This is a genomic window from Fibrivirga algicola, assembly GCF_011742925.1.
Taxonomy (GTDB): Bacteria; Bacteroidota; Bacteroidia; order Cytophagales; family Spirosomataceae; genus Fibrella; species Fibrella algicola.
On sequence record NZ_WAEL01000003.1, the window covers coordinates 461,372 to 576,714 of the forward strand.

Annotated in this window: 94 protein-coding genes and 1 tRNA gene (2 of these 95 running past the window's edge); 53 read left to right on the plus strand and 42 right to left on the minus strand. The window is 52.6% G+C overall.

All coding sequences use genetic code 11. From position 1 onward, the window contains the following. Both F7231_RS10355 and F7231_RS10360 read right to left on the minus strand, forming a co-directional pair. Positions 1-152: the start of a capsule assembly Wzi family protein gene (locus F7231_RS10355; RefSeq protein WP_166691825.1), read on the minus strand. Its footprint begins 1,402 nt before the window's first position; only the first 152 of its 1,554 coding nucleotides appear in the window; it begins with the start codon at positions 150-152; its stop codon lies off the left edge, out of view. Between the two features lie 117 nt (positions 153-269). Continuing rightward, complete coding sequence (locus F7231_RS10360; protein ID WP_166691826.1) at positions 270-1,481, minus strand: DUF6563 family protein; 1,212 nt, start codon at positions 1,479-1,481, stop codon at positions 270-272. Positions 1,482-1,715: 234 nt separating this feature from the next. On the opposite strand from F7231_RS10360, the gene F7231_RS10365 reads away from it, so the two are divergent. The 8 genes from F7231_RS10365 (at position 1,716) to F7231_RS10400 (ending at position 9,954) form a co-directional block, all read left to right on the plus strand. Beyond that, positions 1,716-3,308, plus strand: a complete 1,593-nt coding sequence (locus F7231_RS10365; RefSeq protein WP_166691827.1) for an McrB family protein — start codon at positions 1,716-1,718, stop codon at positions 3,306-3,308. A 181-nt stretch (positions 3,309-3,489) separates the two neighbouring features. After that, positions 3,490-4,521 (plus strand): galactitol-1-phosphate 5-dehydrogenase, encoded by a 1,032-nt coding sequence (locus F7231_RS10370; protein ID WP_085410990.1) that lies wholly within the window; start codon positions 3,490-3,492, stop codon positions 4,519-4,521. Positions 4,522-4,596: 75 nt separating this feature from the next. Beyond that, positions 4,597-5,430: a carboxylating nicotinate-nucleotide diphosphorylase gene (gene nadC / locus F7231_RS10375; protein WP_085410991.1), complete on the plus strand. Its 834-nt coding sequence runs from the start codon at positions 4,597-4,599 to the stop codon at positions 5,428-5,430. A 101-nt stretch (positions 5,431-5,531) separates the two neighbouring features. Further along, positions 5,532-6,533: a quinolinate synthase NadA gene (gene nadA / locus F7231_RS10380; RefSeq protein ID WP_208295572.1), complete on the plus strand. Its 1,002-nt coding sequence runs from the start codon at positions 5,532-5,534 to the stop codon at positions 6,531-6,533. 26 nt (positions 6,534-6,559) lie between these two features. Further along, positions 6,560-6,772 (plus strand): hypothetical protein, encoded by a 213-nt coding sequence (locus F7231_RS27230; protein WP_208295573.1) that lies wholly within the window; start codon positions 6,560-6,562, stop codon positions 6,770-6,772. Position 6,773: 1 nt separating this feature from the next. Then, complete coding sequence (locus tag F7231_RS10390; protein ID WP_166691829.1) at positions 6,774-7,160, plus strand: type II toxin-antitoxin system VapC family toxin; 387 nt, start codon at positions 6,774-6,776, stop codon at positions 7,158-7,160. A gap of 10 nt (positions 7,161-7,170) precedes the next feature. Further along, complete coding sequence (gene nadB / locus F7231_RS10395) at positions 7,171-8,754, plus strand: L-aspartate oxidase (protein ID WP_166691830.1); 1,584 nt, start codon at positions 7,171-7,173, stop codon at positions 8,752-8,754. A 63-nt stretch (positions 8,755-8,817) separates the two neighbouring features. Continuing rightward, positions 8,818-9,954, plus strand: coding sequence for a 5-(carboxyamino)imidazole ribonucleotide synthase (locus F7231_RS10400; RefSeq protein ID WP_166691831.1), 1,137 nt, complete (start codon positions 8,818-8,820; stop codon positions 9,952-9,954). Positions 9,955-10,037: 83 nt separating this feature from the next. Here F7231_RS10400 and F7231_RS10405 read toward each other — a convergent pair whose 3' ends face one another. After that, entirely contained in the window at positions 10,038-12,020 is a 1,983-nt protein-coding gene (locus tag F7231_RS10405; protein WP_166691832.1) for a response regulator, read from the minus strand. Positions 12,021-12,444: 424 nt separating this feature from the next. Beyond that, on the minus strand, positions 12,445-13,107 hold the full coding sequence (locus F7231_RS10410; protein ID WP_085410998.1) for a phosphatidylserine decarboxylase family protein: 663 nt from the start codon (positions 13,105-13,107) through the stop codon (positions 12,445-12,447). A gap of 152 nt (positions 13,108-13,259) precedes the next feature. Between F7231_RS10410 and F7231_RS10415 the strand changes: the two genes are divergently transcribed. Beyond that, positions 13,260-13,652: an HIT family protein gene (locus F7231_RS10415; RefSeq protein ID WP_085410999.1), complete on the plus strand. Its 393-nt coding sequence runs from the start codon at positions 13,260-13,262 to the stop codon at positions 13,650-13,652. A 21-nt stretch (positions 13,653-13,673) separates the two neighbouring features. Continuing rightward, a complete protein-coding gene (locus F7231_RS10420) occupies positions 13,674-14,549 on the plus strand; it encodes a helix-turn-helix domain-containing protein (RefSeq protein WP_166691833.1) in 876 nt (291 codons plus the stop codon). A 103-nt stretch (positions 14,550-14,652) separates the two neighbouring features. Here the strand turns inward: F7231_RS10420 and F7231_RS10425 are convergent, their stop codons facing one another. After that, positions 14,653-16,053, minus strand: coding sequence for a DUF3500 domain-containing protein (locus F7231_RS10425; RefSeq protein WP_166691834.1), 1,401 nt, complete (start codon positions 16,051-16,053; stop codon positions 14,653-14,655). 230 nt (positions 16,054-16,283) lie between these two features. Here F7231_RS10425 and F7231_RS10430 point away from each other — a divergent pair, with 230 nt between their 5' ends. The 4 genes from F7231_RS10430 (at position 16,284) to F7231_RS10445 (ending at position 19,832) form a co-directional block, all read left to right on the plus strand. Then, positions 16,284-17,336 (plus strand): SDR family NAD(P)-dependent oxidoreductase, encoded by a 1,053-nt coding sequence (locus F7231_RS10430; protein ID WP_166691835.1) that lies wholly within the window; start codon positions 16,284-16,286, stop codon positions 17,334-17,336. Between the two features lie 113 nt (positions 17,337-17,449). Beyond that, positions 17,450-18,871: an APC family permease gene (locus F7231_RS10435; RefSeq protein WP_166691836.1), complete on the plus strand. Its 1,422-nt coding sequence runs from the start codon at positions 17,450-17,452 to the stop codon at positions 18,869-18,871. 224 nt (positions 18,872-19,095) lie between these two features. Then, the gene (locus tag F7231_RS10440) at positions 19,096-19,422 is read left to right on the plus strand and encodes a hypothetical protein (protein WP_166691837.1); all 327 of its coding nucleotides are present in this window, start codon (positions 19,096-19,098) and stop codon (positions 19,420-19,422) included. Continuing rightward, positions 19,419-19,832, plus strand: coding sequence for a nitrogen fixation protein (locus F7231_RS10445; protein ID WP_166691838.1), 414 nt, complete (start codon positions 19,419-19,421; stop codon positions 19,830-19,832). The genes F7231_RS10440 and F7231_RS10445 overlap by 4 nt, the downstream gene beginning before the upstream one ends. A gap of 62 nt (positions 19,833-19,894) precedes the next feature. Here the strand turns inward: F7231_RS10445 and F7231_RS10450 are convergent, their stop codons facing one another. Both F7231_RS10450 and F7231_RS10455 read right to left on the minus strand, forming a co-directional pair. Beyond that, positions 19,895-20,221, minus strand: coding sequence for a nucleotide pyrophosphohydrolase (locus F7231_RS10450; RefSeq protein WP_085411005.1), 327 nt, complete (start codon positions 20,219-20,221; stop codon positions 19,895-19,897). Positions 20,222-20,331: 110 nt separating this feature from the next. After that, positions 20,332-21,567, minus strand: a complete 1,236-nt coding sequence (locus tag F7231_RS10455; protein ID WP_166691839.1) for a M16 family metallopeptidase — start codon at positions 21,565-21,567, stop codon at positions 20,332-20,334. A 53-nt stretch (positions 21,568-21,620) separates the two neighbouring features. On the opposite strand from F7231_RS10455, the gene F7231_RS10460 reads away from it, so the two are divergent. Further along, complete coding sequence (locus tag F7231_RS10460; RefSeq protein WP_166691840.1) at positions 21,621-22,655, plus strand: glycosyltransferase family 9 protein; 1,035 nt, start codon at positions 21,621-21,623, stop codon at positions 22,653-22,655. Between the two features lie 72 nt (positions 22,656-22,727). On the opposite strand, the gene F7231_RS10465 is transcribed toward F7231_RS10460, so the two are convergent. The 3 genes from F7231_RS10465 to bshA form a co-directional block, all read right to left on the minus strand. Beyond that, positions 22,728-23,357, minus strand: coding sequence for a sterol desaturase family protein (locus F7231_RS10465; protein WP_085411008.1), 630 nt, complete (start codon positions 23,355-23,357; stop codon positions 22,728-22,730). A gap of 74 nt (positions 23,358-23,431) precedes the next feature. Beyond that, positions 23,432-24,781: an NAD(P)/FAD-dependent oxidoreductase gene (locus F7231_RS10470; protein WP_085411009.1), complete on the minus strand. Its 1,350-nt coding sequence runs from the start codon at positions 24,779-24,781 to the stop codon at positions 23,432-23,434. Between the two features lie 100 nt (positions 24,782-24,881). Then, a complete protein-coding gene (bshA, locus tag F7231_RS10475; protein ID WP_085411010.1) occupies positions 24,882-26,036 on the minus strand; it encodes an N-acetyl-alpha-D-glucosaminyl L-malate synthase BshA in 1,155 nt (384 codons plus the stop codon). A 162-nt stretch (positions 26,037-26,198) separates the two neighbouring features. Between bshA and F7231_RS10480 the strand changes: the two genes are divergently transcribed. The 3 genes from F7231_RS10480 to F7231_RS10490 all read left to right on the plus strand — a co-directional run bounded on the left by F7231_RS10480 (position 26,199) and on the right by F7231_RS10490 (position 29,417). Beyond that, positions 26,199-27,101, plus strand: a complete 903-nt coding sequence (locus F7231_RS10480; RefSeq protein ID WP_166691841.1) for an META domain-containing protein — start codon at positions 26,199-26,201, stop codon at positions 27,099-27,101. 149 nt (positions 27,102-27,250) lie between these two features. Next, entirely contained in the window at positions 27,251-28,786 is a 1,536-nt protein-coding gene (locus tag F7231_RS10485) for a DUF2271 domain-containing protein (RefSeq protein ID WP_166691842.1), read from the plus strand. Beyond that, the gene (locus tag F7231_RS10490; protein ID WP_166691843.1) at positions 28,731-29,417 is read left to right on the plus strand and encodes a PepSY-associated TM helix domain-containing protein; all 687 of its coding nucleotides are present in this window, start codon (positions 28,731-28,733) and stop codon (positions 29,415-29,417) included. The genes F7231_RS10485 and F7231_RS10490 overlap by 56 nt, the downstream gene beginning before the upstream one ends. 80 nt (positions 29,418-29,497) lie before the next feature. Here the strand turns inward: F7231_RS10490 and F7231_RS10495 are convergent, their stop codons facing one another. Then, a complete protein-coding gene (locus tag F7231_RS10495; RefSeq protein ID WP_166691844.1) occupies positions 29,498-30,019 on the minus strand; it encodes a hypothetical protein in 522 nt (173 codons plus the stop codon). Positions 30,020-30,214: 195 nt separating this feature from the next. Continuing rightward, on the minus strand, positions 30,215-31,942 hold the full coding sequence (locus tag F7231_RS10500; protein ID WP_229369789.1) for a tetratricopeptide repeat protein: 1,728 nt from the start codon (positions 31,940-31,942) through the stop codon (positions 30,215-30,217). A 301-nt stretch (positions 31,943-32,243) separates the two neighbouring features. Here F7231_RS10500 and F7231_RS10505 point away from each other — a divergent pair, with 301 nt between their 5' ends. From F7231_RS10505 to F7231_RS10515, 3 genes are all read left to right on the plus strand, one after another. Next, complete coding sequence (locus tag F7231_RS10505; protein ID WP_166691845.1) at positions 32,244-33,512, plus strand: McrC family protein; 1,269 nt, start codon at positions 32,244-32,246, stop codon at positions 33,510-33,512. A gap of 236 nt (positions 33,513-33,748) precedes the next feature. Beyond that, positions 33,749-35,080 (plus strand): gluconate:H+ symporter, encoded by a 1,332-nt coding sequence (locus F7231_RS10510; RefSeq protein ID WP_166691846.1) that lies wholly within the window; start codon positions 33,749-33,751, stop codon positions 35,078-35,080. 292 nt (positions 35,081-35,372) lie between these two features. Further along, positions 35,373-36,086 (plus strand): hypothetical protein, encoded by a 714-nt coding sequence (locus F7231_RS10515; RefSeq protein WP_166691847.1) that lies wholly within the window; start codon positions 35,373-35,375, stop codon positions 36,084-36,086. A gap of 65 nt (positions 36,087-36,151) precedes the next feature. Here the strand turns inward: F7231_RS10515 and F7231_RS10520 are convergent, their stop codons facing one another. Continuing rightward, positions 36,152-36,349 (minus strand): hypothetical protein, encoded by a 198-nt coding sequence (locus tag F7231_RS10520; RefSeq protein ID WP_166691848.1) that lies wholly within the window; start codon positions 36,347-36,349, stop codon positions 36,152-36,154. 319 nt (positions 36,350-36,668) lie between these two features. After that, positions 36,669-36,875, minus strand: coding sequence for a Uma2 family endonuclease (locus F7231_RS27395; protein WP_229369791.1), 207 nt, complete (start codon positions 36,873-36,875; stop codon positions 36,669-36,671). Positions 36,876-37,199: 324 nt separating this feature from the next. Between F7231_RS27395 and F7231_RS10530 the strand changes: the two genes are divergently transcribed. The 4 genes from F7231_RS10530 (at position 37,200) to F7231_RS10545 (ending at position 44,302) form a co-directional block, all read left to right on the plus strand. Next, positions 37,200-40,757 (plus strand): VCBS repeat-containing protein, encoded by a 3,558-nt coding sequence (locus tag F7231_RS10530; protein WP_166691849.1) that lies wholly within the window; start codon positions 37,200-37,202, stop codon positions 40,755-40,757. 204 nt (positions 40,758-40,961) lie between these two features. Further along, complete coding sequence (locus F7231_RS10535; RefSeq protein ID WP_166691850.1) at positions 40,962-41,345, plus strand: hypothetical protein; 384 nt, start codon at positions 40,962-40,964, stop codon at positions 41,343-41,345. A 211-nt stretch (positions 41,346-41,556) separates the two neighbouring features. After that, positions 41,557-41,928, plus strand: a complete 372-nt coding sequence (locus tag F7231_RS10540; RefSeq protein ID WP_085411022.1) for a BlaI/MecI/CopY family transcriptional regulator — start codon at positions 41,557-41,559, stop codon at positions 41,926-41,928. Further along, positions 41,915-44,302 carry a M56 family metallopeptidase gene (locus tag F7231_RS10545; RefSeq protein WP_166691851.1) on the plus strand — a complete coding sequence of 796 codons (2,388 nt, stop codon included), beginning with the start codon at positions 41,915-41,917 and terminating at the stop codon, positions 44,300-44,302. Before F7231_RS10540 ends, F7231_RS10545 begins: the two co-directional genes overlap by 14 nt. A 108-nt stretch (positions 44,303-44,410) precedes the next feature. On the opposite strand, the gene F7231_RS10550 is transcribed toward F7231_RS10545, so the two are convergent. The 5 genes from F7231_RS10550 to F7231_RS10570 all read right to left on the minus strand — a co-directional run bounded on the left by F7231_RS10550 (position 44,411) and on the right by F7231_RS10570 (position 52,185). After that, positions 44,411-47,560, minus strand: a complete 3,150-nt coding sequence (locus F7231_RS10550) for an efflux RND transporter permease subunit (RefSeq protein ID WP_166691852.1) — start codon at positions 47,558-47,560, stop codon at positions 44,411-44,413. 106 nt (positions 47,561-47,666) lie between these two features. Then, positions 47,667-48,749, minus strand: a complete 1,083-nt coding sequence (locus F7231_RS10555; protein ID WP_166691853.1) for an efflux RND transporter periplasmic adaptor subunit — start codon at positions 48,747-48,749, stop codon at positions 47,667-47,669. 4 nt (positions 48,750-48,753) lie between these two features. Continuing rightward, on the minus strand, positions 48,754-50,034 hold the full coding sequence (locus F7231_RS10560) for a TolC family protein (RefSeq protein ID WP_166691854.1): 1,281 nt from the start codon (positions 50,032-50,034) through the stop codon (positions 48,754-48,756). A 97-nt stretch (positions 50,035-50,131) separates the two neighbouring features. Then, a complete protein-coding gene (locus F7231_RS10565) occupies positions 50,132-51,499 on the minus strand; it encodes a sensor histidine kinase (protein ID WP_166691855.1) in 1,368 nt (455 codons plus the stop codon). Further along, on the minus strand, positions 51,496-52,185 hold the full coding sequence (locus tag F7231_RS10570) for a response regulator transcription factor (RefSeq protein ID WP_085411026.1): 690 nt from the start codon (positions 52,183-52,185) through the stop codon (positions 51,496-51,498). The genes F7231_RS10565 and F7231_RS10570 overlap by 4 nt, the downstream gene beginning before the upstream one ends. Positions 52,186-52,371: 186 nt before the next feature. On the opposite strand from F7231_RS10570, the gene F7231_RS10575 reads away from it, so the two are divergent. Beyond that, complete coding sequence (locus tag F7231_RS10575; protein ID WP_166691856.1) at positions 52,372-53,322, plus strand: alpha/beta fold hydrolase; 951 nt, start codon at positions 52,372-52,374, stop codon at positions 53,320-53,322. Here F7231_RS10575 and F7231_RS10580 read toward each other — a convergent pair. Then, complete coding sequence (locus F7231_RS10580) at positions 53,317-53,691, minus strand: TerB family tellurite resistance protein (protein WP_085411028.1); 375 nt, start codon at positions 53,689-53,691, stop codon at positions 53,317-53,319. The genes F7231_RS10575 and F7231_RS10580 overlap by 6 nt on opposite strands. 415 nt (positions 53,692-54,106) lie before the next feature. Here F7231_RS10580 and F7231_RS10585 point away from each other — a divergent pair, with 415 nt between their 5' ends. Continuing rightward, positions 54,107-54,769 (plus strand): SGNH/GDSL hydrolase family protein, encoded by a 663-nt coding sequence (locus tag F7231_RS10585; protein ID WP_166691857.1) that lies wholly within the window; start codon positions 54,107-54,109, stop codon positions 54,767-54,769. A gap of 122 nt (positions 54,770-54,891) precedes the next feature. On the opposite strand, the gene F7231_RS27235 is transcribed toward F7231_RS10585, so the two are convergent. Then, positions 54,892-56,310 carry an OmpA family protein gene (locus tag F7231_RS27235; protein WP_208295574.1) on the minus strand — a complete coding sequence of 473 codons (1,419 nt, stop codon included), beginning with the start codon at positions 56,308-56,310 and terminating at the stop codon, positions 54,892-54,894. A 180-nt stretch (positions 56,311-56,490) separates the two neighbouring features. Here F7231_RS27235 and F7231_RS27720 point away from each other — a divergent pair, with 180 nt between their 5' ends. From F7231_RS27720 to F7231_RS10615, 5 genes are all read left to right on the plus strand, one after another. Beyond that, positions 56,491-60,903 carry a T9SS type A sorting domain-containing protein gene (locus tag F7231_RS27720; RefSeq protein ID WP_166691858.1) on the plus strand — a complete coding sequence of 1,471 codons (4,413 nt, stop codon included), beginning with the start codon at positions 56,491-56,493 and terminating at the stop codon, positions 60,901-60,903. 125 nt (positions 60,904-61,028) lie between these two features. Then, entirely contained in the window at positions 61,029-62,264 is a 1,236-nt protein-coding gene (locus F7231_RS10600; RefSeq protein WP_166691859.1) for a sulfite oxidase, read from the plus strand. 73 nt (positions 62,265-62,337) lie between these two features. Next, a complete protein-coding gene (locus tag F7231_RS10605; protein WP_166691860.1) occupies positions 62,338-62,733 on the plus strand; it encodes a hypothetical protein in 396 nt (131 codons plus the stop codon). 2 nt (positions 62,734-62,735) lie between these two features. Beyond that, positions 62,736-63,908: an LLM class flavin-dependent oxidoreductase gene (locus F7231_RS10610; protein ID WP_166691861.1), complete on the plus strand. Its 1,173-nt coding sequence runs from the start codon at positions 62,736-62,738 to the stop codon at positions 63,906-63,908. A gap of 86 nt (positions 63,909-63,994) precedes the next feature. Further along, positions 63,995-65,785, plus strand: coding sequence for an SLC5 family protein (locus F7231_RS10615; protein ID WP_166691862.1), 1,791 nt, complete (start codon positions 63,995-63,997; stop codon positions 65,783-65,785). A 23-nt stretch (positions 65,786-65,808) separates the two neighbouring features. On the opposite strand, the gene F7231_RS10620 is transcribed toward F7231_RS10615, so the two are convergent. Next, positions 65,809-67,086: a sensor histidine kinase gene (locus tag F7231_RS10620; RefSeq protein WP_085411037.1), complete on the minus strand. Its 1,278-nt coding sequence runs from the start codon at positions 67,084-67,086 to the stop codon at positions 65,809-65,811. 280 nt (positions 67,087-67,366) lie between these two features. Here F7231_RS10620 and F7231_RS10625 point away from each other — a divergent pair, with 280 nt between their 5' ends. The 4 genes from F7231_RS10625 (at position 67,367) to purQ (ending at position 70,294) form a co-directional block, all read left to right on the plus strand. Continuing rightward, the gene (locus F7231_RS10625) at positions 67,367-67,807 is read left to right on the plus strand and encodes a response regulator (RefSeq protein WP_085411038.1); all 441 of its coding nucleotides are present in this window, start codon (positions 67,367-67,369) and stop codon (positions 67,805-67,807) included. A gap of 97 nt (positions 67,808-67,904) precedes the next feature. Next, complete coding sequence (locus tag F7231_RS10630) at positions 67,905-68,639, plus strand: 5'-nucleotidase C-terminal domain-containing protein (protein WP_166691863.1); 735 nt, start codon at positions 67,905-67,907, stop codon at positions 68,637-68,639. Then, complete coding sequence (locus tag F7231_RS10635) at positions 68,617-69,543, plus strand: bifunctional metallophosphatase/5'-nucleotidase (protein ID WP_166691864.1); 927 nt, start codon at positions 68,617-68,619, stop codon at positions 69,541-69,543. Before F7231_RS10630 ends, F7231_RS10635 begins: the two co-directional genes overlap by 23 nt. 64 nt (positions 69,544-69,607) lie before the next feature. After that, on the plus strand, positions 69,608-70,294 hold the full coding sequence (gene purQ, locus F7231_RS10640) for a phosphoribosylformylglycinamidine synthase subunit PurQ (protein ID WP_085411041.1): 687 nt from the start codon (positions 69,608-69,610) through the stop codon (positions 70,292-70,294). Positions 70,295-70,380: 86 nt separating this feature from the next. On the opposite strand, the gene F7231_RS10645 is transcribed toward purQ, so the two are convergent. The 3 genes from F7231_RS10645 to F7231_RS10655 form a co-directional block, all read right to left on the minus strand. After that, complete coding sequence (locus F7231_RS10645) at positions 70,381-71,637, minus strand: Hsp70 family protein (protein ID WP_166691865.1); 1,257 nt, start codon at positions 71,635-71,637, stop codon at positions 70,381-70,383. A 140-nt stretch (positions 71,638-71,777) separates the two neighbouring features. Next, positions 71,778-72,647, minus strand: a complete 870-nt coding sequence (locus F7231_RS10650) for a methylated-DNA--[protein]-cysteine S-methyltransferase (protein ID WP_166691866.1) — start codon at positions 72,645-72,647, stop codon at positions 71,778-71,780. A gap of 119 nt (positions 72,648-72,766) precedes the next feature. Next, positions 72,767-74,092 carry a type IX secretion system plug protein gene (locus F7231_RS10655; protein ID WP_166691867.1) on the minus strand — a complete coding sequence of 442 codons (1,326 nt, stop codon included), beginning with the start codon at positions 74,090-74,092 and terminating at the stop codon, positions 72,767-72,769. Between the two features lie 158 nt (positions 74,093-74,250). On the opposite strand from F7231_RS10655, the gene F7231_RS10660 reads away from it, so the two are divergent. Continuing rightward, the gene (locus F7231_RS10660) at positions 74,251-74,925 is read left to right on the plus strand and encodes a DUF3667 domain-containing protein (RefSeq protein ID WP_166691868.1); all 675 of its coding nucleotides are present in this window, start codon (positions 74,251-74,253) and stop codon (positions 74,923-74,925) included. Positions 74,926-74,946: 21 nt separating this feature from the next. Here the strand turns inward: F7231_RS10660 and F7231_RS10665 are convergent, their stop codons facing one another. After that, the gene (locus tag F7231_RS10665; protein ID WP_085411046.1) at positions 74,947-76,884 is read right to left on the minus strand and encodes an ABC-F family ATP-binding cassette domain-containing protein; all 1,938 of its coding nucleotides are present in this window, start codon (positions 76,882-76,884) and stop codon (positions 74,947-74,949) included. Positions 76,885-77,050: 166 nt separating this feature from the next. Here F7231_RS10665 and F7231_RS10670 point away from each other — a divergent pair. The 3 genes from F7231_RS10670 (at position 77,051) to F7231_RS10680 (ending at position 78,904) form a co-directional block, all read left to right on the plus strand. Then, positions 77,051-77,123 (plus strand) — tRNA-Thr (locus tag F7231_RS10670). 183 nt (positions 77,124-77,306) lie between these two features. Further along, positions 77,307-78,683 carry a site-specific integrase gene (locus F7231_RS10675; protein WP_310589303.1) on the plus strand — a complete coding sequence of 459 codons (1,377 nt, stop codon included), beginning with the start codon at positions 77,307-77,309 and terminating at the stop codon, positions 78,681-78,683. Continuing rightward, positions 78,680-78,904, plus strand: coding sequence for a DUF4926 domain-containing protein (locus F7231_RS10680; RefSeq protein WP_166691869.1), 225 nt, complete (start codon positions 78,680-78,682; stop codon positions 78,902-78,904). Before F7231_RS10675 ends, F7231_RS10680 begins: the two co-directional genes overlap by 4 nt. Positions 78,905-79,035: 131 nt before the next feature. Here the strand turns inward: F7231_RS10680 and F7231_RS10685 are convergent, their stop codons facing one another. Then, positions 79,036-79,719 carry a hypothetical protein gene (locus F7231_RS10685; RefSeq protein WP_166691870.1) on the minus strand — a complete coding sequence of 228 codons (684 nt, stop codon included), beginning with the start codon at positions 79,717-79,719 and terminating at the stop codon, positions 79,036-79,038. A 236-nt stretch (positions 79,720-79,955) separates the two neighbouring features. Between F7231_RS10685 and F7231_RS10690 the strand changes: the two genes are divergently transcribed. From F7231_RS10690 to F7231_RS10710, 5 genes are all read left to right on the plus strand, one after another. Further along, positions 79,956-80,261, plus strand: a complete 306-nt coding sequence (locus F7231_RS10690) for a hypothetical protein (RefSeq protein ID WP_166691871.1) — start codon at positions 79,956-79,958, stop codon at positions 80,259-80,261. A gap of 967 nt (positions 80,262-81,228) precedes the next feature. Next, the gene (locus F7231_RS10695; protein ID WP_166691872.1) at positions 81,229-81,537 is read left to right on the plus strand and encodes a helix-turn-helix domain-containing protein; all 309 of its coding nucleotides are present in this window, start codon (positions 81,229-81,231) and stop codon (positions 81,535-81,537) included. Continuing rightward, a complete protein-coding gene (locus F7231_RS10700; protein ID WP_229369795.1) occupies positions 81,534-81,992 on the plus strand; it encodes a VRR-NUC domain-containing protein in 459 nt (152 codons plus the stop codon). Before F7231_RS10695 ends, F7231_RS10700 begins: the two co-directional genes overlap by 4 nt. Continuing rightward, complete coding sequence (locus tag F7231_RS10705) at positions 81,964-83,247, plus strand: AAA family ATPase (protein WP_166691873.1); 1,284 nt, start codon at positions 81,964-81,966, stop codon at positions 83,245-83,247. The genes F7231_RS10700 and F7231_RS10705 overlap by 29 nt, the downstream gene beginning before the upstream one ends. Positions 83,248-83,352: 105 nt before the next feature. Further along, on the plus strand, positions 83,353-84,555 hold the full coding sequence (locus F7231_RS10710; RefSeq protein WP_166691874.1) for a DUF6371 domain-containing protein: 1,203 nt from the start codon (positions 83,353-83,355) through the stop codon (positions 84,553-84,555). Positions 84,556-85,175: 620 nt separating this feature from the next. On the opposite strand, the gene F7231_RS10715 is transcribed toward F7231_RS10710, so the two are convergent. The 5 genes from F7231_RS10715 to F7231_RS10735 all read right to left on the minus strand — a co-directional run bounded on the left by F7231_RS10715 (position 85,176) and on the right by F7231_RS10735 (position 93,087). Beyond that, on the minus strand, positions 85,176-89,000 hold the full coding sequence (locus F7231_RS10715) for a hypothetical protein (RefSeq protein ID WP_166691875.1): 3,825 nt from the start codon (positions 88,998-89,000) through the stop codon (positions 85,176-85,178). 302 nt (positions 89,001-89,302) lie between these two features. Further along, the gene (locus F7231_RS10720) at positions 89,303-90,283 is read right to left on the minus strand and encodes an AlbA family DNA-binding domain-containing protein (RefSeq protein ID WP_166691876.1); all 981 of its coding nucleotides are present in this window, start codon (positions 90,281-90,283) and stop codon (positions 89,303-89,305) included. A 43-nt stretch (positions 90,284-90,326) separates the two neighbouring features. Further along, positions 90,327-91,283, minus strand: coding sequence for a hypothetical protein (locus F7231_RS10725; RefSeq protein ID WP_166691877.1), 957 nt, complete (start codon positions 91,281-91,283; stop codon positions 90,327-90,329). Positions 91,284-91,407: 124 nt separating this feature from the next. Continuing rightward, positions 91,408-91,944: a hypothetical protein gene (locus tag F7231_RS10730; protein WP_166691878.1), complete on the minus strand. Its 537-nt coding sequence runs from the start codon at positions 91,942-91,944 to the stop codon at positions 91,408-91,410. A 606-nt stretch (positions 91,945-92,550) separates the two neighbouring features. Next, positions 92,551-93,087, minus strand: coding sequence for an SHOCT domain-containing protein (locus tag F7231_RS10735; RefSeq protein WP_166691879.1), 537 nt, complete (start codon positions 93,085-93,087; stop codon positions 92,551-92,553). 898 nt (positions 93,088-93,985) lie between these two features. Between F7231_RS10735 and F7231_RS10740 the strand changes: the two genes are divergently transcribed. After that, the gene (locus tag F7231_RS10740) at positions 93,986-94,858 is read left to right on the plus strand and encodes a hypothetical protein (protein ID WP_166691880.1); all 873 of its coding nucleotides are present in this window, start codon (positions 93,986-93,988) and stop codon (positions 94,856-94,858) included. Between the two features lie 273 nt (positions 94,859-95,131). Here F7231_RS10740 and F7231_RS10745 read toward each other — a convergent pair whose 3' ends face one another. From F7231_RS10745 to F7231_RS10760, 4 genes are all read right to left on the minus strand, one after another. After that, positions 95,132-96,154, minus strand: a complete 1,023-nt coding sequence (locus F7231_RS10745; RefSeq protein ID WP_166691881.1) for a DUF4238 domain-containing protein — start codon at positions 96,152-96,154, stop codon at positions 95,132-95,134. A gap of 609 nt (positions 96,155-96,763) precedes the next feature. Further along, entirely contained in the window at positions 96,764-99,136 is a 2,373-nt protein-coding gene (locus F7231_RS10750) for a S8 family peptidase (protein ID WP_166691882.1), read from the minus strand. Positions 99,137-99,140: 4 nt separating this feature from the next. Then, on the minus strand, positions 99,141-100,292 hold the full coding sequence (locus F7231_RS10755) for an AAA family ATPase (RefSeq protein WP_208295575.1): 1,152 nt from the start codon (positions 100,290-100,292) through the stop codon (positions 99,141-99,143). Between the two features lie 493 nt (positions 100,293-100,785). Next, positions 100,786-101,910, minus strand: coding sequence for a DmpA family aminopeptidase (locus F7231_RS10760; protein ID WP_166691883.1), 1,125 nt, complete (start codon positions 101,908-101,910; stop codon positions 100,786-100,788). Between the two features lie 271 nt (positions 101,911-102,181). Between F7231_RS10760 and F7231_RS10765 the strand changes: the two genes are divergently transcribed. Both F7231_RS10765 and F7231_RS10770 read left to right on the plus strand, forming a co-directional pair. Beyond that, positions 102,182-103,036 carry a DUF2306 domain-containing protein gene (locus F7231_RS10765; RefSeq protein WP_166691884.1) on the plus strand — a complete coding sequence of 285 codons (855 nt, stop codon included), beginning with the start codon at positions 102,182-102,184 and terminating at the stop codon, positions 103,034-103,036. A 307-nt stretch (positions 103,037-103,343) separates the two neighbouring features. Continuing rightward, positions 103,344-105,263: a PAS domain-containing sensor histidine kinase gene (locus F7231_RS10770; RefSeq protein WP_085411049.1), complete on the plus strand. Its 1,920-nt coding sequence runs from the start codon at positions 103,344-103,346 to the stop codon at positions 105,261-105,263. On the opposite strand, the gene F7231_RS10775 is transcribed toward F7231_RS10770, so the two are convergent. The 4 genes from F7231_RS10775 to F7231_RS10790 all read right to left on the minus strand — a co-directional run bounded on the left by F7231_RS10775 (position 105,260) and on the right by F7231_RS10790 (position 110,033). Beyond that, positions 105,260-105,841, minus strand: coding sequence for a biliverdin-producing heme oxygenase (locus F7231_RS10775; protein ID WP_166691885.1), 582 nt, complete (start codon positions 105,839-105,841; stop codon positions 105,260-105,262). The genes F7231_RS10770 and F7231_RS10775 overlap by 4 nt on opposite strands. After that, complete coding sequence (locus tag F7231_RS10780; protein ID WP_085411051.1) at positions 105,838-106,269, minus strand: response regulator; 432 nt, start codon at positions 106,267-106,269, stop codon at positions 105,838-105,840. Before F7231_RS10780 ends, F7231_RS10775 begins: the two co-directional genes overlap by 4 nt. A gap of 2 nt (positions 106,270-106,271) precedes the next feature. Continuing rightward, positions 106,272-108,518 carry an ATP-binding protein gene (locus tag F7231_RS10785; protein ID WP_166691886.1) on the minus strand — a complete coding sequence of 749 codons (2,247 nt, stop codon included), beginning with the start codon at positions 108,516-108,518 and terminating at the stop codon, positions 106,272-106,274. Between the two features lie 246 nt (positions 108,519-108,764). Further along, on the minus strand, positions 108,765-110,033 hold the full coding sequence (locus F7231_RS10790) for an MFS transporter (protein ID WP_166691887.1): 1,269 nt from the start codon (positions 110,031-110,033) through the stop codon (positions 108,765-108,767). Between the two features lie 126 nt (positions 110,034-110,159). On the opposite strand from F7231_RS10790, the gene treA reads away from it, so the two are divergent. From treA to F7231_RS10810, 4 genes are all read left to right on the plus strand, one after another. Then, positions 110,160-111,665 (plus strand): alpha,alpha-trehalase TreA, encoded by a 1,506-nt coding sequence (gene treA, locus F7231_RS10795; RefSeq protein ID WP_166691888.1) that lies wholly within the window; start codon positions 110,160-110,162, stop codon positions 111,663-111,665. Between the two features lie 40 nt (positions 111,666-111,705). Further along, on the plus strand, positions 111,706-112,878 hold the full coding sequence (locus F7231_RS10800) for an aminotransferase class I/II-fold pyridoxal phosphate-dependent enzyme (protein ID WP_166691889.1): 1,173 nt from the start codon (positions 111,706-111,708) through the stop codon (positions 112,876-112,878). Positions 112,879-112,919: 41 nt separating this feature from the next. Beyond that, positions 112,920-113,528 carry a dethiobiotin synthase gene (gene bioD / locus F7231_RS10805; RefSeq protein ID WP_166691890.1) on the plus strand — a complete coding sequence of 203 codons (609 nt, stop codon included), beginning with the start codon at positions 112,920-112,922 and terminating at the stop codon, positions 113,526-113,528. 170 nt (positions 113,529-113,698) lie between these two features. After that, positions 113,699-113,923, plus strand: coding sequence for a hypothetical protein (locus F7231_RS10810; protein WP_166691891.1), 225 nt, complete (start codon positions 113,699-113,701; stop codon positions 113,921-113,923). Here the strand turns inward: F7231_RS10810 and F7231_RS10815 are convergent. After that, positions 113,869-114,366, minus strand: coding sequence for a rhodanese-like domain-containing protein (locus F7231_RS10815; protein ID WP_085414998.1), 498 nt, complete (start codon positions 114,364-114,366; stop codon positions 113,869-113,871). The two genes, F7231_RS10810 and F7231_RS10815, sit on opposite strands and share 55 nt — an antisense overlap. An 11-nt stretch (positions 114,367-114,377) precedes the next feature. Next, positions 114,378-115,115, minus strand: a complete 738-nt coding sequence (locus tag F7231_RS10820; protein ID WP_166691892.1) for a DUF2490 domain-containing protein — start codon at positions 115,113-115,115, stop codon at positions 114,378-114,380. A gap of 218 nt (positions 115,116-115,333) precedes the next feature. Between F7231_RS10820 and F7231_RS10825 the strand changes: the two genes are divergently transcribed. After that, positions 115,334-115,343, plus strand: partial view of a serine hydrolase domain-containing protein gene (locus tag F7231_RS10825; protein WP_166691893.1) — the beginning only. Its footprint extends 3,104 nt past the window's final position; only the first 10 of its 3,114 coding nucleotides appear in the window; the start codon lies at positions 115,334-115,336; its stop codon lies beyond the right edge, outside the window.

Consider the following 115,343-nt stretch of genomic DNA (forward strand, 5'->3'; position numbering starts at 1 on the left):
ACCAGGCCACCAACCTCAACTACACCCTGAATGTGAGTTGCCTTAAAGCCGGGCTGGGGCTGTCGGGTCGGAAACGCCCTTGTCGTAGCCTGGCTATATACGGACCCGGCAAGGTGTACCAGAACGAAAAGAGTGGGTAGATGAAAACGCATTGAGTAGGGTTGAATGGCGCTTCAATACTACGCAAAATACAGGTGACTGGTTTTGAGCAACTCCCGCCAGACACGCCAACATAGTTTACGGTCGGCCATTCTCTCGCGCCCGACTGCCTAGCGAGCCATTGCTCCCTGGTTGTAACGGACCATATACTCGTAGATCACATCTGATTTTCGGGGCTTACCTGCCGCTTCATACTCAGCCAGTAAGGCTGGCTGATCGGCCAGAATACGCTTTAGTACGCCGGAGGTAACATATACCAGCTTCCCGGTTTGCACATCAACAGCAATACAATCTCTCCGACTCGTCGATGCGGCACCGACTAGTCCACCAACAAACCCACCAATAAAGCCACCTGCTATTCCTCCCGCCGATGCAGCTGCGGCCCGGTTCGTCAGTTCATTGAGTGTTACGAAGTCGTCGCGCCATAGCAGGTATCGGCCAACCTCCAGCACCCGCGCATACCGTGCCCGCTGGCCGCCATACAGGTTGCTGTTGATGTACACATCCTGACCGTCGCTGAAACCGAAGAATCTGTATTGTGCCCGGCGCTTGTTGGGTCGCAACAGTGTCGCAAAATCGTCTCGCCGTTCAACAGCCAGGTCGCCCAGCAAAGCAGGACGATTCATGATGAGGTCCGTTTCAGTCAGGTAAATACCGGGTCTGCGTTTCTGGCAAGTGAGCAGGTTATCTTCACTGGTTCGGTCGCCATACCGGCTCGAATCCATCTTCATGTCGACGGCCGCTTTCTTCATCTTCACTTCGTAATCGCTCAGGTAGGGAGGTTCCTTGGTTGGGTTGTTCAGGTATGTATTCATGCCCTTAATAGCCCTGAGCAGTTCATCCAATATGCGTGAACCCCGGCCCATACCCGACACTTCCACATCCAGAATAGCGGTATAAAAAGGAACGTACCCAAGCAAGCTGTCAGCGCGCAGAAAAGTCAGGTTCGCGTCGAAGTTGTTACCCTGAATGGGGTCTTCTACATACGAGAAGCCATCGACACGCAACCGAACCGGGCGATGCTGGTCTTTGAGTTGGGGGAAGTGCGAAAAAATAGACGCACTCATATTGCTGCTCAGACCATCCTTGACATACGCCTTTGCCACCTCTGCAAGACCCGCCCGGTACACCTTCCCAATACAGGCCGTATCAGGAAAGGTAGCGTATACCGAGTCGATGAAGAATAGTCGGTCGGGGGATATATCCGGCATTTTGGCCAGTGGCAAATTCAGTTTGAAGCCCGTTTGAGCTACTGCCGATGTAGCGCAGGTAACGCTCAGGAAAAGGGTAGCTAACGTCAACGTGTACAGTAGCCTACGCATAGGTGGATAGATAAATTAACGGATGAATGGTATACATGCGCTAACTACTGAAATTACCGGCACATTTTGATCAGACTCGATGCGTTTACCCGCTTAATTACGCAGAATTTATTGGGCGTTATGTAGTTTAGCATAACCCAGCTACCAGATCGGTAATTGGTAAATCAACCCGACCTGCGCCCGCCTGGCCCCCTACCGCGCAGTATTCACGGAAACTGCGTATCTTAGTGAAGCATGATTGCTGAACAACCGTCTCAAATCCTGATTGATCGTATCCGTGAAATCGGCCAGCCTGAAGCCGTACGGCGCTTTTTTGGGTTGCTGAAAGAACTGATCGACATTGTCAACTTGCCCAACGGCGATCCCCGTTTGTCATTCTCGGTTCGCAAAGACCGCAAAGCTATTTCGGCCGACGTCAACTTCTTTCTGGCCCTGCGGCTGCATAAACCGCGCACCGGCGAGGCCGAATACTGGCTGACGATCAAACGTGATGCGCAGGAAACACTGCGGTCGATGACCGAGGTCGATTTTGCGCCGATCACCGAAAAAGCCGGTTACGTATCGGTCATTGTCGGGCATAGCAACGCGCATTTGCTCTATAACCAGACACTGCGCCGTTGCTGGGAAGACTGCCTGCTCGAACTCGTGGAAACGGCCAAACGCGGCCCCCACGTAGCCCGGCACAACGCCGACATTTACGCTGCCGCCGAAAACGAAGGCTTCCTGACCGATCTACTTCGGGTAGCCGAAAACCCCGATCTGGCCTACGGACGTACCCACGACGACACTGCCGACTCGGTCGCCGAAGACAAGGTCGCCTACGTACCCGCGCGGCCCGACTTCCCCACGAATTTGATTCTGTACGGCCCACCCGGTACGGGCAAAACTTACCGTGCCCGCCGGCTCATGCACGCCTTCGATCACGAGGTGGTAACGTTTCACCCGTCGTATGGCTATGAAGAATTTGTGGAGGGTATCCGGCCCGAGGTGCTGGGCAATCAGGTGAGTTATAAGATCAGGAAGGGTGTTTTTTACCGCGCCTGTCTGGCGGCAATTCAGAAAGCCGGATATGCTACCATGGCCGACTGCCTGAACGACCAGCCCGACCGTCGGCAGCGGAAGATGGCCAGTGCCCCGGCTCATGTGTTGCTGATCGACGAGATTAACCGGGCAAACGTGGCGAAGGTATTGGGTGATCTGATCTCGCTGCTCGAACCCAGCAAACGCCTCGGCGCACCCGACGAACTCTGGCTGACCCTCCCCTACTCGCAGGATCGGTTCGGTGTTCCGGCCAACCTCTACGTGCTGGGCACGATGAACACCGCCGATCGCAGCATCGCCTTGCTCGATATAGCACTTCGCCGCCGGTTTGCCTTTCAGGAAATGGGCCCGCAATACGATCTGCTGGGGCATATCGACGGGATTGAGCTAGGTACGTTGCTGAAGGTGATGAACGAACGCATCGAATACCTCTTCGACCGCGACCACCTCATCGGCCACGCCTACCTGATGGACATCACTACTCATGCCGACCTGTGCGTAACCTTCCGCGACAAAATTATTCCGTTGTTACAGGAATACTTCTACGACGACTGGCGGAAGATACAGCTCGTGCTGGGCGACAACCGCGCCTGGAGTAAAACGCCCGATCAGCGCCTTGTCTGGACAAAAAAGCAGTATTCGGCCCCGATGGAGCGCGACCTCTTCGGCGAATCGCCCGACGAGCAACCCGACGTAACGACCTACGAACTGAATCCACACCTGCTGTCAGGTACGTTCGATCAAATTCCCGCCGAGGCCTTCACGCGCATTTATCAGCGAGGGTAAAAGCCAAACCGATCCGGTTTATAGTTATGTGATTACTGGCGTACCCCTAAATCCGATACGTTGGACCGCTCTGAAGAGGACTTTGCGCTGCTTGTTCAGACCACTGTTCTTGAGCGAAGCGAAGTCCCCTTTTTAGGGGGTACGCACACGTTCACTCTTTATCTCTTTTACTCTTTGTCTTATGAAAGCGCTCGTCTTAACGGAATACAATCACTTCGAGCTACAGGACGTAGCTACTCCCAAACCCGGCCCCACTGACGTACTGATTCGGGTACAGGCGGTGGGCATTTGCGGCTCTGATGTGCACGGCATGGATGGCAGCACCGGCCGCCGTGTTCCCCCCATTGTGATGGGCCACGAAGCCTCCGGCATTATTGCCGAGATTGGTGACGACGTACGCGACTGGGCCGTGGGCGACCGCGTGACGTTCGATTCGACCGTGTATAAACTGGACGACTGGTACAGTCGCCGGGGGATGTATAACCTCTCCGATGGACGCGAAGTTGTGGGGGTGTCGACCCCGCAGTTTCGCCGCAACGGGGCGTTTGCCGAGTTCGTCACCGTACCGCAGCACATTCTCTACGCCATTCCCGAGGGAGTCAGCTTTACGCAGGCGGCGCTGGTTGAGCCAGTGGCCGTGGCCCTGCACGCGTTGAGCCTTACGCCCATTCAGGTCAATGATTCAGCCGTGGTGGTGGGCGCGGGCATGATTGGCCTGTTCGTGATTCAGGCCCTGAAACTGGCCGGTTGCAGTCAGATCATCGCCATCGACCTCGACGATGATCGACTGGCTCTGGCGCAGAAACTTGGTGCTACCGATGCCTTCCGCGCCGACGCTGATAACGTACCTGGACAAGTACAGGCCTTAACCCATGGGCGCGGTGCCGATGTAGCCTTTGAAGTGGTGGGTATTGCGCCAACTGTACAAACTGCCATCAGCTGCGTCCGGAAGGGAGCCACCATTACGCTGGTTGGCAACCTGAGTCCCAAGATCGAGATTCCGTTGCAGGCCATTGTCACGCAGCAACTCCGGCTGCAAGGATCGTGCGCCATCAATGGCGAATACGAAGCCGCCCTGAGCTTGATTTCGAGTGGCAAAATAGACGTCGAAGCCATTTTAAGCGCCGAAGCTCCCTTAACCGAAGGGGCCGACTGGTTCAACCGCCTCCAGGCAAAGGAGAAAGGATTAATTAAAGTCGTACTGAAACCGTAATTTGGCGGAAAAATCAGTTTGAGGTTTGTCGTTTGTGGCGGTCCGCTACAACCATCAAACCTCAAACTTCCTTCCATGAATCTATCCGAATTTATACGCCTGGCGCTGGCCGAAGATGTTGGCGACGGCGACCATACCTCATTGAGTACCATTCCGGCCGATGCGCAGAAACGCGCCCGATTGCTGGTGAAAGAAGCAGGCATTTTGGCGGGTGTCGAGGTGGCACTCGCGATTTTCCACGAAGTAGACCCCGCGTTTCAGGTCGACGTACTGATGCGGGATGGTGACCCCATCAAGCCCGGCGACATTGTGCTGACCGTAGCCGGTAACGCCCGCAACATCCTGACGGCTGAACGACTGGTGCTGAACTGCATGCAGCGAATGAGCGGTATTGCTACACAAACGCGGCAGATGGTGCAGGTACTGGAGGGCACGCGCTGCAAACTGCTCGATACCCGAAAGACGACGCCAAACTTCCGTATTTGTGAGAAAATGGCTGTAAAAATCGGCGGCGGCGTGAATCACCGCTTCGGGCTGTACGACATGATCCTGATCAAGGATAACCACGTCGATTATGCTGGCAGCCTCACTAAAGCCGTGCAGCAGGCTGTACAGTACCTGGCCGACACAGACCGAAATCTGCCCATCGAAGTGGAAGTTCGCAACCGCGCCGAGGTAGAGGAAGCCCTGGCAGTCGGTCACCTGACCCGGATGCTGCTCGACAACTTCGCCCCCGCTGATCTCCGGGATATGGTGCGCCTCATCAATGGGCGCGTCATCACCGAGGCATCGGGCGGCATCAACATGGACAATCTCCGTGCCTACGCCGAAACCGGCGTCGATTACATTTCGTCGGGCGCGCTAACGCACCACGTCAAGAGCCTGGATTTAAGTTTAAAAGCGTATTAAGTAAGCGTTCGGAACAGGCTTTTTCAACATAGTCCAGCGTCCAGACAGGGGTAAAGCCAAACGTGTCAAACCTCTTTACTTAAAAAAATTGTTCTACCGTCATGACAATGCCACTCACTATTGAAGAAGAGGTTCGCCAGATTGGGTACGTAAGCCGGTCGGCACCGAAAGATAAGCAGGAACTGATCGACGGAATCCGGCGGATGAAGGAAGAGAAAAACGCCGTCATCCTGGCCCACTACTACGTCGATGAAGATATTCAGGACCTGGCCGATTTCGTAGGCGACAGCCTGGGCCTAAGTCAACAGGCGGCCGCTACCGAGGCCGACATGATCGTGTTTTGCGGCGTGCATTTCATGGGCGAAACCGCCAAGATTCTGTCGCCACACAAGAAGGTGGTTATCCCCGACATGAACGCGGGCTGTTCGCTGGCCGACTCGGCTCCGGCCGACAAGTTCGCCGAATTCAAGGCGCAGTACCCCGACCATATCGTGCTGTCGTACATCAACTGTTCGGCCGAGATCAAAGCGCTATCTGACATCATCGTCACCTCGTCGAACGCGCTGAAGATTGTGCAGAGCCTGCCCGCCGACCAGAAGATCATCTTCGCGCCCGATGCCAACCTGGGCCGTTTTGTCTCGAAAAAGACGGGCCGCGACATGGTGCTGTGGGACGGTGCCTGCATCGTGCACATCGACATTTCGCTGGAAAAACTGAACGACCTGCGGGCCAAGTACCCCAACGCCAAGTTCATCGCCCACCCGGAGTGTCAGGAACACATTCTGATCCACGCCGACTTTGTGGGTTCTACCACCGCTCTGCTGAATTACGTGGTTGAACAGCCTGAAACGGAATTCATTGTGGGTACCGAAGCCGGTATTCTGCACAAGATGCGGCTGGCGGTTCCGAATAAGAAGATTATTCCGGCCCCGGCCAATGAGAACAATACCTGCGCCTGCTCAGAGTGCCCGTACATGAAGATGAACACGCTCGAAAAGCTGTACAACACGCTGTATTATGAACTCCCCGAAATTCACGTACCTGAAGACGTCCGCGTAAAAGCCGAAGCGTCGGTGCTGCGTATGCTGGAGATGTCCAAGTAAGGCTTAGGCTTAAATCACATAATGCTATGGACCTGACTCTTCAAATTGGGTTCTCCCAGTTCGTAGAGGCAATTCGAAAGTTGCTTCCCGAACAGCGAAAAAGCATTCGGTCTGTCCTTGAAGAAGATAATGTTCCTGTTAAAAATGAGCCACGTCAATTTGGGTCGCTTAAAGGATTGGTGACGTACATAGCTGACGATTTCGACGTTCCCCTTGGTAATTTCAAGGAGTACATGTAGCATGACCTACCTGATAGACACGCACCCCTTATTGTGGTTACTGGATAACGACTCAGCAATTCCAGCGCCAACGTTGGCACGATTGAACGATCTGAATACCCAGTTGTTTGTTAGCATTGCTAACATCTGGAAAGTTTCTATCAAACGAAGTCTTGGTCAGTTAACCATCAACAGACTAACCCAGATTATCGTGGATGAACTAGCCTTATTGAGAATCGATGTCTCACCGATTCTCCCAAGTCACGCAAGCCAGGTTGAAGCGCTGTCTTTTCATCATAAAGACCCGTTCGACCGAATTATTATTACCCAAGCGTCAGTAGAAGGTTGTGTAATCGTTAGTGAAGACACCAACTTTCCCTTGTATACGGTTCCACTTTTATGGGATTGACCCCTGCCCTATGCCCCATCAATTCGACTACCTTATTATCGGCTCCGGCATTGCGGGGCTTAGCTACGCTACCAAACTCGCCCGTTATTATGACGAGCGAAAGCAGCCCATCCGCATCGGTGTGATCACGAAAGTGCAGGCCGACGAAACAAACACCAAATACGCCCAAGGTGGCATTGCCGGCGTGTGGTCGAAAGACGATACGTTTGAGAAGCACATCGAGGACACGATGGTGGCCGGCGACTTTCTGAGCGACCCGAAGATCGTGGAGATTGTGGTGCGCGAAGCCCCCGAACGCATTCAGGAACTGATCGACTACGGCACCCGCTTCGACAAGGAAGACGACGGTGACTATGACCTGGCCAAAGAAGGCGGTCACTCCGACTTCCGGATTCTGCACTTCAAAGACGTGACCGGCGCGGAGATCGAACGCGCTTTGCTCGACGCGGTGAAGCAGTACCCAAGCATCGAGATCTTCACGCACTACTTCGCCGTTGACCTCATCACCCGCCATCACCTCGGCGAGACCGTACACCGTTACGACAGCAACAACGAGTGTTTCGGCGCGTATGTGCTCGACACCAATACCGGGCATGTCGATCGGTTTCTGGCGCGTACCACGATGGTGGCGACGGGGGGTATCGGACAGGTGTATGCCAACACGACCAACCCGGTCATTGCCACCGGCGATGGCATTGCGATGACGTACCGGTCAAAGGGAATTTGCAAGGATATGGAGTTTATCCAGTTCCACCCCACGGCACTGTATGAACCCGGCAAAAAACCCAACTTCCTGATTTCGGAGGCAGTGCGTGGTTTTGGTGGTATTCTGAAAAACGTAAAGGGCGAAACCTTTATGGAAAACTACGATCCTCGCCTGTCGCTCGCGCCGCGCGATATTGTGGCCCGCGCTATTGACTCAGAAATGAAAAAATCCGGCTCACAGCACGTATACATCGACGTGACCCACTGCGATTACGAGAAGTTTATCGAGCATTTCCCGAACATTACGGCCTACTGCAAAGACAAGCTCGGCATCGATATCCGGAAAGATTTTATCCCAGTAGTGCCTGCCCAGCATTACATGTGCGGAGGCGTGCGGGTCGACGAGTTCGGGCGCACCAACATTCATCACCTTTATGCCGTGGGCGAATGTGCCTGCACAGGGCTACACGGGGCCAACCGGCTGGCCTCTAACTCGCTGCTCGAAGCCATTGTGTTTGGCCACCGGGCATACCTGAAATCGATCGAGGAATTCGAAGAGACTGCCTTCCACGAGGCCATTCCGGCCTGGGACGATAGCGGCACCACACATCCGGAAGAGTTGGTACTGGTAACAGAAATCAAACGGGAGTTGGAAGCCATTATGTCGAACTACGTGGGCATTGTGCGCTCGAACCGTCGTCTGAAACGGGCGATGGATCGGCTGGAGCTGCTCTATATCGAACACGAAGAGTTGTACCGGCAGTCGAAAGTATCGGTGCCGATTACCGAACTTCGCAACATGATCGAGGTAGCCTACCTGGTTATTAAAGCCGCTATGGCTCGCCGCGACAACCGGGGGCTTCATTACAACATTGACAATCTCAAGTAGTGTCACATGTCAAGTTGCAGCGGCGGGCCGTCTGCAACTTGACATGTGACACGCTCTTAATCTATGACGAAAATTGGTATCCTTGGCGGGGGACAGCTGGGCCTGATGCTTATTCAGGCGGGCATTGACTGGAACCTCGTTATCCACTGTCTCGACCCTGACCCGCAGGCTTCCTGCAAAGACCTTTGTACCCAGTTTACCGTCGGCTCGCTCACGGATTACGACACCGTTTACCAGTTCGGTCAGGCGGTCGATGTGCTGACGATCGAGATCGAGAAAGTAAACGTGGAGGCACTGGAAGCACTGGAACGCGAAGGCAAGCGGGTATATCCGCAACCCTCCGTGATTCGGCAGATTCAGGACAAACGTACCCAGAAGCAGTTTTACCGCGACCACAACCTCCCCACCGCCGACTTCGTCCTGACCGAAAATCGCGACGATGTAGCCCGCCTTGTAGCCGAGCAACCCGATCTGCTTCCCGCATTCCATAAGCTGGGCCGTGATGGATATGACGGTCGTGGCGTGCAGCGCATTGCTACTGCCACCGATACCGACAAAGCCTTCGATGCGCCGGGTGTATTGGAAAAAGCCGTTGACTTCGAGAAAGAACTGGCCGTGATTGTGGCCCGCAACGCCAGCGGCGACGTACGTACCTTCCCAACGGTGGAGATGGCCTTTCACCCCGAACTGAACCTGGTTGAGTACCTGTTTGCCCCCGCCGCTATTTCGGCCGACATAGAAGAGCAGGCACAGGCTATTGCCCGTCGGGTAGCCGATGCCTATGGTATTGTGGGCCTGTTGGCCGTTGAGCTATTTCTGGACAAGCAGGGCAACGTGCTGGTCAATGAAGTGGCCCCGCGTCCGCACAACAGCGGCCACCACACTATCCGGGCCAACCGCACGTCGCAGTTCGAGCAACATTGGCGGGCCATTTTAGACCTGCCCCTGGGTGACACTACGGCCCACGGCCCCGCCGCGATGGTGAACCTGCTGGGCGAACCCGGCCATACCGGCCCGGCACAGTACGAAGGGCTGGGTACGTTGCTGGCTATGCCCGGTGTTTCGCCGTTTTTCTACGGAAAAGCACAGACCCGCCCCGGCCGCAAAATGGGCCACGTGACTGTGCTCGACTCATCGCTGGATGGATTGCGTGAAAAAGCGGAAACCGTGAAAGCCAGTATCCGGGTGATCTCAGCTTAGCTAGCCGGATACCCACCACCCAATCTGGTTCAATACCTCTTCTGTCAGATTGGGTGGTTTTAATGGCGTTGTAGGCAGGCTGCTCAGTTCCCAGCCGACGTGTTGAGCACATGATCGGTTGGTGTCATGCCGAAAAACTCCTTAAACGTCGTACTGAAATGAGACGCGCTCTCGTACCCAACCAGATAGGCTGTTTCTGATACATTATGCCCCTGTTGCAACAACTCGCGACTCCGTTTCAGGCGGTAATGCCGAATCAGGTCTGACACGTTGAAGCCAGTCAATGATGTCAGTTTACGGTGTAGCGTACGGCGACTCATTCCAATAGCTTCGGCCAGTTCGCCAACCCGAAACTGACTATCGTCCAGATTCGCTTCCAGGTGGGTATAAAGGTTTTTGATAAATGCGTCGCTACTTGTTGCGCCCCCGATCGGTTCATCCGGGTGACTGAGTTGCGCATTGAAATGAGCCCGCAGAGCTTGCTGCCTTGCTACCAGGTTATGAATTCTAAGCCGCAGTTCATCAACCTGAAAGGGCTTGCCAATGTAATCATCGGCGCCATACGTAAGCCCCTCGATCAGGCTGGTGTGCGCTGTTTTAGCCGTCAATAATACAACCGCAATATGCTCGGTTGCCGGGTCGGTTTTTAGGCGCTGTGTTAGTTGATACCCATCCATGCCAGGCATCATCACGTCAGAAATCACCAGGTCGGGCAGTTCGGCGAGGGCCCTCTCCCATCCTTCGATACCATCTGTCGCCGTCATTAGTCGGTAGGTGTCGGCCAGTTCACCCGCAATGAACGCGTTTAATTCAGCATTATCTTCCACTATCAGCACCAGCGGTTTATCAGGACTAGCACCTTCAGAATTCAATACCTTGTCTCCTCGATTTACAGCCGCAACCGCTTGTAGGTTCTCCGTAAACGAGCGTGAAGGCCACTCGCTTACCTCCCCCCGGTCAACCCGAGGTAGTGGCAGATCGATCGTAAAAGTTGTTCCATCACCCAACGTGCTGCTTACGGAAACGCTACCACCCAGAAGCTCAGCCAGTTCTTTTACCAGCGCAAGACCTATTCCGGTGCCGGGATACGCGTGTTCGAATGGTAATCCGTTAGTGCTGGGATGATACACCTGATAAAATCGGTCAAAGATGTACGGTAGTTTTTCAGGCACGATGCCAATGCCGGTGTCCGTTACGATCAGACTTAGTCCGGTCGTCGTTGCCGTTGCCCGAACCGTCACCTCACCCACCCGCGTGAATTTAAGCGCGTTGGAAAGCAGGTTATGAACAATCTGTTCCAGTTTATCTAGATCGAAGCTATAGAAATCGGTCAGTTCGTTTTCATAGCGAAGCATCAGGGCTTTTTCTCTGGCAGCCAGTTCGAATGCCTGAACAAGGTTGCCTACGAACGTACCCAGATCGCCAGCCTGCATCGAAAGAGGTAAGTTTCCTGATTCTAGTTTGGCAAGGTCGAGCAATTGGTTGATCAGGCGCAGTAGCTGGCGCGCATTCCGCTCTATCATGCCCAGGCTGTGCTGCAGTTCAGCCGAATCGTTGAATCGCTGCAACAATTGCTGAACGGGTGCCAGAATCAGCGTCAGTGGGGTACGAAACTCATGCGTGATGTTGTCAAAGAAGCGTGTTTTCAGCTCGTCGATCACTTTTAACTGCTGCGATTCGCGTAACTGCCTCACATGGTGCGCCGTTTTTTCGATGGTCAGTTCGAGATCGGCAAAGGAGATGGGTTTGCAGACGAAGTCGAATGCGCCCCGGTTCATGGCGGTACGGATGTTAGCCATGTCGCTATAAGCCGATACCATCACCGCTCTGAGCAGCGGGTTCACAACAGGAAGTTTTTCCAGTAGCGTCAGCCCGTCCATGCCGGGCATATTGATGTCCAGCAGTAACAGGTCAATTGCCGGCTCACTGTTCAGAATAGCCAGCGCCTCTTCGCCGCCAGACGCGAAGTGAAACGCATATTCATTCTGTCTGATCTGTCGCCGAAACCAGTTTACTAACAACGGTTCCAGGTCGGTTTCATCATCAACAACCAAAATTGTTGTCATAGCAGCGGCTTATAAGTATCTGAAAGTTACTTATAAAACCGCTTACTCGCCAATTAATGCGCAAACAGATAGGTACGTATCTTTTGCAGCTTAACTTTCCGTCTGCTACCCGCAACTGATCAAGACCGGTAGTTGTGGATAACAGACGGGAACAATAAAGGGCTGAAATGGCCTATTGAAGGGGTGTGGATGTAGGCGGAAAAGGCTGCTTTTACCTGCGTTACAAACATCCTATCCGGACGGCGGACATCCATTCGTTTTTAGGTCAATCTTCTTCGGAGATCGGCCACTTAAAGAAACCATAGTATCCACCCGTCCTTTTCCGAAGCCCAAGTCCCTAAAAAGTCAGCGCCATGGTTACCACAGGAGTTCAAACTCGCTAGGGTAGCCATGGCGCTGACCGTACTGGTTTAGCAACCTTGCGTTACTTCAATTCGGCCACAACGGTTACGCCGCCTTTTGTCTTCTGGCCCATCGTCACGTTGATTTTAGCATCCAGTGGCAGGTACAGATCCACCCGTGATCCAAATTTAATGAAGCCCATTTCTTCAGTCTGCTTCACCGTATCGCCTTCGTTCACGTACCAGATGATACGCCGGGCCAGGGCACCGGCAATCTGACGCATCAGCACTTCGATACCGTTCTCCTGCTTAATCACCACCGTCGTCCGCTCATTGTCAGTACTCGACTTGGGGTGCCAGGCCACAAGGTACTTACCCGGATAATACCGAAAGTAACTAACAATACCAGACAGTGGATTGCGGTTAACATGCACGTTCAGGGGTGACATGAAGATGGATACCTGCCGACGCTTGTCTTTGAAATATTCAGTCTCTTCGGTTTCTTCGATGACTACCACGGTCCCGTCGGCGGGGGCAATCACCAGCTTTTCGTCCAGCGTATGCGCCCGTTTAGGAATGCGAAAAAATTGCACGATCAGCACAAAGATCACCAGGCTTACGAGGCCCAGCAACCACATGGCCGTGGTATTTTCGCGGAATAAAAAGTAGTAGGCAGACAGGTTTAGGCCCAGCAATACCAGCGCTGTGGTCAGCATAATGGTCGTGCCTTCGCGGTGAAGTCGCATAGTCAGTTTGTTAAAAGGAAAAGGCAAAACTACAGTTGAATACATAATGAACAATTCGCAGGCGCGAGTTGCTTACCGAATCCGTATCATTCGATCAAAAATTCGGGATTTGTTCCCCCATCTTTGCACACAAAAATCAGTACTACTGCTCTATGGCCTCTATCTTCTCACGTATTGTTGCCGGCGAAATTCCCGCCCATAAAATTGCCGAAACAGATCAGTTTCTGGCTTTTCTCGACGTTATGCCTACTACAATGGGCCACACCCTGGTGATTCCCAAGCAGGAAGTAGACTATATTTTCAACCTCGATGATGAGTTATACGCGGGTTTGATGGCCTTCGCCAAAAAAATTGCCCCGGCCATCCAGAAAGCGGTTCCCTGCAAGCGAATCGGCGTGGCGGTGATCGGTCTGGAAGTTCCCCACGCCCACGTGCACCTGATTCCGATGAACTCGCTGGCCGATATGAATTTCAATCATAAGATCAAACCAAGCCAGGAAGAACTCGCCGAAACCGCCGCCAACATCCGCAGCTTTCTGGCGTAATCACGTTATCCTTGTTCACCAATGCGTATCGATCAGTTCGACGGGTTATATGGCGAAAGTGATACCCGCCCCCATGGTGACTATCTGTTCTCGGAACTGCTCGAGACCCGTAGCCACCTGTTCGACTGGGTCATTCAGCCACATACGCATGCCCGCCTGTTTCAGCTTTTCTTTATTGAAACAGGCGGCGTTGAGTTTTCGGAAGCTACGCAGAAACGGCAACTTACCGGCCCGGTCGCGTTGCTTATACCGCCCGCAGCCTTACACGGGTTTGTGTACACGCCCGGTACCAAAGGCCGTATTCTGACCCTCGCTGACTCGCTGGTTGCTCAACTCTTTCCGCAGACCTCAGCGCTTACACCCATGCTCGGATCTGTGCAGTGCATTCAGGCTTTCGGTGAGTTATACCCGGCACCGGCAGTAGCGCAGTTAATGACGCAGATCGACGATGAACTGTTTGGCGACCAGCCCGAAAAGCAAACCATGCTGCACTTGACTTTGCAACAGTTGTTTATTGTCCTGTACCGGCTCTGGCAACAGAACCAGACGCCAGCAACGGGGAGCAACAGCCTCAGCGTTCATTATTTCCGACAATTTCAACAGCGGGTACGTCAAGTAGGCACCCAGCACAGCATTGCCCAACTGGCCGACGATCTGGCCATTACACCGGTTCATTTGAATCGTATTTGCCGGGCTATAGCGGGTAAATCGGCCAGTCAGCTGGTGCAGGAGCACATACTTAACGAAGCCCGTAAATACCTGACCTACACGAGTTATTCGGTCTCCGAGATCGCCTATCTGCTGCATTTCGAGTACCCGACTTATTTTGCCCGGTTCTTCAAAAAGCACATGGGCCTATCGCCCACTGAGTTTCGCGAGCAGCAAGCCAGCGGGTAACGTACCCGGCCTAGTGAGTGGCGTCTATAGACAAAAAAATCATCAGCCATCTTACCAGACAGCTGATGAAAACACTACTGCGTTAAGCGCATAACGGACTGGATTAGTTACCGCCGTAGTCACCGGTACGGTCGCGCCATACCGAGTGTGGGTGCGGTGCGCTGCGAATGACGATCCCGCCCTGCATCGAATATTCAATCCAGACGCTGGGACCATCAATACGGACATAATCATTCTGCTGCGAGCCCGTCAGCGAGCCCGAGTAAGCAATGTAGGTATTGTCTAATTCGGCGGTGTATTTAGCCAGTACGATCGCGGCAGTTTCGGTATCCAGATCGTTGACATATAGCTTTATGGCGTTCAGCACGAGGGCTTTCTTAGCGGCCGTAAGGTCACCCACTTTCAGGCCCTGCCGGGTAGTGGGGAACTGCCCGTCGGCACCGGGGCCAAGTAAAATATCGGTGAACGTGGAGGTGAGTTTGGCCGTGGTTTGTTCAGCTGTGCTCAGGCCAGCCAGCATGTCGGCAAACGCCTGCCGTTCCTGCTCTACAGGTTGGTAGGTGCGGTTGTTTGCCGTTACCGCTGCCATAGGTTCAACGGCTCGGAATGAAGGCGTCACACCCGTTACTTTACCACCGTTGTAGGTGTTGGCAAACGTGTAATGATGTCCACCGTACTGCAACTCCCATAAACCGGTAGTGCTGGGCGTACCCAGAAAGGCCATGTAAAAGTTGGCGGTGCCGTAGCTGCTACCGCCTCCATTGGCGGCCAGGTAATCGTCGGCTACCAGATTGCCTTCCATTTCGTCGTAGCCCTCATTGGTAACACCTTGTGCCAGCACGGCCGCCAGTAGCGCTTTAGCCGCCGCCAGTTGTGTGGCTGTCAGCGCCCCGAAGTTGATACCCACCCGCTTGGCCTGATACAACGCCTGTGGCAAATTTGACCAGCGAACGGCATTGGCTTTGGTATATGTAAGTTGCAGGGTTGCCAGTTGTGTCGCCGCCAGGGTCGCTTTGAACGCCTCGGCCAGACAGACCACCTGCGCCAGACCCGATACCGATGCGCAATTGGTAGTGACGGTTGTACCGGAACCAGCCGCGCTTACGGTTAGGGCAAGGTTACAACTCTGCCCCCCTAAACTGATGGCAAACGTAGCCGTACCAGCCCCCGAAGGTGTTCCGCTGATGGCATAGGTCAGTGCACCAGACCCGCTGGCCAACGTACCTGCCTGGAGGGTCGCGTTTAGCCCCGTTACCCCCGTAGAAGCAATGGCACTACCAGCCGAATAGGCACCGCCGTTCCCCCCGGTATAAGGTACAGAGGCGGTTCCGGTGTAAGCCGTACCCCCTACGGCCGTTGTCGGCAAGGTGGCCGATCCACAGTTCAGGGCGGTAATGGTTGCCGAAGAAGGCGATACGGTAGACGTGTCTGTTTTACAGGCAATGCTAGCCAGAACAATGACAGACAGAACAATAACGTTAGAAATAACTGAGTAAGGACGCATGTAAAACAGGATCGTGATTCTATATACCAATACGAGCCACCAGGTAGCCTTGTTGCTGCCTGTTCAGTCACAAACCAAACACAGGCGTATACTTTTGCAACGTCTTTCTGAACGGGAGGCCAACGAGTAACTTTGCTCAATGGCCGTTGGTCAGTTGCTCCTTAGTAAGTGGGCTAAACCCTTTCTTGTATAGTCTGTTCATTAAGTTGAGTAATCAAAAAACCTCAACAATGGAAACACAGAACGGTAAAACAGCCCTGGTTACGGGCGCCACCAGCGGTATTGGCCGCGAACTCGCTAATCTTTTCGCTAAAGACGGCTATAACCTTGTGCTTGTAGCCCGCAGTGACGACAATCTGCAGCAACTCGCCCAGAGTTATGAGCATCAATTCGGCATCAAAACAACGCTAATCGCCAAAGATCTGGCTGGCGACGACGCCGGACAGCAGGTATACGATGAAGTGAAACAGCAGGGTATTCAGGTCGATGTGCTGGTTAATAATGCAGGGATGGGCGAATACGGTATGTTCGCTACCGAAACCGACCTGCAGAAAGAGGTCGACATTATTCACATCAACGTGATTGCGCTGGTGAAGCTGACCAAACTATTCCTGAAGGACATGGTACAGCGCAACGATGGTAAGATTCTGATGCTGGGTTCTGTGGCATCGGTCATTCCGAACCCGCTGATGGCCGTTTATGGCGCTACCAAGTCGTTTATCTACTCGTTCTCGGAAGCCCTTCGCAACGAGATCAAAGACACTAACATTACCCTGACAGTGCTGATGCCCGGTGCTACCGATACCGATTTCTTCAATAAAGCTGGTGCCATGAACACCAAGGCACAGGAGAAAGCCCGCGAAACGCCCGCCGCCGATGTAGCTAAAACTGGTTACGATGCCCTGATGAGCGGAAAAGACAAAGTGATACATGGCGCGTCGAACAAGGCGTCGGTAGCTATGGCTCATTTCCTGCCTGACTCAACGGTAGCCAACTCGGCCCGGAATGACATGAAGGATAAGAACGAAGCTGAGGCCGAAGAAAAAGAGTCGTACAGCATTGGCCTAAGCCTGGGTATTGCCGCGCTGGCCGTAGCTGGTCTGGTAGTGTTGTCGGCCTGGAACCGTCAGAATCCGGCTCAGAAAGCATATACCAAAGCGCGTTACAAATACAAAGCCAAGCGCCTGGTGAACAAAGCCAGCCACTTGACCGACGACCTGACCGACAAGGCCAAGAGCAGCTTCAGTGACCTGAGAGACACCGTGCTGAGTTCGGTTAATTAAGATCGTTGTAGCGATGCATCTTTGTGTCTAATCCAGCATCAGCCAGTTATATTAAATTAATTGCTGACGCCGGATTAGACGCAGGGATGCGTCGCTACGACTATCTTTAACCCATGACGTCTACTTCTTCCTCTACGCCCGAACCGGCAACAACCGCGGCCATCCGGCCCAAGATCGGCCTGTTGTCGGCCATTATCTTTGTGATCAGCTCTGTTGTGGGCACAGGGGTTTTCAAAAAAGTAGTGCCCATGTCGGCCGAACTCGGCTCGCCGACACTGGTTTTAGCGGCCTGGTTCATTGCAGGGCTGGTTAGCCTTGCAGGTACGTTGAGCAACGCCGAAGTAGCCAGCATGCTGGCGAGCGAAGGAGGCGAATATGTCTACTTCCGGGTTATCTACAACCGCTTTTTCGCATTTCTCTTCGGCTGGACCAACTTCGCCGTTATCCGTACGGCTTCTATCGCCTCCATCGCCTACGTGTTTGCCCAATCAGTGAATTCGCTGGTGGCGCTGCCCGTTACGCCCGTATCCTGGTCGGAGGTGAACGTGCTGGGGCTGCATCCGCTCGACAACTTCAGCGTAAAATTGCTGGCTATCGTACTCGTCTGGGGGCAAACCGCCTTCAACATCAGGGGCCTGAAAACTGGCGAAGCCATTAGCCGATTCCTAACAGCGATTATGATCGCCGTTATGCTGGGCTTCATTGTATTTGGGCTGTTCTCGAGCGCAGGCAGCGTCGTGAATCTGCAACCTGTCGATACGGGTTTATCCGGAAAATCGCTGATCAGTGCTATGGCGCTGGCCTGTTTGAGCGCGTTTTGGCCCTACGAAGGCTGGAACACCGTGGGCTACATCGGCGGCGAGATTGAAAAGCCGTCGAAAAACCTGCCCTGGGCTCTTACCATAGGTACGTTGTCGATCATGGGTTTGTACCTGCTGATGAACCTGATCTACCTCTACATCATGCCGGTGCAGGATCTGGCCGCCCTGAAACAGAGTCCCAATAGCATTGCGGCCGTGTCGGTAGCGGGTATTATGGGAGGCAAAACCGGTTCACTCCTGATCTCCTGCCTGTTACTGGTCACCACATTCAACTGTTGCAGCATCACGATTCTCATGGCCTCGCGTCTGTTCTACGCCATGTCGAAAGACGGGCAGTTTTTCAGCCGGGTCAACTACATGCACCCCACGTTTCAAACGCCATCGCGTTCGCTGGTATTACAAGCCGCCTGGACCACCCTAATGGTGCTCTCCGGCTCGTTCGACACCCTGACGGACATGCTGATCTTTGCGGCCTTTATTTTCTACGGGGCCACCACCGTTGGCGTATTCGTGTTACGGCGCCGGATGCCCGATGCCGATCGGCCTTACCGCGTCATTGGCTACCCAGTGGTACCTGCTCTGTTCATTGCCTTCTGCGCGTACCTGGTTATCAACACGCTGATCAACCGTCCTGAAGAAGCCCTCGTGGGCCTCGGGCTGATGGCAACAGGTATCCCCTTTTATTTCTACTGGAATCGTAAGAAACCGGCTTAGAAAATAGGTTTTAACGCAGAAGCAGTCCGTCGTTCCACCGTACAACTACGCGGTAAACCTTCCTGAATTACCTGAAAACGCCTTTCGCAAGAAGGCGTTTTTTTACGCTAAAAGAGAGGTCGTAAAGCAGGTACGTTTGTCTCGGTCATTGGCTTACGCTGCTGACCAGGAGCATCCGAAAATCCTGTAAACGAGTAGGACCCATATCCTAACCCTACACCAGCATGGATATGAAACCCGCTTCCTTCACCCTCGACGTGAAGGGCCTTGACTTGCCCGAGTCTGTTCGGGAAGAGATCAGCCTGGCGCTGAATGATACGCTGATGCGAAAACTGGGCGAAGTGAACCTAACGGGTAGGCCTGCAGGCACGGCTGTACCAGCCACAAACGGGGGGACAATCTTCGGCAAAATTATCCGCATCGATGGGGGCGACTGGTCACTGCTACGTAACCGGCGCGACTTTGGCACCATTTTTCAGCAGGCACTGGATAATAAGCAGGTGCTGGGGGCCGGTGTTGAACAGATCGCTCACCAGCAGTTCAACCGATGAGCGCGCGGCCACAAAACGGGCCTCTGACGACCGGCTCCCGGCCGCTATGCCCGTCGGCCCCGCTCCGTGCGGGGTCGCAGCTACTGGGCTTTGTGAAGCAGGGGGGCGGCATTAGCTTACTGGCCGAACCGCTGCCCGTCACACCCGGCTTTGTGGAAGCGGCTACCGCTACCGGACCTGCCGAAGAACGGTTCCGCTTCGTGAATACATGCGTTGAGAAAGGCTGCGCCAAATGGAAAGCAGGCGGCTGTAGTGTGGTGTCGGGGGCGCTGGAGCGGCTTCAGGCCATTCAGGAAGCCATTCTTCCCAGTTGCGGTATTCGTCCGTCGTGCCGGTGGTTCATGCAGGAAGGCCCCTCCGCCTGCCACATTTGCCCACAGGTAACGTACCTGAACTATGAAGCCGTTTGACGTTGCGCTGCTATTCCAAAATACGGTGAAGTAGCAGCGCAACGTCAAACAGCAAGCCAAGGCTACCTCAGCTTCTCGTTATCCAGATGCCTTGTAGCGTCGCGAATGTTTTTCTTTTCGAGGTTCTTGGCAAAAGCATCAGTCAGGTCTATGCCGGTCTGGTTGGCGAGGCAGATGAGCACCCACAGTACGTCGGCCATTTCATCGCCTAAATCGCGGTTTTTATCCGACTCTTTCTCCGACTGCTCCCCGTAGCGGCGGGCCATAATCCGGGCCAGTTCGCCAACCTCTTCGGTTAGAATAGCCATGTTGGTCAGCTCGCCGAAGTAGCGAACGCCTACCGTTTTGATCCACTCGTCAACGGTGTCCTGTGCAGTACGAAGCGTCATGAAACTAGTTTGAGGTTTGCAGTTTATCGTCTGAGGGTGCACTGCCTATGAACCTGTCGTGCTCTGGTAGCGCAACGTCAAACGACAAACTGCAAACCTCAAACCTGTTTTTATTTTTCCGGTGTAAAGAACAACGTGCTAAACTGTTGCTCATTAAGCATGTCGACGGCGACATCTTGGAGCTGACGAGCGGTAATGGCCTGAATGTCGGTGAAGATGTCGGTCAGTGGCTCTACCCGGTCAATGTCGAGCAGGCTTTTAGCCATCATCAGCATAAAGCTGTTGTTTCCTTCTTCGGCCATGGCCAGTTGCCCCATCAGTTGCTCTTTGGTATTATGCAGCTGACTGGTTGTCAGAATATTTTCGCGCAGGTTTTTAAACTCGCGATACGTCAGCGTCAGGCTGCGGTCGATCTGCTTGGGATCAGTGCCGAAGTAGATACCGAGGTAGCCTGTATCCATATACGGAGTGTAACCCGCGTCGATCGAGTACACCAGTCCATAGCGCTCGCGCAGGTTCATGTTCAGCCGGGAATTCATCCCCGGACCGCCCAGTAAATTTACGAGCATGAAAAAAGGTAGCCGCCTGGGATCGTTGAGGCTGTAGGCTGGCCGACCAATGGCTACCTGGGCCTGCGTGATGGGCCGAGGCACACGCTGGTGAGTCGGGGCGTACTGAACAGGTGCCTGGCGCCGTCGCTCCGCATGTTGCTCAGGTACGTCACGTAAGTATTTCTCGGCCATCTTCACCACCTTGTCGAACGGCATATTACTTACTGACGCAAAAACGATACGGCTGGTATCCAGATTTTCGGCAATAAACGCCTCCAGCGACTCTTTGGTAAACGATCGGACCGTATCAGCCGTGCCCAGAATATTGAACCCAAGCGAGTGATTCGGAAAAACAAGCTCATCGAAATCATCCTGAATGGCATCTTCCGGTGAGTCGTAGTACATCGACATCTCTTCCAGAATCACGCCGCGCTCCCGCTCAATCTGCTTTTCCGGAAACGTAGAGTGGAACGCAATGTCGGCGAGCAGTTCAACGGCCTTCTCGGCGTGAACACCTAATACCGACGCGTGAAAGCATACTTTTTCTTTCGTTGTATACGCATTTAGTTCACCACCAACGTTTTCAAGTCTATTAATTATATGGTGGGCTTGTCGGCGGGTAGTACCTTTAAAGGCCATATGCTCCCAAAAGTGAGCAAGTCCCTGCTGATGCGACAGTTCGTCGCGGCTTCCAATGTCAAGCATTAAGCCAACGTGAGCAATCTGTGTATAGGGAACCTGCTTGTGGGCAATTCGAATGCCGTTGGGCAGTGTATGCAGGCGATAGTCTTCCAAAGGGCAAATTCAGCGAAAATAACACAACTTTGTGCCGTTAATTAACCCCAACCATGCCGGGCCGGTTCCTAATCATTCAGACTGCTTTCATCGGCGATGCCATTCTGGCAACGGCCCTTCTCGAAGACCTTCACCGGGCCTGGCCCAATGCTAAAATCGATTTGCTGGTGAGGCGCGGGAACGAGTCGTTGTTTACTGACCATCCCTTTATTAATGAGCTACTTATCTGGGAAAAGAAGACGGGCAAGTACCAAAGTCTGTGGCAATTACTGGGTAGAATCCGGGCTACTCCCTACAAGGCCGTCATTAACCTTCAGCGCTTTGGCGCCACGGGTATACTAACTGCTTTTTCGGGAGCCAGCGTAACCATCGGGTTCGACAAAAACCCGTTTTCAACCTTCTTCACCTACAGCATTCCGCACCAGATTGGCCCGAATCTGCGCGGCGTACGCCATGAAGTGGAGCGAAATAATGATTTGCTCAGGCCGCTCGACGTACCTAATTACGGAAAATCACGCCCGAAATTATACCCATCCCGTGCCGATTATAGTGCCGTAGCCCAATGGCAGAGCATGCCTTATGTCTGCATTGCGCCTACCTCCGTCTGGTTTACCAAGCAATACCCGGCCAGTGGCTGGATCAAGGTTATTGAGCGACTACCGGCCAACTGGCGCGTGTACCTGCTGGGCGCACCCAGCGATATGGGTGCCTGCGAACATATCCGCGTTGAAGTGGGTCATGACCGCGTGGTCAATCTGGCGGGCCAATTATCGCTCCTGCAGTCGGCAGCGCTGTTACAGGGTGCCCGCATGAACTACGTCAATGACTCGGCTCCGCTGCACCTTTGTTCGGCCATGAACGCTCCCACTACGGCCGTATTCTGCTCTACGGTACCGGGCTTTGGTTTTGGCCCCCTCGCCGACAATTCGCGCGTAGCCGAAGTCCGTGAGTTACTCGAGTGCCGCCCCTGCAACCTGCACGGCCGCAAAGACTGTCCACTAAGCCATTTCCGCTGCGCCTACGCCATTGATATCGATGACATCGCGGGCGGGCCGGCTAGTACAGGTACGGCTATCCGTACAGTATAAAGGGATTAACAACAGCGGCGGACCGTGCGGTTAATCCCTTTATACTATACGGATAGCCGTGGTAGTTACCTACTACTTCTGAAACGAGTTGAAGATATAATCCCAAACAGGCGACGACACGCCGTAGTTACTCTCAGGATTCTTGTAGTGGTGTATGCTGTGATTGATCCACAACTGCTTAAAAAAGTTTTTTGGCGGTGGATACGCGTGCACGATGAAGTGCACTGACAGGTAGCCGGTGTAACCAACCATAAAACCAGGGAAGAACGCGTAAGCCGCTTCGCCCATCAGCATAAAGAACAAACCAAAGAAAGCCCCGGCCACCAGGATAGCCAGTGCAGGTGGCATAGCCAGCCGGGTTTTGTCTTTCGGATATTCGTGGTGAACACCGTGGAAGGTATATTGAATTTTGGCCCGCTGCGGCGTGGTTGGTGCCAGGTGATACAAGTACCGGTGCAGCACGTATTCAAAAATGGTGAACACGAATAACCCCGTTGCAAACAAACCGGCAATACGTCCCGGCGTCATATCGGTGTAGGTGAATGCGTACCAGCCCAAAAAAGCCGATAACGTCAACCACATAGTGATAGGCACTGAAATGTGTGTACGCGATAGATATTCCAGAACTGGGTTATCAAACAGTTTTTTGGTGCCGTTGTTTTTTGGTCGGCTGTGAATGGCCTTGTATTCTTCAAGTTGCATAATGTGAGTCGTTGGGCTTCGGCAAAAATAACCGATTTTGGTTTTTCAATGTTCCAAACAGTCAACCAAATTGACTAAATAGCGGGCGTTTTGGCAACTTCCACCGAATCGTTTAATCGTTCCTTGGGAACATCCAATGGCGCTTTTGGTAACTTAGGTTTTATAATTAATCGTAATGACTGGTTGTATGTTAAATAATTCCACATCCAGTTGATAAAAATAAGCAACCGGTTCTTGACGCCCAAAATGGCCATCAGGTGTACAAACAACCAGACAAGCCAGGCAAAAAAACCGTTGAATTTTATAAACGACAAGTCTACCACAGCCAGGCCCCGGCCTATAGTAGCCATCGACCCCAGGTCATTATAGATGAACGGAACGGGCTGACCGCCCCGCGTTAATAACGTCAGGTTTTTCGAGAGCAGCTTCCCTTGCTGAATAGCCGGTTGTGCTACCTGCGGGTGTCCATCAGGCCAGACAGTTCCCTCGGCCATCAGCGCCAGGTCGCCAATGGCAAAAATATCAGTAAAGCCCTGCACCTGATTAAACCGGTTCACAATGAGCCGCCCACCCCGTCCAACGGCTTCAGCGGGAATACCCAGCGGGGTATTGGCCCGCACACCCGCCGCCCAGATCAGGTTGTTGGTGCGCAGCGTAGTGCCATCGTTCATAGATACGGTTCGACCATCGAAATCTTTCACACGGGTATTCAACCGAACATGCACGCCCAACTCCTGTAGGTAGTCGAGCGCGTGTTTCTGCGCCTGCACCGACATGGGGCCCAGCAATTCGCCGCCTGATTCGATGAGGTGGATATCCATGCCCTTAAAATCGAGCTCGGGGTAATCGCGGGGCAGTACCGTTTTGCGCAGTTCAGCCAGGGTGCCGCAAAGCTCCACGCCAGTCGGGCCACCGCCAACCACAACCACATCCATCAGACCGGTCAGTTCATCGTCGGTTTCCACGCTAAGGGCTTCCTCGAAGTTCTGGAGCAGCCGGTTGCGCAGAGCAATGGCTTCCTGCACCGATTTCATGGGCAGGGCCCGGTCAATGAAAGCCTGCTGCCCGAAAAAGTTGGTGTCGGCTCCCATCGACAACACCAGGAAGTCATAAGTGATCGGCCCGATTTCCGTATCGATCGCTTTATCGGCGGGCCGAATGCCGGTCATACCCGTCACCCGGATATGGACATTGGAGTTATCGCCGAGCGCTGCCCGGAGCGGAAACAGAATCGAGTTGGCTTCCAGACCGGCCGTAGCTACCTGATAGTAGAGCGGCTGAAACTCGTGGTAGTTGTGCTTGTTGATCACCACAACCTGAAATTCGCTGCGGCGCGCCAGGTCACGAGCCAGGGTTAGCCCCCCAAAACCCGCACCTACGATCACCACGCGTTTCCGATTCGAGAAAGGTATGTTTGGATTCATAGGTCAGTATCAGGTATCAGTGGGCCATTAACAATGATCAAATGCTTACGCGTTGCCATATTATGACACAATGTAGTACCACTTGCGTAACTGGTCATTATTAACTGGTCATCGGTACTTGATAATTGGTCATCGACGCCTGAAGTACCCGTTCGTAATGTGCCTCGTATAAGGGGAGAATCGTTGAAATCTCAAATTGTTTGGCCCGATCGAGTGCATTTGCTTTGAACTGAGGCAAATTATCGTCGTGTAGTACGTGGAGGGCATTCTTCACCATATCGGCTACGTCGCCTACATTACTCAGAAAACCTGTGACACCTTGGATATTCAGTTCAGGCAATCCACCGGCGTTCGACGAAATAACCGGCACTTCGCAGGCCATCGCTTCCAGCGCCGCGAGGCCAAAACTCTCGTTTTCCGACGGCATTAGAAATAGATCGGCTACCGACAGTACTTCTTCTACGGCATCGAGTTTACCCAGAAAACGAACGTCGTCCATGATGCCCAGTTCGCGACACAGATTCTGAATCCGGGCACGTTCAGGGCCATCACCTACCAGCAGCAACTTCACGGGCATCGTTTGCCGAACGTGGAAAAACGTCATAACGGCATCGTCGATACGCTTCACACGGCGGAAATTTGATGTGTGCACGATCAGTTTTTCGCCGTTAGGGCAGATCGCCATTTTGAAATGGTCTTTCTGCTGCCGCTTGAACCGCGACAGGTCGATGAAGTTGGGAATTACCTCAATCTCACGCTTGATGTCGAAATGAGCGTAGGTTTCTTCGCGAAGGTTTTCCGACACCGCCGTCACCCCGTCCGATTCGTTGATGCTGAACGTCACCACGGGTTCGTAAGAGGCGTCTTTCCCCACGAGCGTTACATCGGTACCGTGCAGAGTGGTTACAACGGGGGTATTCCGGCCGCGGGTTCTAAGCACCATTTTGGCCATAAAAGCCGCCGACGCGTGCGGAATGGCGTAATGTACGTGCAGCAGGTCGACGTTTTCGTTGAGCACCACGTTTACCATCGTGCTTGTCAGTGCCGACTCGTAGGGCGCGTATTGAAAGAGCGGATACGACGGAATGTTGACCTCGTGGTAGAACACATTTTCATTGAAAAAGTCGAGGCGCTGGGGCTGCTGATACGTGATAAAATGAACCTGATGGCCATTTTTCGCCAGTGCCTTACCTAACTCAGTGGCTACTACGCCACTTCCTCCAAAGGTGGGATAACAGACTATACCAATTTTCATGCGTCAGGCCGCATTGTGAAGCGGCTCACTCCACAACACAGAAAAGAACCTAAAAGGTTGACTTCGGTAGTATGTGTTTGCTAAGCGGGGTTAACAATGCAGATTCACTACCTGTTCTATGCCATACTACCACTCACTCTATAAACGTTGTAGGAAAAGCGTATGAAACAAGTCGTATTAGTGGGTCTACTAGGCACGTGGATCCTAAGCTTTACCAGCTGCCAGCGGGCATCGCAACCAGCCTCAACGGCCAGCACTACGGCCAACTCCCGGTTAAAAACAGGTGCCCTGCCCGAATCGGAGATGTGGCGCGCCAAGCGTAAACTCGGCGTCGACTTCGTGGCCGCGGGTATATCGCCGGCTGAATGGTCAATGGACATCGACTTCTCCAAGCAGATTATTTTCAAGCCCTTGAGCGGCTCTACCCTTATTGCGTCGATGCCCAAGCCACAACCAATTGGCTCGAACAGTGGCGTACTGCTCGACGTAGGTGCCCGCTCGGTCCGGAATGAATCGGGTACGTTACTGGCCTCGACGAGCAAAAGAGGCTACTCATCGCGCCTGAGTGGTGTGAAGGTCTATATTGAACCCGTTGTGACCCGCGACAACCTGACGGGACGTACCTACGCCTATACCGTGCGCGTTGAGACCGGGGGGCGCAAGTATGTTGGTCATGGTGCCTTCATTAAAGGCAGCGACCGCCTGAATGGGACCTGGACGCTGGAAACCCTGCGCGGACAACGCGTGCGGGCGGGGCAATTTCCAAGCCACGAACTGCCTCAGATAACAATCAACCTGAATGATAACTCGCTCGAGGGTACCACGGGCTGTAACAAACTAAAAGGCGACGTGCAGGCCGACGGTGACCATGTGCAGTTTGTGATTCGGAATACGACATCGAAAAAATGCAACAACCCATTTGAAGACGACTACCTATCAGCATTGGGGCAGGCCAGCCTATTCCGGATCGGAAAAGATCGCCTTACGCTACTGGCCGATGGGCAGTACGTGATGACATTCCGCACCGAAAATGCCGAAGCAACAAGCTCCCGCAAAGCGAGATAAGCCAAATTAGATTCTTCCAGTATAACGCTATACCATTTCCCGAAACGTTGCGCCCGTCATGCACAGGCGCAACGTTTTTCGGTTTATTCAGGTAAAAACATATTGGTTTTACTGGTTAGTTTAGCCAATCGGCCCGAAATTGTACCGCCATGAATCTACTCCGTCCAGCGCTTGTTCCGCTCGCCTTTATTGCTCCCAGCCTGTCTGCAACAGCCGACGCTGCCACCAATGGGCTGTTCATCTCCCACCTTGATAATGTACTGGGTACATCGTTCGACATCAAACTGGTAGCAGGCTCCTACAAGGCAGCCCGGCAAGCCGAGTCGGCGGCACTGGCCGAAATCAATCGCCTGAGTGCGATTCTGGGTAGCTACCAGCCCGACAGTGAGTTTAGCCGCTGGCTGGTATCGTCAGGTGAAGCTATATCCGTTTCAGAAGACCTGATGGCCGTTTTGAGCGGCTTCGATCACTGGCGCAAGCAAACAGGCGGTGCCATTGATGCCGCGGCCGAAGCCATCAATCAGCTTTGGCAGCGGGCTGAACGTACCCAGGTACGTCCCACGGTGGAGGAACAGGCCGCTGCAGTTTCGGCCGTACAGCAACCACACTGGCTCCTCGATCCCGATGCCCGCACCGCAACGCGCCTAAGCCAGACGCCCCTCCGGCTGCACACCTTTGCGAAAAGCTACATTCTGGATCGCGCTGCCGACAAGGCTTTGAACGTACCTGACGTACAGTCGGTGGTACTCAACATTGGCGGAGATCTGGTGGTACGCGGTACCCGCACCGAATCGATTTCCGTGGCCAATCCGCGGGCCGATGCTGAAAATGAAGCCCCCTTGGCCCGCCTCAGCATTCAGAACCGGGCCGTAGCCACCAGCGGCGATTACCGGCGGGGCGTACGCGTTGGCGATAGCTGGTACTCACACGTTGTTGACCCCCGCACCGCCGAACCTGCCCGCGAGGTGATCAGCGCCACGGTGGTTCACCCCGACGCGGCAACGGCCGGTGCACTAGCCACCGCGTTTAACGTGCTCCCGACCGAGGCCAGCGCAACACTAGCCAGCAACCACCCCGGCACCGATTACCTGCTCATCACCCGCGCCGGGCAACAGCTAACCAGCCCCGGCTGGAACGACTTGCTTCTGCCTGCCACCGAAAGCACGGTGGCATCGACACCCCAGCCGGCCACCGCCCGGTTATTGTCTGTGGCCTCCATGAAGGATAAGCTGTGGAACCCCAAACAAGAGCTACTGATCTCGCTGGAAGTAAGCCAGATCGAAGGCCGATCGCGGCGGCCGTTCGTGGCCGTTTGGGTGGAAGACGAGAACCGCGTACCGGTTCGGCAGCTTGCTCTTTGGTACAACAAGCCCAAATGGCTTCGCGACCTGCGCGCCTGGAATAGCCTAGACAAAGGCCCCGATTTCGACGTATCGACCATTGCCAGCGCCACCCGGTCGCCCGGCAATTACAGCCTTAAATGGGACGGCAAGAACGACAAAGGCGAGTTTGTGAAGCAGGGCAAATACACCGTCTGCATTGAAGCGGCGCGCGAACATGGCACTTATCAGATCATTCGCCAGGAAATGGATTTCAACGGAAAATTAAAACAACAAACCCTTCCCGGTAATGTCGAAATCGCGACCGCAGCCCTGGATTACCGCAAAGTCGGCAGCGACAAGTGAGGATAAACCCGTTTCTGGCTCCACGCCGAAGAAAGGCACGCCCTCCTGGCAGCGTCAGCTAGCCGCCGCCTCGCGCTGGCTGCACATTTACCTGTCGATGGCCAGTTTCGTAATCGTTCTCTTTTTCGCTGTAACGGGCCTGACACTGAACCACGCCGACTGGTTCGACGATCAGGCGGTGGAGCAGGAAGTCGAAGGCAAGTTGACCCCGGCCTGGGTGAATCCGACCGATACAGCGGCGATCAACAAACTATCGGTGGTGGAATTTCTGCGCAATACGCATGGCATCAAAGGCGCGCTGAGCGAGTTCCGGATCGATGACCGGGAGTGCATGGTTTCGTTTCGGGGACCGGGCTACACCGCCGATGCCTTTGTTGACCGCGAAAACGGGGCCTACAAACTCACCGAATCGCGGCTGGGTCTGGTAGCCATCATGAACGACCTGCACAAAGGCCGCGACACGGGCAAAAGCTGGTCGTGGGTCATCGATGGGTCAGCCATTTTCATGACGCTCATTTCGGCCTCGGGCCTGATTATCCTGCTATTTCTGCGCAAACGCCGGGTAGTAGGGCTGATTTGGGCCGCCATCGGCGCAGCGATTTGCTACGTGGCCTACGCCCTGATTGGGTAATAAGCAAAGCAGACAGCAACGGTTAGGCTTATCAATCGTTGCTGTCTGCCTACAAGCTGGCCTTGTAAAACAGCAAACGCCTAGTTGAACTGATAAATCATAGCCAGACTTACTGTTCCTGTTAACTTGGGTACTACAGCTGCAAAAGCAAACCATTCACCCCCTTTTCCGTCCTTACTTGCTTTGCCTGATACCCGTACCTGAAGCGTGTAATTGCCACTCGTAGTCGGCGTTAATGTCTGGGTGATCTGGCTAATGTTGACAGGTGTGTTGATAAACTCCCCATAATCTGCCTTCATGCCAATTAACAACGAACTCGTTGCGAAATTCACTACGGGTAGTGAGGTCACCAGATTACAGGGGAACAACGTGGCATAGGTGCTGGCATCATTGATAACCCGGAAGGCAATCGGCTGCTCATTCTTGTACGTTCTTCTGTACCACTGGTCTGTTAAACACTGCAACTGTGCGTTATCGAAGGCAATGTTCACCTGATCAAAGAAAGGGGTAGGATCCTTGACCGGGCTAGCATCCGTAACTCGTTTACAGTCGAGATTCATTAACGACAGCGTAGCCAGAATGAGGATTGACAAGGGCTTCATGAGTTAGTTTTTCATTGTAACGCTAAGCTAACTAGTTAATTATGTACCATTAGCAAGGTCAACAAGAGCAGTTGGCCTAATTACCTGACCGCTCATGTTTCTGCGTAACTTACTGCCAGGCAACGTACCTACACCCTGTCGGAACGGGGTGCGTCCCCAAACTGGCCGCTTGCAACGGTGCTGCCTTCTGGTGTCCTAATCAGCCCTGGCTTTTAGGTCTTTGTCAGCCAACTGCCAGGCTTGATTCAACAAGGTCTTCGTCTGCAGGGCTTTGGCGGTCAAACCCTGACTTACCTGCGCCCGATAAAGCCCTGCCAGCGCCCAGCCATTCCGGGGGAATATGTTTAAGTCGCTGATAAATACGGTCTCCGCTTCCTGATAGCGCTTCGCTTTAAGCAAGACTGTACCTAAATTTTGGCGTACCGACAACAGCCAATCGGGCGGCTCATTGTAGTTCAACTCATCTTCCAGCGCAACGGCCTCCTGAAGAAGCTTGATGCTTGATGGTAACTGCCCTTCCTGCTGTAGGATTTCAGCGTTTAACACTCGACGGGCAATTTCCAGAATAGAGCGCATCGAATTAATAGACCAAATGGTTAATTTAGCTATGTCCGGGTCAACGGTTAGTTTATTGAGTTGTTGGAGTTCCAGTCTGGCCTCGGGGAGTCGCCCTTTTCCAGCCAGCGCCAAACCGCGGGCGTAGTGCCGAATGGCGGTTGGGTATTTTAGGCTGACCGTATCAGCCTTGACCATCTGAAGAACCTCATCCCACCGGGCAAACTTGATAGCTACATGATATGGAATCGTGTAATAATGTTGCAGCGTACTCCAGCCGGGATCGGGCATCAGCGATTTCTTCGTGTTTTCGGCTACCTTTTGCGCTGCTGCCATCGCCCATTTATAGTTGCCCTCCAGCATGGCGGTAGCGACCAGGAAATGGTAGTTATGAGGAAAATAACTAAGCGGAAAAGCGCCCTGTGCATAAACGCCCATTAGGTACGAGCTATCCACTTTTACAGACTGCCAGTTGCTCAGCGAGCCCTGGTGATAGTTGCCCGTGCGGATGTAAATGTGCGACGGCATATGGACTAAATGGCTCGATCCGGGGGCCACGTTGCCTAGTATAGCCGCGCTCTTCAGGCCTCGCTCCGGCGTTCCAGACGCCTCTACAGCATGAATGTAGTAGTGATTGAGCGCAATATGGCGGGGATTTCGTGCCATCAATTTTTCCAGCGTAGTAATGATGCCGGGCGTCCAGGGCTTGGGTCGCCCATCATGCTCCCACAAGTCCCAGGGGTGCAGGTCCATCAATGATTCAGCGTAGAGAGCGGCAATATCCGCATCATTTGGAAATTGCTCGTGGACCTGCCCGATAGCAGTCGAATAAGCGATATCATAGGGTTTTCGGTCGTCGACAGGCTGAGCTGAGTAACGTTTTGCCAGGGCCTCGATCAGCGCTTTTTCTTTATCGGTACAATTAGCCGATAATTGCCGGGCTCGCTGAATAGCCGTATAAGCCCGCTCATAGTTATCGGGCTCCATGCCGGCATTGTAGTTTGGGCCCAGTACGTAACTGAAACCCCAGTAGGCCATAGCGCAGGTTGAATCTAGCCGGGTCGCTTCATAAAAGGAACGGGCTGCTTCGGCGTGATTAAAGCCCACTGCCAGCATAAGCCCTTGATTGAAATACTGTTGTGCTTCCTGGCTCCGCGTGGTAATTGGAAAATTCAGGTTGCCCAAACTATCGAAAAGCTGAGCTTTCTGTCCCGAACCATACCAGGCTTTGTCCGTAGGCTGCGTGCGACAGATCACTTGCGCCGTCGTTTGCGCACCGGTATTTTTCGTCTTAGGCTCACAGGCAATTATCAGTACACAGACGAGCATCGCCCACACCAGCAACTGAGGCAACAGAGGTCTTTTCATGATCGTGTAGGGGGTAGAGTGGCTATACTTATTCTGGTGGTGCCTCGCGTTGCTTGTCGATCCGTTACATTCAGCATTCAGCGGATTAGAGAGAAATGTAAGTAATTATTCCCCGAATAAATCCCGCCGTTTCAATATTGATTCGTCGGTAATGGGTTGTCAATTAACTTCTTGAACTTCACTAGCTGATCGTCTCGCTTTTTCAGTTAATTAAACCGGCGGCTTATCACTTGTACAAATCAGGCCGACGTTAACGCAACAACACGCCCCGGAACCAGCCCTTTCTTTGTAACTTGCTACTATGCAACGTACCTACACCCTGTCGGAACGGGGCACGCTACACCGGGCCAGCGATTACCCCAATCAGGCCTCGACGCCCGACGATGTGTTGCTGCCCGACGCCGACTTCGACACCGTCAAGCAACTCGCCACCCGAACAGATACCACCACCGCCGATGCCCTGCTCACGTATAGCCTATATCGGGGGCGCGAGCGAATGACGTGGCGTAATTACGTGGGCTTGCTGGCGTTTGTGAACGGGCTGTCGCTGGAGGTCCGTCCCAAAGCCGGTCACTTGCCAACGCTGCTACGTCACCTGCCCGAACTGGCTTTCCGTCAGCTTGATTCAGGACCATTTGGAGCCCAGCGTCTGCCCTTGTGGGAGGTGTTCATCAACGCGTTCCTGCGCGAAACAGCTCAGGCCCTGGGCCGCGGACTGGCCCGCGATTACGTTAGCCACGACGACACGCTCCCTACGTTGCGCGGGAAACTGCGCGTGACCGACCAACTGCGGCATCCCTACCCTCGCCCCGACCGGTTAGCCGTATCGTACGACGACCATACGCCCGATATTGCAGCCAATCGGGTGCTCAAAAAAGCGCTGCAGGTCGTAGCGGCACGTACCCACACAACCGCCAACCAGACCCGCTGCCGCCAGTTACTCGCCGCATTAGCCGACGTGTCGGAGCCAACGAATTTGACGGCTGACCTGCAACGTACCCAGACTGGCACCCGGTTATTGAAAACCTACGAGCCTGCGATTCGGTGGGCCAACTGGCTCTTGCGCGGACAGGGGCCGGGCCTGTGTGCCGGCCCACACGTGGCGCATTGCCTGCTCTTCCCGATGGAGCGCGTATTTGAGCAATACGTTGCCGCCGGGTTTCGCCGCGCGGGGGTCGACGTGCAGATTCAGCAATCGTCGGCCTGGCTCATCGATGATCATAACGGTACGCCCCGGTTCAAGCTCCGCCCCGACTTGCTGATACGCCATAACGACCGCACCATTGTGCTGGATACCAAGTGGAAAACGCTGGATGCTACCGATCAATCGGGCCATTACGGTATTGAGCAGGCCGATTTGTACCAGCTTTACGCCTATGGCAAAAAATACGACGCCACCGAGCTGGTACTTATTTACCCGGCTCACGACCAGTTCCGGGAACCACTCCAGCTCTTCGGCTACGACGCCAGCCTCCGCCTCCGCATAGTCCCTTTCGATTTGGATAAACCGCTGAACGACGAGATAGCGGCGCTGCTGGGTAACCTCACTCCCCTCCAGCTCCTCTCCTGAAATACAGGTGGTCCGGCATTCCGGGAGGAGAACCGCTTCGGCGTAGCCTCGCTAGTCGGTTAGGCAGATCCCATAGTCGCTTGGCTATGATGAGTGATAAAATGGCTAACAACGAGCCTGCCAGCAGAGCTACACTAAAGCAACTCCCCTCTCCTTTTGAAGGAGAGGGGCTGGGGATGAGGTCAAGCATTCGCGAAAGCTCCCTATCTTGAGGGCTCCTAAACCGATTCCTCTTTATGCCTCTTTTGCTCACCGTCGCCGGAATACTGGCGTTGATCCTCCTCATCGCCTATTTTCACCTCGACACATTCATTGCCTTTATCCTCGTTTCGGTCAGCATCGGGCTAGCGGCGGGTATGGACGTACCTGCGGTTGGCAAATCCATTCAGACCGGTATTGGTAACACACTAGGCGACCTGGTGCTGATCGTTGGCTTCGGGGCCATGCTTGGTCGCGTGGTGGCCGAAAGCGGAGCTGCACGCCGCATTACCAACGTGCTCATTGATCTATTCGGTATCAAGAACATTCGCTGGGGGCTGGCGCTGGCGGGCTTCATCATTGGTATTCCGCTGTTCTATAATGCCGGTTTCATCATTGTGGTGCCGCTCATTTTCACCATTGCCGCTTCCACCAAACTGCCCATGCTGACCGTAGCTATTCCTATGCTGTCGGCCTTATCTGTCGCGCACGGGTATCTGCCGCCGCACCCTTCGCCCGCTGCGCTGGTGGGTCAGCTAGGGGCCGATCTGGGCAAAACGCTGTTCTACGGCATTCTGGTGGCCATTCCGGCCATTGTAATTGCCGGCCCACTCTTTGGCAAAACGCTGGGCCGATTCAACCCCAAACCCGACCGCGAGGTATTCGATCCCAACGAAGTACCCAAGACCGATCTGCCGGGTGCAGGCATCAGCTTTTTTGTGGCCCTGCTGCCCGTAGCGATGCTGACCATTTTTGGCCCGTTACGCGGTTATTTGAAAACGCAGGGGCTCGACCAAACCCTTGGCGGCAAGGTGCTGACACTGCTTGGTGAGCCGTATATCGGCATGCTGGTATCGGTGCTGGTGGCGGTTTATACGCTGTCGCTACGTCGGGGCGAAACCATGAAGCGGTCGATGAAATTGCTGGAAGAAGCAATCAAAGCGGCATCGCCAATTTTGCTGGTCATTGCCGGGGCCGGGGCACTGAAACAAATTTTCAACGACTCAGGAACCAGCGTTTACATTGGGCAGCAGTTGGCCGGGCTGAACATGCCGCCGCTGGTGCTGGGCTGGGTTATGGCTGCCATTATCCGCGTGTGTGTAGGGTCAGCTACCATTGCGGGCCTAACCACGGCGGGCATCATGTTGCCGTTGTTACAAAGCCAGACGGGGGTCAATCCAGAACTGATGGTGCTGGCGATCGGGGCGGGCAGCCTGATGCTGTCGCACATCAACGATCCCGGTTTCTGGCTGTTCAAAGAGTATTTTAACCTTAGTATCAACGATACCCTACGTACCTGGACGGTCATGGAAACGATCGTCGGCGTGGTGGGGTTGCTGGGTGTGCTGACGCTGAATGCAATCCTGTAATTCCGTCAGCTAAAGCAGATGGAAAATTTTTCCACTGATTATTTGTGCTAAAAAGACCCGCTTACTTCATCGCAGGATATGCCGTTATTCTGTTTCTGATTTTTCGGTTCGGTACCGACCAGGAGGCACCGCTATACCGGATTTTGATCAGGGTAGCTATTGCCAGTCTACTGACGTTTCTTTTCATGCGTGGGTTTAGCTTGCTGAGGCGGTCAGGCAATTAGCCGCCGTTCCAGGCATCCGGTCTATCGGGTTTCGTAACCCACAGCCGGTTCTGCCTGTTATTTGCGGTATGATTGCGTTGGTTCTAACGGCTTTCCTGCTCACTACCCCACCCGACAGTATACCGCCTGCCGATACGTTACCGGCTGGCCGGTTCAAAACCCGGTTCGCCTTCAACCTCGACTTTCGAGACTCGTTTCTTGAACGGCAGCATGTAAACGTCTGGGGCCTGAACGCCGGCATCGAGTTTGGTCAAAAGCGGCATCAATTAACCCTTGGTTATTACTGGCTGGGGTACGCCTCGTACCTGCGCCTGATCGACTGGCGGCGCGATGCGGCCCGGCTTGTCAACCTGAATTATTACACGCGGAACGACCTGTGGTTTGTCAATGCCCAGTACCGGATCAATCTTGTCAATAATCGCCGCTGGCTGGTTAGTATGCCACTCGAAGTCGGGGGCGGTGTGGCCTATGCTATTCCCAGCACCCTTCGGCAAAACGTTCAGATTGACCGTACCCAGCGTAGCTTCTTTGTACCACTCCAAGTGGGTGCCTTCAGTAGTTGGCGCGCCACCCGGTGGGTTGGTTTCAGCGGACAACTGGGTTACCGCTACTCGATATTTCAGACCGACATCGACCAGAACTTCAATGGCATGTACTACAGCATTGGCGTAACGGTGTACCCTACCCTCGCAACAGACCTCTGGCGCTTCCTGACCAAAAGAGAGCGAATCTCGCCTATCCATCCGCCCCAACCGAGACAAGAGCCAAACAAGACGGAGTGACGGCAGTACATGAAAAAAGCCGAAACCTGGAAGGGTTTCGGCTTATCTATGCAGGTTAAGCTGGATCAACTATTGCGGCTACCGCCACCGCCAAATAGCTTAGATATCAGCCAGATAGCTACAGCAATAACGACGATAACGCCAATGATACCTGTATAAGCACCTGCTTTGAAGATACCAGCGATGGCATCGCAACTGGTCATAAAAAACAGAAAGAACAGAGCCACAAAGGCGCTGGGTACAAAGCGGAGAAGCGTTTTCATATACGTTGATTGGTTTGGTGCAATGAATGACTGGCCGATTGTCGGCACGTGCACAATTAACCTACTCTTTCTCACTTTGTTCTAAGCATCACTGCCTTCTTATTCTGTTACCCGAAAAGCATCTACAGCGTCATCAAGTGCTATAAAGCCGTCATATTAGCCGCTTTATCGAAAACAGCACGAACCGGAATGGCAAATTCCGAAACGGCTTTACTGACGATAGTTTGTTTGCGTGAGTACTACCTGCCGCTTCGTACTCATCCGTATCAGCATTGATTGTAAACTCCTCGATTTGTTGCCGAAGCGGATCAACAAGCTATTATTCAGCTACGCTATGCGCCGCATAGTCGATGAACGTTGTCTCCCGGTCATGCTTCTGGGTGCTTTTCGACAATACTTCAACCACTCGATTAGGGGCCGGGTAGTAGAGTTGATCGGGCTCAATTACCGCTGCTTTTTCCATACTCCAGAAACAAACATCCGGTTTACAGCTATTGCGGGTCAGCTCCACCAACGCCTTTTCCATCCGAACGAGGCCCAAATTTCGTTTTGTAACGAACACATTCAATAGTTCATCACTGCTTCTTTATGCCGATACAGCGCAGGTGAGTGTACAGCAACTTCGCCGTTGTATAAACTCAGCCTTCCTATCGTCGTCGAGTCATTCGTAGAAAGCGCGGCGTTTTCCGTTCTCGTTGTTCAAAATCACCAATGCCTGCCGAATGATCAGCGGAGCTTTCAGGGTGTCAATAATTGATACAGTAGTTCAGTTATAACAGATACGGTAGTCTTTTAAAGACAGGCTTTTTGTACTAACGTTGTGGTTAAACCTACTGTTCAACAGCACCCTATGCGCTTTCCGCTTTTGCTTGCCATTACGCTTCTTCTGGCTGGTTGCCGTAACGCTGAACCTGCGCTGTTTACAGCGCTCGACGCCAATGAGACGCACATCACGTTTGCCAATACCATTACCGAAACGGCCGAGCAAAACGTGTTGCAGTACGAATACACCTACAATGGGGGCGGGGTAGCCATTGGTGACCTGAACAACGACGGACTGGCCGACGTGTATTTCACCGGCAATCAGGTTTCCAACAAGCTATATCTCAACAAAGGAAAATCTGAATCAGGTAAGCTCTCTTTTGAAAACGTGACCGACACCGCGGGCGTAGCAGGTCGGTCGGGGCACTGGAAAACGGGGGTGACCATGGCCGACGTAAACGGCGACGGCTGGCTGGATATCTACGTCTGCTATTCGGCCCTGAACGACCCGGCCGCCCGCGCCAATCAGCTGTTTATCAATAACGCAAAAACAGGCGTTCCTACCTTCACCGAACGCGCCGCCGACTACGGCCTCGACGCGCCAGGTACGTTCTCGACCCAGGCCAGCTTTTTCGATTATGACCGCGACGGTGACCTCGACATGTTTCTGGTCAACCACGGCAACATGTTCTATTCGCCGTTTTTCAACACCAGCGCCGTCCGCAACAAACGCCACCCGTATTTCGGGAATAGGTTGTATAGAAACGATGGGATGGGAGCCGGGAACTTAGGGCGGGAGGAGAGGGGCGTCCCTCAGCAGAGCAACCCCAAGCTCCAGGCCCTAATCCCCCAGCCTCATTTCACCGACGTATCCGAAGAGGCGGGCATTCATGGCGGGAGCATCAACTTTGGGCTGGGTGTGGCCGTTAGCGACCTCACCGGCGATGGCTGGCCTGATCTGTACGTGGCCAATGACTACGAGGAGCAGGATTATTTCTACGTCAACGACCAGCACGGGCATTTCATCGAATCAACGAAGGAATCGTTTGCGCACATGTCGCGGAATACGATGGGGATCGACATTGCCGATGTTAACAACGATGCCCTGCCCGACGTGGTGACGATGGATATGCTGCCCGCCTCCTGGGAACGGCAAAAACTCTTGAAAGGCCCCGATGAATACGACAAGTTCCGCCTCATGGTCGACAGTGGTTACGGCTACCAGCATATGCGGAATATGTTGCACCTGGGGCGGGGGGCGTTTGGCGCGAGGCCTGGGACGGAGGGCTTTGGGCAGAGGGTCAAGCATAGCGGAGCTACCCCAAGCCCCAAGCCCCCCGCCCTGAACTCCCTGCCTCACTTCGCGGAGGTCGGCCAACTGGCGGGTATCTCGACTACGGACTGGAGTTGGGCGGCGCTGCTGGCTGATTTCGACAACGACGGGCGGAAAGATTTATACGTCACCAACGGCATCATGCGCGATTTTACGAGTCTGGACTTTCTGAAATACGACGTCGAGGCGGCGAAACAACAGCTGGCAGCACAAGGCAAATCGCTGACCACCGACGACGATATCAAGAACAACCTACCCACTGCTGACCTGATCGCTACACTCCCATCGACCAAGACGGACAACGTGGTTTTTCGCAACCGAGACGGGATACAGTTCGACGATGTAACTAAGCGCTGGGGACTGGCCGAAGGGGCGGTATCAACCGGAGCAGCCTATGCTGATCTCGACAATGACGGCGACCTTGATCTGGTAGTCAACAACACGAACGAACCCGCCTCGGTCTATCAGAACAACGCCAATACCCAGACACAGAATCAACACCTGACCATCCGGCTGGCTGGCGAAGGCGGCAACCGCTTTGGCGTGGGGGCGCTCGTGACCGTTACGCGAGGAGACCTTGTGCAAACGCAGGAACTCGTCCCCACCCGCGGCTTTCAGTCATCGATGCCCCCGGTACTGACCTTCGGGCTGGGCGCAGCCAACTCGTCAGCTAAGACGATCAAGGTACAGGTACGTTGGCCTGATGGTCGACTCAGCAACGTACCTGATTCGATTCAACCAAACAGCATACTGACCGTTCAGCAGGCAACTGCAAAGCAACCCGGCGAAACGGACCAGCCCATACCTGACGTCTTTTTCGGGCCCGTTTCTAACAGCCTTATTCCGTTTACGCATACAGAAAACCCATACGTCGATTTCAAACAGGAGCCTTTAATTCCGTACCAACTCTCGAAACAGGGGCCTGCTCTGGCCTCTGCCGATGTGAATGGTGACGGGTTCGTTGATGTGTTTGTGGGCAACGCAACAGGACAAGCATCAGGGCTTTTTCTGCAACAGTCAAACGGTCAGTTTAAGGCTGCGCCGGGCTGGAATGCAGGTGAAACGGGCATAAACCCACCCGCCGACGCCGTAGCGGCTCTCTTTTTCGATGCCGATGGCGACCGCGACCCTGATTTGTACGTCGTGCGCGGCGGCAACGAGTACGCTCCCGGATCGCCCGCCTATCAGGATCAGCTTTTCCTGAACACAAACGGACGGTTTGCACTGGCCTCGCCAAGTACGTTGCCCGTCGAGACAAGCCCCGGCAGTTGCGTGGCCGCGGCTGATTACGACCGCGACGGTGACCTCGATCTATTCGTTGGCGGCCGCGCTATTCCCGGCCAATTCCCGAATCCGGCTTCGTCGTATCTGCTTAAAAACAACGGAAAAGGCCAGTTTACCGTTGCCCAAACGCTGACGCCGGGCATGGTAACGGGTGCCGTCTGGACCGATGTGGACCGAAACAACGTACCTGACCTGCTGGTCGTAGGCGATTGGATGCCCGTTACCCTGTTCATGAATCAAAACAACCAGCTCACCCCGCCCGACCCACAGTCGACAGGGCTGGCGCAGACCGGTGGCCTCTGGACATGCATCGTCCCGCACGACCTCGATCACGACGGCGATACTGATTTTCTGCTGGGCAACCTGGGTACCAATGTGCAGTGGAAAGCTAAAGGCGATACCACGCTGACCATCATGGCCGCCGATTTCAACGCAGACGGACGCATTGACCCGATCATCTGCCAGCGCATCGACGGAACGCACATTCCCCTTGCTTCCCGCGATGAACTGCTCGACCAGATCAATAGCCTGCGCAAAAAGTACGTCCGTTACGCCGATTACGCCAAAGCTACCATGGAGACCATATTCGACGCCGGTACGTTGGCGAAAGCAAAGGAGTTGACCGTGAATACGCTGCAAAGCAGTATACTGGAAAATCTGGGCCGGGGCGTGTTTAAGCTGAAGCCCTTACCGATCGATGCACAGATTGCCCCGGTTCAGGGATTTATCGTGCAGGATTTCACGGGCGATGGCATTGACGATATACTACTAGCGGGCAATTATTTCCCCCTCCGCGTGCAGCAGGGCCGGTGCGACGCCGGGCAAGGCCTGTTGCTCAAAGGCACCCCTAAAGCTGGGTACGTTGCTGTTCCACCCACGCACAGTGGCCTTTACCTTACCGGCGATATCCGCCGGCTAATGGCTATTCCAACTACTACGGGCCAATCCAGACGGGGCGAATCCACGCCGGGCACGTTATTGGTGGCGGCGCGCAATAACGGGGCGGTAGTGACGCAGCGGCGAAGATAGGTAGGGTTAGCCGCGGGGTTTCAGATTGATTCAGATACAAGTCTTATGAACGACGGCAAATTTCGGAGGCAATACCGAATTGATTCGGCTCGGTTAGCAGGATACGATTATGGATCAAACGGGATGTATTTTATTACGATCTGTACGCAGGATCGTATTTGTTCGCTGGGCAGTATTGTAACTGATGAACAAGGCGCTTGCACCATGAAGCATACATCCATCGGGCAACGGGTCATCAACGGTCGGCTGACAATTCCCCAGTTTGCCCCGTTTGTTATGCTCGATTCATTTCAGTTAATGCCCAACCACCTGCATGGTGTTTTATGGATATGCAAAAGCGATTACAATGACTGGCAACCAAACGTATTTGGGCCACAACACCAAAACCTGGCTGCTATCATCAGAGGATTCAAAGCAGGTGTAAGCGCGTTTGCCAAAGCCAATCAGATTGATTTCGGCCCGCAGCCACGTTTCTACGACCGGGTTATTGGCAACGCCGATGAATTGAACCGCATTCGGCAATACATCGAAAATAACCCTACTAAATGGCAGGAAGACCGCAATAACGTCGAAGGTTTGTATATGTAAACCCGTACGCGTAGAGACGCATCCTTGCGTCTCATCCGATACAAAGGTTTCTGTCAGCCCAAAAAATTCTTCGCATTGGATGAGACGCAAGGATGCATCTCTACACGTCACGGGTGTTAAAAAATGTGATTTTCTAAAATTTCACGATCATACCCTTGCATCTACGAAATATTTCGTATACGTTTACTACGAAATATTTCGTAGATAAATTATGCGACCAACCGATTCTGAATTAGAGATTCTGCATGTACTCTGGGAACACGGCCCGCGCACGGTACGGCAAGTGAACGATGAGCTGAGTCAGCATCGCGAAATTGGCTACACGACCACGCTGAAGCTGATGCAGATTATGCACGAAAAAGGGCTATTGACCCGCACCGAAGACGCCAAATCGCACGTGTACACGGCGGCGTTGGGCGAGCAGGAAGCCCGGCAAACGATGATCGACCGCTTTCTGGAAACTACGTTTCGGGGATCGGCTTCGCAACTGGTCATGCAGGTACTGGGACGGCATAAAGCCAGCGCCGACGAATTAGACGAGATCAAAAAACTGCTAAACAACTTGGAAAATGAAGCTGACTAACTGGCTTAGCAGCCCCATCGCCGAGGCCCTCGGCTGGACGCTGATTCACGCCCTCTGGCAGGGCTTTGCGGTGGTGCTGGTCATCGCCCTCTTATTACACCTGGCACGTCGGAGCCGGGCGGCGCTTCGGTACCAGATCGGCATGAGTGGCCTGTTCATGCAGGTACTGGCTTCGATGGGTACGTTTGCTTGGTACTACGAACCGCGTTCAGTGATCAGCCCGGTTGCGACGGCATCTTCGCTCCATAACGGACCTACTGCGTTGTTGCCTACTACCGACGGGGCGTGGCTGGTTGGTATGCAGGGTTTCTTGAATACCCATCTGACCGAGATCGTTTGGGTTTGGCTCATTGGCGTTGGCGTTTTCGGCATCCGGCTCCTGGGCGGCTGGGCGTATGTGCAGCGGCTACGGCGTACGTCTACCCTACCCGTTCCCGCCACGCTGTCGGCTGCTACAGCCCGGATTTCCCGAAGTATGAACGTATCGGCGCGGGTACAGGTAACGGCACAACTGACGGGCCCGCTGGTTGTAGGGATGGTCAAACCCGTCATTTTATGGCCGGTTGGCCTGCTGGCAGGACTGAGCGCAGCCGATGTAGAGGCTATTCTGGCGCACGAACTGGCGCACGTTCAGCGGCACGACTACCTGCTCAATGTGCTGCAATCGATCGTTGAATCCCTGTATTTCTTCCATCCGGCCCTGTGGTGGCTGTCGGCGCGGATACGGGAAGAGCGTGAACATTGCTGCGACGATCTGGCCGTTTCTATCATCGGTGATGCTCGGGTACTGGCCCGCGCCCTGGCCAGGGTCGAGGAATGGCAGCGGAGTATGACCACCGCACCAACCCTGGCGATGGCGTTCGCCAGCAAACGGCAATTGCTGCTTCAGCGCGTACGTCGAGTGCTGGGTGTTCCCACGCAACCCCTCGTCTCGAACGGCAGCCTGGTTGGGCTGACACTTGTCACCCTGTTACTGGTTAGTGTATCGGTCTATGCCCTGCAGCCTGTTGACCAACCTAAGTCGACACGGGCTACCTGGCCCAAAACAACCCGACGACACACGGTGAGCACTGACAGCGAATATGGCATGATCGACAACCGTCGCATTGGGTACGTTGTCTGGAAAGGTCAGAAGCTCACCGCCGCTCGTGTAGCCGGTCTACAACGCCAGTTCGATCTGGTTACGGCTGGCAAGCTATCGCTCGACGTAGTGCAGCAGCCTAACCGCGATATTCTGCTGACGATTATCGAAAAAAACACGGCTTTCGATACAGGCATGAAGGCGCTCGGCGAGGGGTTAGCCCGGATCGATTATTCGAATATGACCGCTACAGCCCCTGTCGACGTACCCGCCACACCGGCAATGCCAGTGGTAGGTCTGCCCGAAACGCCCCCTACTATAGCGGGCGATACCTCCCGACTGAGGGCCGTTCAGCAGCAACTGGAACTGCTCACGAAGCAAATGCAGGAGCTAATGGCCGAACGCCAACCGATGGCCGACAAACTGAGCAAGGAAATGGCTGAACTGTCGGCAAAGAGTGGTTATCTGAGCCCTTACAGGGATCAGATTAACCAATTAATGAAGCAACAACAGGCGCTGGCAGCGAAAATGCTCGCGTTGCAGCGGGAAACACAAACGCTGTCCCGGCAAAATTCGGCGAAAGCCAAAGCGTTGATGCAACACAAAGAGGCGCAGTCGGAACAGCTCGAAAAGCACCTCAGTATGCTCGACGAGCAGATGTCGAAATTAGACAGCCGTCTTGAGCCACATCGGGAGCGTTTGGAAGTGCTAGCCGATTCGCTCGCCAGACTTTACGAACCAGCTAATGCACTTTCGGGAAAAATGGGTGCTTTAGCGGAACAATTATCTGAACAAGTCGAGGGAACTATGCGCCAGGCAGAGGCTGCGGCTGAACATGCAGAAAGACAAGCTGAAGAAGCTATGCGTCGGGCCGAAGATGCCATGAACCGATTAAACGGAGAAGTCATGCCAGCCCGTGCCCCCCGTCCAGCTAAACCAGCGCGCCCGTCACGGCCAGCCAAGGCGCCAAAAGCACCCCGGCCAGCGGTGAGTACCCCCGCCGTTCCGGAGCCAGCTGCCGCACCAAGCTCCGCTCCGCTCCCGGCAGTTCCACCGAAGCCAGCTGCCGCGCCGAAAGCGCCCAAAGTAGGTCGTGTAAACGCGCCGGTTGACTTATCCTTGCCTGTCGTATTCACTCAAGCTGACAAGAAATTACTTGCCACAATCAAAGCAGAAATAATGACGAGAGTAGACAGAGCTACGGACAAGACGCCATTCTGGAGAACGGAACACATGCTACTCGCCGACAATGGAAACCTCAAGAAAGTGGACGTTTCCATCCTGAAGCACTAGATAACGGCAGCCATAGAGGCAGTTAGCGACTGCTGCTCTACCAAACCGCCCTCGTACCCTCTTCTAAGTAGTCGGTAACGAGGGCGGTTGGTTTGTTGGTATCACTCATCAGTACCCAACCACGTCGGCTTCTACCGGTTGAGCGTGCCTGGGCTTGTCGCTGTGGCGGTAGAACAGGCGGTAAATGATCGGGAAGATTAGCAGCGTCAGGATGGTGGCCGTAATCAGTCCGCCGATGACAACGATGGCCAGGGGTTTCTGCGTTTCAGACCCGATACCCGTCGATACCGCCGCTGGTAACAGGCCAATCGCCGCCATCAGGGCCGTCATCACCACCGGTCGAATCCGCGACTGCACCCCTTCGCGAATGGCCTGGTCGAGCGGCATCCGTTCTTTTCGGTTGTTGTTGAAGACCGAAATCAGAATAACGCCGTTCTGCACGCAGATACCGAAGAGCGCAATAAACCCGACCCCTGCCGATATGCCGAAGTTCATGCCGGTAACGTGCAGCGCCAGAATGCCGCCAATAAGCGCAAATGGCACGTTGAGCAACACCAGCCCCGCATCTTTGGCGTTACCAAACAAGACGAACAAAATCACGAAAATGGCCGCAATGCTGATCGGCACCACCTGTCCCAGCCGGTTGGTGGCACGTACCTGATTCTCGAATTCACCCACCCATTCGACCGAGTAATCTTTGCTGGCCGGTAATTTTTCGCGGACCCGCTGTTGGGCATCGGCAATGGTACTACCCAGATCGCGTCCACGCACCGAAAATTTGACTCCAATAAACCGCTTGTTCATGTCGCGGTAAATAAACGCCGGACCCGTAACCCGCCTGATGCTGGCAATCTCTTTTAGGGGAATTTTGCCGCCGCCCATCGTGGGCACCATCAACCGCATGATGTCGTCTTCATTTTTGCGGTACTCCTCCTGGTAGCGGACCCGAATGTCAAATTTGCGTTCACCTTCGTAAAGCACCGACGCCGTTTTGCCGCCAATAGCCATTTCGATCACCGCCTGCACATCGGCCGTCGATACGCCAAAGAGCGCCATCTTGGTGTCGTGCAGTTGAACACTCACCTCCGGCTGACCCACGTTGCGGATAATGCCCAGGTCTTTGATGCCCGGTACGTCGCGAATAGCCTCCATGACCAGATTAGCCTGTTTTTCGAGTTCATACACGTCGGGCCCGAAGATCTTGATACCGTTACTGGCCTTGTAGCCCGCCACGGCTTCGGCCACGTTGTCGATGATGGGCTGCGAATAATTGTAGAGCACACCGGCATACGCTTTCAGCTTGTCGTCCATCTCGTCGGTGAGCTGTTCGGTGGTCAGCGCATGGCCGTTATGCCGCTTTGTCCACTCGCCTTTTGGCTTCAGATCGACCTGAAACTGGCAGAAATAAAAGCCGTTGGGGTCGGTACCGTCGTTGGAACGGCCTACCTGCGATAGCACCTGACATACTTCGGGAAAGGTATTCAGGTCTTCCCGAATGGTTTTGGCCATCTCAACGCTTTCGGGCAGCGACATGCTCATGGGCAGTTCGGCAGTTACCCACAAGGCTCCCTCGTTGAGCTGCGGCAGGAATTCGGTACCCAATTTCGACGACGAAAAGAACGTAGCCCCCATCAGCGCGAGCGACGCCACCAGGCTAATCCGGCGATTGCGAAAACACCAGCCAAAGCCCCGCATCACCACCCAGTCGAAGAAATTGACGAGCGGATTTTTCTTTTCGCGAACGTTCTTTTTCAGCAGAATCGAGCACAGCACCGGCACGAGCGTCAGCGTGAACAGCAGCGCACCGAGCAGAGCAAACCCCAGGGTCCAGGCGAGGGGCGAAAACATCTTGCCCTCTACTTTTTCAAACGAGAAAATAGGCAGCAGGGCCGTGATGATGATCAGCTTGGAAAAGAACACCGCTTTGCCTAGTTCGCCACCCGTTTTGCGAATCAGCCCCAGCTTGGCCAGCCGGTTGAACTTTTCCATGCCCACTTTATGGGCCTTATGGTCGAGCGCCACAAAGATCCCTTCGACCATTACCACCGCCCCGTCGATGATGATCCCGAAGTCGACCGCGCCCATCGACAGCAGATTGGCCGACATGCCGCGCAACCGAAGGCACATGAACGCAAACAGCAGCGCCAGCGGAATGATGATGCTGACGATGACCGTAGTGCGCCAGTCGGCCATGAACAGGAACACGATCACCGTCACCAGCACAATGCCCTCGGTGAGGTTGTGCAATACGGTTTGGGTACAGAACTCGATGAGGTTATCTCGGTCGTAGAAGGTCACCATCTTCACGTCGGTGGGCAGCACCTTCGTGTTCAGCTCCTCGATCTTGGTTTTCACCCGCGTCAGAATTTCGCTTGGGTTTTCGCCTTTGCGCATGACCACGATGCCTTCCACCACGTCGTCGCTGGCGTCGAGGCCCACCTGCCCTACCCGCGGCAGGTTCGATTCGGCTACCTCCGCCACGTGCCGCACCAGCACCGGGTTGCCCTTCGCCTCCTCAATGATGATGTTGCCGATGTCCTGGGTCGAAGTGAGCAACCCGATACCGCGCACCACATACGCCTGCCCGTTGCGCTCGATCACGTCGCCGCCCACGTTAATGTTACTGCGTGCAACCGCCTGGTACACTTCCAGCGGCGTAATGTCATATTTGGCCAGTTGGGTAGGGTTCACCCGCAGTTCGTAGATCTTGTCGCGCCCACCGAAAGCCACCACGTCGGCTACACCCGGCACCGCCCGCAACTGCCGGTCGACCACCCAATTTTGCAGCGTGAGCAACTCGCGGCTATCGCGGTTTTTACTTTCAAGCGTGTACCGAAAAATCTCGCCCGTTGGGCCGTAGGGCGGCTGAATATCAGGTTCGACTCCCTCGGGCAGCGAAATATTCCGCAGCAGGTTATTGACCTGCTGCCGGGCGAAAAAGTCGTCGACATCGTCGTCGAAGATGATTTTCATCACCGACAGGCCAAACATTGTTGTTGACCGTACATTGCTTTTGCGCTGCACCGAGTTCATGGCCACCTCGATTGGCACCGTCACAAACCGCTCCACTTCTTCGGCCGACCGCCCGTTCCACTCCGTCACGATAATGATCTGGGTGTTAGTCACGTCGGGAAACGCTTCGAGCGGTGTTTTCAGGTAACTAACCACCCCGGCAATGACCAGGCAGGCCGTCATGAAAAAGATGAAGAACCGGTTCTTCAACGAAAAACCGACGATATTCTGAATGAATCTGTTCATAGGGGGAGGAAGGGAAGAATGGAGGAAAAGCGGAATGGAAGAAAGGGGGAAATCGGTGCGTCGCCGTTACTCCCTTTCCTGCAGTCTCCCTTTCCTGCTTCCTCCTTTAGTTATTCAGGGCGTTGAACACCATGAGCTGATTTTTGGAAATGATCGCTTCGCCGGGTTTAACACCCTGATCGATATAGGCCACATCACCTACCGATTTGCGCACGGTCACTTCGCGGGTTTCAATGTCAGAGCGGCTTCTGAACACCATCACGTACTGCTTCGAGCGTTCGAAAATGATCGAGTTGGCCGGTACCGTAGTCAGTTTGTCGCCGTCGTCGTAGCGGAGCGTCACGGTTGCGTGCATTTCGGGTTTCAGCTTCAGGTCTTTGTTGTGCAGCCGAATCCGGACGGTCATGGCCTTGGTGTCGGGGTTCAACACCGAATAGAGCTTATCCACTTCACCTCGGAACACCTCGTTGGGGTAGCTAAGCGTCTGGATCGAGGCTGACATGCCCGTTTTTACCCGGCTAATGTCGCTTTCATTCACGTTGGCCAGCACCCACACCTCGCTGATCTGCCCAATGGTGAACAGGTTATCGGAGTTGTCGGACCGTAGCTGGGTGCCCCGGTTCACGTTCTTCTCAATCACGTACCCATCGATGGGCGCTTTAACGGTATACATCGATGCCTTGCCGATGCCGTAAATGCGCGACACCTCCCGAATCCGGTTGACTTCGGCCTGCGCTTTTTCGAGTTCTTTCTCGGCCGCCACCACCTCACGCTGCGATGTCAGGCGAGTTTCGAACAGGTCCTGCACCACGCGCAGGTTTTTTTCGGCCACCAGCAGTTCCGACTGAGCCTGGATGCGCTGCCGTTCCAGATCAGCCACCTCGCCCGACCGGATCGACGCCAGCGTTTGCCCCTTACGCACGTAGTCGCCCAGTTCAACGCCTACCGATTCCACATCGCCGCCAACCAGCGGAAACACTTTGATGACCCGGTTCTCGTCGGCCATGATTTTACCCACCAGCGTCAGTTCACTACGCACGGGCTGCACCGCTGCGCTATCGAGCTGGATGCGCTGCATCATCTTGTCCGACAGCATAAACGCTTTTTCTTCGTCGGGGGGAGCCGCAGGCTGGCAACCGGCCAGCAGAGCCAGGCAGCAGACAACCAGCAGTTTGTTTTGTTTACGCATGGTTTTAGTTGAATAGGTCATGACCAATGAGGTAGGTTAATTCTTCGTACACGCCAACCCGGTCGGCTTTCAGGCGATTGAGCTGACGAATGCTGTCGTTATAGGCTTCTATGAGGTCCACAAACTCGATCAGGGTCAGGTTGCCCTTCTGGAAACTGGTTACCACGCCCTTGTTGAGCTGTTCGAATTGTTCGGAAAACTGCCCTTCCAATCCCTGGACCCGCCGCTCTACTTCCCTGATTTTCTGGAGCGAACCCGCCACTTCGTTACGTACCTGAAGGGCCTTCTGGCGCTGTAGCTGGCTTTGATAGCCGATTTGGCTGCGGGCTGCCCGAATAGCGCCCTGGTTGCGATTGAACAGCGGAATATCGGCCGAGACCGTCAGGCCCACGTAGTTATTGATGTAGCTACCCGCCTGGTCGTAGAGCCCGCCTACCCGCAGATCGGGCACAGCCAGCGCGCGTTGCAACGAGTGGTTGAGTTCGGCCTGGCGCGTCAGCGATTCGGCGGCTTTCAGGTCGGGCCGGTTCCGGATGGCCAGTTGGCTGAGCGAATCGTCGGGTTGGGTGGGCAGGCGGTAGCGGGTGAGTGCATCAGCTGTCACCCGCGGCTGAATCGCCTGGGTCACCGATAGCAACGTCCGCAGGGCCTGCTGATCGTCGGCCAGTTGCAGCACCAGGGCGGTGCGGTCGTTGTCGAGCTGAAACAGCAGGGCTTTCAGTCGGAGCAGTTCACGCAGCGATACGTTGTTGCGGGTATACTGGGTTTCGTAGGCCGCCACCGTTGTTTGCAGCGTGGCTCGTTGCTGATCGAATCGGGCGAGCGTCTGTTGCTGGAAATAGATCGAATAGAAGCGGGTACGTAGTTCAAACCGGAGACCGCGTAGCAGATCGAGCAGTTCCAGCCCCGTGAGGCGGGCCGCTTCCGAAGCGAGGGCGATGCGTTTGTTGCGTTTACCAGCGGTGTACAGCAGTTGTTCCACCGACACGATCTTCTGGCCCTGCCGCCCAACATCGAATACCCGGCGAGCTTCCTGGTTGAAGGCGCTTACCTCCAGGCTAACCGTCGGATTATCGTACAGGCTGGCCTGCAACACCTGCGCCTGGCTGGCATCGATCCGAAAGCGTTCGGCCAGCAACAAGAGGTTATTGGCCAGAAATAAGCTATCGGCCTGCCTGAGCGTCAGGCGGAGCGAATCGGGTTCAGGCTGTTGTTGAGCGCGTAGGGGAAGCGCCCCAACGAGCAGGCAGGCAAAGAGAATCAGTGGCCGGATAATGACATTCATACGGCCACAAATGTCCATTCCTGCAATTACAGCAGACTTACAACGCTTTTAGATTCCAGTTAGAAAGCAATTAGAACAGAATTAGAAGCGCCTGACCCTAGATTCTGGGTAGCGTAATCGTGAACTGACTTCCAACACCCAGCGTACTCGCAACGGTGAGGGTACCGTGGTGCAGCTCGACTAGCCGGTTGCAGATAGACAGGCCAATACCGAACCCCTGATAAGCCTGCGCGTTGGCGGCCCGGAAAAACGGCTCAAAGATCCGCACCTGATCTTCGTCCGCCATACCAATGCCATTGTCCAGCACCGTAATGCGGCATGTGCGCCCATCGGTGCCGATACGTACCTGGGCTTTCTGGTCGGGCGAATATTTACAGGCGTTATCGAAGAGGTTCAGCAGCACCTGCTTCAACAACTCCTCGTCGCCGTGAATCAGTGTGTCGTTTTCCGATTCGGGCAGGTTATCGTAGTCGATATTGATGGTGTACTGCGGTTTGGCGCTCAGCAATTCATCTTTGGCTACAAAAGCGGCATCGTCGAGCCGGACGGGATGAAACGGCAACTGGCTGGCGTTTTCCATCGTCGAGGCCAGGTTCAGCAAACTGTTGGTCAGCGCGATGAGCCGGTCGGCATCTGTCGACAGGTTTCTGAGAATTTCTTCGTGTTCGGGCACGGTGAGCGGCTGCCGCAGCCCCAGCTGAATTTCCAGTTTCAGGGCAGCCAGCGGGTTGCGCAGTTGGTGCGACGTCTGCGACACAAAGCTGCGTTGCTGGGCGAAGGCCTGTTGCAGGCGCTGCAACACATCGTTGAAGTTCATGGCCAGCCGGGCCACTTCGTCTTGCTGATTGCCTTCGTGGAGCCGTTGCTGCAAATTGCCCGCCGTGATGGTCGACACCTGGTCGTTGATCAGACTGATGGGCCTGAGTGACTGGCCGGCAAAGAAAATACCCAGCCCAATCGTGACACTGAGGCCGCCCACAAGCCCCCAGCCCAGTGTGAGCCGCAGGTTAGCCAGCTTACTTTTACCGAACAAGTCGTTGGCCGAAGCCAAAATAACCAGGTCACGCCCGTTTTGGTGGTAGGTCAGGCCCACCAGTTCATTATCGCCGCTCAGCGTTTCAATCTCGTTTTGCCGACGTACCTCATCGAGCAGTTTCGTCGAATAATTAATCACCTGATCATCAACACTACTGTATATCAACCGATTGGCCGCATCGAACACCAGCACTTTTTCGTCGAACAGGGCGGTCAGGGTGTTGCGGTCGATGATTTTCAGCATCTTCTGATCCACCTCTTTCACCTCGACCAAAAAGCGAACGGTGGTACGGCCCTTGCTTTTGAGCCGGTCATAAAATTCTTCCTGCCGGTACGTGGCCGACACCACATAAATCACTACCGAAAAAACGATCAGGATCGAGGCAACGATCAGCGAGAACTGAAGGGCAATACGGTTACGAATGGTCATAGTTCCTCTTTCAGCACGTAACCCATACCGGGCCGGTTGTGAATCAGTTTGGGGTCGAAGTCACGGTCTATCTTCTTGCGGAGGTAATTGATGTAGACCTCCACCACATTGGTACCAGGATCGAAATTGAGGCCCCAAACCGCCTCGGCAATGTCCATTTTGGGCAGCACCCGCCCCCGGTTACGCATCAGGTACTCGAGCAGGGCAAACTCGCGGGCGGTCAGATCAATGGTCACGTCGTTGCGGCGCACCTCTTTCAGGCTGGTGTTCACCGTCAGGTTAGCCACCTGCAACACCTCTTCGTCTTTGGTGGGCGGGCCCAGCGCCTGCCGCCGAAAACAGGTAGCGATGCGGGCAACCAGTTCCCGGAAATCGAACGGTTTCACCATGTAATCGTCGGCACCGAGCGCCAGTCCTTCCACTTTATCGTCTACCTCGCCAAGGGCCGTCAGCATGATGATGGGCAGATGAGGGCGCGCGGCCCGCACCGACCGGCATACCTCGAACCCGTTTATGCCGGGCAGGGTCAGATCCAGAATCATCAGGTCAACGTCGGGTTGCATGGCCAGTTGCTTTCCGTTGTTACCTTCATACACGACCTCGGTTGCGTAGCCTTCCTGCTGTAACCCCCGGCTAATATTCTGGGCAATACGCCGGTCGTCTTCAATAATCAATATTTTTTTCATCGAATATGGCTAAGCAGCCGACCACTGGTTTTCCGTCAACGGTTTTGCCTCCGCTTATTACTTAACAAATTGCGTTTCCTATAGTTGGCTAAGCACCCTAGCGACCAAATAGGCTTGATTGACTACAAACTTAAACACGCGTCAAGCCCACCGCCGGAATACAGGGCGTTAACAGTTCTTAAATTCATGAAAAAAAAGCGCCTTTACCTGCTCCTTTTCCCGGTTGTGCTGCTGGCGGTTCTCTACAGAAGCAACCTGAGCGTGGAAGAATTGTCTCTACGGTACACGACCCGCGATTCGCGATTTATGACCCTCGACAGTATGCGGGTGCACTATCGCATTGAAGGAAACCCCGCCGACACGGTGCCGCTGGTGCTCCTGCACGGAACGGGGGCTATGCTACAAACCTGGGACGGTTGGGTGAAGGCCCTCAGCCCCGAACGCCGCCTGATTCGGCTCGATCTGCCCGGCTATGCCCTTACCGGTCCCCACCCGCAGAATGCAGCCTCGGGACTTTACTATGCCGATTTCGTGAACCGGTTCCTGGCACGCCTTCGTATAAAACAGTGCGACCTGGCGGGCAACTCCCTCGGTGGCAACATTGCCTGGCATCTGGCGTTGATTCACCCCGGCCGGGTCCGTTCGCTGGTGTTGATCGATGCGGCGGGTTACCCGTTCACATCCAGATCGGTACCCATCGGTTTTACACTGGCGCGTATGCCGGGGGTTGGCGGGTTGGTGGCGAAATTAACGCCCGACGCCCTGTTCCGGAGCAGCCTTAAAACCGTCTATTTCGCTGACAGCCTCATCTCCGATCCGCTGGTGCACACCTACGCCGACTTGAATCGGCGCGCGGGCAATCGCGAACACTTCGTGCGGCGAAAGCCCCTTCTGGACTCACTCTGGCAGCGGATCGGGCAAATTCAGCAGCCTACCCTGATCCTTTGGGGCCAGCACGACGACCTCATTCCGCTGTCGGTTGCCAAGCGGTTTCACCACGACCTGCCCAACGATACCCTCATTGTGTATCCCAACGCCGGGCACGTACCCATGGAAGAGATTCCAACGCAAACCGCCGGCGATTACCGGGCGTGGTCGCTTGGACTAAGCCGGAAGCACGCCAACGCAGGGTTATAATCGGTCCAGATCGTGCCGAAAGCGAGTGATGAACTCCGCTTCTTTCCGTGAAATCGGGTTGTGCGCGCCAGCGATTTGCGTAAGCATAGCCACAAATTGCTGTTTCACCGGCTCGGTTAGGGCAGGCCGGTTACTGGCAAATCGCCGTATGGCAAACGCATAGGCTTCATCGCCAGAGGCCTCACAGTTTTCGAGCAGAAAAAAAGCGTGAAGCGCCAGCCGGCCAAATGGTTGCTGCTTCAATAGGCGACGAGCTACGTTACTCTCTTCAACCTCAACGCGGCCATCCAGCTTTGCCAGTGCGTAGACCAGATTTCCCAGCCCCAGGTAGAGATCGGCTGGTTCGGCAGGCAATTCATACAGGTTCATAGCGATTCTGGGTGTAGTTAGATAAACGTGAGCTGTACCAGCGTGAGCCGAAAGCCGTGAAGGACTCAGGTACGTTCAGCAGGTTTTCCGAGAAAGACGTCACGACCATCGTCCAGCTAGCGCAGGTCACCCGGGTGCTGCCAACCAGGCCTTTGTAGCCTGACTGGTTTAGTAGCGCAAAAATAGTGTTGTGACCTTAGAGGTAGATTAGACCTTAATTATAAGTACGTTAGAACGTAAAAAAGATACTGGACAGCCTACCGCCGTTACCCGGTTTGGGCTGTCCAGTCCTGGCGCCATCACTGAGCAGAGGGGCCTTAGCTGTGTGGATCACCCAAAGACCACTGCTTATTTACGATGCCGTATAATTAAGTGTTACACGCCCTTGTCTTTCATCAATAAACCAAGTTATCCGATGAAGTCTATTTTTCTCCTCCTGCCTCTGTTACTGGCATTTACCGCCCCTACCAAACCTACCCGTGTTGTCTTTTTTGGCGATTCGATCACCGAAGCCGGTGCTAAACCGGGGGGCTACATCACTAAAATTCAGGACTTGCTGACGAAGCAAAACCGCGCGGCCGACTATGAACTGATCGGGAAAGGCATTGGCGGTAACAAGGTGTATGACCTATACCTGCGTATGGAAGACGATGTACTGGCGTTGAAACCAGACGTGGTTGTGATCTACATTGGCGTGAACGATGTATGGCATAAAAGCACCAGTGGCACCGGCACCGACGCGCCCAAATTCGTGAAGTTCTACGAAGCGATGATCCGCAAAATACAGGCGGGTGGCAGCAAGGTTATTCTGTGTACGCCCGCCTGTATTGGTGAGCGCACTGACAATTCGAACGAGCAAGATGGTGATCTGAACGCCTACAGCAACCTGATTCGGACCATTGCCACTCAGCAGAATCTCCCGCTGATTGACTTGCGTAAGGCGTTTTTAGACTACAACCTCAAAAACAACGCTGGCAACAAAGAGCGGGGTATACTCACTACCGACCGCGTTCACCTCAACGAGACCGGCAACCAGTTCGTCGCCGAGCAAATGCTGGCAGCACTGGAGAAAAAGTAGTTACTGACCAAGGGTTGTTTGTTGTAAAGGACGTGTATGGTGCGGTTGGCGTGGGTTGGCGGAGAATTGAACCCCACCGCCAACCCACGCCACCCGCGTTTCGAACGTACACACCGCTCCTCTTACTTCTTCGTCACCCGAACGGCCATGCGGCGATTCTGGGCGCGGCCTTCGTCTGTTTTATTCGACGCCACAGGGTGCCCCTGACCATAACCTTCGGCTTCGAGGCGGGCGGGATCTACACCCAGGCGTACCAATTCGGCAACGGCGGCTTCGGCACGGCTTTGCGACAGCGTTTTGTTGGCCGCCGCGTTGCCCGTGTTGTCGGTATAGCCACCTACTTTGAGCGCAATAGCGGGGTATGCCTTCAGGATAGCGGCGATGTTTTGCAACTGCTCACGCGATTCGGGTTTCAATTTGGCGCTGCCAGTTTCGTACTGCACCCGGTCGAAGTTGAACCAGGTAGTTTGATCGACCATCTTCGCCGGGTCATCGATGAAGGCAATCAGTTTGTTCTCGATGCCATTGGCCGGGATGTTCAGTTCAATACCATCGGGGAGTTTCTTCGGGGCAAACGTACCCAGCGCCGCTGCCGAGGCAGCGAGAGCCTTCGCCATACTATCAGCGGCAGCAGAAATGGCAGTACTGGCCGAGTCGACCAGGGGGCCGGTGCTGGTGGCGGTTGAGTCCAAGACGGCCGTTGCATCCTGCACCGACGCCGCCGTGGTATCATTTGTTGTGGCAATGGTGTCTGTATCGGTTTCGTTGCCGCCCAGGAAAAAGAACAGCAGTCCGGCTACGACAGCGGCCGCCACGACCCACGGCCACACAGTAGTCCGTTTCCCCTGATCGGCCAGGGTATCGCTATAGGCGGGCGTGCTTGCTACCCGGTTCGGGCGTTCGGGCAAAGGCGGCAGATCGCCAGCCCCCACCATAGCAGATCCTACTGCGCTGGCCGCTCCGGTTACTCCCGAGCTAGCCGCCCCTGATAGGCCACCAAGCAGATTACCAAGTCCGCTGGTATCGGTAGTGTCGCCCATTAGCGGGGCTAGTTCAGCCGGCATGGCTGCCGAGACAGCTTCACGCTGGCTGCTCAGCCAGCCCACTAGATTACCACCAGGTACGTCCCCCCCCTGGCCCATAAACTGGCGACCTAGCAGGCCGACACACAGCGCTCCCACCATGCCCAGCAAACTGGTGGCTGACTGATCTTTTATGCCGGCAAACCGCGCCAGAGTAGTGCTGATGGCACTTGCACCTGTTCCGAAAAGGGCCGTAGAGATGCCACCGCCTCTGACAAGCAACGCCTCCGGATCGTCGGTCGTTAAGTCGTCTGTTACCAGTTCCTGGTTGAGTTCGGTCAATGTGTCGGGGCCATCGGGGGTATGGCTTCGCGCAATCAGGCTACCAATTACAATGGGTAGTACGCCGGTCAATGCCTTTTGAATCGCTTCCGGACTCTCCGTCAACGAACTGCTTACGCGGCTGATAACGGCATCGGTGAAGTAGCCTTTTGCGGTATCAAGTAGGTTAAGTGTCATTACCAAAGGGGTTATAAATGAGGGATGCAGCTTGACGATTAACACGGAAAGTAGGACCTCCAGGCGCTGTCTACCACCGTGTAGTGCATAAAGTAACTAAGTGTGTTTATTGTTCGCCAGTACAAATCGGGTTCTACAGGTAATTAGCTAATTTTCGGGTCCCTATTCATTCCCATACCTGTGCATCAACGTTTACAAGATATCCTCTCTGGTTGGCTCCTGCTCGTTATCGGGCTTCTCCCTCTGGGAGCCAGCGGGCAACGCATTCAGTTAGGCAGCGTTTCCCAGACGTTGTGCGCCGGCGCAACTGTACCCGTCAGTTTTACCGTCGCCGAGCCGTTTGAAGCGGGCAATACCTTTCGAATCGAGCTGGTCGATCAGTTTAACAATATACTGGCCACCACAACCGACAACGTACTACCCACTGGCTCGTTTATCCAAATACCGCCTAATACACCTTCCCATCCCATCGAATATACCGTTCGGGTAAAAGCCAACCGGCCACAGTCGATCAGCAACACCGTGCCTATGCGCGTAAACGGGCTGCCGTCGGCTTCGTTACTGCGCGCCTCTACGGCCGACGTGTCGATTAATCCAGGCGAACCACTGGCTGCGCTGGTATCGCTGACCGGCGGCGGGCCGTATTCGCTGCTGTTTACCGATGGCACCACCCGCGACCTGGACGATGTGAGCCAGGCCAACCTGCTGTTGTACCCCAACCAGACAAAAACCTACGAACTGGCCTCGGTCACCAACCGCTGCGGAACGGGACGCGCCACCGGAACCGCCAGCGCAACCGTACGGTCGGCAGGTTTGCTCGTTACCAGACTGTCGACCACAGAACCATGTGCCGGGCAACCACTCGACATTTTCTTTTCGACAGACCGGCCGATACCCGCCAACACTATGTTTAAAGTAGACCTGCAGCCCCTCAGCCCGCAGGCGACCGCCTATACGCTTTCGGCAACGGGCAGCACCAGTCCACTCCGCGTTCAACTACCCGCCGGTATAGCCCAGACCGGGGCGTATCAGCTTCGGCTATATGCCGATGGGGCCAACTTATCGGCCTACTACCGGAACTCGCTCGGCGATATCGCCAGCCCGATCGTGTTGCAACGTACCCCCAGCGTACGGCTGTCGGGCAATACGTCGGTGGGTTACGGCCAGGTGGGACAGCTAACGGCCAACGTAACCGGGCTGGGCGTCGGCGTCATTACTCTCAGCGACGGTACCGTGATACCTATCTCGGCACTGAATCAGGATGGCGACCGCGTGTTACCGGTTCGGGCAACGCAAACAACAACCTACACCGTTCGGTCGGTCAGCACCGGTTGTGGCGTATACGGAGCCGAAGCAGGCAGTGGCAGCGCCACCCTGACGGTACAGACCGGCTACCAGATCGATTCCCTGTCGAGCCTGTCGATCTGCGCCGGGCAACCCCTTCGGGTTTACTTCTCCACCAACGAACCCCTGTCGACCGATGCGGGCAGTTATAGTTTCCGGGGTGGCACCTCCCTGCTCAACAACCAGTTGAGCGGCGGCATTATCGACTTTACCGTGCAGCAGGTAACTACCGGCAGCCAGCCCAATACGGGTATTCTTACCGTAGTGGCTCGTGCGCTACCCGCTGATTACCTGACCAACGATACCTACAGCGGTACGGGACAACTGGGGGCAGGTTCGTTTTACGGCCAGTTGGGGCGCGGCGGCCGAACGGGTAATGCCTACGAGAAACTCTTGGCCGTGGCCGACAAACCCCAGTTGCTGCTTCAGGAAACGCCCCTGACCGTAAACCGGCCGCAGGTGGTCTCGTTGCCCGCCAGCCTCGTCAGCCACACAACCTTTACCGAAGTGCTGTTGTCTGACGGTACCCGCATGAATGTGCGCAGTGAAGTTAGCTTCGGGCAAAAAAGCCGCTCGGTTTTGCTCGAAGCCCTTGCCAGCCAATCAGGTACGTTCCGGGTGGTGTCAGTGCAGAACAGTTGCGGCGTTGGCTCAGCGCAGGGAAACGTGTCGGTGCAGGTACGTGGCGACACCACCGGCTTGTTCATGCGGCCTATTCCCAGTCAGCTTTGTGCCGGCACCACTGTTTCGGTCGCGTTCTCCACAGTGGGTGCGGTAGGCGCGGTATCAGCCTACCGCGTTGAGCTAACAGACGACGACGGCCTGTTTCGGGGTCGGTTTCTGGCTAGCGGTACCGGCAGCCCTATCACCGTGACGATTCCGGGCGGATTCACTGTTTACAGCCGCCTTCAATTGCGGGTGGTCAGCAGCCCGGCGTCGGGTACGGTGGTTTGGCAGAGTGCCGCCCGGGAATTCGTTTACCTCGATGCGGCCCAACTGGTACGGCTTTCGGTCGCTGGAACGGGCGGCACCGAAACGGTTGTTCGTCAGGGCGAAGCGGCGCAGCTTCGGTTGCTGTCAGGGGGCAACAGCGTGGCTACCCCCACCCGGGTTGTACTGTCTGACGGCCAGACGGTTTCGTTCAACGCTATCAGCACCGACGTACCCCTACGCCCCACACAAACCACGACCTACACCATCCGATCGGTGCAGAACAATTGCGCTGTGGCGGCGGGAGTCGGCACGGTTACGGTGCGGGTGCAGTCGTTTGCCATTCAGCCGCTGCTTCAGAAACGCACCTATTGCGAGGGCGATTCGCTGGTGGCCCATCTGCTGGTCGAGGGTGCCTTACCAGCCCAGGCCACACACGCCCTTCAGGTGTTGCTGAACAGCAACGTCATCCAGACCTTATCGGCTCGCCTGTCGGGTAATCGGCTGGCGGCCAGTTTACCCGCTTCGCTGTCGGTCGGTACGCCGTATACGGTTCGGGTGCTGAGTACGCTGGGAGCCGACCAGTTTTACAGCCAGCTTACTACGACCACGTTTCGGGTTTACCGACCGGCCCGGTTACAGCTGACCCCGCCCAACAACCAGACGGCGGTGGTACTGGAAGCCAACCAGTCGAGCGTGACGGTTCAGTTGACGAACCCCGCCGACCAGGCAGCCACAACGCTCCCGACCCGCTATTATTACCGCATCAACGACCAGCCTTACAGTTCGATCGATAACGTGCCTGCCCAGGTGCCGCTCTATGCCACCGGGGTCACGCCAACGTCGTATAGCATCTCGGCGGTGTACGATGCCTTTTGCGGGTTCGGTTCCGGTGCGGGCGCGGTCCGTATTTCGTACCGGCCCGGCCTGCGGTCGCTGACGGTAAACAAGACCCAGCTCTGCCGCGATGCCGGTGAACAGACCACGGTTAGCTACGAGATGGCGGGTGATTTTCCGGCCGATGCCCGCTTCACGATTTTCCTGACCAACGCCGCCGGGGTACGTATTCGGGTGGGCGAGTCAACCAGGCAGGTCGACCGACTGATTATTCCGATCGACAGTTCACTGGCACCGGGTACGTATCAGGTGTCGGTGTCGCTGCCCCCCGGTCTGCCCGCCTACAACGATTTTCCGAGCATCACCGTCGGCGAACGGCCCAACGTGGTTATTGCGGGGGGCAGTAGCATTCAGTATAACGATCAGGTTGTGTCGGTAGGCGTTCGGGTGCTGGCGGGCTACCTGCCGGTGTCGATGACGCTCACCAACGGTCTCACACAGACCCTCTTCGAAACCGACAACATCCTGACATTTTCACCCCAACAAAACATCACTTACCAGATTGCCCGCGTAGCCAATAGCTGCGGCACAGGCCGGGCGAGCGGCGTGGTGTCGGTTACGGTGTTGCCGCCGCTGGCGACCGAGATACGGGTGGCGACACTGGGGCCACAGGGTGGCGTTACAGGCGTTTGTCAGGGTGGCTCCATCCGGGTTGGGCTCTCGCTGAAAGGTCAGTTTGCGGCCAACAACCAGTTCACGATTTACCTCTCCGACAGCACGGGGCAAAACTACCGCGCCCTGCCCACGCAAACCATCGACGCCACCACACTCTCAGCGGCTTTACCGGCCGATGTCAGTGCCGCTTCGGGCTACCGCGTACGCATTGGTGCGTCGAACCCCAACGTGTTGGGGGCGGCTTCAGGTACGTTCCTGACCGTTCGTCCAGCCCTGCAGGCCACCATTTCGGGCAGTACCAGCCTGTTGCGCGGCGAGCTGGTGCCGGTGCTTATTACCATCAATAATACCGGGCCGTGGTCTGTGTCACTCAATAACAGCATCTATGGCTTCGAAACGGTAACGGTCAACACGTCACCGTTTCAATACCGGGTACGTCCCGACGCTACCACGACCTACACGTTGCTGGGCGTATCGAACCAGCAGTGCGGGACTGGGCGCGTGTCGGGGCAGGCGGTGCTCACCACCACCGACCCGCTCGCCATTGACCCAGCTCTTCCCCTAACGCTACGCGTGATGCCCAACCCAACAACGGGCCGGGTACGTCTGGAAGGAACATTGCCGGTGCCCCGCTCTGTTATCATTCACCTGACCGACGCCACCGGCCGCAGGCTACAAACCCGCAGCACGGGTATGCTTACCGAACTGAGTCACGACATTGATTTGAGCGAGTATGCAGCCGGGGTTTATTTGCTTACCGTCGAGGCAAACGACCGGCGAACCGTATTTAAAGTGGTCAAGCAGTAGTAAACCGGATGCCGGATAGCCGATACCAGACGTTGATTAGTAAATCGCGAAGCCAATTAGTCGTTTCGGTGTATCTGAGCTAATCGGCGCGTAGCTCCAGCGGGGGCGTATCTAACCTCTACAACATGAACAAGAACATACATACCCGGCGGGGGTTTCTCCGGAAAAGTGCCCTGGCTTCACTGACTACGCTGGTTGGGGCCGAGGTTGTTTTTGCCAACCATATGCCTCGCCATTACCGGCCACTAGGTTTCGATTACAACCCGCTCGACGGTAAAACGCCTGACATGAAGGTGCTGGGTGACAAACCCTGGAACGTAGAGACACCCATTCACCTGCTCGACGATGCCGTGACGCCGACCAGCAAAATGTTTATCCGTAACAACGGCCTTGTTCCTGACGCGCCCGCCGACCCGAACGCCTGGACGTTGACCATCAACGGCGAGTCGGTGAAAGCACCTAAAACCTACACGCTGGCCGACCTTAAAAAACGCTTCAAGCATTACACCTACCAGTTGGTGCTGGAGTGCGGCGGCAATGGCCGGTCGGGGTTCGAGCCGCAGACTACCGGTAACCCCTGGGATCAGGGCGCAGTGAGCTGCGCCGCCTGGACGGGTGTTCGGCTGAAGGATATTCTGGCGGAAGTGGGGCTCAAAAACGACGCGGTTTACATTGGTTACTACGGCAAAGACCCGCACCTGAGCCTCGATCCAACCAAAGTAGCCATCTCCAGAGGGGTACCTATGAAAAAGGCTCTTGAAGACGAAACATTGATTGCCTGGGCGGTAAACGGGCAGGACATTCCGCTGATTCACGGGCACCCGCTCCGGCTGGTCATTGGCGGCTGGCCCGCCTCCGTTTCGGGCAAATGGCTGCATACCGTGGCCGTGCGCAACAAACTTCACGATGGGGCCAAGATGGAAGGGCATAGCTACAAAGTGCCAATCAACCCGGTTCAGCCCGGCGAAAAAATCCCCGAAACGCCCGAGAATTTCCGGATCATCGAGTCAATGCCGGTGAAGTCACTGGTGACAGCTCCGGCTACCGGTGCCATCTTTGACCTGAAAAAGCCACTGTCGCTGCGGGGCCACGCCTGGGCGGGCGATCGGGCCGTTGCCAGTGTGCAAACGTCCATCGATTTTGGGGCCACTTGGCAGACCGCCTCTGTGCAACCACCCAAGAACCGCCTCGCCTGGCAACGCTGGACGGCCGAAGTATCGTTTCCCAAAAAAGGCTACTACGAAGTCTGGGTACGTGCGACCGACAGTGCGGGTGTGACCCAGCCAATGGTCATTCCGCAGTGGAACCCCGGCGGTTACCTCAACAATGCCTGCCACCGCATTGCCGTGAAAGCGGTGTAAAAAGGGCGATTTGGTGTAAAAAAGAGCTACAGCTCCCCTCTTTCGCCAAATTGCCCATAAATCGTTATCTATTATGAAACCGCATTATCTCGTTGTTATCCTCGGGTTGCTCATCACCAGTCTAGCCAGTTTCCGGGACGTACCCACGCCGGCACGTACCCAGTCTACTCTGGTGGCCGACACCGTGAAGATCGACCCCGAAAGTGGCCTGATCGACGCGCCGAACCTGATGTTGGTGAAAGCGCAGTGCACCTCCTGCCACTCCACCAAGCTGATTATGCAGCACCGGTTTACCCGCGCGGGCTGGACAGAGCGCATTCGCTGGATGCAGAAATACCATAAGCTCTGGAACCTCGGCGAGACCGAAAAACCGGTGCTCGATTACCTCTCTGCCAACTACGGCCCGGCTCCCGCCAAAGCGCAGGGCCGCCGCGCGCCGCTTCAAACACCCAAGTGGTATTCCCTGTAAGTATGCTCACTGAACCCATTCAACCGGTACCGGCCCGCACCACCAAACGGATCTGCGAAGTGGCCTGGTTCGACGACCTCTGCGGAGGCGATACGGCTTTTCTGGGCACTATCGACCCCGACCGGCGGAGCAATTATGTCCACTGTGCCGACATTATGAAAACGGCCGACCGGATGGGCTTCGAGAATATCCTGCTGCCTACTTCCTACGTTGTGGGGCAGGAGGTGCTGCCCTTCGCCGCCGCAATGGCCCCGCAGGTGAGTAACATTTCGATGCTGGCCGCGGTACGAACCGGCGAAATTCACCCACCGATGCTGGCCCGGCACATCGCCACACTCGACCATATGCTGGAAGGGCGGCTGACGATCAACATCATTAACTCTGACCTGCCCGGCCTGAAAGAAGACCACGAACTCCGATACAAACGCTGCGAGGAAGTCATCGAGATTCTGAAACAGGCCTGGACACAGGACCGCATCGAGTTTGACGGTGAGGTGTACGGCAACATCAGCATGTCGGCCGCACCCGTGAAGCCGTACCAGCAAAACGGTGGTCCGCTGCTCTACTTCGGCGGCATTTCACCCGGTTCGAAGGAGGTGTGCGCCAAATACTGCGACGTGTTCCTGATGTGGCCCGAACCCGAAGAAAATATCTACGCCACCATGCAGGACCTCAGCGAACGCGCCGCCCGTCACGGCCGCAGCATCGACTTTGGCCTGCGGATACACGTGATTGTGCGCGAAACGGAAGAAGAAGCCCGCGCCTACACCAAAACCCTGATGTCGCAGTTCGACGCCGACGTGGCCGATAAATTGAAGCACCGCACTCAGGATTCCCGGTCGGCGGGAGTGCTGCGGCAGGATGAACTCCGCAAAAACGCCGACGCCGACGACTTCATCGAACCCATGCTCTGGACAGGTATTGGCCGGGCGCGGTCGGGTTGCGGCGGGGCGCTGGTGGGCACACCGGCCCAAATCATTGAGAAGCTGAACCGGTACATGGACATGGGCATTCGGGCGTTTGTGCTGTCGGGCTACCCGCTCATCGAAGAGTGCGAACTGTTTGGCAAACACGTACTGCCTCACCTGCCCAACGTGAAATTGTCGGTAGAACAGGGACGTACCCCCACCACCACACCCGTCACCCCCCTAACCACCGGTTCGTTGACCCTGTAGAGACGCATCCTTGCGTCTCTACAGCGAAAGCAACATCTGGCGAAAGCGACACACAGGTCAGCAACACACGCCCGCTTCCCCACCCCATGCTACAATCACTGAGTACCGTTGACCTTGTTGTCGTTGTGTTGCTGCTGCTGTTTCTGGTGGTGGCCAGTCTGTATTCCAGCCTAAAAAAGAAAAGCGCCGACGAGTATTTCATGGCGGGGCATTCGCTGAAATGGTATTCGGTAGCCGGATCGATTTTTGGCACCAACATCCACGCGCAGCAAATCATTGGCATGATGGGTGTCGGCTATTCCATCGGGTTTGCGCAGAGTCACTACGAAGTGTGGGCCATTCCGGCCATTCTGGTGCTGGTGTACGTGTTCATCCCAATCTATCGCAAACGGCAGTTTTTCACCCTGTCGCAGTTCCTCGAGCGGCGCTACAGTTCGCAAACGCGGCTGGTGTATACCGTGCTGATGATTGCCTTCATCATGATTCAGCTCATTGGCGGCTTCTATATCGGCAGCCGCACGCTGGGTATTCTTTTCGAAGGCACCGCCATGCAGCCAACGTACCTGCAGGGCATCTTCGTCATTGCGGGCGTCACCATCCTGTTTACAGTATTCGGCGGCATGGAATCGGTGGTGATTGCCGATAACATTCTGACGGTGATCATGCTGATTTCGGTGCTGCTGATGGGCACGCTGACGTACCTGCAACCCGAAATTGGCGGGCTATCGGGCCTGCTAAAGATCGATCAGGTGGGGGCCAACAAAATGCATCTGTACTTACCCGCCAACCACCCCAAGCTGCCATGGCTGGGTATTTTTACGGGCCTCACCATCCTCAACTTTTTTTACTGGACGACCAATCAGTACCAGGTGCAGCGGGTACTGGCCGCCCAGACCGAACGCGATGCCCGGCTGGGCTCACTGGCGGCGGGTTTTCTGAAACTGATCATTCCCTTCTTTTCCATCGGTGCCGGGTCGGCGGCGTTTTACCTGTTCCGAAGCCGGTTTGGTGAGAATGTGGTGAAGCCCGACGATACCTTCCTGATGCTGCTGAAAACCGTGGTACCGGTCGGCTACGGCCTGGTTGGGTTGATTCTGGCGGGCCTGATGTGCGCCATTTTCTCGGCCATTTACTCGATGATGAATTCCGTATCGACCATGATGGCCTACGATATTTACCGCAAGTACATCAGCCCCAATGCATCGGATAAACTGACGGTGCGCTTCGGGCAACTGGGCGTGATGCTGATGTGCGCCATTGCTACCGGACTGGCCTATACGACGTACAACCCCAACTCATCGGACAACTTTTTTCTGATCCTGGCTAACCAGACATCGTACCTGAAACCTGGGCTGGTGGTCGTGTTTTTCTGGGGTGTTCTGTGGCCCAAAACCAACCCCGCCGCCGCCGTTATTGTGCTTGTGTGCTCCCCGCTGATTGGCTTCGGCTGCGACTTTCTCTACGATCATATCCTCGTGAACGTACCCGGCGTGAGCGACACGTTTGGCCCAACGCTCAATTTTCTGTATCGCGTTTTCCTGATCTTCGTCATCGGCTCTGTTCTGATCTTTGGCCTGAGCCTGTTTTTCAACAAACGAAACGGCACCGCCGACACCCACGACCTCACCGTGTCGTTCAGCGGGATGGGCGGTGCACTGAGTCGTTTTTTGCTGCTTCAGGGACCACTGATCGCACTGGTGCTGTGGCAGGTGTTAACGCCGCAGTTGGCCGCCTGGCCCGGCGCATTGCTCACGGTCGGCCTGTTTATCTGGTACGCCCGCCGCACCGACGATGAACGGCCTTTTTACCAGTCTGACCTGTTCTACGCAGGTTTGCTCACCAGCCTGATGGTCTGGATCATGTTCTTCTTTGCCTGAACGTACCTAACACAACCGGTTGGTTAGGTCGTATAGTGAACCGGAACCCGAACCCGAATGATGGTGCCGGTACCAATGCGCGTTTCAACGTCGAGGCTGGCGTTGATCAGCTCGCACAGGCGTTTAACGATGTAAAGACCAATTCCCTCCCCTTCGCCCGCCTGAGCTGAGTCGAGCCCGATGGCCGGGGCAGGTTGGGGGCCAGGTGAAATATTGGGGGTGTTTTCATTGAATACCGCTGTAGATTCAACCGCTGGGCGAAGCTGATCGGATAACCACAGCGCAGAACCCGCCGATAGCCCCGGCCCCGTATCCTGAATACTGAGCAGCCACCGAAACTGGTTTTCGCGCGACCATGACACTGATACCTGCCCTTTATTCGTGCTTTTCAGAGCATTGGTCAGGAGGTTCTGTACAATGCGGTCTATTTTATTAGGATCACCCATAACAGCCAGTTGGTCAGGCCCGTCACCGTTCAAAAACAACCCACGCTCCTTGGCCAGTGGCTGGGCGGCTTCGACCAGATTTCGCAGTAACTGCGCCGCGTCAAAGGGCTTTACCTGTAGCACCTCGCGGCCAGCTTCCAACCGGGCCAGATCCATCAATTCGGTCAGCATAGACGCCAGCCGCGGAAAGTTACGGTTCAGAATTTGGAGCATCTCCGTGCGTTCCTGCTCGGTATTATCAGGCATGTCGAGCAGCGAGGCCGCGCCCTGAATTACGCTGAAGCTACTGCGCAGATCGTGCGAAGCCACCCGGAGCATTGCCCCGCGCTGCCGTACCAGTTCATTCACATTGTCGAGGGCTCGTTGCAGGTTAACCGCCCGCTCAACAGCCTCTGCTTTCTGAAACTCGTCGTACTGGGCAATGCTTCCGCCAATGGCTTCGTGCATCAGCGAACTCACCTGCTGGTGAGCCGTTAACAACACACCTGACTCAGTAACTGGGTATTGCTCCCAAAAAAGGCGTAATTCGGCCAGCAGTATATTGTGAAGATGAGCAATTTCAGTAAGTAACTCGTGCAATGAATACCCCTTATGCCAGCGGTGCAGGCCGTGCTCCCGGGCAATTTGATAAGGCGACGGAATCTCAACCTGGGCACGAAGTCGCTTTTCCAGAGTGTTCAGCATCAACGGTACCTGATCGGTAAATTCTTCGCGAGTTAGGCCCTCAACAATACTAAGGCTGGCATCATCTTCACAGATAGTACGCCAGTTTCCCATAATAGCCTCTCGCCGACTTAATAAAAATGTTGCCAGTTGCGCCAGTTGTGTACCCTGCGTAGGTGCCTGGTCGAGCATAGTTGTGTACAAATGGTATTGTGAATAAATTCGTAGTTAAGTACTTTACGATTTCAACAAATGATTAACTAATTTCATAAGAGAAAGTACGTGTTCAGCGTGTCAATTAGTAACCATCAATAAACTAAAAAGGGCTTTTCAGTCGTTTTTATCAACCTTGTGCCTACAAATGGACCATAGTCAAAGCTACTAAAGACCCCTTATATTTGCTTGACTACACTCCACCAAGATAGCCATTAACCAATGGCTATCTCCACTTTTTTAACGAGTCCCAACATCTGTGAATTCGACCAATCGTAACCAAACATTACTAGTTGTTGAAGATAATCCTGATCATCAGGTGCTTCTACGATACGTTATTCAGCGTAGTTTAGCCAATACCACTCCTATTTTCACCGATTCGGCCGATCAGGCTATCGCGTACTTGAACGAGTGTGTCACCAATAAAATTTCAACGCCTAAATTAATCTTATTAGACCTTTATTTACCCAAAGCTGAGTTTGGCTGGCAGTTCCTCCGTCAAGTTAAACAGATACCGGCCCAAGTACGGCCACCGGTGGTGGTGCTGAGTATTTCCCGGGAAGAGGATGATATTGCGCAAGCCTACCAGCTTGGTGCCAGCTCATTCATCTCTAAACCAATTGGCGAAGCACAATGGCTCAATTATTTCGAAACCATCCGCCGTTATTGGTGGGAAACCGTCGTGCTACCGAATCAATAATCAGTTTGATGTTTGCGGTTTGATGTTGCGTTGCTTCTCTGCAAGTGTGGTGATGCAGCAGCGCAGCGTCAAACCACAAACATCAAACTCAACTTACATGAAAAAGCTCCTTCTTTTTACCCTCCTGCTGGCAGGCTGCCAAAGCGGCTACCATCTCACGGGGCAGAAGACCAATCGGCTTACCGTCGATAACACAGTGGCCGCCGACAGCAGTATGGCACGCTGGCTGGCCCCCTACAAGCAGAACCTCGAAAAGAGCATGAACGAGACGCTGGTGACGCTTACTGAGCGTCTCGAAAAAAAAGCGCCTGAAAGTGCGCTGGACGATCTGCTCGCCGACGCATTACTGGTTCAGGCAGGCAAACGGTATGGCAAGGCGATCGACGTCTCACACCTTAATTACGGCGGCATTCGGAACGGCTTACCGGCCGGGTCTGTCACAACGGGCAACATCTTCGAAGTAATGCCCTTCGATAATCAGTTGGTGGTGCTAACCCTCACCGGAACCCAGCTGATGCAGTTTCTGACTCATTTTGCGCTCAACGACGAAGCACTCGTTGTCAGCGGCGTGCGGGTGCACATCGCCAATAAAGCCATTACCAGCGCTACGTTGGGCAACGGGCGGGCCATTGTTCCCGGCGAGACATACACGGTTGCCATGAGCGACTACATCGCCAACGGCGGAAGCGGAGCCGACTTTTTGACATCTATTACCGCCCGCGACAACGTCAATTACCTTATCCGCGACGCCCTGATCGACTATTTTCGCACGCAGGGTAAAGCAGGTCAACCCTTAACTCCCAAAGTAGATGGACGCATCACACTCGACTAGACGCCAGTTCTTGAAGCATGTGGGCGCAGCCGCCGTTGTGGGTGCCCTGCCCCTACCCGACCTGCTTGCCAGCACCGGGCCGAAAACTACGTCGCTCACCATTCTGCACACCAACGATGTGCACAGCCGCCTCGACCCGTTTCCGATGGACGGCAGCCGCAACGCCGGACGCGGGGGCATTGCCCGCCGCATGACGCTGGTGCAGCAGATCAGGGCCCAGAACCCGAACGTGTTGCTGTTCGATGCTGGCGATATTTTTCAGGGAACGCCCTACTTCAACCTCTACAAAGGTGAGCCGGAAATTCTGGCCATGAACCGCCTCGGCTACGATGCAGGCACCATCGGCAACCACGACTTCGACGGTGGTATCGATAACATGCGCGATCAATTCGGCAAAGCCTCGTTCCCCTTTCTGATTGCCAACTACGATTTCAAAAACACGGTCATGGACGGACGTACCCAGCCGTATCGTGTCTTCAAAAAAGAGGGTGTCCGGATAGGCGTTTTCGGGCTGGGTATTCAACCCAAAGGGCTTATTCCCGACAACCTGTACAAAGAAACAACGTACCTGGACCCTATCGACGTCAGCGCGGCTACCGCTCGCAAACTTCGCACCGACGAGCATTGTGATTACGTGATCTGCCTGTCGCATCTGGGCTACAAATACGCCGACAGTACCGTTTCAGACTTGGTACTGGCGGGCAAAAGTAAAGACATCGACCTCATCATCGGGGGGCATACGCACACCTTCCTCGACGCGCCGGTGTCGGTCAATAATGCCGACGGTAAACCTATCTGGGTTAATCAGGTGGGTTTTGCCGGTATCAACCTTGGCCGTCTCGACCTCACCTTCGAAAAAGGGAAAGCTACCGTCACCAACGGGCAGGCCGTATCGGTGGGGTAATTTACAGTCTGAGAACTACCGACTTTTTCAGACTTTCCAGACTTTTTAGGCTTATTTTTGCAGTATGAAATTTGGCGTTGTTGTATTTCCCGGTTCCAACTGCGATCAGGACGCAGTTGATGCGATTGAGTTGATGGGTCAGCCAGTTGTAAAACTTTGGCATAAAGACCACGACCTGCAGGGTTGCGATATGATTATTCTGCCCGGTGGCTTCTCGTACGGCGATTACCTGCGTACGGGGGCTGTAGCCCGGTTTTCTCCGATCATGAACGAAGTTATCGCCCATGCCAATGCGGGTGGTTATTTGATGGGTATCTGCAACGGGTTCCAGATACTGGCCGAAGCAAAACTGGTACCCGGCGTGCTGCTGCAAAACAACAGCCAGCAATATGTTTGCAAAAACGTGTACCTGAAACCGCAGTCGACCGAGTCACTCCTGACGGCAAACCTCGAAGACCGGGCCTACCGGATTCCGATTGCCCACGGTGATGGCCGTTACTTCGCGGATGCCGACACGCTGGCCCGCCTGAACGACAATGGACAGGTGCTTTTCCGCTACTGCGATGAAGCAGGCAACATTACCGACGCGGCTAACCCCAATGGTAGTCTCGAAAACATTGCCGGTGTCACCAACGACCGCCGCAACGTATTCGGCATGATGCCCCACCCCGAACGCGCCGCCGACCCCGCTCTGGGCAATACCGACGGCCGCTACATCCTGGAGCAGCTGCTCACGATGGTATTGGCGTAAACGTTCTAAGTTTTAAGTCTTCTGTTGCCTTGCTAAATCACCTTGTGATTGACTGGCAGGGCAACAGAAGACAGTAAACAGAAGACTCAATTAAACTTATTCCGGCTGTCATAGGCGAGGCCCAGGCCAACGCTGGACAGCTTGTTTTCGTCGGCGATGGCCGCGTTGGGAAATAAGCGCTTAAACTCAGCCTGTACCGAATGCACTTCGGTTGACCCGCCGGTTAGAATGACCAGTTCGATGGCTTCATTGCTGACGCCCGCCTCCTGAAGGCACTGCCGGGCCGACGCCGAAATTTTCTCTACCTCTTCCTGAATCGCCGTTTCGAACAGGCTGCGGCCTACCGGAATCGCGAACCCCTCTTCGATAAAATCGAGCGAAGCATTGTGCTGTAGGGCGTCGGTGAGCGCGATTTTAGTGCCCTCTGCAGCCGCCAGCAACGTATGTCCGGTTTCGTCCTGCAGCACCTTTATCAACCGGCTGAAACGCGTTTTATCGTGCGATTGATACAACAACTGCTTCATCTGCATGATCAGTTTGGGCGTATACAGAAAGTTCACCTTGCTCCACTCGGCCAGATCGTGGTACGGTTTCAGCGGCACCTCGAGGCCTTTGTCGCCATAGGTACTTCGATACCCAATTTCGGGCATAATGGCGGCCAGGCTCAAATCTTTATCAAAATCATTACCGCCAATCCGAACGCCGGTGTTAGCCAGAATATCCGACGAACGGTCGGTTTTGTAAATGGATTTGTTCGACAGCCGGATCACCGTGAAGTCAGACGTACCGCCGCCCAGATCAGCCACGATAGCCAGCTTCTCGCCGCTGAGCCGGGCTTCGTGCGCGAAAGCGGCGGCAATGGGCTCGAACTGAAACTCGATATACTTGAAGCCAATCCGCTGCGCAATAGCGGTGAGTTCGGCCTGTGCGCGGGCATCGGCCGCCGGATCGTTATCCACAAAGTGGACAGGGCGACCCATCACTACGTGCTCAATTTCCTGACCGGCCACCAAATCGGCCTTCTCCTTGATCTGGGTTAGAAAAGCCGCAATGATCGTCGAGAAATTCATGGATGTTCCGTTAACGAGCGTACCCTGATTCATGAGCGACGTACCCAGCACCCGCTTCAAACTCCGCATGAACCGCCCCGGCTGCCGATCAAAAAACAGGTTGATGGCCATCCGGCCGTAGAATGCCTTGTTGTCGCGCTGCTGGAAAAAAATGGCACTGGGAATAGTTACAGACGCATTTTCGACCGGCACCAGCTTGATTTCCCCATTCTGATCAATGGCTATACTTGAATTTGATGTACCAAAATCGATTCCGCAGGAAAGTGTTGTCATACCGGTTAGCGCCTATAATTCATCGCGCGAAGGCCCACACCTACCGCACGACTTCAGTGGAAAAAGGCCGCAAAGGTACGTCGAAAAAAGATACCGCTCTGTCCACCAGACAACATTGCTCTACAGACAACGCTACAGCCTCAACCCAGTACACGTGCTGCTTCCCAGCCGAGCATGGCCTGTTTACGGCCGACACCCCACCGATAGCCGCCGAAGAGGCCCGTCTTTTTAATCACCCGATGGCAGGGAATCAAGTAGCCGATCGGGTTACTTCCAATGGCGGTGCCAACGGCGCGCGAAGCGGTTGGTTGCCCGATGGCTACGGCGATCTGATCGTAACTAACCAGTTGCCCTTCTGGAATGCGGAGTAGGGCCGCCCACACGTTTAACTGAAACGCCGACCCGCGCAGTAGTACGCGTAGCGGCAATTCATTTGCCTGGGTTGGCGTCCCGTTAACAGCCGGGAAAATTTGCCCGGCAAGTGATTGCAGCCTCGCCGGGTCGTGTTCCAGCGCCGCTTCGGGCCAGGCCGTAGCCACCAGTTGTTCAGGTACGTTGGGTTGGCTAGCTTCTTCGCCGGTCAGGAACTGTAACACCGCAATTTTTTCGTTAACAGCACCCAGCACATAAGGCCCAAACAGACTGTCGAAAACGCCGTACTGCACCCGCAGCCCCGCCCCTGCCTGCTTGAACTGACCGGGTGTAACGCCTTCAATGGTTACGAAAAGGTCATGTAACCGTCCTGTTCCCGACAGACCAGCCTCCTGCGCAGCAACGGCCAGCGGAACGCCGGTACGCAATTGGGTCTTGGCGTATTCGATGGTCAGGTACTGGCTGAATTTCTTGGGGCTCACCCCCGCCCAGGCCGTGAATAACCGCTGAAAATGAAAGACGCTTAGGTTGGCCGTTTCGGCGAGTTGGTCCAGTGCAGGCTGCTCCCGAAAATTGGCAGTCAGGTAATCGATAGCGCGGGCGACCTGCTCGTAGGTATACGTGTGGCTGTTGGTCATAGAAGTAGGTGTTGTACGCACAAAAATTGCCGGAATACCCACGAAAGCCAACCCGATTCTTGCGGAGTTACACCTGATTTCCTATCGGCAAAGCAACCTTATGCACCCTGCCTAAAGATCTAGCGCCGCTGCCCGAAATTAACCGTGTAATACCCAATCAGCTGGTCAGCGCGGGAAGCGGGGGGGCGGTTGTAGACAAAGATCTCGTACACGTTTTCGGTTTGCGAGAAATCGCCCTCAATCAGCGTCTCGTTCCCGTCCAGGTTAATGCCCGACCGGGTCAGGGGCGGTTTGATGCCCGTTACCGCGTAGTTGTAATTGTAGACACCCTGTTTCAGCCAAACACGCCCCTGGTAGCCACCAATGGTGGGGTCATAGGTCAGACGATTTCGGTTATTAAGCGCCCAGAAATTGAAGGCTCCGTTGGCGTATACTTCCGCGTTGGGCAGTTCGTCGACTAGCAGCGTGAACACCGTTTCAATATAATCGGCACCGGTGGCTCCGTCGCCTGTTTCACGGTGGTCGATGACGTACAGGCCGTTGAAATCATCGAATTGGGTGTAGGCAAACCCACTGCGAGGCCGGTCGGTTTGCACGAAAACGGTGGTCCGGTCGGCTTTACGGTCTACCCGCTCCACGTAGTTCCCCCGCGACAGCACCGTTCGCGTGTCGAAAAAGCGGTATTCGTTTCCGCCGGGGAAGGTGTTGCGCAAGTCGATAGCATTGTATTCCAGCACCTGATCGAACGAGCGGACATTAGAGGGGCGCAGGCCGGTAACCATTCGGTCATCGCGGTAATTTTGCCGGATAACGACCTTAAAATCGTCCTGCGGTGAGGTCACCTGACTCTGATACGCCCGGTAACCAATGGTCAGGTCGACCTGCTGATCGTTGAACTGCCGGCTTACATCCGTCGAAAAACGCACCGCCGCACTAACGCTCAGCAGATTGGCGTACACCCGAAACCGACGGGTGAACAGTATCTCGTTCCGATTGCGCTCATTGTACACCACCAGCACGTAGTTGCCCGGTAGCTTCAGCCGAGGAACCGTGTATTTGTAATGGAAGTAAGGCACTTTTGTACCTACCGACACCTGATAATCCGTAACCGGATTGTCGTTGTACTCGTAGGTGAACTCTACGTCGTTCAGCACCGAACGTACCCAATTGCTATTGCAGTGAACGATCTTGGCCCGGAAATTACGGTAGTTAGCCGTCAGATCGTCGAACTCCAGTTGTAGCGGCGATTGAGCTTGGTCGTCGATTTTCACCAGCGGGATATTCAGCGTTTGCGCCGAGTTACCCACTGTACTTCCCACCTGCGGGTACAGCAGCACCGTCGCAATTTTGGGGTCAATAATCGAGTCTGTAGTTTGGGCAGCTGCCTGACTGACGCAAAAATTTATTATTATTAGAATTGCCAAGCAGGCATGTAGCTTTCTCATCTCTCAAACGGGTTACCTATTGCGCACTTATGCACCTTTCTACCTCCACCTGCCCAAACTGCGAAACAGCCTTACAAGCCGATTTTCGTTATTGCCCAGGCTGTAGTCAGACGACGCATTTGCATCGGTTTTCAATCGGTCACATTGCCCACGAAGCCGTGCACACCGTCCTACACGTTGATACAACAATCGTTGGGCTGGCTCGTGAACTGGCTGTGCGTCCGGGCGTGGCGGCCTACGAGTACATTGTGCTGGGCAAACGCAAAAAGTACTTCAGCCCATTTGTCTTTTTACTGCTTGTACTTGGCCTTGAGCTGTTTGTGTACTCAACAATTAAACCCTTCACGAAGAACTCGCCCCCCTCATCGACCACCCAGCCAGCTGGTAACGTGAGCCGTGGGACACAGAGAGAGTTGAGGCTTACTCAGGTCGAGATGATGCAGTTCGTGGAACGCAACAGCAAGCAGGCTTCCGTACTGGCAATTCCCCTGCTTGCCTTAGCAGGTTGGTTAGCGTTCCGCAGACGGGGAGTCAACTATGCCGAACACGTGGTGATCAATGTATTTATCATGTGTATTACATCTTCATGGTCTATTCTGCTGATTCTCTTAACCGATTACCTGCGCCCCCCATGGATAGTAATCTCAGCTATGAGTTTCTGTGTGTCAGTTACGTACATAGCCGTTTGTTATCATCAGTTTTTCCGGAGAAGCCAACCTATATCTTGGCTTCGGGCAATTAGCGTGGCCGTTTTAAGCTACTCAGGACTTTTCGTAATACAATTTATCGTAATGCTCGTGTACTTACTTACAAAACTGTTTCAGGGTGCATAAGCCTCCTGTTGCAATGATTGCTCATTTCAACAGGCTTTCCAGTTCCTCAGCATCCATCATCACGGATTCCCACTGTTGCTGAAGCGCATTAAGATCTTTGGTCAGACGCTGGTATTCGGCCTGTCGGGTTTGTAACGCCCCGTTGGTACCGTATGTTGCCGGGTCGGCCAGTTCGGCTTCGAGTTTCTTCTTCTGGGCTTCCAGTGCGCTGATCTTGGCTTCGGTTTCTTCGGCTTGCTGATTGGCTTTTTTTAGTGCGTTTTGCCATTCCTTCCGCTGGTAATCGTTGGGCTTAGCGGCGGGGGTAGCAGGCTTAGGCGGGGCAACGGGCGCCTTAGGCGCATCCAGTTCACCATTTGCTTTCCGCTCATTCATCCACCATTCGTACTCATCGTACGTACCTGGATATTGCTTGATCTGCTCATCTTCGATGTACCAGATTTTGTTGGCAATCTGCGACACAAAGAAGCGATCGTGGGATACCACCACATACGTACCTTCATACTGGTCGAGCGCCTGAATCAGGATGTTCACCGACTGCATGTCGAGGTGGTTGGTCGGTTCATCAAGCAGTAGGAAGTTAGCCTGCGACAGCAGTACCTTGGCCAGTGCTACCCGTGATTTTTCTCCACCCGATAGTACCTTGATCTTCTTGAATACCTCATCGCCCGAGAACAGGAAGCAGCCCAGTACGCCCCGCAATTCGCCTTCGCTCTTATAAGGATTGGCCGACTTCAGCTCTTCCAGCATATTGTCTTCTACGTTCAATGACTCCAGTTGGTGCTGAGCGTAAAAGCTAAACGACACGTTGTGCCCCAGTTGCCGACGCCCGTCATTAACCGGCTCAGAACCGGAAATAATACGCAGCAGCGTAGATTTACCTCGTCCGTTGGCACCAATCAGCGCTACCTTATCACCCCGTTCGAGGCGGATATCGGCATGGGTCAGAATCTTTTTAGGGCCGTAGGCCTTCGAAATATCCTCAAGGTGCAGAATATGCCGTCCCGGCTGGGTGGTAAACTGAAACTTGAAGTTCACCCGCGCCGACTCGTCAATCACGGCGTCGACCGTTTCCATCCGGGCCAGTTGCTTCACGCGGCTTTGGGCCTGTTTGGCTTTCGAGGCCGTCGCCTTAAACCGCTCGATAAAGCGCTCAGTCTGCCGAATCTTGGCTTGCTGGTTTTCGTACGTCCCCTTTTGAATCTCATTCCGCAGGGCCTTTTCTTCCAGGTAGAACGAGTAGTTACCGGGGTAATAATTCAGTTTCCCGTTCGACACTTCCACCGTCACATCAATCACGTTATCCAGGAATTCCCGGTCGTGCGACACGACGATCACGGCCCCTTCGTAGTTCTGAATGTACTTCTCTACCCACTGAATCGACGGTAAGTCAAGGTGGTTGGTTGGCTCATCGAGCATCAGCAATGAAGGCTTCTGCAACAGCAGCTTCGCCAGCATCACGCGCATACGCCAGCCACCCGAGAACGTCCGCAGCGGACGTTGTAACTCTTCAGTACTGAAACCAAGCCCTTCCATGATCTCTTCGGCCCGTGATTGAACCGAGTAGCCGTCGAGGGCTTCAAACTCTTCCTGCGCCTTACCCAGCTTATCGACCAAATCATCGGTGTAGTTGGTCTCCATTTCATGAAGCAACTCATCAATTTTTTTCTGGAGGGCGTTCTGCCGGTCAAAGGCCTGCATGGCTACGGCCAGGATAGAATCATCGGTCTGGTACGAGAGCAGATCCTGGTTCAGGAAACCAATTGTTACGTCGCCGGCCTTCGAGATGGTACCGCCATCGGGCTGATACTCACCGTCGATAATGCGAAGCAGCGTAGACTTACCTGTACCATTCAGACCGATGAGGCCAATCTTCTGGGCAGGCTTTATATGCAGTGATGCGTTATCATAAAGCGCACGGCTGCCAAGGAAATACGATAGGTTCGTAATGGAAATCATACCGCAAATTTACCAAATTCACAGCACGATACTTGCGCATAATTTTACGAAAAAGCTATATTTGCAGCCGCAATTGCACGTATACGTGATCAATTACCCCTAATATGAGCTGCCTAGGCTAGACGAAGCAGTCATTAGTTGATCATTGATACCTGTTCATTGAGTTGCCTCCTTAGCTCAGTTGGTAGAGCAACGCATTCGTAATGCGTAGGTCGTAGGTTCGAGTCCCATAGGAGGCTCTAAAATAGTATAAAGGCTAATCCGTTTCAGAGCACTTTCGCTCATTATGAACGAGTTAGCCTTTTTTCTTTACCATTCCTTATTGGGAAACATACAGTTCCGTCAACTAAAACCGTCAACTAATCCATCAACTGTATTCGCTAGGTCTGTATATTTGGATAAGAGGAAACTCAGTTCAGACCGTGAAGACACCCCAGTTGGCAGACGTCAAGTTCCTGCTCAAAGACCCACGCGCCAGTGGGCCGACCTTGATAAGCCTGTTTTATCGCTACGACAACCAGCGATTTGTTTATTCGACTGGTCAATCCGTGGAGCCCTATCAATGGGATGCCGAACGGCAACGGGCTCACAACAATCAACGCAATAAGACAGATCGAGCCGCTCACGAGACTATCAATGCTCACCTCGACCGTCACCGCTCGGCGCTCATTCGGGTCATAACCCGTTTGCATCTGGCCGGCATGCGACTGGGTAATGCCACGATCAAAGAGCACCTCGATCAAGAACTCGATAAGGTTAGGACCAAGCCAGTCGAGGCCGTGCCTGCTCAGGAAACGTTCTCCGATTACATTGTACGGTTTGTTAAGGAAGCGGAGGCCGGGAAACGGCTAACCCATAAAAGTTTGCAGTACGCTGGCTACACCCTGGCCGGCTACATGAAGTTGTACCGGGTGCTGCTCAAGTACACTGCCGAGACAGGCCGACCCACCGACTATGCAGACATCACCCTCGACTTTTACCACCAGTTCAAGCTATGGCTCACTGGCCGAAAGCTGACGTTGAACTACGTAGGTACGTTGCTGAAAGACCTGAAGGTGATGCTGAAGCAGTCTCACGCCGACGGGATGCACAACAGCATGGCCTATCAGCACAAGGACTTTAAAAAGCTGGTTGAGGACGTCGACAATATCTATCTGACCGATGCCGAACTAACGGCACTCTACAACCTCAACCTGTCTACCAACCCGCGCCTGGACCGGGTGCGTGATCTGTTTCTGATCGGCGCCTACACCGGCCTGCGATTCTCCGATTTTTCCCAGCTACGGCCGGAAAACATCACTCACGAAGGGCGAATCTTTACGCGTAAGACCATCAAAACATTTGAGAAGGTGTCCATACCCCTCAATCCGAAAGTACTGGCCATACTGACGAAATACGACGGCGTACCACCCCGCACGATTTCCAACCAGAAACTCAATACGTACCTAAAAGAATTGTGCAAGCTGGCCGATCACCTAACGGAGGGTGTCGAGCTGGGGCGGACGAAAGGAGGCGTTCGACAGGTGCGGTATGTACCTAAATGGGATCTGGTGACCAGCCACACTGCCCGTCGATCATTTGCTACGAATGCGTACCTGGCTGGCGTCAATCCCGTCATGATCATGAAGGTGACTGGCCACCGATCGGAAGCGGTATTCCTTCGCTACATCAAAGTCTCGTCGGAACAGAACGCCTTGCTCCTGCTCCAGCATCCGCACTTCAGCGGGGTTGTCAACGTACCTGCACAAACAGCATCCACGGAAGAGGTAGCCAATGATCAGCAACACCCACGATTATGATTCAGGAACTCGATTTGGTTGCTCTACGAATTGACCGTCCGGTAGTTGGTTTGAGGCGGGGGAACGTAGGTACAGTCGTTCACATCTACGACGAGGGAAGGATCTACGAAGTGGAATTCCTCAACGCTAAAGGCGACACAGTAGCAGTAGAAACCTTGATAGCCGACGAGGTGAGGTCTGTCGATCTAGACCGGGTGATGTTCCACTACAGCGATTTATAAACATTCCTAAACCATTGCCGATAGTGATAGTATCAATTAAGCTCCGTAGCAACCTTGTTAATTTAAAGATGCTGAAGAGGTAGCAAAAGATGTTTGTGTAAGATCATCTTACACTCAAGTCCGCAACGTAACTAATCAATCAGAGTCATAGTGCGCTGCTCATTTTTCAGTAATGGCACTTTTAACTTAAAGCCCTCAAAGTCATTCATATGCTTAAAGGTATTCTCAACAAGCGTATAGACCTGAGCTTTGTCCATAGTGGGTTGCTTCATTAGGGATTCTTCTACGTAAGTAATGGCCTTTTTTATGACAGGTGAATCGATGATTAATTCTTTGGTACGTTTCCATAATTCATTCAAGCCATCAAAACACTTCTCATCTCGATAAACATCAAGATAATCCACAATATCGCCTATCACATATAAGCACTTTTTAAAATCAGACTCTAACTCATTAAAATCACCCATCCCTTGGTTCACTTCTTGCAGAAAGTCTGCGTCTGCTTTATCCTCGCTCGTCAAGCCGAAAGCTATCTCAGATGCATAGCCAGACATCAAGCCTAATATATGCCACACTCTACGTCTTGGTGAAATAGAGTTATTTAACACTTCTAGATTACGATTTGACCTAGTATAACCTTCGCTACTGGAGCTGGGAATGATAGAGATTCCAACTGGCCTCATATCGAAAAGCCCTTCGCCCCAATAATAATCCTCACATGGTATGATAAAAAATATTACATGAGCCGCTTCATGAACAGCGGTCACTTTCAATGAATCTCTATCCATCTCATTCTTATGTTGCTTCTTACTCATACTTAAAAATAAATCAACGTGGTTCAGAGAGCGGCTGAAACTACTTTGAACTTTTCACTTTACGTTGAACTTGTAGGTTATCTTTCAGAAATCAAAATCAGTTACTACATTAAAGTGCAAACTTTATGGGCCGTACTCTTCAATGTGTAAGGCCTTTCTTCCCATAGAGGCAATTGTCGCTTTTTATCTTCCGGCTACCAGCTGGCACTTTTTATACTGTTTAGAGTTGCAAGAACATGAGCACTGGTATTTTACCTAACATTTTAGACAAATTCGAGGAGTATGTGACGCCTCTTGGTGAGTACATCTTTCCTCCTTACTACTCACCACGTCCAGTATGGCAAGCTGGCTTAGAAGACCGTGAAGAAAAGTGGATGCTGGATACGGCTAAAGAATTAGCGAAGTTTGGCCACGCCCACGGTATAGTTAGTTTACCCGATCCAATCCTTTTAAATAACAAGAGCCTCCGAAAAATCACTATCGATGATCATGAGGCCTTCTTAACCGCAGTAAAACTTTATCGGCAAAGTACGTCAGCGTAGAATTGTTGATCGTGCTTGTGTGTAACATTACGACATAGTGACAGTGTAACATCACTCTTAACCCTTTCTATTTCATAAGCTTCACCAGCAATTCAATCTATTCAAACGACAGTAATCTTGTCCATCGGCTAATTGGTAAATGGAAGACGATATCGGTTATGACAACCCTCCCCGTGCAACCCAGTTTCAGCCGGGTCGATCAGGTTACCCGGCGGGCCGTAAGCCAGGCTCCATGAACCGCACGACGGTGGTTCGGCAGGTACTGTATATAGCCGTTAGCTTGCCCTTTCGCACTTGTCTAGGCTCCACCAGATGCTCCCAGAGTTAACGGCCGACGACCCTGGCGCTGTTGATGCGGGCTATGACTGGTGACATCAATACGTACAGGACGTTTATGGATTACGCTTATAGTGCACCGAAGCGGATCATCGACAGCAATGACACACTTCAGATTATTTGGCTCGAGTCCAAGACGTACGGACCCGAGGAGCTATCAGTTAGATAAAAGCGGCAAAAAGATTCGTCCCCGGCTCACCTTTACGGCCAACATACGGTGAATTTGTAGTACTACTTCTCGCCTTCCCCCCCGTTCCACCTTGTCTATCCAATTCGCGCTTTAACGGGACACTATCGGAATACATTAGAAGAGTTGCTAGCCTTTGGTTTATCTCCCACAGGTGCAGTTATATTGATTTAGGCGTCATTCTATCGACGAAAAACTCATAGTTGAATTTTAATTTAATTATTACAATTAATCATATGACTATATAAATAAATAGTAAATTATAGACCAATCTTTAACGAATGAAATATCCCCATTAGCTTTCGTTAAATTCTTAAATCTGGTTTTAGTACAACTCTCGCGAATGGAAAGCTTTCGTAGGCTTTCGCATTTGCACTATTCCAATAGTGATACTTATTAAATAATTTATATATTCTTTTGTGCTGCACCTGATTGAAAATAGTCATGTACAGTACAACGACACAAATCCACCTTACTCCCGACCAGTTGACAGAATTGGTACGGATCGCCGTCCGCTCTGAATTAGCGGACTACACACCTCCTTCACTTGCAGTAGAACTGCCCGATTATCTAAGTCGAAAACAGGCAGCACAGACACTACAGGTTCCTCTTACAACGCTGAATGAATGGGCAAAAGATACAGCTGACCGTTCTGCTGTATTGGTTCCGCAAAAAGTAGGATCACGGGTACGATACAAACGCGAAGATGTCCTAAATGCGATCAAAGAGAGCCGCCGTTTTAAACGTTCATGAGAAAGGCAACACCTATGAACGGATTGCACCAGTTGTCGATGCTAGCCGATACTGTAAAACAGAAGAAGTACCCCAACTTCCCTGCGCATGCCCTAATCAAAGCCAGATACCGAGATAAGACGGCCAACGATCTAACAACGGCCATTGTGGATTGGCTGAAACTTCAAGGCGAAGGAAACGGATTCGGCACTAGGCTACAGTCAACGGGTACGTTCCGGGAAGACCTTGGCAAGTTCGTCCCTTCAAGGCAACGCCGGGGTATGCCTGACGTGTTCGGCATAGTCGATGGGATTGCCTACTTCGTAGAGGTAAAAGTGGGCAACGACAAGCTGTCGGCCGACCAACTTGAGACCATTGACAAACTTAAACAGGCCGGGGCCCGGGTCTTCGTTGCGGAAAACTTTCAAGCTTTTTTCGAATGGTGGAATGAACAAACTGCCGTTTCATTCACCTGACCTCTTCTACCATCAACCGCAGGGCCGAGGCTACTGGCACCGCTCCCTGCTTCCTTCAATGACAGAGATACGAGATCCTAACCACTCGTTAACACTCGACGGTATCGGCAAGCACATCGCTGAAGTTGCTCAACAATCAAGACAGCCGGTTCACGGTACCTCAGAAAAGACTAAACGTGACGCAACACCCGCTGCGATAAGCCAGATCGTGGCGACGCTAAAGGTTGAACCGACCGAGCAGTTGATTGAACCGCCCAAAGTATTATCCATCGAATCTGCTGATCGAGTTGGAACGATAGGAACGGCCGGAAATTTCAGTCTTATTATCGGGGCGGCCAAATCTCGTAAATCATTTATGACAGCAGCACTAATTGCCTCATACCTCAACCCGCGACACCCTGTATTGAACTGCATCCAGGCCAATCCGATACCTAATCAACAAGCTGTACTTTATTTCGACACTGAACAGAGTCGCCACCATGTCTTACGATCTGTCAAACGAATGTGTATGCTGTCAGATATTGAGCGGCCACAGGGGCTGCACAGCTATGCGCTCCGGTCACTAGACACAACGAAACGACTCGAGGCCATCGAGTACTTGATTGAGCACACTCCGAATGTCGGCCTGGTAGTGATCGATGGAATTAGAGACCTAGTATTTGATATCAATAGCGCGGAGGAGGCTACTAACATCAGTACGCGACTTCTGCGTTGGACTGAGCAGCGTAACATTCATTTGCTGACAGTGCTGCATACCAACAAAGGCAACCTTGAGGCTCGCGGTCATCTTGGCTCTGAACTGATCAACAAATCCGAAACGGTGATGCGGGTTATCAAAGATCAACACGATAAGTCTATCTCAATTGTCACTCCTGAACAGTGCCGGGATATGGACTTTGAGCCATTTGCTTTCACCATTAATGAACAGGGATTACCAAAGGCCGTAGATGCGCCAGTATCGGATAATGACCACTCCCGCAGAAACCAGAAGAGAGACTCAGAGAAGCTGACTAGAGATGAAGAAGAGGTCATCCTGCGACGGGCTTTTGAGAAAGACACGTACCTGGGCTATGCCGAGTTAAAAACTAATGTTATCGAAGCTGCTCAGTATTTCGGAAAGAAGCTAGCGCAATCTAAACACGGTGCCGAGATGGTCATTAGCCGTAGAACGAAGGACATTCTCAGAAAGGAAAAGGTCGGAGGAAAAGGATACCCAAAGTACTTTCTGCAATTAGATAAAGGCTATCCCATATAACTGTCCCGTCCGCCTATTATATATAGGCGGACCGGGACACTTGGGACACTATATACTGTACTGTCCCGGAAGAGTGTCCCGGAACACTTGGGACACTTACTAACTATGTCAACCACTGCTCTCCGCTATCAACTCCCCAAGCGTGCCGTTAAAGGCCATTGTCCACAGTGTGGACCGCACCACCAGCGAACGTTAAGCCGTTACCTCGATACTCGTACCGGCGATTTACTTCCCGCTGATTACGGCCGTTGCGATCGGGAGAATAACTGCACTTATCATCTTAGCCCATACCACAAAGGACCGTCGGGCATGAGTTACGCCGATCTGGTCTTTGAGCAATTCAAGATCGACAACACATTTCATAGACGTAAGCCTGTGGGTAGTTTCGCCCGCCCGACGGCCCTGCAAGCATCGACCACTATTATCCGTGCTGCAGAGGTTGCAGTAACACCTAAGACCATCTACACCATACCAGAAAATGTCTTCAAGCGGTCACTAGGACATTACAACAAAAACCAGTTCGCCACATTGCTACGGAATCACTTCGGCAACGATCAGGCCGCTGCTCTACTCAGCCGCTTTTGTATCGGTACGTCGTCTTACTGGCCAGATGCTACGATCTTTTGGCTGGTCGATACAGACGGGCGCGCCCTAAGTGGTCAGCTCGTGCTGTTTGCCGAGGATTGGCACCGCGCCAAGTACACAGACCAAAAAGGCAATTTAAGGGCGTGCATTAGTTCGGTCAGCCACGGTTTGTTACGTCATTACCGTATCCAGGGGGAAGACGTACCTGACTGGTTAAGCGAGTATCACGAGCACGCTCCACGTTGGCCGGTTCCTTTTGGGTTGCACCAACTACGCGACGCTCCCGCTGATCAGCCAGTGGCTATCGTTGAGGCATGCAAAACGGCCGTTATCTGCGCTGGCTATTTTCCTCAATTCGTCTGGTTGGCCATTGGAGCTAAATCGTATCCTAACGCTGAGCGACTGTCGATGCTCAGGAACCGTCCTATTGTATTGTACCCTGACCTCAACGCCTACACAGACTGGAGCAAACGAGCGGAGGCCATGAATGCCGAGGGATTTCGAATCAATGTATCCGATTACCTCGAACGTTATGCCAACGACCAGCAAAAACAACAGGGTCTCGACCTGGCTGACTTTTTACTTGCTGCGCCGGTGGTCGATCAGTCTACTCAACCCCTGACGCCTTCCAACGAGCCACTAATCGTGAAGACGCTAACTGACTGGTCTGCCAACCCTGGCAGTATCCTTCAACCATGTACTAATCAACTAACGTACTTGTAACCACATTTTTTACTTTAATTCATTCTACTGATCCAGTCGTTATCCTCCCCACCAGTTGATCTAAAGTTTCATTGCGTCAGATAATAGACATCGAAACTAATCCATTGGTGTCTTTGCCTTGGTCTCCGATCCGATGTCCAGCCTAATTAATCACACTCGCGGATTGACGTTGTATCAGGCCTTTTCTGCTCTAAATATACCGGCTACAATACCTCTTGACTTGTGACACTTCGTATCGCGCGTTTTTGTGCAGAAATGGGGGAAAAAAGGGAAATAATCGGATAAGCCATTCTCAAGGCTTGCTTATGAGTTAAGTCTGGCTTGTGTGTCACACACATAAGAGTAAGACCATCGATGATCATTAAAACGGGAATGGTCCGTTTCAAGCAATAGCAGCAGTGAACGGAGTCTTGCAGCACCGACTGCCACGTTGTACTACTACATAATTTTAAGATGCTGCCAACCGTGTTTGAAAAAATCTAGGAGTAGAGTTCAGAGTTAATCTATTGAACCCTCAATTATTCAACAGACACTTTCATGGGCATCATGTTCACTCTGTGTAATATCCTCGGCCTTGAGTAGTCTTTTCGCTTTTTAATAGCCTACTCAAGGCTAACATCTTAGTCTAGGGGAAAGCCTTCCGATGACCAGTCATCCTCGAACTGAATTCGTTGGCGACATATATCAGCCTGCCGCCTAGCCCACACTTGTACATTTGGTAATGAATGCATCTTAAGTTGCTCGTACAAAATCAATCGTGTTTCGAATATTGGTGCAGCAGATCCGTTTACACTGAAGCTATTCATAGAGGCCGCAACCTCAGCTAGAATCGACTCATCAGTCCCAAAGGTATCCAGCATTAAGCGCGTGAAGGGATGCCATTCAGCCTTATCTGTTTTTGCAGTTGGAAGCATTCGGACAAAACGTAGCTGAACCCTATGATCCTGTTGTTTGTACCAGTCAATCAATGTGTTTGGATCACCTAATTCAAACAACAAACCTTCCCGATCAGAGAACATGTCAGATTTGGCACCCAAAATATCAGACAGCATGTAAGCCAACTCATCTCTCTGTAAGGCATCGCCCACAATAGGCCAGATCGTTGAGAAAAATTTAGTCAGTAGCGCCCTGAATGGTTGATAAGCATTAGACGTAGCTTCGCTCGGCAAATCTTCTGGCTGACTCATGAGGTATTGAAGCAACTGGTTCGTGCAGGTTATGGCTACCGATGTCTCTCCGGTTTCTTCGATGAGCCGGGACAACTCGTTTGCCCAGCGGTTTTGCGTAGCACTATCTCCCTGAGCTTGCATTAGCTCCTCATTCAGCACGAGCTGCCTAATGACAGGTTTAAAATATTCATTTAAGGCTTCGTGTGCAGTGTTATCGTTTGCCCCGCTGTAAATAAAATTCCATGCTAACTCTAAAGCAACCCAGCACCCTTCGGGCCCCAAACTGGCAATTGATCGAATTAATGTCTGAATTTGTTCGCGTGACGCTCCTCTCATTAACTGACTATATTGAAGTTGACGTAAAGCAGCTACAGGTTGTTTTTCATCTTTAACTAAAGAGAGTAAGCTGTCGAGGTATGTATGATTAGTTGTGCTGGCTGCCACTATCCTGAACGCCAAATAATTCAGCGCATCGTCCGCTATTATATGGTTCAAGAAACCATCGGTAACCTTTTCACCAGCCCCCTCTAAAAAGCCAACAATGGGACTCAAGTCTTCACCCTTTATTTTCAGCTTAAGGTGATCAAGCCAAAAATCAGTAAACCACTGCCGATCGTCGCTAGACAGTTGAACCGCTAACTCACGGGCAAATGGAATTGAATAAAACGGATGATCGGCCGTAAGTAAGTTTCGAGCTGTTTGTTCCCATAAGTCACGTTGGTGAACTACTTCGGGCACCAATGCCTCAGATCGAGCCTTTAAGCCCGCTTCACCCATGTCTCGGTAGTCTGTTGGATCTGCATACGAATACACGTAGTAATCCAGTTTGTCCTTCAAAGTGGTAGGTTCTGTTTTGGCCAAACTAAGTTGTAACAGGCTCCGTTCATCCGTCTGTAAGAAGCGATTTTGCAAGGCCGATTTTAGAGCAGGACGAACCTTCTTGAATGAGACTTTACCAGCGTCTATCAAGTTATCGACGATTGGCAAAACGAGCCTAGCTACCCCGAACTCAGTTAAACCCCTAAGTGCTCCAACTAAAATATCGACTGCTTCTGTAGTATTTGAGCTTGTAGACAAAGCGTAGGGGCTTATCAAATCAATAATCTGATGCCAATAAGATTCTACGGCACTAGCCGTAGGTTTGTGTTCGCGCCAGTCATTTAGCTGTTCATCCGAGCTAACTATTCGAGAGAAGCCTTGCCAAGCTAAAGCTGCTCGGGCTGCCTTTAATATAAGAGCATCGTGGCCTTCGTCATGCTGAGCTATCCCTTGCCGTAATAAATTAATTCGAGCGTTAAAGTCGACTTCAGTTCCGGAGAGGTGAATTGTAAATAATTGTAAAAACTGACCTGTGGCATTATTTGCGATAGGCTCATTCTCAGCAATAGCCAAGCGCATCAAAAGCTGTGCTGCCGTAGTGAACGTAGCTTCGTATCGGCAAAGTTTTTCCAGAGTCCATACCAAATTGCGGCGGCCGTCATGGGATTCACGAAGTAATTGTAAGGGAGCTACTAATAGCAGACGAGCCAAGCAATCAACAACGACGCGGGGGGAAATATCAGCCATCACACGAAGCAATGACGACCCATAAGGTTCCAGCACACGTTCAGGCGTTGTAAAGTAGCCGCTTACGCTGCATAAATGGCGAACGATTTCTTGAACAGTTGGACTACCCTTCAAGTGTTTAAATTGATCAAGAAAATTGGTACGAAGGGCGGGTATCTCAGCCAACCCGTTAAGTATTTCGATAGCATCAGTAGTATTTCTCGACTGCCACCACTGCTCAGCCAGACGCAGGGCCAAATGCTGTGGTTGAACCAGAATATTGCGACCAACTACATGTATAATTTTCTTCTGTCGATATATCTCGACAAACTGCTTAAGCTTTTGCCACCGTTGCTCCTTGTTGCCTGAGAAAGGAATCAATATATCGTTATTAGCAATCCATCGTAACTCTCTTTCCTCATCGCGCAGATATCCAACCTCCGTAAACAGGCATAGGGCTTGTAACACGGAGCGGTCGTCTGGCTGCTGAGACGCTCCTATAATTTGATCAACCCAGTCAGCAGATGTTAGCTTCGGTAGAAAGTACGGATTTAATTCGTCTTGCTGAGTTAATAAAATGGCTGATGCTGGAAACGCTCCCATAAAATCGACGGCCCGATCAAGGGCATAATCGTTCTCTTTTGTAAACTTCTGACGCAAGATTGCACGACACACTGATTTTGCGGCTGCTTCTGTCATCTCAATAACCTGTGTCAGATGGTCTATAGGAAGCCAGCTCTCAGCAGTAGGCGCGATTGAGATCAGTGAGGACTGATAGCCTTCTCGCTTGACTACTTGACTGAGACGCGAATGCAGTTTCGTTGTGGCGTTGTCGATTACAAAAATGAATCGCTCGACCTTAGACGTCAGTCTATGAAGCAAATCATACAGACGATGTGTGTCTTCTTCCTCTTGCGCATCATAGTAAAGCACTGCTGGTGTTATTGGTAGGCGTGTTTCATCAGCCGAAGCATGGCGAAGTGCCTCAAAGACCAGACGAGTTTTACCCGAACCTGCCGAGCCCACCACTCGTATAATAGAATTTGGAGCCAGATTTGTTTTTACTATATCAAGCAGCGAACTGAAAGGCTCATGGGTAATGAAATGGACAGTAGTATTTGACGGAATGTAAGTTGCCCAGTCCGAAAATATTTTGAATGGTTCGAAACGTTTCTTGCGCAGCATTTCATGCTGACCAACAATCGACATAATCGCTCCGCTTAAATCATTTGCTAACCGCTTTGTAACCGTTTCAATATCTGACTCGGCATTGCATTCATACATAATTGGATTGCGGTCCTGAGCGATATCAAATGGGAATGGAAACCTTGGCGTTGGCGTGCCATAAGATGTATTCATCACCTTAATGATTCGTTCATCTCCAATTAAGGCCTTAGCCTGGCCTAATTCGATAACTACATTGTTATTGAGCCCTGCTTTTTTACGAGATTTAACCCTTTCCGTTTTATAGGTTTTATAGGTATTGACAAATGTGAGGTCGGCTAAAAAAATTTGGCACTCTTCTATTTTAGCCTCGATTACGTCAAGAATATTACGCGATCCAGGTTGATTAGGCGCATCGGCACGGTCTGGTGCTAAATCAACTAGCAAATTTGTACTATACCTTCTCTTTATAATGTCAATTGCTTTATCCAGAGCCCTGATCACCAAACGTTTGTTGTATTCGGGATCGGTGTCTAATTGCCATGAAAAAAAGATCTTATAATTCATGAGATAGCATTCCTTTTCAGCAGGTATTTATTAGTGAGGATTGAGTTTTCAGATAGAAAAAGGCTATTGATCACTACCCTTTCTCCTAAGTATGTCAATTGAATTACCACTTTCCCTGTACCTGGTATAATCACTGTCGCGCCTCAACGAGTACGCTCGACAGTGATTATACCAGGTACGTTGCTCAGCTCAGTTTTATCAACATCTACTTGGCAGCTAGGCCGCTTGCTTCTCCAGAGTGTTGTGGTGGAACCGCCCGACTAAGAAAGGTCGTAGCAACCATGGCCGCTGTCAGCGGTTTACTAAGTCAGCTCTTCCCCTTCAGCTAATTCACGAACGTCGACAATTACCTCATTTACCATTCTGCCAGGTAAGAAAGCAACCCTATATTTTTTGATCAACTGAATTGCCTTAGAACGAAGTCCGCCCGCCACCAGCTTAATCGTGAATGGAATAATTCGTCTGCCTCTGTAATTATCCCTGTCGATGCAGTAAGTGACATCAAATGTCATCTCAACCCCCTGTGAAAGCACGCCAACTTCATGGCGCTTTATGAACTGGTTAGCCCTGGTCGCAGATTTGCCTTCGGTAACAAAAAATTCCCCATCCAGACTGGTCAGCGTAACAAACGCTTTATCTTCATTAATTTCTTCTACCAGGTTTTCCACCCTAACACCGAACTCGATCATGGCAAATCGACTGTCATCAACCAATTTAGTCGATTCTGAGTCGACGGATAAGGTGGCCTTCAAAACAGGCTTCTTCTCCTCTCTGAACAGGGCTCTGATCAGGTAATGCGGAGCTGCTTTTGATTGGCCATCGAAACGAGTCCAATAGCGATCTTCGAACTGATGAGGCTTGATAGAGCTTTCAGGTACGTCAATCAAATACACGTACTGGTCTTGGCTTACCTCAACATCTTTAAATCGAATACCAGACGGGATATCCTCGATCCGAGTAATCAATTTACTAATGAAGCTATCCTTGTTATAGTATTTGGTTACTGGAGACAGTTTCCCAACGAATACTTTATCGCCTCGGTCGTTTTTGGTGCCTTCAGGAGCCCCCCAGATTAGCAGACCTCCCTCCGAATTAAGAAAAGCACAAACGGTTCGAATGACACCTTTTTCTTTCAATTTAAGGTCGCTCTCATGTTGGGCAAACGACTTAAATTCTAAGTTAATCCCTTCAGGACGTTCCTCGGCAAAGAACGCAGTGACGTCATCAGCAGTAACGTCGTCAATGGCCTTGCCAAAGTATAACTGAGTAAATGATTGGACCATTAGTAGAGAGCAGGTATGCCGATTTGACACTTAATTGTTCTGATTACTGCTGAGCGGCTGTATTCTCCTTAAAGTTTTCCCATGTCTCGACTTCTTTTAGAAACTGGGCTAAGCTTGGTAACGTACCTGTGGCAAACGACTCGTGCCAAAAGTATTGTTTGGAGCCCATCATACCCCCCGGTAATTTTTTTCGGAAGTACGTTTCAGTCTCGTTGCTGAGTAAGAACACCTGTAGTGGAATTAATTGAGACTGCTCAGGTCTGAGTTGCTTGACCAGGGATACGGCTCTTTCAGCAACCTGCTGATGGGTTAGCTCTGCTCGGTTGATCCATTTTATCTCGGTTACCTGTTGATTGGTTCCAACAACTACGACTGCGTCGATTTCGAAAAGCCGCCTCACTTCCTTTCGGGAATAAGCACCCAGTAAACGCGCCCGTTTATGCGTATAGGCACCACCACTATTCGGACAGATATAAGCTCCTGCGTCTATTTCTGCCATCGTGTTACTACAGTTGACTACGTCAAGCAGGTATTCCCAGACAGGCAGTAAGTTTTCTGAATCTAAGTAGGCGCGAAACTCTGTGAGTAGGCCCACCAAATAGTCGGTAATACATACCTCTTCAAAAGCACTCAGTAGTTGTGCATACGTAATTGACAGAAGATGCACATCATCTTTTGCCGCCTGATCAACCTCTGATTTAAACCTGCTAAGTGGCTCTGTTTCTGCATTGCTTAATAGGAACAGGATCAGTGTACCTCTGTACTGTTTAATCCCCTTCAAATGGCGAATAATCTGCTCTGAGTGAAACCAGTCATGCTTTTTCGTTTCAAAAGCAATCGTGAAGGCTGCCTGGGAAATAACCAAGTCAGGAACGCTGTCCAGGTCCTTACGTTGCTGCTCAAATACGGGTCCTACAACGATATTGCCTTTACCAGATGTCAACTTATCGAGCAGGATACTGAACAAGCGCGGACTCTGTTCGTAGACGAGCTTCATCATTAGTCCGCAGTAGTTAGTCACCCGGTTCTCGGATTGACTATAAGTCGTAAACAGAGATATTGGTCTTCCCACAACGATAGTATATAATGGAGTTTGTTATAATAGGTTATTCCTGAAGCAACCACTATTGTCCACCACCCATTGTTCCCCGACCAACGTTAAAAGTGTCTCGATTTAGGTGCTGAGGCAGATCAGGGGATACGTATCCAGCGATAGAAGCCACTAAGCGTATACCCCGGTTGGTTCTAGCCGCTGGTATATAGCGTACAGACTGCTCACCCACGTCCTCAAACAACAACTCATCGACTTGGTGAACCGAATTGTCAGCCCATACAGTAATCAGACTTACAGAGACATACTTGAATCGTAAGGCAGTGGGATTGCTCAACTGAACCAGGATATGATCGAACCCACCAAAAGCCAGTTGGTCGGACTGACTGATAGTAGCTTCGATCTGATTGAGTTGCGCTACGAGTTGCCGATTACGTTGAGTATTAGCTTTTGCTTGTGCGGCTGCCTCGGTCCGCTGATTAACTTTTACCAGTTGAGCCTTTACCGAGGCTAGTTCAGCAGCTAGTTTATCGGTCTTGCTATCGCTAGTTGTACAGCCCAATAAATAGCTACCTATAAGCAGGCTTCCTAGAAAGTAGCGGTTGATCATAAGATAAGATTTAAGCTGACAAGGTTACACTTTTACCCTTCTACTGTACACCAACAGGTCAAGAATTTCAGACTCCCCCTCATTAAGCAATAAAGGCCGTATTGATAGATGGGTAGTTAAGCTTGAGGTTCAGGGCGCGGAACTATGGGATAAAAGAATTGGCGGATCAGATCTCGACAATCTGACTGCTGCGGTGGCAGCGCCTACGGGTAAGTATCTGGTGAGTGGCTTTTCAAGATCCCCCATCTTCGGAGACAAAACAGAGGTCAGCAGAGAAGATTATGATATTTGGGTACTTGAATTGAAGTGAGGCAGCAAGCTCAGCGTCGTTAGCTCATTTCTAATTTGGCCTCTATAGGACTCGTTTTAATCAATCATTAACTGGATTCGCTGCCCGCAGACGTACCTTACGCTATTTCAAAAAGGAGGAAAACTCCTCAATGGTGTGGATAGAAGCGGAAAGCGGGCTGACAGTGTTGGTCTGCTTTTTTGTGTAAATGACAGCCCCTTGCTCAGAGAACAGAGCCAACCGGCCGAGGACTAATTAAACGAGAAAAGCCGGGACTTACCCCGGCTTTTTGATTGTTCGTATATCGCTCTACATTATCAATTACTTAGCAGCTTCTTTTTCTGGGCATCATATTCACCCTGCGTGATCGCACCCGCATCAAGTAGCTGTTTGAGCTTTAGCAGTTCGTCGGCTACTGATGCTGGTTTAGCAGCTTCAGCAGGTTTGGCTCCAACTCGTCGACTATTTACAGCGACGATCTCCCCAGCTTCAATAGCAGGCTCAAGATCAACAGCGAAGTTGTAGCCGCTGAACGGATTCACTACTGCAACCGTCTTGTTCCCTGCATTTTTGACCGACTGTACCTTGAAGTGTTTGACGACGGCCCACTGCCCGTTGTAACGACGGTCAAGAAACTGCTCGCGAGTGCCTGCCAAGACATTCAACGGTTGAACGACGTATTTGAAATCACCGTAGGGTGTCGATCCCCGCCCCCAGCGCAGGGTATCCCCAACATTCACGGTGATGCCATCTGTTAAAGTAACGGGTTCTTTGCTCTGCTTACCTGGAATTTGAGCTTGACTCGCACTCCCGAACAGGCCTAGTAAGCCCACTGTCAATAAAGCTTTATACATGATTGAATCAGTTATTTAGAACTGTACAATCTTAGTAAATCTATCTGAATAATTGGGTAATTAAAAAGAAAGTGGACGTCACTTGTGTTTCAGTTGGAGCACGTAGGCAATACCCAATACTGCCGCTTCGTGTGCCTCTTCTTTGTGAGGAGCCGGTAGCTTCCAGTCTGTCCTCCAGTCGAACACATCGTAAATAGCGACGGGGTGTCTTTAGCACGTAGCAGTGCTTTATTGATCGAGTAACATCGAATTTCATTACCGCGTAGTAAAGTGATTTGAGCATGAAGCTTAAAAAAAGAATATTAGTACGAGTATTCAGTCAATAGGCGAATCATTGACAATATATGGCATCATTTGAAGTCACTGAGGCAATTAGCTATATACAGGTACATGCCTAGCCATCAATTACACACGATTGCGGTGCTTACACTTGCAGAGCTATTGCAGCGGCATGTTTGTTTTGATTCCCACTGTCATCGCCTGAATACAGGAGCGCTTGTCTCAACATGAATTTATTCCGAAAGACTGAAATTATCCCTCTAGTTTATAATCACCTGGTAACGGTTTCGCATTGATTAATTTACACTACAATCATATCATGCCATATGCCTCTTATACCAATTGTCAGTTTCCAAGTGGAATATTCTCCAACTGGACTAGGGTCTGTTTTCTTTACCCTGGAAAAAGAAACGAAACCTCGGCAGGTAACTGCTTTGCAACCCTCAGTTATGACAGCCGTTCTAGCAATCCTATCTAGGCCCTTTCCCATATTCAATACTGACGGCAGCAATACTTTCATCTCAATTGAGACAAAGAATACTCCTAATGCAGCTATTATAGCAGCTAATGGTGTACCAAGTGCTGAGGATGACACTAAAAAGAAGAGGGAGGCCTAACCATGAAATCTATACCGCTCTTTTTAGTGTGCCTTCTGATTTTTTATCTCATGTCATCGTGTAGCCCCTTTAAACCCTCTGAGAAGAGGATATTCAGAGGGAATAATTTTTACCGGTTTAATCAGCAGCCAGCGCCAGCGAAAAATCAGCTTGAAGTATATACCGTTGAGCAGCCTTTCACGATATCATCTTTAACCGATAAAGAGTCCTATCTAAGCATAAGCAATAAAATCGTTCAGCGTAATCTCAGTCATCTCACTAAAGCAACTGTAAATATTGATTCGTTAAATGTAAATGAGTACGCAACTTATCGAACACTCAACGAGTCTACAGCATTTTTCATTCAGCCTCCAGATATAATTGAACCCCGTAAGAAATTCACGTATGGAGACAGTAAACTGGTTCTTCAAGCCTTAGCTGTGCCTATAAAGTTTAGACCCCGGCCCAACTTAAAGAGCCTATCTAACGATCCAGTCAAGATGCAAGCCGCTGTCGACTCATTTCCTCAACAAGTTGAAAGTGGCTTTAATGTTGGCTTTTCAGTCGGGCTCAAATTCAGCCACAATACATTCCGAAACCAGAAGGATGCGCTCGGAAGATACACGAATCAATTATCCTTCTCCTTAGCTGGCTTGATAGGTACTGGAGTAACCGACATAAGTCGAACTACAGCCCGGTCACTACCTGCAAGTGGTTTCACGGCTCGCAAAAATGCTTTCGTTTCATACGGTGCTGTTTTCTTGCTAGGGTATAATAATATAAATGTTGGCTATGCAGTAGGTGTAGATCGGGCACTAGGGCAATACAATGATAACTGGGTATACCAAGGTCAGGTTTGGCATGGTTTCATAGTAGCACTGGATGTTTTGAAGTAGTATGCCAGTTCTTCAGACTTAGAGCGATAGCAGGCTTACCGTCGACTTTAAGCGAGCAAATATTGGGATGTCAGTCAGAAATAAACCATGACCCTAGGTCATAAAGGGGCCTCGTGTAAGTATAAAAATCCATATTTGCACGGAGCACTACTAATCAAATAAAAGTATATGTGTCACTCGTATCTCAGTCGGAGGGCGTCAGTAATATACAGTGCTACTGCTTCGTGCGTTTCAGGTCTAAGGGGTGAGGTGCATCTGATTTGAACGCGACAATTATTTTGGAAAACATGGATCACTACCAAATAAATCTTTCCAATTCCTAATCGTATTTACCAAAGCAATCTGAGAACTAGAATAGATAAATTGATTACAATTACCAAGTGTGCATCTATTTACAGTTTGCACTAATTCATCACCAGCTTGCGAATAAGTCACCCTCTTATCAACCTCGAGATCAGAATCGACATCGTCTTGGGAGGTATTAATGTACAATGTGCGATAGGGTGACAGAGGAAAAATGAACATTGAATCTTCAATAAAATTTACATTAAAAAGTTCAAGCTCTTTATTAATTGAAAACCCTGGATTATCTGACGTAATAAATAGATTCGTAATCGATGTTTCTTGTATAGACCATTTTTTTTTCAATAGAAAATCGGCCAGTTGAGGCACTATCACGTCCTCAGAACCAATTCCCTCTAGATACAAAGAGAGTCGATGCATATCTTCCGAGAATCCTTCTTTTGCCATAATTTCCATCATTTGAGATATAGCATCATCTAGTTTTCTACCCTCTGTAGCTAGACGAGCCTCCCAGACTTCCCGATTCTCCTCTAAATCTTTGATGAGCAAATCATTGGTTCTTCGAACAGTTTCTTGATTTGTCTTATCATCATTGACCATGTAAGGGTTTCGTTTCTTCATATTCAGTAACGTTTTGATTAAAATCCGCGCATCGTCTATTGGCACAAAGCGCTCATTAATGACTACGGTTTGCTGATCTACTGAGTCGATTATTCTTCTCATGTCATTTTCATAGCCTTTAAATGACTCTTTTTCAACGATATTCTTATCATTGATGCCGTACATTGATGTTACAGCATCATTTCTGAATTTGTACAAATGCTCTTCATGGCAGATTTGCTTTGGCGCATACGAACGAAATGTTGTTGGCGTATCACGCACGAGCATATTTCTGTCAAAAGCCCATACCTTCTCTTGACCTTGCATATTTACACAAAACCTTCTTATGTAAACTTGTGGTACATAATGGTGATTAACATACTGCTTACTCATAAGCAACTTCCTTAATGTAGAAATGAATTAAAACTGCTCTGAATTAGGTAATACATACACTGACTATAGGTGATCTGACTTATGGTACGATACTTATGCCGTTAATGATAGAGGAACATTAATAAAAGCACCGTAGGGCAGATATTCCGCCCTACGGTTAAAGGTTAGTGCTCTTTGCGAACACCTTTAAAAGGGGTACCATCCTGTTTCACATCCATGAAACGTCCGGTGTTAGCATCCCTTTTGACCCATTGCTCTGTGGTGGGGTTGAACGTCTGAGAGCGTTCACGTACGGCACCAACTCGGCCGCCTCCCGGTTTACCATTTCTAGCCATGGTCATCAGTAATTAGGATTGCCAGCTTATTTTAAACTGAGGCAGCTGACCCTAACCCAAGAAGCCTTTAACAAAATCTCCGCAGACCTGTTAAGTTTGCACTTTGTAAATTCTAGGCAAGCTACATGCTTGCTCATCCGCTGGACTGGATTTGAGTTTTACAAAGCACACCGAAGTTGGCTCCAACCACTTCGGTTTTTTATTGGCCACTTGCCAATGCTGATTCTTTTGACGCTGGTTTTAGACACCTCGCCTAAAGAATATTGATCGTTGATCATGAATCCAGATCGTCAAACGAGTTTCGCAGGTTAATCCGAATCTCATCTCTCAACCTTACATTACTGTGTTGAAAGTTGTTGTTTGTAAGACTACGTGTTACTGAACTGTAAACATCATGCTGTTGCAGAGGGTCTCTGATCGTTACGACTAGAGTAAAGTCCTGTGATAATTCTTCACCGTCAGCATCGGCGATCATCTCAGCGGCTTGAGTAAACAATCCTTTCAGTCTAAGAAACCATTGCTTTGGCGCATTTAATCCTGTACGACGTTTCGCTGGCGTCATTTCACTCAAATTGACTGCATATTTTTTTACGGGGTGAAACTTACCAGAGTATCTCCGAAGTTGACGCTCGGGGGTAAAAGAATCATCGACGTACTTCTGAAAACGTTGAGAGTAATTACTTGGCAGAAGTACGTTACAAGGATTTTCTGTGCCAACAGGATTTAATATAGTGGCGACCTTAGTATCGCGCTCCCGTACAGAATCATAGGTACCTAAAGATACTTCTATGTTTGACTGGCAGTACTCCGACCCTTGACTTCCATCAAGACGGGTACCAGTAACCAAGGTAGCTACTATCTCCCCATAATACTCACCATCCTCATTTACCAATTCTGGCGGAAAAGGGAAATCAAGAATTTCAATATAGCCACCTCTTATTATTGTATCACGAAGAATAAGAGTTACTTCATGAGACGAGTTGTAAATGATTTCTTCGACGCTACCAGGGCGACCATAACCCATTTCCTTAAGCCGGTCTGTTGGCTCTAAATCTAAATGTGCTGGGTATTTCGCAGAATGGATCACCAATGCTTTTAGCATCAGTGGATCGAACTCTTCCGCCAAGCGGTGACTCAACGCCCCAACCAAAGCTGTCACACGAGGAGTTGAGAAACTAGTTCCTGAACGTTGTAGCACGCTACCTGAGGTGCTGAATGAATTAACCCCTGTATAGGTAGCAGTTCCATCAGGCCTCAATCCTCCATTACCACCGAAATGAGTTACGTCTGGTTTAACAAGATTATTTGGCCCAAAACCTATACGCGAAAAAGGAGAAGGATACCCTTCAGGAGCTAGATCATACTGATCCTTCCTGTGAGTCATACTACCTACAACTAAAGCTCTAACTGAGTCGGCTGAGGCACTTATCCGGCTTTTAGGCTGGAATTTTTTAAAGTTTTCACAGTTACCTGCCGATTTACATATTAAAACGTTGAATCGCTCTTGTATTGAATCTAATGCTTTGCCGAAGTCTGAAAAATCTTGAGAATCACATTCTACACGGCTACCAAGCGACAAGTTCCAAACCTTTACATCAGGATACTGGCGAATGGCTCTTTGAATGTTCTCGTATAATTCATCCTCATCGATGAAAACCCCCCTTCGAGGAAATACAGTTGCATCAAGAATTTTGCACGCGCCTGCACCTACCCACTGCTCATCTTCAAGTTCATCGCTATACAATGCTATACCCGTTACAAACGTACCATGCTCTCGGTCCACATCGCCTTCTTCATACGCCGTGAAACGTCGTGAGTCAATCCACGGAGCAATGTGTGGAATAGAGGCTATCCCGGAATCTAAGATACCTATTACTGGGTATGTCTGGCCGGGCACAGGTTCCTTCACAGGAACAACCGTGCCCGGCCCGCCGTCATCTAAGCCCAATGAATATTTGGGCATTGAAGTAATAGAATAAAGTGCCTCAAAATCTTGTATGTGCACTAGTGCATCTGCCTCAACATTACGCACATTGAATACCGTAATATCAGCTGAGTACCTAGTTTTGCGTACGAGATCAACACCTAATTCGGTCAACGTTTGCTCAAAGACGCGTTCAACAGACTCATTAAGGCGTCGATCTTGATAGTTGACTAACTTAATTTTCAGGTTGTCGTTTGTATCTAGTGGTATCTCAATAGCAGGCCGAAATGTTTCTATTTCAGTAATAGCTGACAAGCTAACAGGGAACGATTTGGGTTTTTGGAGATTACGAGTTATAAAATCTAGATGTTCGGACGATTCAACTTTAATGAGAAAGTCAAGGTCTTCGATTATTCCAATAAAATTATACTCGTTTTTCCGGTTGAAGAGACGTCCCACTTCGCTACGTGCACCTTTTGAGAGTGCTTCCTCTCTGAATGATACTTTGACCACAGCGGGTATAAATTCGCGTTCAGGCGGCCGACTAGCAATAATTTGTGCAGTTTCCTCTAGCACCTGTTGAATCTCAGTCGCTTTTACTAATAGCTCTGCCTCACTCAACACCCAAGGTGGCAAAGTATTACTACCACCACCTTCAGTTCGACGCTCATCTTGATCACCCCTTTTATCAAAGAGCTTAATTGGTAGTCTCTCGTTAGCCATTGTCTTAGTTAGTAGGGTTGAGGTAATTTTGTACTTGACGCAACGAGATACCAACTAACTCGCTGATGGTCTTTTGTGCTACATCATGCTGCGCTAAAAATTCAACTAAAGACTTAGCAGAAAAAGCGTTGTGAAATTTGAAGTAGTAAAATTGGAGCAGTACATCAGCGTAGGATACGGCTTTTCTCTCCCCCATAATGACCTGAGCAATCGTGTTTTGACAAATTGCCTTAATATCTGCTGGGCTACAACCCTGAAGCAGCTCAACTAAGGAATCCCATTTTCGTGATTGTTGATCAAAATCAATAGTGCTCTTCTCTAAGTACATTGACATCAGGGATTTAACCTCAGCATGTCCTGGATTAGCAACCTCAATCACACTGTTGAAACGCCGCCAGATAGCTTTATCCAATAGTTCTTGATGATTAGTTGCAGCAATCAAAATGTTAGATTGGCTTGACTGAATAAATTCGTCAATGTTCTGTAGCAAGCTATTTACAACCCTCTTCAACTCGCCTAATTCATGCTGGTCATCGCGGGCTTTGGCGATGGCATCAAATTCATCTAGAAACAGTATACATGGTTGGCGGCTAGCAAACTCAAATACTCGGCGAATATTTTTAGAGGTATTTCCTAACAGGGAGGATACGATTGAGTCTAGGCGAGCTACTACTAAAGGAAGCTTGGTTTGCTGAGATATATAGTGCGCTAATGTCGTTTTACCACAGCCTGGAGGCCCGTACAGTAGTAGGGAAGTTGTTAAGTCAACCCCGGCAGCTTGTAGCTGGTCCCGATATTGTAACCGCCCGATAAAAGCGTCAAGCTTACTACGCATGGTGTCGGAAAAAACCAACTTGACCTTATCTATGGAATCAGGCATGATAAGATCAACAATATTCAATCTAGTCTCCTGATCTACAGGCGGAGTAAATACCTGATCAAGGTATACAGGCTGAGCCTGATTGCTCTGTAAAACCCTAAGTATTCGTTCTGCCGTCTTTTTCTCACCTTCTTTAGAAAGGTTTTCTGCTAAAAGTCTCGCGTAATTAGCCACCTTACGCGAGTCTTTGTTCAAGCCACCCTCTATGATTTTAAGCAGCTCTGTGTACATGGCAAGTTCATTTTGGTCTTTGATATCTGATGTCAAATTAAGCATATTCGAGCTTAAAAAACAACTTAATGATGTCAAAATTCACAAAAACGATACCAAAATTCATAATAACGTATTAAGTATACTTAATTAAATAATAAGTATAAAATCAAAACAAAAGATTAGTCGATTATCGGTTTCAGGATGATCACTAAGTAAGCAGGTCATATGAACAAAGGCTGAGAGCGAACCACCCACTCGGCCAAAGCAAAACGAGATGCACCCTAACGCTATCCTATCTCTTCAAATAGTAAGCTATGCTGTTTATAGTAGTTCTTGACGTAATTAATGAAAACCGTCAACCTCTCTGGTCTTTTAGCCAATCCGTCAACTAATCCGTCAACCAGCCTTTCTGAATTTCACAAATTATTGACTATCAGTTATATATTCTATTTGGTACAAGTCCCATAGGAGGCTCAGCGAGTAAAAAAGGCTAACCTGGGGTTAGCCTTTTTTTATGCCTCAAAATAGGTACGTGGGTACGTTCATTACCGGCGGTTTACCGGATCTGGCCTGCCTGTTTCAGGAGTTCAATCACCTTGTCGACGGGGAGTTTCTCGACTCGGTGGCCCTGGTCGCCCGTTAGGGTCTGGGCGCTGAAGAGTGAGTTGATAATTGCTTCTTCGGTCGCTTCGATGGCCGCCATAAAGAGCGGAGACACGTTGTCGTTTCGAAGCAGTTTCACCTCATCTACTGCGCTGGTTGTGGTATGGGGAATGCGATAAGCGGTTGATACCGCAATAACATAATCGCCACTCCCGTTCGAGGCGATGCCACCCGTTTGAGCCATACCCATAAAGGTCCGTTTTGCCAGGCGTTTCAGGTTGCGGGCGTCCAGCGGGGCATCGGTTAGCACCACCATCATGCACGAGCCGTCAAGGTTTTCTTTGAACGAGTAGCGGCCCAACGCCACGCCAACCGGTACGCCGCCAATTCGCAGCACGCCACCAAAGTTGGTTTGCACCAGTACGCCAACCGTATACCCACCCAGCGACGCGGGTAATTTGCGCGAAGCCGTTCCAATACCGCCCTTGAAACCGAAGCAAACGGTACCTGTGCCCGCTCCCACATTTCCTTCCTCGACCGGGCCCGATTTGGCTTGCTTCAGCGCCTCCAACACATGCTGTCGCGTAATGTACCGTCCCCGTATGTCGTTGAGAAACCCATCGTTGGTTTCACCTACTACAGCATTGACCGAACGTACCTGCTCGTTGCCGGGCTGGGTCAGGGTGTAGTCAATCAGCGCATCAGCGGCGGCTGGCACACTCAGTGTGTTGGTGAGCACAATGGGCGTTTCGAGATTACCCAACTCGTCGACCTGGCTGTAACCAGCCAGCTTGCCGAAGCCATTACCGATATACATGGCGGCGGGGCTTTTTTGTTGAAATATATTTCCTGGGTGGGGTAAAATAGCGGTAACCCCCGTGCGGACGCTGGCCCCGTTCTGCAGGGTCACCTGCCCCACCTGTACGCCGGGTACGTCGGTGATGGCGTTGTACTGACCGGTGGGTAACACACCAAACCGAATGCCATAGTCGCGAGGGCGTTTGCTGGCTTGCGCGGTGGCTGGTTGTACTGACGCCATCAGCAGCATCAGGAAAAGGAGAAAACGGGATAAAGCCATGCAGCTACAGAATTCGTGCTATTCAGTTCGAGGTCAATTTACGGGAGGACCTAGTACAATCGGTTGGCAATGGTCTACTTCGAAAGCTGTTGAACCGGTTACGCTGCTTACCGGCTGCTAAATAGTACAGCCCGGCTCCTTGCAATTTGGTCTTCACGCCGCCTTCAGCGTGCTTCCAGTATGTAATTTGGGGAAAAGCCCCGCCGATAGCTACAGTAATTGGGTGGCGTATTTACTTTAGTAAAAATACTCCCTGCCAGCAATTCCCTCTATGACAAACGAAACGCTATCTCCTGCACCTGAAAAGAACCGCCGGCTGTCTGAAGCGAGTGCTACGGCACTGCGTTGGTGCAGCGTTCTGCTGACCGCTAGCGTCTGGGTGAGCGCAGCCCTCTTCGGTTTATATATCCTGGCTTTTTATGCATCGGCTCTGTATGAGGGAAACATGGAGCGGTGGAACAAAATACTTCCCCGCCTGTATGAGCAAAGCACCACTACCGCTACCACCGGTATCGGCCTGCATTTCGCAATGGGCGGCATCATTCTCGTTCTGGGCAGTATTCAGCTACTGGATGGCGTCAGGTTGCGTTTTCCGGCCTGGCATCGCTGGATTGGCCGTGTGTATGTTACAGCCTGCCTGCTGGCCGCTCTGGGCGGATTAGTGTTTATTATCGCCAAGGGCACCGTTGGCGGACCGGTCATGAATGTTGGCTTTGGGCTCTACGGCGTGCTGATGTTCATCGCGGCCATTGCCACCTATCGTTATGCCGTGGCTGGCCAGCTTGCTCAGCATCGGGTGTGGGCGTTGCGCCTGTATGCGCTGGCGATTGGCTCGTGGCTCTACCGCATGGATTACGGTTTCTGGCTTCTACTGACCGACGGACTGGGTCACACCAACACGTTTGGTGGCCCCTTCGACTATGTGATGGCCTTCTTTTTTTACCTACCCAATTTGTTGGTTGTCGAAGCCTTTGTGCGTGGAAACCGGGCTGGTGCCTCACCCGTTCTCAGGCTGGCGGCGTCACTGGTCTTGCTGCTGGCCACTGGTTTCGTTGGCGTGGGTACGTATTTCTTTACGCTCTATTACTGGGGACCTGCTATTCTGACCTGGTTATCTATCGGTTAGGCAGCATCAAATACAGTTAAATACCCATTTTACCTCACATTCAGTAATTGGTATAGGCTAGACGGGATACGTACCAACCTGGCAGTTCGTCGACCGTTCCCAGTCAATAAGGTTAACTAATTTATAAGCAGAATTCTGACTATTCGTGCGTAGTATAGCGTTGTAAAACACTGGCCGTTACCCGACTCGTGTGGTTGCTGATCAACTACTTAGGCCTTGTTTATTATTGTTGTACAGTGCCCCCTTTATATTATCCAGTGTGGATCACACTCAACGTACGTTAACTAAACCATCAACGGCGGTTCCATTGTCTCCAGTTACAAATGCCGCCCTGTTGCAAGGTATCCTGAACGCATCTCCAGGTAGCGTAGCTTATTGCGAACCTGTATTTACCGAGAACAACCCGGCACAGTCCGGGCAGGTTGCCGACTTTGTTTACCGGGTTGTCAATACCAGGATGGTAGCCCTCATTGGTCAGCCCGCTGAACGAATCGTTGGCGGCCTAATGACGGAGCTATCCGCTACGGTACAAAAAAATGGGCTATTCGAGCGGTATGTAGCCGTATTGCAAACTGGTCAGCCCGCCAAATTTGAATTTGCGCATCAGACCGATACATTCAGCGGCTGGTTCCAGATCTCCGTTGAGCCACTCCTGACCGGCCTTGTCATTGCGCTGGTTGATATCAGTGACCGTAAACGGGCGGAATTGCAGGCTCGCCAGCAAACCGCCGAACTGCGGGCTACCCTCGACGCCTCGCTCAACAGCATTCTGCTGATGCGGGCCATTCGCGACAGCCAGGGCCAGATCACCGATTTCTGGATGGAAACGGCTAACCTGGCCGTGGTAAACAGTCTGGCAAAAAAGCCCGATGAATTAGTAGGGCGAACGTTGCTGGAGGTGTTTCCCGGGAATGTCGACTCCGGCTTTTTTGCGCTATACACCCGGGTAGCTGACACAGGACAGTCTGAAAAAGCTGAATATTATTATCAAGACGTGAATGGATTTACGGGTTGGTTCGAGGTGTCGGCTGTCCGGCAAGCCACTGATCTGATCGTACTGACGTTCAATAATATTACTGCTCAGCGCGAAGACCAGCTCGACCAGCAGCGCCAGTCGCAGGTGCTAGAGGCGATTCTTGATCATTCACAAACAGCCATTTCGCTGCATCAGCCCATCCACGACGAGCAGGGGCAGGTCGTAGATTTTCAGATTGTACGTGCCAACCGACAGGCATTGATGAACTGGGAGCCGATCGCCGACGTCTTGTTTAAAGACTCGTTCCTGACTTTACATCCTGAGGCCCGCCACAATGGCGAGTTTGCCAGGTACGTTCGCGTGGTTGAGACTGGGCAGCCCGATGTGTTCGAGTATACAGCTAACAATCGCCAGTACCTGATTACGCTGGCCCGGGCGGGGAGCGACGTGGTGATGTCGGCAGTTGATGTCACCAGTGACCGGCAATATCGGCATGAATTAGAAGCACTGAACCGGACACTGCAACAATCCAACGAGAGCCTGCAGTCGTTTGCCTATGTTGCCAGTCATGATTTGCAGGAACCACTTCGCAAAATTCAGGCATTCGGTGACATCCTGCAAAGCCAGTTTGAAGACAATCTTTCTGACGGTGAGCGCGATATGACCCGGCGAATTCAGAAGTCGGCCATGCGTATGCAACAGCTGGTTAAAGATTTGCTGGCCTACTCACAGGTAACGGCCCGGCGTGATCCCTTTGGTCCTGTTCAGTTACAGGAAGTAGTTGATGACGCCGTTAGCGATTTGGAAATATCAATTAATGAAGCCAGCGCTACCTTACAGGTCAGTGACCTGCCAACGGTACAGGGCAATGCCTCGCGGCTTCGCCAGTTGATGCAGAACCTGATTGCCAACGCCCTCAAGTTTCGGCACAGCGACCGGCCGCTTGTGGTTCGGGTAGACAGCCGACTTGCTACCACCCATGAGCTTCCGGAAGGTGTTTCCACCGCTACACACTACTGGCTCATTACGGTCGCCGACAATGGACTAGGCTTCGATGAGAAGTACAAAGACCGCATCTTTCAGCTCTTTCAGCGGCTACACGACTCCAGCGCCTATAGTGGTACTGGCATCGGCCTGGCGATCTGCCAACGCGTTGTGGAAAGCCACAACGGTGCTATCAACGTAAGCAGTCAACTAGGCGTAGGAACCACGTTTTCGATTTTTCTGCCCGTGTACCAGGCTACTGCTTAACCTGCCAGTTCAGGCTGGGTACGGTCAAACAGATCGGCATATAGCTGGAACGCCCGTTTGGCGCCGTCTATGACAGCCGCCTGATCATCGTCAGTTTGCTGTGCCATAAAAGCAGTGAAAGCGCGCCAGCGAGGCCCGGTTTCAGCACCATAGCCCTGATAGAACTGAGCTTTCTCGAGCATGGACTGAAGGGCGGGACTTTGCTGCAGGTAATGCCAAACGGTTTTTCCGCCCAACATTGACCCCTCGCCCACATAAGCAGCCCCAGCCAGTTCAGCAGGCGACCAGTTGGTAAACAGATCGGTCAATACCGGCAGGGTGCGGCCGGCCTGTGCCAGATCAGCTACAAGCCAGGGCGTTTTCCGACGGGTATTGGGCTCATAGTCGGCAAAGAAGGCAGGATGAGCATCAATAGCCCGCTCCAGTGCAGCGTGAAAGGCGCCGTGAATCAGCAGCAGATGAACATACTGATTGGCGGTAAGTGTGCCGCCGCGCAGTGAGTTTGTGTACAGCAGTTGCTCGGTTTGTTCGTGCAGCGGGCGAGTCTCTTCCCGGAGCCGTTCGGCTAATAACGTCATTTGTAGTCGGTACGGGTGTTGGCTGCTACCCAGAACTGACATAGCCCCTCAAGTAGAGCCCCAGTGGCAAAATAACTACCCGGCTTTACCATATACGCGTTAGCTCCGGCGGCATAGGCCTGCTGAATATCGGTAGGGTTGTCGGATGTACTGAAGGCTACAATCGGCAACCAACGGGTACGAACATCCGAGCGAGCCCATTCCAGTACGTCAAACCCACTAATGCCCGACAAATTCAAATCGAGCAACATCAATTTGGGCAGTGGCAGGCTCTGCCCCTCATATCGGCCCTGCCCCGACAGGTACTCGACTGCCTCGGAACCACTGCTAAGGATCGTATAATTAATTGGCTGATCAAGCTTTTTAATCAACCGGCTGAAGATGTCGGCATCGTTCTCGTCATCCTCAACGTACAAAATATCAATCATTTCTAATTTACTCGATCAATGGGAAACGAAATGTGGAACGTAGCCCCCCGATTCGGTTCACTATGGTACCATATTTTACCGCCATGCCGGGTCACTACCCGTTTTACAATCGCCAGACCAACGCCCGTTCCTTCAAACGATCGGGCGTTTTCCAGCCGCTTAAAGAGGTCGAACAACTTGCCGGCTTCTTTCATATCAAAACCGACACCGTTGTCGGTTACCGTGTAAATTACATCCTGCTCAGTTTGCTGGCCGGTCACCTTGATGCAGCCCTCCGGCGTTTTGCGGGTGTACTTAGCCGCGTTTGAGAGCAGATTGGTAAACAGTTGCCGGGCCATAATCGTGTCGGCATTGAGCGGAGGCAGCTCCGTAATGTCAAGTGAGAGTCGATTGGCACGATCTTTCTCACCAATCAGGACCTCCTCCCGAATTTCCCGCAGCAGCTTTGTCATGTTGATGGGTTGCGCATTAATCTCGGTGCGTCCCATACGCGAGTAATACAGAATATGCCGGATCAACGCTCGCATCCGATCGCTCGAATCCACAATTTTCTGAAACAGCGCACGGGCGTCGGGCGTGAAGTCCTGTTTGTATTCTTCAAGCAAAATTTCGGCATAGCACCGGATCGACGATAGCGGCGTGCGCAGATCGTGGGAAACGGTGTAGCTGAATGCGTCCAGTTCTTCGTAGGCGGCCTGTAAACGCTGGTTTAATAAGCGAATTTCATTGGCCTGCCGGGTAACGATCTGCAAAATATCCTCGCGTAGCTTGATGGCCGCGGCCACTTCAGCTTCCAGCCAGGGGTCAGACGTGTTGTGCACCAGTTGCGTCCAGGCAGCGAAGCTTTTTCGGGGGCTGATTCGCGCCTGTCCATCGTCGGTTACGGTAACGGGCTTTTCGGGGTTACCTGCCCAGGTTACCTGCTGCAGCTGTTCAGGCTTAAACCAGAGTAGGTATTCGTTCATTTCCTTCGACAACACAATGGCCAGCAACCCTGAACCCGTCTCGTGAAACGATTCCGCTTTCGGGTAAAGGTTACTGAGGTTGTTTGTTTCCAGAAACGTGTCGGTATTGGTTGTTTTAAGCCAATCCACCAGTTCCTGAATGGCCACTTCACCGGGCGTTTTACCGATCCGGTATTGCTGGTTATTGAACAACAACACCGCGCCCGTAGCCTTTGTTATATCCAGGGCCGTTACGGAATGCCGCGTTAGTGCCCGAACAATATCTTCATCGCTGAGCAATTGTTCGTGCAGTCGTTTCCCATTTTCGATGTTGATCCGAAGTTGGGTCTGGTCTTCCTCGTCTTTACGAAACTCCAGTGCCGCCGATAGCAACTGGCTTACAAATTTGGCCGCCTGCCTCGAACTGAAATCAACAAAACGAGGCGAGTAGTGGTGGCACGACATCAGCCCCCAGAGTTCGCCCCGATACAGCAGCGAGATACTCATAGACGCACCAACACCCATATTTTTCAGGTATTCGATATGCACCGGCGATACGGCCCGGAGCGTCGAATACGTCAGATCAACGGGGTGGTCGGCAGGCCAGTCGGCGGGCGACAGGATAGCGGCGGTGTCGCTGCCAACATCGGCAATGAGCCGCACCAGATTTGTTTTGTACAGTTCCCGCGCTTGTTTGGGAATATCCGACGCCGGATAGTGCAAGCCCAGAAACGGCTCCAGGTGGTCTTCTTTTTCTTCGGCTACTACCTGCCCGTGCCAATCGGCGGCAAACCGGTACACCATCACCCGATCGAATCCGATAATGGTCTTCACCCGCCGGGCCGTGTTTTGCAACAGATCCAGAAGGTTGCGGCTGGCTTGGACTTCTGTTAGAGCTTCGGCGATCAGGCGTTGATTGAGGGGCGTTTGTGAGGCACTACTGGTCGGTTCCCATTCGAGCAGCAACAGCCCGTCGTGCTCGTGAACGATCAGGTTCCAGGTACGTTCGTTGAGGCGAAGCACCTGCGGATTGATGTTGTCCCACGATTCGCTACGCCGGCCAACGTTCAATAGCTCCCGTAGGGTGGAGGCGGGTAAATCAGACTTCGCCAGTAAGGTTTCGAGCGACTGGCCGAGTATGTCCGCCACTGGCTGGCCAATCAGATCGGGCAGATTTGAACTGGCATGAACAACGGTGTAGGTGTCGGGAAGAAGGACAAGTAGGTAGCCATGTGACTGTATTTGTCCTAAAATATGAATGGGTTCCTGCTCGCAATTCGTCAGGTCAACGTTGAAATCAGTCATTCGTTAAAGTAGCATACTGCCGATCTCCTGAGAGAGGGATATATAACAAGCCGCACTAGATACGTACAGCACTGGATACGTATAGCAATATACGTCATCTAACTCGATTGACCGAAAAATCAGACAAGAACCAGAGCAAGCGGCCCGAAACGCTGGCACCGCATCCGCTCAGGCAAACAGGGGCCCGTTTTAAAGTAACCGACGGGACTCTGTCGTCTGCTTGAGTTGACGAAGTGCGTAACGGGATCAGTCCTGCAATGCGGCTTTAACCTTGACCACGCGGCGTTGCATGCGGCTAAACACGGTTAGCAACACCAGCAACAAGGTGATGGGAACGAGCGACGCGTAGAAAGCCGTTTGCCCCCCGTAGGTCTCGAAGATACGGCCGGTAATGATCGACCCTGTAGTGCCGCCAAGTGCCGAAAAAACAACGATCAACCCTGCCATGGGGCCATGTTGGCGAAGTGGTAGACTGCTTAGAATAGCCGAGTTGATGGCCGGATAGATGGGCGCGATGAACAGGCCGATCAGCGGAAAGATAAACGCAGCCAGTGGCGCGTCGCTCCAGCCATAAGCTACCCCTGCGGTCAGACTAACTGCGTTCTGCGAGGCAGTTTCGGCTAGGGGCAGCGCCAGTAATACGAGTCCGCCAGCCACCACCAGGCAGGTCATCAGTAACCCGTACCATGGAATACGTTTCAGAGCGAAACCCGCGCCCAATCGACCCAGAGCCGTACTAGCGGCCAGGATACTCGCCATCTGAATACTGAGTGAGGTGGGCAGCTTCAGGTATTGGCTGTTGAAGGTAGGAAGCCAGCTCATGATGCCCTGCTCCATCAGCACATAGGTGAAGGCGGTGAGAATGAAAACCAGAACAACGGGTGTTACGGCCAGCCGAAGCATAGCGGCAACGTCGCCCACGCCAACGGCCTGGTTAGCAGTCTGAACAGCGGACTCATCGAGCGGGGTGGTAAGTAACAGTAAAAACGCAGCCCCGGCAATGGCGGCCAGCACATAATACACCCGTAGCCAGGCCGTCGATTGCAGGTTCTGATCGTCGACAAAAGCGCTGAACAGGAAGTAGCCCGACAAAACGCCCACCATGAACATCGACTCTAGAAAATTCATAAAGCTGGCATGGTCGTCGGGGTCTTTAGTAATGAGACCGATGGTGGCAAACACCGACACTTTGATCAGAGCGAAACTGGCACCAGTGGCGGCAAAAAGCATTTTGGCGGTCCAGAAGGCGGGGAGCTGCGGCATCAGCAGACAAGCCAGCGCCACCAGACCGAGGGCGATCAGCATGGCCCGCTTGTAGCCAATCCGGGTAGCGTATGACGCAATCAGAAACGATACAACGGCAATACTCAGGTCTTTGAACGCTTCCAGGCTACTGGCGCCGGTTGCCGACACCCCGTAGTTGTTTTGAACCTGCAAAATGACCGTACCAACACTGTTGAGCAGGATGGCAAAAACGATGTAGTTTAAAAATAGCGAGAGTTTTAGGCGAAGCATGAACGGTAGTTGATAAACGAGTGAATAGCAAGTGGGGCAGTTTAGTGTCGAAAGTATGCATTTCTTTGCACCCTTTACAACATCATTCGTCCACCGGTCAAGCAGCCCGTACGCTTCTGTCAACTTATGCCCTCACCTGAACGCCTTTTTGGCGACCTTTTCCATGATGTGCAGCTAAGCGGCCTTTTTGCCGACTCGAAAACATTTGTCGACTGCACGCCCAAACAAGCGCCCGAGGCAATTCTGGCGGCTTATCACACTGAACGCACCCAGCCTGATTTTGACCTCGATACGTTCGTTAATCAACAGTTCGACCGGCCTTCGGCTGTTGCGTCCGGGTACGTCAGCGACACCTCGGTTCCTACGCAGGAGCACATAAACCGGCTCTGGCCACACCTCACGCGGGCGGCCGACGTACCGGTGGCCAATAGTTCGCGGGTGGCCTTGCCGCATCCGTATGTGGTGCCCGGCGGACGATTCCGCGAGATCTTTTACTGGGACAGCTACTTCACCATGCTCGGCCTGCGCGAAGCGGGCCGCACCGATCTGATACGGGGCATGCTCGACAATTTTGCGTACCTCATCGATACGGTCGGTTTCATTCCAAACGGTAACCGGACCTATTTCCTCAGTCGGTCGCAACCGCCATTTTTTGCGCTGATGGTGGGTATCCTGGCCGATATAGATGGGCCGGGTGTGCTGGCAACGTACCTGACCCAATTACAAAAAGAGTACGATTTCTGGATGACCGATGTCAGCCAGCTTAGCGCTGATAAACCCCAGAGCCGACGCGTGGTGCGCTTACCTGACGGAACGGTTTTGAACCGCTACTGGGACGAACTGGCCACCCCCCGCCCCGAAGCCTATCGGCAGGAACTGGAACTAACCCCCGCCGCCGAGCAGCGTGGCATTGACCCCGGAGTGATGTACAAGCACATTCGGGCGGCCTGCGAGTCGGGTTGGGATTTCAGCAGCCGGTGGCTTGCCGACAGGCATAGTCTGGTCACCATCCACGCAACAGATATTGTGCCGGTAGATTTGAATTGCCTGCTTTACACGCTGGAGCAAACGCTGCAACAGGCCTACAAACAGGTTGGCAACCAGGAGCGGGCAAACGCTTTTGAGCAGTTGGCCGATCAGCGGAAAGCGGCGATACTGGGTACGTTCTGGAATGACGAGACCGGCTTTTTCCACGATTACGACGTTGTTGCCGGCAAGCAGACTACGGCGCTCACACTGGCGGGGGCATTTCCCCTTTTCATGAAACTGGCTACGCCCGACCAGGCCAGCCGGGTACACGATTGTCTGAAAACTGAGTTTCTGCAACCCGGCGGCTGGGTAACCACTTTACAGAAAACGGGGCAGCAGTGGGATTGGCCCAACGGCTGGGCTCCGCTACAATGGATCGTGTATGATGGCCTGCTCACGTATGGCTTTAGCGAAACCACCAACCAGGGGCGCGACCGATGGCTGGCCCTGAACGACAAAGTGTTTAAGGCGACCGGCAAACTCATGGAGAAATACAACGTGGTCGACGCCGCGTTAACCACGGGCGGCGGTGAATACCCCAACCAGGATGGCTTTGGCTGGACAAACGGCGTGTACCTGGCAATGGTAACGAAACGCGGCTAAGACCGGTTAAGCGGATACATAGCTATTTATTGATTTCACAATGCCTACCTGGCTTACCACCCGACTCACCACCGACCTTGCCGCCCGACAGCAACTGGGTTTGTTCCGGTCACTGACCGTGGCCGAGTCGGCCATTGATTTTACGTCCAATGATTACCTGGGCATTGGTCGCTCCGGTACACTACACACGAAACTGGCGCAGGCCGCTACCTCGCTCACGCGCAACGGAGCCACCGGCTCGCGACTACTGGCGGGGCATACGTACCTGGCCGAGACTGTTGAGGCGGACCTCGCCCAGTTTTACGGAGCCGAGACGGCCCTGCTGTTCAACGCGGGCTACATGGCCAACGTGGGGCTGCTGGCCTGCCTGCCGCAGGCCGGAGACACCCTGCTGACCGACGAACTCATTCACGCCAGCCTGATCGACGGGGCCCGGTTGTCGAAAGCCAATCGCCTCCGGTTCGCCCATAACGACCTGGCCGATCTGGAGACGAAACTCCACTCGGCTTCGGCGCAGAACGGACATGTTTTTGTTGTTGTCGAATCGTTGTACTCGATGGACGGTGACGAAGCGCCGCTGCCGCAAATTGCTGCACTCTGCACTGCTTACAACGCCGCCCTTATCGTTGATGAGGCCCATGCCTCGGGTGTATACGGACCGGGGGGCGCGGGACTGGTGGTAGCGCAGGGGTTAGCGGATCAGGTACTGGCCCGAATACACACGTTTGGCAAGGCGCTGGGTGTTCACGGCGCGGCGGTGCTGGGTTCGGCCCTGCTGCGAACATACCTGATCAATACGGCCCGGTCGTTCATCTACGCCACGGCCCTGCCTCCGCACGATCTGCTGGCCATTCAACTGGCCCACGCGCAGGTAGCCCACGAACCCGAACGGGCTGAGGTACTTCGCGAACGGGTGGCTTATTTCCGTCAGCGCAGCCAACAGCTTGCTCCTGAGGCCGTTTGGCTCACCAGCACATCGCCTATTCAGGGGTTGGTGGTACCGGGCAATGCCGAGGTACGTCGGGTGGCAGCGCTGGCCCAGGCGGCGGGGTATGACGTGCGCCCCATCGTTAGCCCAACCGTAGCCGTGGGGCAGGAACGTATCCGTATCTGCCTGCATTCGTATAACACCGAAGCGGAAATCGACGGGTTACTGACCGCCTTAACCCGGGCAATACAGGTTAGCCCGCAGCCGGTTGATCTGGCTACCTGACTCAACAGGTAGTTGTTACCCTTCATCAAACCTACTTCACTATGCAGTTATTTATCGCGGGCATTGGCACTGAGGTTGGCAAAACAGTCGCCTCCGCCGTAGTGGTCGAAGCCCTCCAGGCCGACTATTGGAAGCCAATCCAATCGGGTTTTCCACCTGACTCTGACAGAGTTACCGTGCAGGGACTCACCAGCAATACCCGGTCACAGTTTCATCCCGAAACGTACCTACTGCGGAAACCCCTTTCACCACATGCCGCCGCCGCTGCCGAAGACATTACCATCGACCCGGCCCGCCTCGTTCCGCCGGTTACTACTAATTCATTGGTTGCTGAACTGGCCGGTGGCCTGATGGTACCGATAACGGAGACGTACCTGAACATTGATTTTGTGGCCAGCCTGGGCTGGCCGGTAGTGCTGGTCACCCGCAATTATCTCGGCAGCATTAATCACACGCTCCTATCGGTTGAGGCACTCCGCCAGCGGAATATCCCAATACTAGGCCTGATTATTAATGGCCCCAGCGTACCAGCCACGGAATCGGTCCTGCTCAGTTACACGGGTCTACCCTGCCTGGTTCGAATTCAGGATGAGCCTGACCTAACCCCGGACGTTATCAAGCGCTACGCCGCTCAGTTCTCTGTGGCTTAGCGTTCGTGGTTCTTATTTCGTTGGCTGTGGACAGTCATCCACAGCCAACGAAATAAGAATCTTAGAAATAAATTTTACACAAACAGGTACTTTGCATTGCATAGTACAGTCTTAAACCCTTATCTTTGTTGTGTCAGGAGTGGTACAGTCCACTAATCCTGGCAGCAACCATGAAAACGGGTATCTCTCTTCTGGTTTTATTGACCCTCTCGCAGGTTAGCTATGGCATTGGTCATCCACATAACCTGTTTGCCGCTCGCAAAGCCATGCTGGAGTGGAAGGCAGAGCACCAGCGGTCTAAATCATCGATCGGGCAGCGGGAATTGCGGGTGACAAAGCGTTACTCATATACTTTCTCGCCCTGCTTTAGCCAGATACCCCACGTTCGCGAATAGGCGTGTACACGGCGGGTAGGCTTGCCCGTGCTGTCGACCACCGGGTTGCCCTGATTCACCCATTCGAACAAGCTGCCGTACAGGTTCCGCACATTGGTGAACCCGGCCGCCTTTAGTTTCTCTCCTACTTTCTCACTCCGATACCCCACTGAGCAATAGACTACTATTGGCGCGGTTTTGGGTACATCGGCCACGCGGGTCAAGGCGAAATCGTCATAACCGACCCAGCGCGCCCTGGGCAGATGGCTCACGGCAAATTCCCGTTTCTCGCGAGCATCGAACAGCACGGCGTTTGGCATCTGTTTCAATTCGTTGCAGGTCACGATGGGCACCGATTCGCTGATGAGGGCATCGACCATTACACCGAAGGGCTTGCTGATAGTGCGCTGCGCCAACGCCGGTAATGAGGCGGCAAACAGCGCCGACAGGAGCGCAAATTTCATAGCAATTTTTTTCACGGATTTACTTTCAGATACAGCGTCACAGTCAGGGCATGTTCATCATCGAATTCAACGATGCTGCGCCGCTCCCGATGTGTAAACTGATAACCCACTTCCACGGTCGAAATGTTCGAGAGCACATACCCAGCCGATACGTTTGTCCGGTTCTGATCGAACAAATGGCCGCTGGCAGGTGTGTTAGGCGGCGCATACAGCAACGTTTCATTTGACAGTTGGCCGTACGCATCATGTCCCAGCCCCTTACGCCAGGCCGCTCGAACGCGCAGGCGACCCAGATCGGCAAGTCCAGGCATGGTGAAAAGTCGGTATTCATAACCTGCTCGTAGCCGCAACACCGAAGTGGAAGGTAAATCCAGTGTCCACTCCGCAAAAACCGACGGCCGCCACTCCGGAACAGGGGCTCGCTTCAGATCGGCTGCATTACCCAGCGCAGGATACGAGTGATAAAACACAATGGGCAACAAACTGTATTGCCAATGAGCAGTTCGATACGAAATACCCAGCCGGCCGGCCCACAACAATGGTGAATCGAGCGGTTTCGACAAACCATGATCAGGGTGGCTCTGTCGCCGGTAGTACAGATCGCCAACCGCTCCCCACCGTTGGCTCAGGGTATACGATGCTGCCATACGCAGCCAGACAGCGGTGTGCCGATAAGTCTGCGCACGGGCCGAACCCCCAAAAAAAAGTAGCAAAAACCAGGCGATAGCCAGGGTGAAACAGTGTCGCATTGATCGGAAATTATACACAGAACGACACGTTGAGCAGGCTAACCTCAAAGGTGGGTATATGGCCGTTACTGACCAAACTTAGCCTAAGAATTTCGGCTTAATTTCCTCTAAAGCTATGGTTTAAGCAGTCGTTTGGCTAATTTTAGGGTTCCCACCCTTACGATGAACCAATTACCACCGCCCACTTGTACGAAGTTTACTAACCTATGTTTGAGTTCATGCGGAAGC

What these genes read in the sequence shown, in the direction of transcription:
- F7231_RS10360 (WP_166691826.1), bottom strand. Translation starts at nt 1,481, where the DNA reads ATGCGTAGGCTACTGTACACGTTGACGTTAGCTACCCTTTTCCTGAGC.
- F7231_RS10365 (WP_166691827.1), top strand. Translation starts at nt 1,716, where the DNA reads ATGATTGCTGAACAACCGTCTCAAATCCTGATTGATCGTATCCGTGAA.
- F7231_RS10370 (WP_085410990.1), top strand. Translation starts at nt 3,490, where the DNA reads ATGAAAGCGCTCGTCTTAACGGAATACAATCACTTCGAGCTACAGGAC.
- nadC (WP_085410991.1), top strand. Translation starts at nt 4,597, where the DNA reads ATGAATCTATCCGAATTTATACGCCTGGCGCTGGCCGAAGATGTTGGC.
- nadA (WP_208295572.1), top strand. Translation starts at nt 5,532, where the DNA reads ATGACAATGCCACTCACTATTGAAGAAGAGGTTCGCCAGATTGGGTAC.
- F7231_RS27230 (WP_208295573.1), top strand. Translation starts at nt 6,560, where the DNA reads ATGGACCTGACTCTTCAAATTGGGTTCTCCCAGTTCGTAGAGGCAATT.
- F7231_RS10390 (WP_166691829.1), top strand. Translation starts at nt 6,774, where the DNA reads ATGACCTACCTGATAGACACGCACCCCTTATTGTGGTTACTGGATAAC.
- nadB (WP_166691830.1), top strand. Translation starts at nt 7,171, where the DNA reads ATGCCCCATCAATTCGACTACCTTATTATCGGCTCCGGCATTGCGGGG.
- F7231_RS10400 (WP_166691831.1), top strand. Translation starts at nt 8,818, where the DNA reads ATGACGAAAATTGGTATCCTTGGCGGGGGACAGCTGGGCCTGATGCTT.
- F7231_RS10405 (WP_166691832.1), bottom strand. Translation starts at nt 12,020, where the DNA reads ATGACAACAATTTTGGTTGTTGATGATGAAACCGACCTGGAACCGTTG.
- F7231_RS10410 (WP_085410998.1), bottom strand. Translation starts at nt 13,107, where the DNA reads ATGCGACTTCACCGCGAAGGCACGACCATTATGCTGACCACAGCGCTG.
- F7231_RS10415 (WP_085410999.1), top strand. Translation starts at nt 13,260, where the DNA reads ATGGCCTCTATCTTCTCACGTATTGTTGCCGGCGAAATTCCCGCCCAT.
- F7231_RS10420 (WP_166691833.1), top strand. Translation starts at nt 13,674, where the DNA reads ATGCGTATCGATCAGTTCGACGGGTTATATGGCGAAAGTGATACCCGC.
- F7231_RS10425 (WP_166691834.1), bottom strand. Translation starts at nt 16,053, where the DNA reads ATGCGTCCTTACTCAGTTATTTCTAACGTTATTGTTCTGTCTGTCATT.
- F7231_RS10430 (WP_166691835.1), top strand. Translation starts at nt 16,284, where the DNA reads ATGGAAACACAGAACGGTAAAACAGCCCTGGTTACGGGCGCCACCAGC.
- F7231_RS10435 (WP_166691836.1), top strand. Translation starts at nt 17,450, where the DNA reads ATGACGTCTACTTCTTCCTCTACGCCCGAACCGGCAACAACCGCGGCC.
- F7231_RS10440 (WP_166691837.1), top strand. Translation starts at nt 19,096, where the DNA reads ATGGATATGAAACCCGCTTCCTTCACCCTCGACGTGAAGGGCCTTGAC.
- F7231_RS10445 (WP_166691838.1), top strand. Translation starts at nt 19,419, where the DNA reads ATGAGCGCGCGGCCACAAAACGGGCCTCTGACGACCGGCTCCCGGCCG.
- F7231_RS10450 (WP_085411005.1), bottom strand. Translation starts at nt 20,221, where the DNA reads ATGACGCTTCGTACTGCACAGGACACCGTTGACGAGTGGATCAAAACG.
- F7231_RS10460 (WP_166691840.1), top strand. Translation starts at nt 21,621, where the DNA reads ATGCCGGGCCGGTTCCTAATCATTCAGACTGCTTTCATCGGCGATGCC.
- F7231_RS10465 (WP_085411008.1), bottom strand. Translation starts at nt 23,357, where the DNA reads ATGCAACTTGAAGAATACAAGGCCATTCACAGCCGACCAAAAAACAAC.
- F7231_RS10470 (WP_085411009.1), bottom strand. Translation starts at nt 24,781, where the DNA reads ATGAATCCAAACATACCTTTCTCGAATCGGAAACGCGTGGTGATCGTA.
- bshA (WP_085411010.1), bottom strand. Translation starts at nt 26,036, where the DNA reads ATGAAAATTGGTATAGTCTGTTATCCCACCTTTGGAGGAAGTGGCGTA.
- F7231_RS10480 (WP_166691841.1), top strand. Translation starts at nt 26,199, where the DNA reads ATGAAACAAGTCGTATTAGTGGGTCTACTAGGCACGTGGATCCTAAGC.
- F7231_RS10485 (WP_166691842.1), top strand. Translation starts at nt 27,251, where the DNA reads ATGAATCTACTCCGTCCAGCGCTTGTTCCGCTCGCCTTTATTGCTCCC.
- F7231_RS10490 (WP_166691843.1), top strand. Translation starts at nt 28,731, where the DNA reads ATGTCGAAATCGCGACCGCAGCCCTGGATTACCGCAAAGTCGGCAGCG.
- F7231_RS10495 (WP_166691844.1), bottom strand. Translation starts at nt 30,019, where the DNA reads ATGAAGCCCTTGTCAATCCTCATTCTGGCTACGCTGTCGTTAATGAAT.
- F7231_RS10500 (WP_229369789.1), bottom strand. Translation starts at nt 31,942, where the DNA reads ATGAAAAGACCTCTGTTGCCTCAGTTGCTGGTGTGGGCGATGCTCGTC.
- F7231_RS10505 (WP_166691845.1), top strand. Translation starts at nt 32,244, where the DNA reads ATGCAACGTACCTACACCCTGTCGGAACGGGGCACGCTACACCGGGCC.
- F7231_RS10510 (WP_166691846.1), top strand. Translation starts at nt 33,749, where the DNA reads ATGCCTCTTTTGCTCACCGTCGCCGGAATACTGGCGTTGATCCTCCTC.
- F7231_RS10515 (WP_166691847.1), top strand. Translation starts at nt 35,373, where the DNA reads ATGATTGCGTTGGTTCTAACGGCTTTCCTGCTCACTACCCCACCCGAC.
- F7231_RS10520 (WP_166691848.1), bottom strand. Translation starts at nt 36,349, where the DNA reads ATGAAAACGCTTCTCCGCTTTGTACCCAGCGCCTTTGTGGCTCTGTTC.
- F7231_RS27395 (WP_229369791.1), bottom strand. Translation starts at nt 36,875, where the DNA reads ATGGAAAAGGCGTTGGTGGAGCTGACCCGCAATAGCTGTAAACCGGAT.
- F7231_RS10530 (WP_166691849.1), top strand. Translation starts at nt 37,200, where the DNA reads ATGCGCTTTCCGCTTTTGCTTGCCATTACGCTTCTTCTGGCTGGTTGC.
- F7231_RS10535 (WP_166691850.1), top strand. Translation starts at nt 40,962, where the DNA reads ATGAAGCATACATCCATCGGGCAACGGGTCATCAACGGTCGGCTGACA.
- F7231_RS10540 (WP_085411022.1), top strand. Translation starts at nt 41,557, where the DNA reads ATGCGACCAACCGATTCTGAATTAGAGATTCTGCATGTACTCTGGGAA.
- F7231_RS10545 (WP_166691851.1), top strand. Translation starts at nt 41,915, where the DNA reads ATGAAGCTGACTAACTGGCTTAGCAGCCCCATCGCCGAGGCCCTCGGC.
- F7231_RS10550 (WP_166691852.1), bottom strand. Translation starts at nt 47,560, where the DNA reads ATGAACAGATTCATTCAGAATATCGTCGGTTTTTCGTTGAAGAACCGG.
- F7231_RS10555 (WP_166691853.1), bottom strand. Translation starts at nt 48,749, where the DNA reads ATGCGTAAACAAAACAAACTGCTGGTTGTCTGCTGCCTGGCTCTGCTG.
- F7231_RS10560 (WP_166691854.1), bottom strand. Translation starts at nt 50,034, where the DNA reads ATGAATGTCATTATCCGGCCACTGATTCTCTTTGCCTGCCTGCTCGTT.
- F7231_RS10565 (WP_166691855.1), bottom strand. Translation starts at nt 51,499, where the DNA reads ATGACCATTCGTAACCGTATTGCCCTTCAGTTCTCGCTGATCGTTGCC.
- F7231_RS10570 (WP_085411026.1), bottom strand. Translation starts at nt 52,185, where the DNA reads ATGAAAAAAATATTGATTATTGAAGACGACCGGCGTATTGCCCAGAAT.
- F7231_RS10575 (WP_166691856.1), top strand. Translation starts at nt 52,372, where the DNA reads ATGAAAAAAAAGCGCCTTTACCTGCTCCTTTTCCCGGTTGTGCTGCTG.
- F7231_RS10580 (WP_085411028.1), bottom strand. Translation starts at nt 53,691, where the DNA reads ATGAACCTGTATGAATTGCCTGCCGAACCAGCCGATCTCTACCTGGGG.
- F7231_RS10585 (WP_166691857.1), top strand. Translation starts at nt 54,107, where the DNA reads ATGAAGTCTATTTTTCTCCTCCTGCCTCTGTTACTGGCATTTACCGCC.
- F7231_RS27235 (WP_208295574.1), bottom strand. Translation starts at nt 56,310, where the DNA reads ATGACACTTAACCTACTTGATACCGCAAAAGGCTACTTCACCGATGCC.
- F7231_RS10600 (WP_166691859.1), top strand. Translation starts at nt 61,029, where the DNA reads ATGAACAAGAACATACATACCCGGCGGGGGTTTCTCCGGAAAAGTGCC.
- F7231_RS10605 (WP_166691860.1), top strand. Translation starts at nt 62,338, where the DNA reads ATGAAACCGCATTATCTCGTTGTTATCCTCGGGTTGCTCATCACCAGT.
- F7231_RS10610 (WP_166691861.1), top strand. Translation starts at nt 62,736, where the DNA reads ATGCTCACTGAACCCATTCAACCGGTACCGGCCCGCACCACCAAACGG.
- F7231_RS10615 (WP_166691862.1), top strand. Translation starts at nt 63,995, where the DNA reads ATGCTACAATCACTGAGTACCGTTGACCTTGTTGTCGTTGTGTTGCTG.
- F7231_RS10620 (WP_085411037.1), bottom strand. Translation starts at nt 67,086, where the DNA reads ATGCTCGACCAGGCACCTACGCAGGGTACACAACTGGCGCAACTGGCA.
- F7231_RS10630 (WP_166691863.1), top strand. Translation starts at nt 67,905, where the DNA reads ATGAAAAAGCTCCTTCTTTTTACCCTCCTGCTGGCAGGCTGCCAAAGC.
- F7231_RS10635 (WP_166691864.1), top strand. Translation starts at nt 68,617, where the DNA reads ATGGACGCATCACACTCGACTAGACGCCAGTTCTTGAAGCATGTGGGC.
- purQ (WP_085411041.1), top strand. Translation starts at nt 69,608, where the DNA reads ATGAAATTTGGCGTTGTTGTATTTCCCGGTTCCAACTGCGATCAGGAC.
- F7231_RS10645 (WP_166691865.1), bottom strand. Translation starts at nt 71,637, where the DNA reads ATGACAACACTTTCCTGCGGAATCGATTTTGGTACATCAAATTCAAGT.
- F7231_RS10650 (WP_166691866.1), bottom strand. Translation starts at nt 72,647, where the DNA reads ATGACCAACAGCCACACGTATACCTACGAGCAGGTCGCCCGCGCTATC.
- F7231_RS10655 (WP_166691867.1), bottom strand. Translation starts at nt 74,092, where the DNA reads ATGAGAAAGCTACATGCCTGCTTGGCAATTCTAATAATAATAAATTTT.
- F7231_RS10665 (WP_085411046.1), bottom strand. Translation starts at nt 76,884, where the DNA reads ATGATTTCCATTACGAACCTATCGTATTTCCTTGGCAGCCGTGCGCTT.
- F7231_RS10680 (WP_166691869.1), top strand. Translation starts at nt 78,680, where the DNA reads ATGATTCAGGAACTCGATTTGGTTGCTCTACGAATTGACCGTCCGGTA.
- F7231_RS10685 (WP_166691870.1), bottom strand. Translation starts at nt 79,719, where the DNA reads ATGAGTAAGAAGCAACATAAGAATGAGATGGATAGAGATTCATTGAAA.
- F7231_RS10690 (WP_166691871.1), top strand. Translation starts at nt 79,956, where the DNA reads ATGAGCACTGGTATTTTACCTAACATTTTAGACAAATTCGAGGAGTAT.
- F7231_RS10695 (WP_166691872.1), top strand. Translation starts at nt 81,229, where the DNA reads ATGTACAGTACAACGACACAAATCCACCTTACTCCCGACCAGTTGACA.
- F7231_RS10700 (WP_229369795.1), top strand. Translation starts at nt 81,534, where the DNA reads ATGAGAAAGGCAACACCTATGAACGGATTGCACCAGTTGTCGATGCTA.
- F7231_RS10705 (WP_166691873.1), top strand. Translation starts at nt 81,964, where the DNA reads ATGAACAAACTGCCGTTTCATTCACCTGACCTCTTCTACCATCAACCG.
- F7231_RS10710 (WP_166691874.1), top strand. Translation starts at nt 83,353, where the DNA reads ATGTCAACCACTGCTCTCCGCTATCAACTCCCCAAGCGTGCCGTTAAA.
- F7231_RS10715 (WP_166691875.1), bottom strand. Translation starts at nt 89,000, where the DNA reads ATGAATTATAAGATCTTTTTTTCATGGCAATTAGACACCGATCCCGAA.
- F7231_RS10720 (WP_166691876.1), bottom strand. Translation starts at nt 90,283, where the DNA reads ATGGTCCAATCATTTACTCAGTTATACTTTGGCAAGGCCATTGACGAC.
- F7231_RS10725 (WP_166691877.1), bottom strand. Translation starts at nt 91,283, where the DNA reads ATGATGAAGCTCGTCTACGAACAGAGTCCGCGCTTGTTCAGTATCCTG.
- F7231_RS10730 (WP_166691878.1), bottom strand. Translation starts at nt 91,944, where the DNA reads ATGATCAACCGCTACTTTCTAGGAAGCCTGCTTATAGGTAGCTATTTA.
- F7231_RS10735 (WP_166691879.1), bottom strand. Translation starts at nt 93,087, where the DNA reads ATGTATAAAGCTTTATTGACAGTGGGCTTACTAGGCCTGTTCGGGAGT.
- F7231_RS10740 (WP_166691880.1), top strand. Translation starts at nt 93,986, where the DNA reads ATGAAATCTATACCGCTCTTTTTAGTGTGCCTTCTGATTTTTTATCTC.
- F7231_RS10745 (WP_166691881.1), bottom strand. Translation starts at nt 96,154, where the DNA reads ATGAGTAAGCAGTATGTTAATCACCATTATGTACCACAAGTTTACATA.
- F7231_RS10750 (WP_166691882.1), bottom strand. Translation starts at nt 99,136, where the DNA reads ATGGCTAACGAGAGACTACCAATTAAGCTCTTTGATAAAAGGGGTGAT.
- F7231_RS10755 (WP_208295575.1), bottom strand. Translation starts at nt 100,292, where the DNA reads ATGCTTAATTTGACATCAGATATCAAAGACCAAAATGAACTTGCCATG.
- F7231_RS10760 (WP_166691883.1), bottom strand. Translation starts at nt 101,910, where the DNA reads ATGGCTTTATCCCGTTTTCTCCTTTTCCTGATGCTGCTGATGGCGTCA.
- F7231_RS10765 (WP_166691884.1), top strand. Translation starts at nt 102,182, where the DNA reads ATGACAAACGAAACGCTATCTCCTGCACCTGAAAAGAACCGCCGGCTG.
- F7231_RS10775 (WP_166691885.1), bottom strand. Translation starts at nt 105,841, where the DNA reads ATGACGTTATTAGCCGAACGGCTCCGGGAAGAGACTCGCCCGCTGCAC.
- F7231_RS10780 (WP_085411051.1), bottom strand. Translation starts at nt 106,269, where the DNA reads ATGATTGATATTTTGTACGTTGAGGATGACGAGAACGATGCCGACATC.
- F7231_RS10785 (WP_166691886.1), bottom strand. Translation starts at nt 108,518, where the DNA reads ATGACTGATTTCAACGTTGACCTGACGAATTGCGAGCAGGAACCCATT.
- F7231_RS10790 (WP_166691887.1), bottom strand. Translation starts at nt 110,033, where the DNA reads ATGCTTCGCCTAAAACTCTCGCTATTTTTAAACTACATCGTTTTTGCC.
- treA (WP_166691888.1), top strand. Translation starts at nt 110,160, where the DNA reads ATGCCCTCACCTGAACGCCTTTTTGGCGACCTTTTCCATGATGTGCAG.
- F7231_RS10800 (WP_166691889.1), top strand. Translation starts at nt 111,706, where the DNA reads ATGCCTACCTGGCTTACCACCCGACTCACCACCGACCTTGCCGCCCGA.
- bioD (WP_166691890.1), top strand. Translation starts at nt 112,920, where the DNA reads ATGCAGTTATTTATCGCGGGCATTGGCACTGAGGTTGGCAAAACAGTC.
- F7231_RS10810 (WP_166691891.1), top strand. Translation starts at nt 113,699, where the DNA reads ATGAAAACGGGTATCTCTCTTCTGGTTTTATTGACCCTCTCGCAGGTT.
- F7231_RS10815 (WP_085414998.1), bottom strand. Translation starts at nt 114,366, where the DNA reads ATGAAATTTGCGCTCCTGTCGGCGCTGTTTGCCGCCTCATTACCGGCG.
- F7231_RS10820 (WP_166691892.1), bottom strand. Translation starts at nt 115,115, where the DNA reads ATGCGACACTGTTTCACCCTGGCTATCGCCTGGTTTTTGCTACTTTTT.